Here is a 115,343-nt window from a genome sequence, read left to right as displayed (position 1 = left end):
CCGCCGCACCCCAGTACGCTGTTGCGCATGAGCAACGACGCCCCCGTGGCCGGTCCCCAGCCGACCGGTCCCCACCTGGCCGGATCCCCGCTGTCCGGGTCCGCCCTGACGATCACCGCCGGCGGGTACACCGCCGAGATCGCCTCGGTCGGGGCGTCGCTCCGGACACTCCGCGCCGACGGACGCGACCTGGTCGTCCCGTTCGCCGCCGACGAGGTCCGTCCGGCCTTCCGCGGCGCCGTCCTGGCCCCGTGGCCGAACCGGGTCGTCGACGGCCGGTACACCTTCGGTGGACACGACCACGAGCTCGCCCTGACCGAACCCAAGCGGCACCACGCGCTGCACGGCCTCGTCGCCTGGACCGACTTCCGCATCGTGGCCCACGAGCCCGACCGTGCCGTGCTCGCCACGACCGTCCCCGCGCAGGAGGGGTACCCGTACCGCGTCGAGGTGCTCGTCGAGTACCGCGTCGACGCCGACGGACTGCACACGACCGTCACCGGGACGAACACCGGTGGGGACGCGGCACCGTGGGGGACCGGGCCGCACCCGTACCTCGTCGCCGGCGCCGGTCGCGTCGACGACTGGACCCTCACCCTGCCCGCCGCCGAGGTGCTCGAGGTCACCGAGGACCGTCTCGTGCCGACCGGCACCGCCCCCGTGCACGACGAGTTCGACCTGCGCACCGCGACCGTGATCGGCGACCGTTTCATCGACCACGCGTTCACCGGGTTCGACCGGAACGGCGACGGGCTGGCGACGATCGTGCTCACCGCGGCGGACGGCCACGGGGTCCGGGTGTCCTTCGGGCCGGAGTGCGGCTGGGCGCAGGTGCACACCGCCGACCACGTCGTGCCGGAGTACCACCGCGTCGGCCTCGCGGTCGAACCGATGACCTGCGCGCCGGACGCCTTCAACGCTGGCGAGGAGTCCGGGCTCGTCGTGCTCGCACCCGGTGCCGCGCACGCCGCTTCGTGGACGATCGCCGCGGTCTGACCCGAGCGCGGGTCCTCGCGCGTCGCCTCGACGTCGCGCCGGACCTCGGTGCGCTGGCGGCTGCCACCGGCTCCGACGTCGTCTGGCTCGACTCCGGGCTGCCCGAGGGTGCGCCGGAGGCCGCTCGTGGACGCGCCCGGTGGTCGGTCCTCGCCCACACGGACGGGCCGTTCGCGACGCGGTTCCGGCACGAGGACCGACACGCGGTGCTCGAGGTCCCGTCCGCTGCGCAGCGGTGGTTCGGGCCGTCCCGCACCGAGGCGCGTGCCGCCTTCACCGTGCTCGACGACCTGCTGACCCGGACCCCGGCGCTCGAGGCCCCCGTGCCGGGCTGCGGGTTCGCGCTCGGCTGGGTCGGGTTCCTCGGGTACGAGCTCGGTCGCGAGTCCGGCGGCCCCGACCGCGCCGCGGCGCACGCGGACGCCGACCTGCGCTTCGTGGACCGCGCGCTCGTCGTGCACGCCGACGGTCGTGCCTGGGCGCTCGCCCTGGTGACCGACGACGAACCGACGGCCAGTGCGGCGAACCGGGCGTGGCTCGCGGGGCCGCACACGGGGCGGCCGTCCGTCGACGCGACGGACGGCACCACGGGCCTCCAGGCCGGTGCGGACGGGCGCGTGTCCCGCGACGCGTACGAGGCAGCGGTCGAGGCGTGCCGCGCCGAGATCCGTGAGGGGAACGCGTTCCAGGTGTGCCTCACGACCGCCTTCGCGGTCGGTGCATCCGGACGGGAGGCCCTGCCCGCGCCCGCCACGGACCCGCACCTGGTCGAGTACCTGCGACTGCGGCGGGCGGACCCCGTCCCGTTCGGTGCCTACCTGCGACTCGGCACGCTGCGGGTCGCGAGCCGCTCGCCGGAGCGGTTCCTGCGGGTCGGTGCCGACGGCACGGTCGTCGCCGAGCCGATCAAGGGCACGCGGCCGCGTGACCCGGACCCGCGACGTGACGCCACGGCGCGCGCGGCGCTCGCGGCGAGCCCGAAGGACCGCGCCGAGAACGTCATGATCGTCGACCTGCTGCGGAACGACCTGCTCCGCTCGGCGGTGCCCGGGTCGGTGCACGTCGAGCGGCTCTGCGACGTCGAGACCTACGCGACCGTGCACCAGCTCGTGTCGACGGTGTCCGCCGTGCTGCCGGCCGGGGCGTCCCGTGCAGCGCTCGTGCGCGCTGCGTTCCCGCCGGGATCGATGACCGGGGCGCCGAAGATCAGCGCGATGGCGATCGCGGACCGGCTCGAGGGGGCACCGCGGGGCGTGTACTCGGGGGTCGTGGGCTACTTCTCCGCGGACGGTGCGGTCGACCTGTCGGTGGCCATCCGCACACTGGTGACGGTGCTGGACGACCGGGGAGCGGAACGCGTCCGGACGTTCGGGGCCGGAGGCGCGGTGACGTGGTCGTCGGTCGCGTCGGACGAGGCGGACGAGGTCGAGACGAAGACCCGGTCGGTGTTCGGAGCACTGGGGGTCTCGGCCCGCTGGTGAGCGGGGTGCCCGGGCGTGGGTCGGGACCGCGTCCCGGCACCGGTCGGGCGTGTCGAACGGGTGTTCGAAGTGGTTGTCCACCGGATGTCGGACCCGGTTGACATCATCGAACACATGTTCGAATATGAGGGCATGCAGACGGCGGCGGCACTCCTGTCGCCCGGGCCCGAGGGGGCGACCGGGCCCGACGGTCCCGCTCGCCCCGGGGGCCGCTCCGGGGCGTCCCGACCGACCCGGCGCGTCGACCACCTGGGGGACGCCCGGGCAGCGCTCGAACGCATCACGTCGCTGCGCTCCCGAGTGTCCGAGATGGAAGCACCCCGCGTCGACGTCCAGGGGCTCCCCACCGCCGACGCCCTGCGGTCGCTGCTGCCCGGTGGCGCGATCCGGGTCGGTGGCTCCTACGCCGTGCAGGAGTCCGTGCTGCTCGCGATGACCATGCTGCAGGCGGCCTCGGCCGAGGGGGCCTGGTGCGCCGTGGTCGGTGTGCCGTCCTTCGGGGTCGAGGCGGCGGCGGCGATGGGCATCGACCTCGAACGACTCGTGCTCGTGCCCGATCCGGGCGACCAGTGGCTCACGGTGACCGCAGCCCTCGCCGACGTGGCGCAGATCGTCCTGACGCGACCGCTCGGCCGGGTCGTGCCCGGCGACGTCTCGCGGCTGTCCGCGCGGCTGCGGCAGCGCGGTGGAGCGCTCGTCGCCCTCGGTACCTGGCCGGGCGCCGACGTCACGCTGCGGGTGAGCGGCTCGGTGTGGACCGGCATCGGCGACGGCCACGGGTACCTGGCGGAGCGGCGTGCCACGGTGACGGCGTCCGGCCGCGCGGGAGCAGGTCGACCCGTCAGCGCCGACCTGCTGCTCCCGGCGGCGGACGGTGCGGTGCGACCCGCCGCGCCCCTGGTCGCCCGGGCCGGTGGGACGGACACGGGCGCTCCGGGCGGCGTCGGCAGCGCGGCCGTCGACGGCGCAGGGGAGTCGCGGGTGCTCCGCCCGGTCGCGGTGGCGTCGTGAGCCCGCGGGGACGGGCCCGTGCCGCCTCGCCGCGCGGTACGACCAGGGGGACCGCCGGCGCCGGGGTGCCGGGGCCGGGGGCCGTGCGTGCCGATGCCCTGGCCCGTGGCGGCGCCCTGCCGGAACCACCGCCTGCGCGCACGATCGTGCTCTGGTGCCCGGACTGGCCGGTGATCGCCGCCGCCCGGGCCGCGGGGTCGCCGCCCGAGCACCCGTTCGCCCTGGTGGCGAAGGGGGTGGTGTTCGCCAGCTCGGCCAGTGCCCGGCAGCAGGGGGTGGTGCGGGGCCTCCGCGTGCGCGAGGCCCAGGCGCGCTGCCCGGAACTCGTGGTCGAGCCCTACGACGACGCACTCGACCACCGCGCGTTCGAACCCGTCATCCGTGCGATCGAGGAAGCGGTCCCCGGGGTCGAGGTCCTGCGACCGGGGACGATCGCCCTGCGCTCCCGGGGGCCTGCGCGCTACTACGGCGGCGAGCGGGCGGCCGCGGCGACGCTGGCCGGGATCGCCGCCGACCACGGTGCGCCCGGTGTGCGTGCCGGGGTGGCGGACACCCCGTTCGCGGCGGAACAGGCAGCGCGGTCGCGTCCCGTGCGCCCGGGGGAGCGGGTGCGCATCGTGCCGGTCGGCGGTTCGGCCCCGTTCCTGGCGGACCTGCCGCTCGGCGTGCTCGGCGACCCGGACCTGGCGCTGGTGCTCGGGCGGCTCGGCATCGCCACGCTCGGCGACTTCGCCGCGCTCGGCGACGAGCAGGTGCGCGACCGGTTCGGTGTCGCCGGGGCGTTCCTGCACCGGCTGGCGGGCGGTCGCGACCCGCGCGAGGTCGCAGCGCGGGCGGTCCCGCCGGAGCTCCGGGTCGAGGCGTCCTTCGAGCCACCGCTCGACCGTGCCGACCAGGTGGCGTTCGCCTTCCGCCGTTCGGCCGACGACTTCGCCGCACGGCTGCGCGCGGCCGGACTCGTCGCGACCACGATCCGGGTGGGCATCGTCGACGAGCGCGACCTCCTGCTCGAACGGACCTGGGTGCACCCGCGCTGGTTCGACGCCGCCGACGTCGTCGACCGCGTGCGCTGGCAGCTCGCCGGCGGCGTGGACCCCTCCGGGCTCGAGGCGCCCGTGGTCCAGGTGGTGCTCGAGCCGGTCGCGGTCGACGACGCGTCGAACCACGAGCGTGGGCTCTGGGGGACCGGACCCGACGAACGGGTGCACCACGCCCTCGCCCGGGTGCAGGGGCTCGTCGGGCACGAGGGCGTGGTCACCCCGCGGATCGGCGGGGGCCGCACGCTGGCCGAGCGCGTCGTGCTCGTGCCGTGGGGCGACGCCCCGGTCGGCGGCGAGCGGGCGTTGGCGACCATCCGCGACCGGCCGTGGCCCGGCAGGCTCCCGGGGCCGCCACCCGCGACCGTGCTCGAGCGACCCCGTCCGGTGGACGTCGTCGCTGCGGGGGGTGACACCGTCGACGTCGACGACCGCGGCGCACTGACCGCGGTGCCGGAGCGGTTCCGGGCCGAGGGCGAGCGGGGCGGCCGGTTCGCGTCCGTGACCGCGTGGGCGGGGCCGTGGCCGCTCGTCGTGCGCTGGTGGGAGGCCGGCGGGCGGCGACTGCACCGGCTGCAGGTCGTCGACGACGACGGCCGGGCCTGGTACCTGGTGCTCGCCGACCACCGGTGGTGGGCCGAGGCGGTCGCGACGTGAAGGAGACCTGATGGGCTACAGCAACCCACCGATCCCGTGGTCGCAGTTCGAACGCGCCCTGTCGGACAAGCGGCCGGACAGTGCGCACGCCGGCGACGGCGGGGACAGCCCGGCCTGGTCGCGGAAGCGGTCCCGGTACGTCCCGCCGACCCCCGCCGCCGACGACGACGCCCCGGTCGTGCCGTACGCCGAGCTGCACGCGCACTCGACCTTCAGCTTCCTCGACGGCGCCAGCGGTCCGGAGCACCTGGTGGAGGAGGCCGCACGCCTGCACCTGCACGGCCTGGCGCTGACGGACCACGACGGGTTCTACGGCGCTGCCCGGATGGCCGAGGTGGCCGAGGCGTACCCGACCGTGACGACCGTGTACGGCACCGAGCTGTCCCTCGGGCTGACCGAACCGCAGAACGGCGTCCCCGACCCGGAGGGCACACACCTGCTGCTGCTCGCCGACGGGCAGGACGGCTACCACCGGCTCGCCGCGGCCGTCACGCGGGCGAACCTGGCAGCCGGGGCCGAGAAGGGGCGGCCGCAGTACGACCTCGACGAGCTCGCGGCGCAGGCCGACGGGCACTGGCGGGTCCTCACGGGCTGCCGGAAGGGCACCGTCCGCCAGGCCCTCGAGCGCGGGGGCGAGTCGGCGGCGGACGAGGCCCTGCGTGCGCTGCTCGACCGGTTCGGCACGGCCGGGGTGGTCGTCGAGCTGACCGACCACGGGGAACCGCTCGACACCGCCAGGAACGACGTCCTCGCGACGCTCGCGGCACGGCACGGACTCCCCGTCGTGGCGACCGGGAACGTGCACTACGCGACCCCCGACCGCTTCCCCGTGGCGACCGCGCTGGCGGCCGTGCGGGCACGGCGGAGCCTCGACGAGATCGACGGCTGGTTGCCGGCGGCCCCGACCGCCCACCTGCGGTCCGGTGCCGAGATGGCCGCGCGCTTCGCGCGCTGGCCGGGCGCCGTCGAGACGAGCGTCGCCCTGGCCGACGAACTCGGGTTCCGGCTCCGGACCGCCAAGCCCGGGCTGCCCGACGTCGAGGTCCCCGAGGGGCACACGACGATGTCGTGGCTGCGCGAGCTCACCTGGCAGGGCGCCCGTCGGTTCTACCCGGGCAGCGCCGACGGTGTCGACCCGCAGAAGCGTGAACGCATCGAGCGGGAGCTGTCCGTCATCGCGGACAAGGACTTCCCGGGGTACTTCCTGATCGTGCGGGACATGGTGCAGTACGCCCGGCAGCGGGGCATCCTGTGCCAGGGGCGCGGCTCGGCGGCGAACTCGGCCGTCTGCTACCTGCTCGAGATCACCGCGGTCGACTCCATCCGGTACGGACTGCCGTTCGAGCGGTTCCTGTCGGCGATGCGCGACGAGGAGCCCGACATCGACGTCGACTTCGACTCGGACCGGCGCGAGGAGGTGATCCAGTACGTCTACGAGAAGTACGGACGGTTCAACGCGGCGCAGGTCGCGAACGTCATCACCTACCGGCCGAAGGGCGCCGTGCGGGACATGGCGAAGGCGCTCGGGCACAGCCCCGGGCAGCAGGACGCCTGGTCGAAGCAGGTCGAACGGTGGGGGTCGGTCACCGAGAGCCAGGACCACGACATCCCGGACACCGTGGTCGACATGGCCCAGCAGGTGCTCGGGTTCCCACGGCACCTCGGCATCCACTCCGGGGGCATGGTGCTCACCGACCGGCCCGTCGGCGAGGTCGTGCCCATCGAGCACGCCCGCATGGACGGCCGGACCGTGCTGCAGTGGGACAAGGACGACTGCGCCTTCATGGGGCTCGTGAAGTTCGACATGCTCGGGCTCGGGATGCTCGCGGCGCTGCAGTACTCGTTCGACCTGGCCGACGAACACTGCGGGGAGCGCTGGGACATGCACTCGATCCCGAAGGAGGAGCAGGGCGTCTACGACCAGCTCTGCCGTGCGGACACGATCGGGGTGTTCCAGGTGGAGTCCCGCGCACAGATGGGCACCCTCCCGCGGCTGCTGCCCCGGCGGTTCTACGACCTGGTGATCGAGGTCGCGCTCGTGCGTCCCGGTCCGATCCAGGGCGGTGCCGTGCACCCGTACATCCGGCGCCGGACGGGCGAGGAACCGATCACGTACATCCACCCGTCGCTCGAACCCGTGCTCGAGCGGACGCTCGGGGTCCCGCTCTTCCAGGAGCAGCTCATGCAGATGGCCATCGCCGTCGGCGGGTGCTCCGGGGACGACGCGGACCTGCTCCGCCGGGCGATGGGCTCGAAGCGTGGCCTCGAGAAGATCGAGCGGCTGCGCGAGAAGCTCTACGCGGGGATGGCGGCGAACGACATCCACGGCGAGGACGCCGACACGATCTACGCCAAGATCCAGGCGTTCGCGAACTTCGGGTTCGCGGAGAGCCACTCGATCAGCTTCGCGCTCATCGTCTACGCCAGCGCCTGGATGCGGCTGCACTACCCGGGGGCGTTCCTGGCGGCGTTGCTCCGGGCACAGCCGATGGGGTTCTACTCACCGCAGACCCTGGTCGCCGACGCCCGGCGGCACGGGGTGCGGGTGCTGCGGCCGGACATCCTGCGCTCGGCGGTCGACGCGACGCTGGAGCCCCTGCCCGACGCCGAGAGCGGTGCGACCGGGGCCGACGCCTGCCTGGCCGGGGAGCAGCCGCCCGTGCTGCCGTTCGACGGCTCGCTGCCCGACGACACCGCGGAGCACCGACGCGACGGGGCCTTCGCCGTCCGCCTGGGCCTGGCCGAGGTCGCCTCGCTCGGCCGGCGGAGCGCCGAGGCGATCGTCGCGGAGCGGGCGGCGCACGGGCCCTTCACGGACATGTCCGACCTGGCCCGTCGTGTCCGGCTGACGACCGCGCAGCTCGAGGCCCTGGCCGCAGCGGACGCCTTCGCCGGGCTCGGGATCGACCGGCGCAGCGGCATGTGGTCGGCGGCGCAGGCGGCTGCGGAACGACCCGACCAGCTGCCCGACACCCAGGTCACCGTGCAGCCGCCGCTGTTCGGGCAGATGACGAGCGGGGACGTCCTGATCGCGGACATGTGGTCGACGGGCATGTCGACCGACGACCACCCGGTCCACCACGTCCGCCCGCGACTGCGCGCCCGCGGGGTGCTCAGCGTGCAGGACACCGCGACGGCGGAGACCGGACGACGGGTCGAGGTGGGCGGCATCGTGACGCACCGGCAACGCCCGGCGACGGCGTCGGGCATCACGTTCCTGAACGTCGAGGACGAGACCGGGCTGGTGAACGTCATCTGCAGCGTCGGCGTGTGGGGACGGTACCGGCGGGTGGCACGGGAGTCGCCGGCCGTGGTGGTGCGGGGGATCCTCGAGCGGTCGCCGGACGGCGTGGTGAACCTGGTGGCGGACCGGATCGAGCACCTGCCGCTGGCGGTGCGGACCCGGTCGCGGGACTTCCAGTGACCGGTCAGGACCCGGTCTGCTCGCGCACCACGGGGATGCGCACGGTGACCTCGAGGCCACCGGACCGGACGTTGCGGAGGGCAGCCGTTCCTCCCGACCGTTCCGCGATCGCGCGCACGATCGCGAGCCCGAGGCCCGAGCCGCCCGGCACCGGCACCCCGCCCGTCGCCGGGTCCGGGTCGCGGCGCGACGTCCGGGCCTCGTCCGGCCGGGTGAACCGGTCGAACGCGACGGGGATGAACGACTCCGGGACACCGGGTCCGTCGTCGGTCACCTGCAGGACACCCTCGTCGCCCTCGACCCGCCACGACACGAAGACGCCACCACCACGGGGGAGTGCGGCGACCGCGTTGCTCGCCGTGTTGGTGACGAGCTGCGCCATGCCACCGGTGTCGAGGCGGAAGCGTGGTTCCGCCGCTCCGACCGGGTCCGGGGTCCGCTCGAGGTCGAAGTCCACCGTGATGTCCTTCGCCGAGGCGATGAGGCGCACCCGGTCGACGGCGGCCATGACCTCGTCGCCCAGGTCGCTCCAGGCGGTGGTCGGCTGCGCGCCGTCCTGCTCGCGTTCCTCCGCGTCCTCGATGCGCGACAGCGTGAGCAGGTCGTTCGCGAGCCGCGAGAGCCGGGCGACGCTCCGCTTGGCGCGGTCGATGTGCGCCGCGAGCGCCGCAGCGTCGTCGCCGTCGAGCGACGCCAGGTCGAGCTGGGTGGTGAGGATCGCGAGGGGCGTGCGCAGCTCGTGGCTGGCGTCGGAGACCATCTGACGCTCGCGTTCGGTCACCTGGCGGGTGCGTGCGAGGAAGGCGTTCAGCGTGGTGGCGAGCGAGGCCAGTTCGTCCTGCGCCGGACCGACCGGCAGCTCGGCGCGCTCGGGGGCGACGGAGAGCCGTTCGGCCTCGCGGCGCATCCGGTTCACCGGGCGGAGCGCCGCGGTGGCGAGCGCCCACGACGCGATGCCGAAGGCGATGAGGATCGCGAGGCCGGTGAGCGACAGCGTGGTGGTGAGGTCGTCGACCACGATCGCCTCGGCCTGCGAGTTGCGTGCGGCGACGACGGTCCAGCGTCCGGCGGCGTTGACCGGGTGCTCGATGACGACGCGGTACTCGGACCCGGAGACGGTGATGAGCGACGTGCCCGACTCGGTCGACGTCAGGCTGCCGAGCGCCCGCTCGACCCGGGGCGGCATGGTCGACAGCCGGATCTGGCCCGACGGGGCCACGACGGCGACGAGCTGGGCGTTGCCCGGTGCGGACAGGTCCGGGTCGCTGTCGACCTCCAGCGTCGCCACGTACGGGTCGACGTCGGCGTCGAGCAGGGTGCGGGTGGCGCTCGCGACGACGCTGACGACCTGGAAGCGCATGACGAGCACGAGCAGCAGGATCACGACCGCCGCGATCGCCGTCGAGCCGATCGTGATGCGGGCGCGGAGCGAGAGCACCCGGAGCGGCCGGGGCAGGCCGCGTCCGCCGCGGACCGTCCCGGTCGTGGGTGCCGACCCGGTCACGCCCCGAGCAGGTCGAGCCGGTAGCCGCGGCCCCGGACCGTCGCGATGGCGACCGTCGCCTCGTGCGAGGTCAGCTTCTTGCGGAGGTACGAGATGTACTGCTCGACGACGTTCGGGTCCACGTGCTGCGAGCCGTCCCAGACCTCCTCGAGGATCTTCGGGCGGTCGACGACGGTCCCGACCGACCGGGCGAGCAGCCGGAGCAGGGCGAACTCGGTCGGGCTGACGGCGACGCGCTGCCCCTTGATCGACACCCGTCGGGCCTCGGAGTCGATGGCGACGTCGCCGACCTCGATGACCCGCTGCCCGGCAGCCGACTCGCGGCGACCGAGCGCGCGGAGGCGGGCGGTCAGCTCGGCGAACGCGAAGGGCTTCGTGAGGTAGTCGTCCGCACCCGCGTCGAGTCCGAAGACCCGGTCGTCGACGGCGTCACGTGCGGTGACGAGCAGGATGCGCACGGGGTCCTCCCGCTCGCGGATCCGGCGGGCGAGCTCGAAGCCGGACATGCCCGGCATCATGACGTCGACGACCGCGAGGTCGAAGGCCTGCTCGCCGAGGGCGATGAGCGCCTCGACACCGTTCTCGACCGCCGTGACGCGGTACCCCTCTGCCGCGAGCCCACGCTCCATGAGCGCGCGCATCTCGTCGTCGTCCTCGACCACCAACAGGCGCATGATCGACCTCCTCGGCCCCCATCGTGGCAGGGAACGGCGGTCCGTGGGCGGTTCCGGGTGGGAAGAGGCTGAATCTCGTCACAGTGACCCCGCCACGCCACCCGGACGAGGGCAGAACGGTCCGTCCCGCAGAGGGGGGTATCGGCCTCGCGAGCAGCGCGTTGCTAGGCTCCGCAGCGGACACGGCGTACCCGACGCAGTGTCCCGAGGGGGCACCATGCAGGATCAGGAGAACCGTCCGTACCGTCCGGACGACAGCGTCCACCCGGCCATCGTCCGGTTGCACGCGGAGCTCGAGGCGGCACGGCACGGCATCGACGTGCTCGGCGAGCTGGAGGACGCCCGCCGCGAGCGGGTCGTCGCGGAGCTGCTGAGCGCGGTGCCGGACGTCGCGAGCCGTGCGGCGTACGAGGCCGGCGCCGATCGCGCGGTCGCGACCATCCAGGGCTTCGAGGGGGTCCGCTCCGACGAGCACGAGTCGGGGACGGCGCTGTGGGACCGACTCGTCCTCACGGCCGTCGAGGCAGCGGCCGCGGTGGAGCCGACCGAGGTCGAACGGACTGCCGTCGAGTCGACTGCCGTCGAACCGGCCGCCGCGTCCGAGCCGGCAGCAGTGGGCGGGGGATCGCCCACGCTCGCTCCCGCCGCGGACGCCGCACACCCGGCGGCGTCCGGTCACGCCGCACACCGCGCCACGGCCTGACGCCGCGCGGGCCTCAGTCGTCCTCGCCGAGCAGCTCCTCCCGCACCCGTCGGATGTCCTCGAGCAGGGCGCCGATGAGCACCCAGTGCCGCGAGTTCGGCCGGACGACCTCCAGTGGCGCCGTCAGCGCGGGCTCCGCGGCCGTCGTGTCGTCGGCGGCGGTGCCCGTGAAGCCGTCGCGCTCCGCGTGGTGCAGCCGCGTCGCCTCGACCCGTGCGCTCAGTGCTCGGACGTCCGCCCCGATGCGCGCGACCTCGGTCGCGATGCTCCCCACCACCGGGTCCGACCGGAGGTCCGGCGCCGTGTTGTCGCGGATCGCCCGGGTCATCCCGGTGACCCGGGTGACCAGGACGCGGAGGTGCTCCGCGACCGTCGTGTCCCGCTGCAGGATCGTGCGGTGCCGGCCACCACGGGGGTTCATCGTCAGTGACTCGCCCGCCGCGGTGAGCGAGGCCTCGGCGCGGGCGTGCTGCTGCCGGAGGGCCCGCGCCTGGCGCAGGGCCTCGTCCCACCGCTCGGCGTCCCAGCCCTCGGTGAGGCCGATCGCGATCCGTTCGAACGCGGCGGCGGTGTCCCGGGCCAGTCGGGCGACCGCGAGGTGCGCCGGTTCGAGGAGCACGGGCGGCACGATCACGGCGTTCACCGCGAGTGCGACGACGGCGCCGACGACGGTCTCGAGGACCCGGTCGGCCGAGTAGTTCGGCGTGACGACCCCCGCGGTGAGCACGAGCATGCCGCTGATGCCCACCTGGGTCGCCGACGTCGGGGTCAGACGGAGTGCCCAGCTCAGCAGGATCGCCAGCACGATGACGACGAGCACGACCCAGACGCCGTCACCGAAGACCAGGTGGAAGGCGGTCGCCAGCACGACGCCGAGCACCACGCCGGCGCTGCGCTCGAGGCCCTTCACGAACGACTGGTTGATGCTCGGCTGCACGACGAGCAGCGCGGCGATCGCGGCGAAGGTCGGGAACGGCCCGTCGATGAGCGCACGGCAGAGCAGGACCGCCGCGACCACCGCGACCGCGGTCTTCACGACCTGCAGGAACGGTGTGCGGCTGGAACTGCGGAGGCGCGCGACCGGGTTCACGACGACCACGGTAGCCACCAGCCGCACGCCGAGCCGTGCACGATGGCGACGAAACCGCCGCGGCACGGTTGACTGGTCACGTGTGGCCCAACCACGAGCGCATCATCCCGCAGGCCTTCGCCGGCTCCGGGACCTCCGTGGTCGCCGCGCGCGCCCACTCGGTCGAGCCGTCGGGCAACGGCTACCTGTACGGCTACGAGGTCGACACCGTCGACCGGGCCGGTCAGCGCGCCACCGTCCTGACCTACGTCGACACGGGTGGCGCCCACGACCAGAACAGCGCCGTCGTCACCGACCCCGCCACGGGCGAGCCGGTCTCGGTCTGGGCCTACCCGAACGACCCGGGCCTCCCGGTGCTGCCGCAGGTGACGTACCGCGACGCCGTCGCCGAGCTCCTCGCCGGCCTCGGCCTGCCGGTCACCGACCCGACGCTGTCGGTCGCCGCCTACCGTCCGGGCAAGCGCGCGGTCGTGCGCGTGGACGCCCCGGAGCGCGTGCTGTTCCTGAAGATCGTCCGCCCGCACCGCGTCGCGCCGATCGTCGAGACCCACGAGCAGTTCGTCGCCGCCGGGCTGCCGGTCCCGCGGGTGCTGTCGAGCCGGGGCGACGGCCTGCTCGTGCTCGAGCGCATCCGCGGGGTGCCCGCGGGCAGCCGCATCACCGAGATCGCCGACGACCCGCGGTTCGTCGCCTCCCTCGCCGCCCTGACCGGCCGGATCGCGACGGTGCCGATGACGCAGCAGGCCCGCGCGGACGCGATGGACCACGCCGACTGGCACCGGCGCACGCTCGTCGCCGCCCTGCCGCAGGACGCGGCCGAGATCGACGAGCTCTACGACGGCATCGGGCGGCGGTCCATCGGTTGGGGGGCCGCCCCCAAGCAGGTGGTGCACGGCGACCTGCACCTCGAGCAGGTCTTCGTCGACGAGGACGAGCCGTGGCGCATCTCCGGCCTGCTCGACATCGACACGGCGGGCTGGGGGTTCCCGGTCCGCGACGTGGGTGCGGTCGTCGCGCACCTGGTCGTCACCGGCCTGTGGCACCGGTCCCGTGGGGACGCCGAGCGCGGGGCAGCGGCGGAGCGGCTCGCCGACGCGGTCGCCCGCGACTGGGTCGCCCGGAACCCGGCCGAGGCCGACCGCATCGGCCCGGCGATCGGCGCGCAGCTCCTCGCGCACGCCGGTGGGCAGGCGACGACCGGGTCCGAGAACGGCATCCGGACGGCGCAGCAGCTGCTGGCGGCGACGCGTGCGGCGCTCGCCGAGGCGGCGCCGACGGTGCCGTCGGCCGGCACCCTCCGTCCGCGGTCGGCACCGCAGGTCTGACCCGGCCGTCGGACGGTCGCCGGCCGCGCGGTGGTGGTGGGCAGTGCCTCCCGGCCGTCGTGGCGTCCCCTCCACCGCGCGGTCGGACGGGAGGCGCGACGCGCGCGGGTCCCGTGGAGTCGCCTCCGTCGGGGGTGCGGGAGTAAACTGAGCCCAGCACGCACCGTGTCGTCGCGTGCCGCGTCGTTTCCGGACGTGGCAGTCGGTCACTTGACCGACGTGGGGACCGGATCCGTGGGCGTCCGACGGGCACCACGTGCGTGCGACGGCGCCGGGTCCCGGCGCGGATCGTCGTGTCGAGCACCCGAGGGGTGCCGGCCGCACGGACCGCGGGAGTCCACCGGACGTCCCACGGCGGGACCGGCGCACGAGCGGGCCAGGGTGGCCCGCGGACCGGGGTCGTGCCAGACGCCGGTCGAGGACTTCCCGCCACGACGGCGGCTCGCCCGTGGAGAACGGGCGGAACAGGAGGAGCGTTGGCTCGATCAGGCACCCGGCGAGCAGCCGGCGGGACGCGGACCGCGTCGCGCCGTACCCGCCCGCTGGACAACGACGGCGTCATCCCGGTGCTCGCCCGCGCGGTGCGCGAGGTGGAGGCGGCGGCGCAGCGCGGACCGCTGAAGGCGTCCAACCGGTCGAAGTTCCAGGCGGTCGCGCTGCTGATGCGCGAGGAGCGCGCACGGGTCAAGGCCGACCCGGAGCTCACCGACGCGCAGCGCGCCGAGCAGCTCAAGCGTCTCGACGGTGTCGCCACGATCCTGGCGAAGACCGCCGCGCGGGACACCAGCGTGATCCAGCTGCTGACCGAGGAGGCCTCGGTGAGCGAGGCGACCCGCACGGTCAAGCGCGACATGATGATCGCCGGCGGCATGGAGCTGCAGCCCGAGGACCTCGTCATCGCGGCCGAGCCGTCCCCGGTGGTCGACGCCCCGGTGCGCTCGGTCGTGCCGCAGGCGGTCGTGCAGCGCCAGCTGGCCAACCCCTTCCTCGCGCCCGACTTCGCCCTCGCCGACCAGCCCGTCGCCCACCCGCGTCGCCTGGCGAACTGGGAGCTGTTCGGTCCGCTGTTCAAGTCGTTCGAGTACGGCGCCGGCGGTGGCGCGGCGTCGATGCCGTTGCCGGAGCCGACCTCGCTGCACTCGCGGTCCGGCACCACGCTGATGAAGCACCAGGCGGAGCTCGTCGCCGCCGCGGCGCAGGGACACCGCACGTTCCTGCTCGCGGACGAGCCCGGCCTCGGCAAGACCGCGCAGTCGCTGCTCGCCGCCGACGCCGCGAACGCCTTCCCGCTGCTGGTGGTCGTGCCCAACGTCGTGAAGACCAACTGGGCACGCGAGGCCGAGCGCTGGGTGCCGAACCGCACCGCCACCGTCATCCACGGCGACGGGGACGACCTGGACGGCTTCGCCGACATCGTCATCGTGAACTACGAGATCCTCGACCGGCACGCCGGCTGGCTCGGGGCCTTCGGCTTCAAGGGCATGGTCGTCGACGAGGCCCACTTCATCAAGAACAAGGAGTCGCAGCGTTCCCGGTTCGTGCTGCAGCTCGCCGAGCAGATCCGTGCTCGGGTGTCGTCGCCGCTGTTCCTGGCGCTGACCGGTACCCCGCTGATCAACTCGGTCGAGGACTTCCGCACCATCTGGGAGTTCCTCGGCTGGATCGACGACAAGAAGCCCCGCGCGACGCTCATGAACGAGCTCGAGGACATCGGGCTCACCCCGGCCGACCCCGGCTTCTTCGTCGAGGCCCGCAAGGCCGTCATCGACCAGGGCATCGTCCGCCGCCGCAAGGTCGACGTCGCCGCCGACATCCCCGCGCGACGGATCGCCGACATCCCGGTCGAGCTCGACGGCGACGAGGGCCGCTCCATCCGCGACGCCGAGCGCGAGCTCACCGCGAAGCTGGTCCGTCGGTACCACCAGGCGCTCGACGCCCGCACGGGGCAGGACCCGGTCGTCGGCATCGACCACAAGCTCGTCCGCCAGGTCGCGCGGTGGGAGCTCGAGGACCAGGACGCCTCGTCGACCGGCGAGAACGTGTTCTCGATGGTGCGGCGGATCGGTCGTGCCAAGGCGCAGCTCGCGGCGGACTACGCGGCGCAGCTCGCCTCGAACGTCGGCAAGGTCGTCTTCTTCGCCAAGCACCTCGACGTGATGGACCAGGCCGAGGAGGTCTTCGCCCGTCGGCACCTGAAGACCGCCACCGTCCGCGGTGACCAGACGCCCGCACAGCGCACGGCCGAGATCGACGCGTTCGTGAACGACCCCGACGTCGCCGTCATCGTGTGCTCGCTCACCGCCGCCGGCGTCGGCCTGAACCTGCAGGTGTCGTCGAACGTCGTGCTCGCCGAGCTGTCGTGGACCTCGGCGGAGCAGACGCAGGCGATCGACCGCGTGCACCGCATCGGGCAGGAAGAGCCCGTCACCGCGTGGCGGATCATCGCGGCGCAGACGATCGACACCAAGATCGCCGAGCTCATCGACTCGAAGGCGTCCCTGGCCGCCCGCGCGCTCGACGGGTCGGACGAGGAGATCGCCGACTCGGGCGACATCCAGCTCGACGCGATGGTGGCGCTGCTGACGGAGGCGCTCGGGGGCTGAGCGCCGAGTGCGCTCGGTCGCTCGCGGAGTCGGCGCGGCACCCGCCGCCGGCTCCGCCGCCCGCCGCCGCCGGCTCCGGCGCCCGGCGCCGGATCCGGTCGCGTTGCGGCACGACGTGCTTCCGCACAACGAGAAGCGGCTCGAACCACGCAAACGCGTGGTTCGAGCCGCTTCTCGTTGTGCAGCGCGCCGTCGGCGCCTCGCGTCAGACGCGCGACTGCACCTCGGCCAGGGACGGGTTCGTCGCGGTGCTGCCGTCCGGGAAGACCAGCGTCGGCACGGTCTGGTTGCCGCCGTTGACCTCGGCGACGAGCTCCGCGGTGCCGGGGGTCTGCTCGATGTCGACCTCGCGGAACGGCACGCCCGCCTTCGACATCTGGTTCTTCAGCCGGGCGCAGTAGCCGCACCAGCTCGTCGTGAACATCGTGACGCCGCCGGCCTCGGGCACGAACGCGTCGCGGGTGACTGTCTCGCTCATGTGCCCAGGCTAACCCCGCCGGTTCGGGGAACCCCGGTGACCCCTGGTAGACAGGACCGCGTGACGGACACCCACCTCGAGATCGAGCGTACGTACGACATGCCCGAGGGCGACGACCTGCCGGACCTCATCGGCGTCGGCAGCATCGCCCGGACGGAGCGCCAGGAGCCGTTCGGCCTCGACGCCACCTACTGGGACACCGAGCGGTACGACCTCGTCGCCTCGCGGGTGACCGTCCGCCGACGGACGGGTGGCCCGGACGCGGGGTGGCACATCAAGCGCGCCGCGTCGGACACCGTCCGGCACGAGCAGCACTTCGCCCTGACGGACGATCCCGACACCGTGCCCGACGAGGTCCTGGCCGCGCTGTTCGCCGAGCGCCGGGGCCGCGGCCTGCGCCCCGTCGTCCGCATCACCACCACGCGGGCGGTCGTGCGGTTGCTCGACGAGGACGACGACCAGGTCGCCGAACTCGCCGACGACCGCGTGGTCGCCCAGCGCCTCGACGACCACGCGCCCGCGACCCCGCGCACCTGGCGCGAGGTCGAGGTCGAGGTGGCCGAGGGCGTCGACGAACAGGTGGCGCACGAGCTCTTCGCCGCACTCGACGGTCGCTTCGCCGACATCGACGCGCACCCCGCGGCGGTCACCTCGAAGCTCGCCCGCGGCCTGGAGGGCGCGCCCGCCGCCCGGCTCCGCACGGCGGAGAAGCCGGAGAAGCACACCGCGGCGCGGGCACTGACGAAGCGCCTGCGCAAGCTGCGATCGACCCTGCTCGCCCTCGAAGGACAGCTGCGCGCCGGGGCGGAGACGGACCTCCGCGAGACGGCGAGGACCTCCCTCGACATCGCCGCCGTGCTCGGCTCGTACCGTCCTGCGTTCCCGGCGACCCCGGCGACCGACCGAGCAGCCGAGGCCGCGGACGCACTCGCCGCCGTGACGGCGCGCGCTGCGCTGGCCGACTACCTCGTGGAGCGTCTGCCCCACGCATCGACGCCGGCACAGGACCTGCTCGTCGACGCGATGACCCGGGAGCGGGTGCTCGCCGCCACCCGCGAGCGCCGTGCCGTCGCGGTCGGCGAGGTCACGGCCTTCCTGCACTCCGAGCGCTACCTCGAACTCCTCGACGCCCTCGACGACGCCGTCGAGCGTCCGGCGCCGACGGCGTGGGCGCTCCGGTCGCCGAAGCACGTCGCTCAGGACGTCTCGGCGGTCGAGAAGCCACGCGTCCGTGACCTGGTCCGGAACGCGGTCGGGGACGACGACGAGAGCGTCGGCCCTGTCGACCGTGAAGCCGCCGACCGTGCGGCGACCGAGACCGCCTGGCGCGCTGCGACCCGCGCCCGGGCGGCGATGGACGTGCTCGGGGACGACGCCTTCCCGCACGCGCTGTGGAAGCGCATCGGGGACGCCGCGGACGTGCTGACCGAGCGGGTGCGCTCCCTGCACGCCCTGGACGTGCTCCGGGTGCACTCCGGCATCGCCGAGCGTGGTGGTGAGGGGACGTTCGGGTACGGCGTGCTCGCGGGGGACCGCGTGCGGCTCGCCGAGGACTCGTACGACCAGGCCGTGCAGGCACTCAACCGCGTCTGACGCGGCTCGGCGCGCTGCGTCGCGCAGCATTCCGTGGGAGCGACAGGACTCCACCGAACTCCGGTGGAGTCCTGTCGCTTCCGCGGGACGATCGGCAGCGGGGCCGCTCAGCCGGCGGTGATCGGCTCCGCTGAGGCCGCCGCGGGGTTCACGCCGGCCAGGCCGAGCACCTCGAGCAACCAGGCGAGCTCGAACGCGCGCTCGCGCCACGAGTCGTACCGGCCGCTCACGCCGCCGTGCCCCGCGGCCATCTCGGTCTTCAGCAGCACCGGCGCCCCGACCTCGCGCAGCTTCGCGGTCCACTTCGCCGGCTCGACGTAGAGCACACGGGTGTCGTTGATCGACGTCACGGCGAGGATCCGCGGGTACTGCACGTCGTCGCGCACGTTCTCGTACGGCGAGTACTCGCTCATGTACCGGTAGACCTCGGCATCGTGCAGCGGGTCGCCCCACTCGTCCCACTCGATCACCGTGAGCGGCAGGTCCGGGTCGAGGATGCTCGTGAGCGCGTCGACGAACGGGACGGCGGCCAGGATGCCGGCGAAGCGCTCCGGCGCCAGGTTCGCGACGGCGCCCATGAGCAGGCCACCGGCGCTGCCGCCCTCGGCCACGAGACGGTCGGCGCTCGTCCGACCGCTCTCGATCAGGTGCTCGGCGACGGCGACGAAGTCGGTGAAGGTGTTCTTCTTCGTCAGCGTCTTGCCGTCCTCGTACCAGTGCCGCCCCATCTCGCCGCCGCCCCGCACGTGGGCGACCGCGAAGACGACGCCGCGGTCGAGCAGGGACAGGCGCATGACGCTGAAGCCCGGGTCGATGGAGTGCTCGTAGGAGCCGTACCCGTAGAGGTGCAGCGGTGCCGGGCCGTCGGCGTCCACCGCGTCGCGGCGCCAGACGAGCGAGATCGGCACCTGCGTGCCGTCCGGGGCCGTCGCCCAGTCGCGTTCCTGCACGTAGTCGGCCGGGTCGTAGCCGCCGAGGACCGGCTGTCGCTTGAGCACCGTGACCTCGCCGGTCGCCAGGTCGAGGTCGCTGACCTCGGACGGGGTGACGAACGACGTGTACCCGATGCGCAGGGTCGGCTGCTCCCACTCGGGGTTGCCGCCGAGCCCTGCCGAGAAGAGCGCCTCGTCGAAGGGGACCTCGTGCGCGTCGCCGTAGCCGTCGCCCTCGATCGGGATGACGGCGACGCGGGGGAGCGCCTCGGCCCGGTACTCGAGCGCCAGGTGCCCGGCGAAGGCGTCGACGGACTCGATGCGGCGCTCGGTGTGGTGCGCGACGACGACGCGGCGGTCGTGCTCCGAGGTGGGGTCGTCGGCGGGGACGTCGACGAGCTCGAAGTTCTCGGCGCCGTCGTTGTGCAGCACCAGGAAGCGGTCGCTCCCGCCGACGATGGCGTGCTCGATCTCGTACTCGACCCCCTCGCGCCGCGGCCACACGACCCGGAACTCGCCGGTCGGGTCGGCGGCGTCGAGCACCAGTGCCTCGGACGTGATCTTGGAGCCGAGTTCGATGACGATGTACTGCGACGAGCGGGTCACGCCGACGCCGACCCAGTAGCGGTCGTCGGACTCCTCGAACACGACGACGTCGTCGCCGGTGGCGCTGCCGACGGTGTGCCGCCAGATGCGGTCCGGACGCCAGGACTCGTCGACGGTCGGGTAGAACACGTAGCGCCCGGACGGGTCGAAGGTCGCGCCGGAGCCGGTGTCCGGGATCTCGTCGCCGAGGTCGGTGCCCGTCGTGAGGTCGCGCACGTGCAGCGTGTAGCGCTCGTCGCCCTCGACGTCGACGCCGTAGAGGAGACGGGTCCCGTCGTCGCTGATGTCGTAGCTGCCGAGCGAGAAGAAGTCGTGCCCCTCGGCCAGGGCGTTGCCGTCGAGGACGACCTGCTCCCCGGGCAGGGCCGTCGCACCCTCGTCGACCGCGGGCGGCGTCCAGTCGTCCGGGCCGGTGATCGGTGCGCGGCAGTGCACGCCGTACTGGCTGCCCTCGGCCGTCCGCGTGAAGTACCACCAGTCGCCCATGCGCACCGGGACGGAGAGGTCCGTCTCCTGCACGCGGTTCTTGACCTCGGCGAAGATGCGGTCGCGGAGGCCGGTCAGGTGCTCGGTCTGTGCCTCGGTCCAGGCGTTCTCGGCCTCGAGGTGGGCGAGGGTCTCCGGTGACTCCTTGTCCCGCATCCACTCGTAGTCGTCGACGAACTCGATGCCGTGGTGGGTCCGCGTGACGGGCCGCTTCGCGGCGGTCGGCGGGGTGGCCTGGGCGTGCTCACTGCTCACCACGCCACCCTATGCGCCCGGGCCTCGACACCTGCTCGCACGCGCTCGGCGAAGGCGTCGAGTTCGGCCGCCACCGCCGGCGCGATCCACGCACGGCGCCGGCGACGGGCCGTCACCGGACGGAGGACCCCGGCGCGGCACAGGTCGGTGACCGTCGTCTCGAGCAGCGTCTCGGCCGTCCCCGAGACGTCGCCCCGCGCGATCGCGCGGCGGAGGAGCTCCTCCGCGTGGTCCTCCGTCAGGACGGCGTCCTGGTCCAGCGCCCGCCCGAGCACCGCGTGCGGGCCGGCGGCGCAGGTCGTCGCCGCACGGTCCGCGGCGACCTCGTCGAGCAGCAGCCCCGTCACGAGCGCCTCGTCCGACCCCGCGCCCACGGCGATCGCGACGTCGCGCACCCACGCGTCGACGTGTCCCTCGCGGTACTGCGTCAGGTGCTGGAAGTACCGGGTGCGCTCGGCGACCAGGACGGACGAGACGGGTGGACTCGCGGTCCGCGTCGCACCCCGGTGCCGCAGCACCGCCGCGACGAGCGCGCGACCGGTCCGTCCGTTGCCGTCGGTGAACGGGTGGATCGACTCGAACTGCGCGTGTGCGATCGCCGCCTGGGCCACGGGGTGCAGGTCGTCGCGCGCGAGGAACGCGAACAGGTCGGCCATGAGCGACGGGACGAACTCGGGCGGCGGTGGGACGTGGTCGGCGTCCCGTGGTGTGCGCCCGCCCCCGATCCAGTTCTGCACGGTGCGGTAGCGACCCGCGTGCGGGCCGTCCACGGGGTCGCCGCGCAGCAGACCACGGTGGGCGTCGAGGAGCGCGGTCTCGTCGAGGTGTCCGGCTCCGGCTGCCCGCACCAGGCGCTCGAGGGCGTCCCCGGCCTGCACCATCACCGAGGCGCTCGTGTTCGCGCGCACGCCCACCAGCGCCCGGGCGACGTCCTCGGCCGTGGCGTCCTCGTGCTCGATGCGCGAGGTCGCGACCGCCTCGGTCCGGGTGAGCAGCCGGTGCAGGGGACCGGCTCCGCCGTCCTCGTCGAGCGCCCGGAGCGCCGTCAGGCTCCGGTCGAGCAGTGCCGCGGTCGCTCCGTCGGGCTCCCAGTGCGCGTCGGCGATGCACGGTGGGACCGAAGCGGTGACGGTCGCCGTCTGCCGGACGGTCCGGTCGCCGCGGGTGGCGCTGCGCCACGGCCGGACGACGGTGTCGTGGGCGGGCCAGGGTGGTCGGGGTCGGGACACGGAGCCTCCTGCGTCGATCGTCGGTGTCGAGACGGTAGGACGGACGCGACCGCGGACGCCAGGGATCGGTATGTCGCGGGGACGACGGTGCTCCGCCGTACCGTGGTGGCATGCGCAACTCGTTCGTCGTCACCGGGGCCCACGTCGTCCCCGTCACCGCTCCGCCCTTCGACGGGGGTGCCGTCGTCGTGGAGGACGGCCGCATCACCGCCGTCGGCCCCGACGTGGCTCCGCCGCCCGGCCTCCCCGTCGTCGACGCCGCCGGCGCCTGGCTCGTCCCCGGGTTCGTCGAGTCGCACGGCCACGTCGGCATCCACGAGGAGGCGAACGGCTGGGCCGGCAACGACACCAACGAGATGACCGACCCGAACCAGGCTGCGGTGCGGGCGATCGACGCCGTGGACATCGACGACGAGGGGTTCCGCGACGCACTGTCCGGCGGCATCACGAGCATCGTCGTGAAGCCCGGTTCGGGCAACCCGATCGGCGGGCAGACCGTCGCGATCAAGACCTGGGGTGGTCGCACGATCGACGAGCAGCTCATCTCCGACGCCGTCAGCGTCAAGAGCGCCCTCGGCGAGAACCCGAAGCGCGTGTACGGCGACAAGGGGAGGACGCCGTCGACGCGCCTCGGCGTGGCGAAGGTCGTCCGCGAGGCGTTCGTCGCCGCGCAGGACTACCGCGCCGCCCGTGCGGCCGCCGCCGCGAAGGGGGAGCCGTTCACCCGCGACCTGACGAACGAGACGCTCGTCCGGGTGCTCGACGGCGAGCTCGCGTGGGACCAGCACGTCCACCGGCACGACGACCTCGCGACCGCGCTCCGCCTGGCCGACGAGTTCGGGTACCGGCTCGTCGTCAACCACGGCACCGAGGCGCACAAGATCGCCGACCTGCTCGCCGAGCGCGACGTCCCGGTGATCTACGGCCCGCTGTTCACGAGCCGCTCGAAGGTCGAACTCCGCGACCGCGGCATCCCGAACGTCGTGGCGCTCGCCGCCGCCGGTGTCCGCGTGGCCATCACCACCGACGCCCCGGTCGTGCCGATCGCGATGCTGGTCGACCAGGCCACGGCGGCCGTCAAGGAGGGCCTGCCCTGGCAGACCGCGCTCGAGGCCCTCACCACCAACCCCGCGGCCTTCCTCGGCTTCGGGGACCGTGTCGGCCGCATCGCACCGGGCTTCGACGCCGACCTCGTCCTGTGGGACGGCGACCCGCTGGCCGCGACCAGCCGCGCGACGCGCGTCTGGATCGAGGGCGCGTCCGTGTACGAGTGGGCCGACGGGACGGGCGTCACCACGCCGCGCTGGTGACCGGATGACGGTCTGGAGGCTCGTGGCGGCCCCGCCACGGTCCTCCCGTCCGCAAGACGCAACCTCGGCGGTTGCTCGCAACGCCGTACCGCTGCGCGCAACCGCCGACGTTGCGTTCGGCGAAGGGGGCGCCGAGCGTCAGGCGTCGCGGGACAGCAGGAAGTCGTTGATGCGCTCGGTCATCGGCAGGTCCATCTCCCGCGCGACGCCGTTCACGGACCGGATCGGTGCCGCCTGGCGGACGCTCGACAGCAGCCACAGGGCGTCGGCGGCCTCCAGGTCGGCCAGCGTGACGAGCTCGTACGAGGTCGCGATGCCCTCGCCCTCGGCGAACCGGAAGACGTCGGCCTGCGTCGTCCCCGCCAGGATGCCGATGTCGGTCCGCGGCGTCACGAACCTGCCGTCGACGGACATCACCAGGTTCGCGCGGGTGCCCTCGAGCACGTACCCGTCCGTCGAGACGAAGAGCGCGTCGTCCGCTCCGCGGCGCTCGGCCTCGCGGAGCGCCGCCATGTTCACCGCGTACGACAGTGTCTTCGCGCCCTGCAGCAACCACGGCGAGGTCCGCTCGACGTCGTGCCGGTAGCCGCGGTCGAGCGTCACGACGGCGATGCCCGCCGTCCGCGCGGGCGTCTGGTCGCCGGACGGTGCCGCGTAGACCCAGCCGGTCGGTCGACCCGAGCCCTCGACGCCGCGGGTCATGACGGTCTTCGCGAAGGCCTCGTGCACCGGGTCGAGCCGGGCGCACACCGCCTCGATCGCCTGGCGCCACGCGTCGACGTCCGGCGTGGGCAGGTCGAGCATCGCCGCGGACCGCACGAAGCGGGCGAGGTGCGGTTCGAGCGCCTGCGGCCGCCCGTCGACCACCGTGATGGTCTCGAACACCCCGTCGCCGCGGATCGCCCCGAGGTCCTGCACCTGCAGGTGCTCCTCGAGCGGCTTCGCCCACGTGTACGCGTCGGCCTCGGGGTCGTGCGGGGCGGCGTCGCGCGAGGGCTGGTTGAGGACGGCGAGGACGGTGTCGGTCATGCCACCATCCAACCGCAGCACCGGGTCGGTGGTCGTCAGTCGCGCCCGGGGAGCGCGCCCATGAGCTTCCACACCGCCGGCGTCAGCTCGGGGTGCTGCAGGGCGATCCGGCGGAGCCGGTGGTACTCCTCGCCGAGCTCGGTGCCCTGCCCGGAGGCCGGGTGGCCCGCCCAGTGCACGCTGCGCTGCCCGATCGCGGCGTCGAGCTCGACGGCATCGGCGCGGAGGATGAGCACGACCTGCTCGTCGACGGTGGGGAGCGTCGGCATGAACTCCCACGGGTCCTCGCCCGCACGGCTGCGGTGCTCGACGATCATCGAGATCTCCTCGGCGGCCTCGGCGCGCAGCACTTCGAGGCTGCGCCCGGTCCTGCGGGGCTCAGCCATGGTGCCCCCGCAGCACGCCTGCCATGCCAGCGATCGTACGCCAGCGCGGAGCGTCCACCGGACACGTCCGCCAGACTGGGGACCGTGACCGAACGCGACGAGACGAAGTCCCAGCACGCCCCGGTCGTGGTCGTCTACCTGCTCCGTGACGGTCCCGACGGCCCCGAGGTGCTGCTCGGCGAGAAACGTCGGGGGCTCGGGGCCGGGCGCCTCGTCGGTCCGGGCGGCAAACGCGAGCCGGGGGAGCCGCCGGTGGCGGCAGCGGTGCGCGAGGTGGCGGAGGAGGTCGGTCTGCGGCTCGAGTCGGACGACCTGGAGGCGCGTGGCACGTTGGACTACCGGTTCCCGTTCCGACCGTCCTGGTCGCAGCGCTCGGACGTCTTCGTCTGCCGCCGCTGGCAGGGGACCCCGTCGGGCAGCGACGAGCTGGAGCCGCGGTGGGTCCCCGTCGACGCGGTGCCCTACGACGCGATGTGGGACGACGCGCGCTACTGGTTGCCGGGCGTGCTGGCCGGCGGGAGCGTCACGGCGCGCTTCACCTTCGCGGAGGACAACGCGACCGTCTCGGGCTTCAGCGGCGAAGGCGTCTAGCGGGCGCCCGCACGACCCTGCTGGACGCGGGTGCTGCCGGTGCGCGCCTCCTCCGCGGCGGCGAGGACGTCGGCGTCCCCGCTGCGACCACCGAGCGGGCGGACGAAGAAGTCGACGATGCCCGCCGCGATCGCCCCGAGGACCGCGAACATCGCCCAGCCGACGAAGAGCCCGGCGGTGTTCCGGCCGTCGGCGGGGGCGAGGAACACGCTCGCGGCGTAGAGCGCTGCCGCGAGCACGAGGAACGCCACGACGGCGGTGACGAGGACGCGGTGCCAGGCGGTGCGCGGGTGCATGCGGAACAGGATACGCGCGCTCCGGGGAGCGGCCGAGCGTGCGCGCGTCAGCGCTCGGCGTGCCGCCCGTGCTGGCGCTCGTCGGGCGCGCCGGTCCGCGTCGTGCGCGATCCCGCCGGGGCCGGGCGGCGACCGGACGCGTCCACGCGGGGGACGGGACGGGTGCGGGGGCCGCTGGACGAGCCTCCCGGTCGGGCCGGGCCGGACCGGTCCGCCTGCCGCACCACCGGGATGCGTCCGGTCGGGGTGGTCTCCTGCTCGAGCCCGTCGCGACCGCCGGTGAAGACGTCGCCGGCGACACGCTCGTCCTCCCAGTCGTCGTCGCGCAGGACGCTCAGCGTGCCGGTCTCGGTCGAGGTCAGTCCGTGGCGCTCGAGCTCGGCGTCCCGCTGCTTCCCGAGGAACTCGCGGTTCGCGGTCTGCGCGTCCTGGAACATCGTCGTGCGGTTGTTCACGATCGCCGCGATGCGACGGCGCTCCCACCACTGCTTGCCGAAGAACATCAGCACGAGCCCGGCGGCGGCGTAACAGCCCATCGTGACCAGCCCGCGGCCGAAGCCGGGGCCGACGCCGTAGATCTCGTGCTTGATCATGTCGACCATGCTCGAGCCGACCACGACGTGGTTGAGCCACGCGAAGGGCTCCGGCATGAACCACTTCGGGTACGCGCCGCCGGAGGAGGGCATCGACAGGAAGACGAAGCAGATCATCGCGGGTGCGGCGATGAACCGGCCGACGAAGTAGCTCAGGCCGTTGACGGCGAGACCGATCGCGACGATCCAGCCCCAGGCGATGAGGACGAGTCCGATCCAGTGCCCGTGGATCGCGCCGACGACCGGGCCTGCGAGCGTGTTCGTGATCAGGGAGATCACGAGGCCGCCGACGACGATCACCGTCATGCGGGTGCGGTGCCGCAGCGGACCGCCCATGATGCCGATGAACATCGCGACCATGTAGCCGCCGATGCACCAGGCGAGCATGACGTACATCGCGACGGTGCCGTACTCGTCGTACGCGGGCAGCGGTGCGAGCTCGGTGACGGTCGGGGCGGCGACTCCGATCCCGGTGAGCACGCTGGTCAGCGTCGCGGGGACGAGCGAGGCGACCTGGAACTGGTGGGCGCTCGCCTTGAAGACCTCGTTCGCCGAAGGGTCGTACGCGACGGCCATCGTGCCGGCCAGGACGTCCTGCTTCGCGCGGGCCAGCGACTCGTAGGTGTGGAACACGTACTCACCGGGCAGGGCCTTGCCGACGGCGGCGACGAGGGTCGGATCACTGCCGACCAGGGCGACGGGGACGTCGTGCGGGTGGGGAGCGTGGAAGGCGAAGACGTAGCAGAGGCAGAAGCCGACGATGAAGAACAGCGGCATCCAGAGCTGCAGCCCGATGAGCTGCAGCGAGGGGTGGAGCGTGCCGTACCAGCGGCGGTACCGGCTGATCCGCTGCGGCTCGGGCACCGGTGCCTGGCGCACACGCCCCGCACGGCTGCCGGCGCTCCGGCTGCCGGCGACGGGAGCACCGCGACGTGGCCGCGAACCGCCCCGCGTCGAGGGCCGGGTCTGCCGGGGCTTCGGCGCGGACGACCGCGGCGCTCCGTCACGATCGGGGAGGTCGCTCTTCCTGGGGACGTCGTTCCGCGGCTCGCTCACTCGGCGCTCTGCTCCTTCTGCTGGTCGGAGCATCACGGTACGCCGGGCGTGCTCACCGCGCCCCGTGAGCTGTCGGGGCAGGACCGGCTGCGGAGGTCGGACCGGCAGCGCCGGGTCAGGACCGGCTGCGGGAGGCCTGGGCCGAGTCCATCGCGAGTTCCTCGGCGTCGAGCGTCACGAGCACGCGGCGCATGACCTCCTCGTCGAGGTTGCCCTTCTCGCGTTCCTCGAGCACGATCTCGCGGCGACGGTCGAGCAGTTCGCGGCGGATGTCCTGGATCTGGGCGCCGCGGAGTCGCAGCGGAGCGTTCCGGTCCTCGACCTCCTCTTCCTCGGCGTCGCGGCGGAACGTCTCGGCCTGTCGTTCGAGGCGGGCCTTCAGTCGGTTCACGACGCTGTCCGATGCCTCGGCGCCGTACTGCTCGGCCCACGCCGGTCGCCTCCGTTCGAGCAGGGCGATCGCGGCCTCGGTGGTGCGCTGGTTGAGGCGCATCTCGCTCCGGACGTCCGCCTCGCCCTCGGCCGGGTCCTGCACCTTCAGCGCCCGGATCACGAACGGCAGGGTCAGCCCCTGGAGCAGGAGCGTGCCGACGGTGACCACGAAGGCGATCACGAAGATGGTGTCCTGCGCCTTGACGTCGACCGAGTTGCCGACGACGGAGACCGCCGCGGCGAGGGTCACCACACCGCGCATGCCGGTCCACGAGATGACGGTGAGCTCCCGCCAGTTCAGCTTCGGTTCGGCGGAGCCGCGCAGCCAGCGCAGGGACGGGTGACCGCGGGACAGTCGGACGCGCAACGGCCGCAGCCACCGGCCGTTGAAGCGGTTGCGCGCGTACGACTCGAACACGAAGAGCGGTCGCACGAGGATCACGACGACCAGGACGACGGCCGCCGCGGTGAGGGTCTGCGTCAGGCTGCGGTCGCTCTCGACGAGGTCCTGGACGACGGTCTTCAGCTGCAGGCCGATGAGGGCGAAGACGAACCCCTCGAGGATCACGTCCGCACTCGTCCACAGCGGGCGCTCCTGCAGCCGGGTCGCGTAGCCCTCCTTCGGCGAGTTGTAGCCGATGTACAGCCCCGCGGTGACCACGGCGATGACCCCGGAGCCGGAGAGGTGCTCGGCGAGGACGTACGCGACGAAGGGCAGCAGGATGCTCATGATCGTCTCGACGACCGGGTCGTTGATGCGCATCCGGATCCAGTGGACGGCGACGCCGAGGACGATGCCCACCGCCAGGCCGACACCGATCGCGAGCCCGAAGATGCCGAGGTCCTGCCAGATCGTCAGCGACGTCCCCGCCGCGATGAGCGTGAAGACCCGCACGAGGGTGAGGGACGCGGCGTCGTTGATGAGGCTCTCGCCGGACAGGACCGTCATCACCCGGCGGGGGAGTCCGAGCTTCCGGCCGATCGCCGCGGCGGACACCGCGTCCGGCGGGGCGACGACGGCGCCGAGCAGGATCGCCGCGGGCCAGTCCATGTCCGGGATGATGATGTACGCGGCGAGGGCGACCGCGAGCGCGGTGACGATCACGAGGAAGATACCGAGACGGCGGATCTGCTTGATGGACTGCCGGAAGCTCTGCCACGACACGTCGAGGGCGGCGGAGTAGAGCAGCGGCGGCAGGACGACGGTGAGGATCACCTCGGAGTCGATCTCGATCTCCGGCAGGCCCGGCAGGAACGACACCGCGAGCGCCACGGCCGTGACGAGCAGCGGCGCGGGCAGCCCCTTGGCCCGCGCGAAGCCGGTCACCGCGAGTGAACCGATCAACAGGATGAGGAGTTCCGCGGTGTCCATGGTGTCCATTCTCCCATCGACATGATTCGCAGGCTGAACGATCCCGCAGGTCGGGTGGCGCGGCGGCGGACGACAGGGTTTGCCCCGGAGCCGATCGGCTGCGACACTTGCCCGCGGTGGACATCACACTCATAGTCGTCCTGGTCATCGCGTTGGCCCTCTTCTTCGACTTCACAAACGGTTTTCACGACACCGCCAACGCGATGGCGACACCGATCGCCACCGGTGCCATGAAGCCCAAGGTGGCCGTCACGGTCGCCGCGGTGCTCAACCTCGTCGGTGCGTTCCTCAGCACCGCCGTCGCGACGTCGATCTCGCACGGCCTGATCAACGAGGGCCCCGGTGGCGTCGCGATCACCCCGGAGATGATCTTCGCGGGCCTGATCGGCGCGGTCGTCTGGAACATGATCACGTGGCTGCGCGGTCTGCCGTCGTCGTCCTCGCACGCGCTGTTCGGCGGGCTCATCGGTGCCGCGATCGTCGGAGCCGGCTTCGACTCCGTGAACTACGCCGCGCTGCTGACCGTCGTGATCATCCCCGCGTTCCTGTCGCCGGTGATCGCCGCGCTGGTCTCGCTCCTCGCCACGCGCATCGCCTACCGCGTGACCCGTCGTCCGGTCTTCCCGAACGAGCGCGGCGGCTTCCGCATCGGCCAGGTGTTCACGAGCTCGATGGTCTCCCTCGCGCACGGCACCAACGACGCGCAGAAGACGATGGGCGTGATCACGCTGACGCTGATCGCCTCGGGCGCGCAGTCGGCGAACCAGGGCGTGCAGTTCTGGGTCGTCGTCGCGTGTGCGCTCGCGATCGCACTCGGCACGTACACCGGTGGTTGGCGCATCATCCGCACCCTCGGGTCCGGTCTGACCGAGATCCGCGCCACCCAGGGCTTCGCCGCCGAGGCGTCCACCGCAGCCACCATCCTCGCGTCCAGCCACCTCGGCTTCGCGCTCTCGACCACGCAGGTGTCGTCGGGCTCGATCATCGGCGCCGGGCTCGGCCGTCGTGGCTCGAAGATCCAGTGGTCGACGGCGGGCAAGATCGTCGTCGCCTGGTTCATCACGCTGCCGGCCGCCGCAGCCGTCGGCGCGATCGCGTCCGGCATCGCCCGGCTCGGTGTCGGGGGACTCGTCATCGACGCGGTCGTCGGCGCCGCCGTCATCCTCGGGCTCTACCTCTGGTCGCTGCGGAAGCCGCACGACCAGGCCGCCGCGATCGAGGTGGACGTGGCCGCCAACGCGGTCTTCACCCGCAAGGAGCTCCGCGACATGCAGCGCAAGAAGCGTGCCGCCCAGGTCGCCGAGCGGCGCGCCGAGCTCAGCCGTGAGCGCACCCTGCGCCGCATGGCCGGACGGAACGGAGGGCGCCGCTGATGGGCATCGCCACTGACTCGCGCAGCTTCGCATCCCTGGGCGGAGGGCGCCGCTGATGGGCATCGACTGGTTCGCATTCCTCACCGTGGCGATCGTCGCGGTCGTCTCCGCGTGCTTCGTGGTCCTCGTCTACTCGATCGGCCTGCGCCTCTGGAGCGCCGCCGACACGCGCGCCGGCAAGTACACCGTGAAGGACGACGGCACCGTCGGCCCCGCCACGGCCGGCTTCCCCCAGCCCGGCACCGTCCAGCCCGGCGTCCGCGCGTTCCGCGCGCTCGCCGTCGCGTGCTTCGCCGTCTCCGGCCTGGCCGTGCTCTACGGCATCTACCTGATCGTCCCGCAGTTCCACTGACGGTCACGTCCACCTGACGGACGGGAGGCCCGTGGCGACGCCGCCACGGGCCTCCCGTCCGTCGTCGGTCACCACGCGCGCCCGCCTGCCGGACCCGACCGGCCGGACGGGCTAGCCTCGACAGGGTGACCGGCAACGAAGCAGCGCGCACCAGGACCGAGACCGACTCGCTGGGATCCCTCGAGGTCCCCGCCGACGCGTACTGGGGCATCAACACCCTCCGGGCGCTCGAGAACTTCCCGATCACGTCGGTGCCGATCGCGGTGTACCCGGACCTCGTCGAGGCGCTCGCGACCGTGAAGCAGGCCGCCGCGCGGGCGAACAAGGCCATCGGGGTGCTCGACGCCGAGCGTGCCGACGCCATCGACCAGGCGGCGCAGGAGGTCCGCAACGGGAGCCTCCGCGACCAGTTCGTCGTCGACGTCGTGCAGGGCGGCGCGGGGACGTCGACGAACATGAACACGAACGAGGTGCTCGCCAACCGCGCCCTCGAGATCCTCGGGCGCGAGAAGGGCGACTACGCGTACCTGCACCCGATCGACCACGTGAACCGCAGCCAGTCGACGAACGACACCTACCCGACGAGCATCAAGCTGGCGATGATCCTGGGGGTGCGGCGGCTCACCGAGCAACTCGAACTGCTCTCCGACGCGTTCGCCGAGCGCGGCCGGGCGTTCCAGGACGTCCTGAAGGTCGGGCGCACGCAGCTGCAGGACGCCGTGCCGATGACCCTCGGGCAGGAGTTCACCGGGTTCGCGCACACCATCCAGGAGGACGTCCTGCTCCTCCGCACGGTCTCGCCGCTGCTCGCGGAGACGAACCTCGGGGCGACGGCCATCGGCACGGGCATCACCGCGGACCCGCAGTACCGCGACGAGGTCCGTCGGCAGCTGCAGGTCGCGAGCGGGCTCGACATCGTCACCGCGCCCGACCTGATCGAGGCGACGAGTGACGCCGGTGCCTTCATGACGCTGTCCGGCACGGTGAAGCGCAGCGCAGCCAAGCTGTCGAAGATCTGCAACGACCTGCGGTTGCTCGCGTCGGGGCCGCAGGCGGGGCTCGGCGAGATCACGCTGCCCGCGCGCCAGGCCGGGTCGTCGATCATGCCGGGCAAGGTCAACCCGGTGATCCCGGAGGTCGTCAACCAGATCGCGTTCGCCGTCGCCGGTGCCGACACCACGGTGACGATGGCCGCCGAGGGCGGGCAGCTGCAGCTCAACGCCTTCGAGCCGATCATCACCCACTCGATCCTGCAGTCGCTGCAGTGGATGGCGAGCGGGTGCGCCACGCTCCGGGTGAACTGCGTCACGGGCATCGAGGCGAACGAGGCCAAGCTCGCCGCGCAGGTGGACACCAACGTCGGCGTCGTCACCGCGCTGACGCCCTACATCGGCTACGCGGCCGCGGCGTCGATCGCGCACACCGCGTTGACGACCTCGACGCCGATCGCGACGCTCGTCACGGCGGCGGGGCTGATGGACGAGGACCAGGTGCAGCGGGTCCTGTCGCCGGCGCGGCTGTCGGGCATCGAGCTCGCGACGGGGGCGATCCCGATCGTCACCGAGGAGATGTTGGACGCCGAGGCGGAGCGGGTCGCGCGCGAGCGCTGACCCCGTCCCGCGGGACGCAACCTCGGCGGCACTGCGCAGCGGTACAGCGCTGCGAGGCGTCGCCGACGTTGCGTCGTGCGGAGCGCCGCGCGAGCGCTGGAGCCTAGGGCAGCGGGGGCTCGCCGACCCGCACCTGGTGCGACATCGCGCGCAGGTGCTCCTCGGTCGGCGAGGGCTCCTCGTGCTCGTCCTCGGCACGCTGCTGCGCGGCGAGCCGGACCCGGTGCGCCGCAGCGATGTCCTGGTCGCGCCAGCGTGCGAGCGTGAAGTTCCGCGTGACGTCGCGGAGTGGCAGTCGGATCGACTCGTCAGCCTCGATGCCCGCGAGGAGCTGGCGCATCCGGATGACCTCGGAGTCGAGCTCCCCGCCGACGACGAGCACGAAGTTCGAGATGTACAGGTACACGAGCAGCAGGATCGCGCCACCGAGCCACCCGTAGGCCCGGTTCCCGCTGCCGCCGACCGTCTCGACGTAGATCGAGAAGCCGAGGGTCGCCACCGCCCAGGTCACGATCGCGAACGCCGCTCCGGCCGACACCCACCGCAGCTGCGGGGTCTTCACGTTCGGCGTCGCGTAGTAGAGGACCGCCACCATCACCACGAGGACGACGGCGAGCACGGGCCACTTCGCCACGTTCCACAGGTCGTCGATCCACGGTGCCAACCCCAGCTGCCGGACGATCGCCGCCGAGATCGTCGGGGTGCCGAGCAGGATCACGATCGCGATCGCCCCGCCCACCATCACGAGCAACGTGACGAGGAGCATCATGCTGCGGAACTTCCAGATCCGCCGGCCCTCCTCGACCTCGTAGGCGGTGTTCATCGCGCGTCCGAACGCCGTGGCGTACCCGGAGAGCGACCACAGCGTCAGGACGAGCCCGATCGAGAAGCCCACCCACGGGTTGTCGAGCGTCAGCAGCTGGCGCAGCGGGCCCTCGAGGTGCTGCGCGGTCTCGGGGCGGACGATGAAGCCCAGCACCTGGATGATGTCGGTCAGGCTGTCGCCCTGCCGGTCCACGACGGACAGGGCCGACACGACGGCGAGCGCCGCGGGGAACACGGTCAGCAGGGCGAAGAACGTCAGGGAGGCCGCGGCGTCCACGACGCGGTGGCGGATCACCGAGTGGTAGGTGCGCCGGACGACCGCGCGGACGCCGGTCCGCTGCAGGTCGCGCGAGGCGCTGTCGGGCATGCGATGTACCGTACCCGACCCCACGACGGCCGGGAGGCGCGGTGCGGCACCGCCACGCGCCTCCCGTCCTCGGGCAGGTGCACGAGACTCGGCCCCGCGGACAAATTCGCCGTTCCCGCGCGCGAGTCTCGTCCGCCAGGCCGAGTCTCGGACCTGACGGGGCCGGCACCCGCCGGTCAGTTCGCGTGCGGGTCGAGTGCGTCGTACCGGCGGAAGGAGGGCACCAGCCGGAGCAGCAGTGCCACGAGTCCGATGATCAGCACGCCGCCGATGATCGGCGGGTACGCGATGCCGGCCGCGACGACGAGCCCGGCGTACAGGTCGCCGAGGCGCGGGCCGCCGGTCACGACCACGATGAAGATGCCCTGCAGCCGTCCGCGCATCCCGTCGGGCGAGGCCGCCTGCAGGATCGTGTTCCGGAACACCGAGCTGACGTTGTCCGCGCCGCCCGCCGCCGCGAGGAACAGCGCCGCGAGTCCGAGTGCGGGCAGGATCTCGACGCCGAAGGCCTCGCCGGACCGACCGCCGAGCAGGTGCGCCACCGCGATGACGACGCCGAACGCCGCGATCGCCGCGCCGTACGCCGTGATCGCCCAGCCGACGGCCTCGCCCTGGCGTCGCACGTGCCCGAGCGGGCCGGAGAACACGCTCGACAGCAGCGCGCCGACGGCGTAGGCGGCGGTCAGGGTGCCGACCGTGATCGACCCGCCGCCGATGACCAGTGCCCCGATCGCCGGGAAGAGCACGCGCGGCTGGCCGAACGTCATCGCGACGATGTCGAGCACGAACGTCATCGTGATGTTGCGGGACCGCCTGAGGAACCGCGCACCCTCGACCAGGGAGCGCAGCCCGGGCCGGAGGGCGTCGTGCTCCGCCGCCATCCGGGGGAGGGTGAAGACGCCGAGGAAGGCGAACGTGAAGAGCACGACGTCGATCGTGTAGGTCGGTGCGAAGCCGACGCTCGCGATGAGGACACCGGCGATCGCCGGGCCCACCGTCACCTGGAACCCGGACGCGATGCCACCGAGGGCGCTCGCCGCCGGGAGCAGGTCCGTCCCGACGAGCCGGGGGACGATCGCCGAACGCGAGGCGTTGCTCACCGTCGCGGCGACGGCGTTGACGGTCGCGAGCACGTAGAGGAGCGCCACGCTGTGCAGCCCGAGCCAGGCGTGCGTGGCGATGAGCGCGACCGCGGCCCAGGCGATGATCGCGGACACGAGGGCCACGAGCCGCCGGTCGAAGGCGTCCGCGAGCATCCCGCCGTACAGCCCGGCCACGATCATCGGGACGAGGGCGATCACGCCGACGAGCGCGACCGCGAAGGTCGAGCGGGTGATCTCGTACACCTCGAGGCCGACCGCGACGGTGGTCATCTGCGTGCCGATGCCGGCGATCGCCGTGCCGGCCCAGAGCCGCGCGAACGCGGGGGAGCGGCGGAGCGGGGTGAGGTCGGCGAGCAGGCGGCGGCGGGGTGTGGTGTCAGGTCGTGTCACGGTGGAACCATTCTGCGGCCTGCGCCGCCTCGAGCGGGCGGAATCTGCGGGCTCCGGCGACGCGAGCGGGCGGAATCTGCGCACTCCGGCGACGCGAGCGGGCGGAGTGTGTCGCGTTCGTCCGTTGAGCGTGACGGATCGTGCCCGTTCGCGGGGAGCGAGACGTCCGCGCCGCCGGGGAAGCCACCACACCCCAGCTGGTTGACTGACGCCATGACTGACCTCAACAGCAAGCCCGAGTTCGACGCCCCCGAGGGCCCGGCCCCCACCGAGCTCGTGATCACCGACATCGTCGAGGGTGACGGCGACGTCGCGCAGCCCGGCTCGACCGTCAAGGTGCACTACGCCGGCGTCGAGTACGAGTCCGGCGAGGAGTTCGACAGCTCGTGGAACCGCGGCGAGCCGATCGACTTCCCGCTCGCAGCACTCGTCCGTGGCTGGCAGGAGGGCATCCCCGGCATGAAGGTCGGCGGGCGCCGCAAGCTCACCGTCCCGCCGGAGCTCGCCTACGGCCCGGCCGGCGGCGGGCACTTCCTCTCCGGCAAGACCCTCATCTTCATCATCGACCTGCTCGGGGTCCGCTGATGCAGGTCGGCGCGCCCACCATCGAGCTGAACGACGGCCACCGCTTCCCGGAGCTCGGCCTCGGCACCTACGGGCTGAACGGCGACGAGGGCGCCGCAGCGGTCGGCGCGGCGATCACGAGCGGCTACCGGCTGCTCGACACCGCGCTGAACTACGGCAACGAGGACGCCGTCGGCCGCGCCGTGCGCGAGTCGGAGGTCGACCGCGAGGACCTCGTCGTCACGTCGAAGCTGCCCGGGCGGCACCACGGCTACGACGAGGCACACCGCTCGATCGACGAGACGCTCGGCAACCTCGGGCTGGACCGCGTCGACCTGTACCTCATCCACTGGCCGAACCCGTCGGTCGGGAAGTTCGTCGACACGTGGAAGGCCTTCGTCGACCTCCGGGACAGCGGCAAGGTCCGCTCGATCGGCGTCTCGAACTTCACGCCCGAGCACCTGAAGGCGATCATCGACGCCACCGGTGTCGCCCCGGCGGTGAACCAGGTGGAACTGCACCCGTACTTCCCGCAGGCCGAGCTCCGCAAGGTGCACGCCGAGTACGGCATCGTCACCGAGAGCTGGAGCCCGCTCGCGAAGCAGTCCGAGCTGCTCACCGAGCAGCCGGTCCTCGACGCGGCGGCCGCGCACGGCGTGACGCCCGGCCAGGTCGTGCTGCGCTGGCACGTCCAGCTCGGCGCGGTCCCGGTGCCGAAGTCCGGCGACGCGGACCGGCAGCGGGAGAACCTCGACGTCTTCGGCTTCGCGCTGACCGACGACGAGGTCCGCGCGATCTCCGGGCTCGAGCGCGGGCGTCTCTGGGACGGCGACCCGGACACGCACGAGGAGATGTAGGGGCTGCCGCCCCCCGGACGGACGGGCGCGCCCCGCTGAGCGGCGACGCGAAGCGTCGCGCGGGGCGCGCCGACCGAGCCTGCGAGGGAGGGGTGTCGGCCGACACCGCGACTTCCGTCCGTCCCCCGGTCGCCCGTGCGTCTCGTCGCCCCCGGAGGTCGCCCGGCGGGACTACACTGGACACCCCTGTTTCCCGAAGGGTGGCGTGTGTCCGAACCGACCGAGACCGACCGCGAACGTAGCTACGTCGACGGTCTCTTCACCCGTCTCGACGAGCTGACGTCCGAGGCCGAGCAGCGTCTCGCCGAGACCCGCCGCCAGGCGGTCGGCGGCAACCACCAGAGCCGCAGCGAGCGTGACGCCTACGCACGCCTGTACGAGGACACGATCGCCACGCTCGACCGCGTCGGCGACCGCCTGGTCTTCGGTCGGCTCGAGGTGTCCGAGCCGGAGTCGCCCGACGACACGTTCCGGTACATCGGCCGCGTCGGCCTCCGCGACGTCGAGCACCGACCGCTCCTGCTCGACTGGCGCGTCCCCGGTGCGAGCGCCTTCTACCAGGCGACCGCAGCGCACCCGATGGGCATGCGCGCCCGCCGCCACCTGACGCTCGAGGGTCGCACGGTCGTGAACGTCGAGGACGAGGTCTTCGACGCGACCCTGTACGACGACGAGCGCACGCACCTGCAGGGCGAGGGAGCGCTGCTCGCGGCGGTCACCGCCGAGCGCACCGGTCGGATGACCGACATCGTCGCGACGATCCAGGGCGAGCAGGACCGCATCATCCGCTCCGCGCTCGAGGGCGTCCTCATCGTGCAGGGCGGCCCCGGTACGGGCAAGACCGCCGTGGCGCTGCACCGCGCCGCGTACCTGCTGTACACGCACCGCGACCGGCTCCGGGGCTCCGGCGTGCTCATGGTCGGGCCGTCCCCGGCGTTCCTGACGTACATCGAGCAGGTGCTGCCGTCGCTCGGCGAGACCGGCGTGGTGATGGCCTCGCTCGGGTCGCTGTACCCGGGCGTGCACGCGACGATGCACGACCACGGGGACGTCGCCGCGGTGAAGGGCTCGGCGCAGATGGCGTCGCTGCTCCGCCGTGCGGTCCGCTCCCGCCAGGTCGTCCCCACCGAGGCGGTCGTGCTCGACGTCGAGGGGGAGCGGCTCACGGTGCCACCGCAGCTCGTCGCCGACGCCCTCAAGCGGGCGCAGGACCGCGGGAAGCCGCACAACGTCGCCCGGGTGACCTTCAACAAGATCGCCCTCGACGCGATGACCCGCCTGCTCGCCGACCAGCTCCGCGCCCGCGGCACGACGGTGGACGAGGCCGACGAGAAGGTCCTGCGCGAGGACATCCGCAGCTCGTACGACGCCCGTGTCCTGCTCAACACCGCGTGGCTGCCGCTGCCGCCGGAGAAGTTCCTCGAGGACCTCTACGCGCGCCCGAACTGGCTCGCCTCGCTCACGCCGGACTGGACACCCGCACGCCGCGCACTGCTCCAGCGGCCGCGTGGCGCGGGCTTCACGATCGAGGACGTCCCGCTCCTCGACGAGGCCGCCGAGCTCCTCGGGCCGTTCGACCCGACCGGCGGTGCCGCGAAGCGCGCGGCCAAGGCCAGCCGCAATCGCGACATCGAGAACGCCCGCCAGGCGATCGAGAACATGGGCGTCGAGGGCATCGTCTCCGCCGAGCAGGTCGCGGGGTCCTTCGCCGAGGGCGGCGATCCCCGCACGACGGCCGAGCGCGCCGCCGAGGACCGGGAGTGGACCTACGGGCACATCGTCGTCGACGAGGCCCAGGAGCTCTCACCGATGCAGTGGCGGGTCCTCGCCCGCCGGAACCCGCTGCGGTCGTTCACGATCGTCGGTGACATGGCGCAGGGTTCCTCGCCGGCAGCCGCACGCACGTGGGACGACGTCGTCGGTGCCCTCGCACGCCGCCGTCGCGGACGTGCGCCGGTGGTACCGCTCGACCACCGGATCGCCGAGCTCACGGTCAACTACCGCACGCCGCGCTCCATCGTGCAGGCGGCGGGTGCGTTCGCCGACGCCGCCGGACTGGCGGTCACGCGCACCGAGGCCGTGCGCGACGGCGACCCGGTCGACCGCGTGTCCGTGCCCCGGGCGGCGCTGCTCGACACGGTCGCCGAGCACGTGGACGCCGAGCGGGAGCGCATCGGCTCCGGCACGATCGGCGTCATCGTGCCCGAGGCCGAGCTCACCGCCGTCCGCGAGCGGCTCGCCCGCACCGACGCCGACGTCCGGGGGCTCGGCTCGCCGCGACCGGGGTCGGTGACGGTCTTGACGGGGGCGGACGCGAAGGGCCTCGAGTTCGACGGCGTGCTGTTGGTCGACCCCGACCGGGTCGGCGCCGACGCGGCACGCGCCGCGGCCGCGGTCTACGTGGCGATGACGCGACCGACGCGACGGCTGGTCGTCGTCGACGTCACCGACTGATCGGCTCGCCCTCGTCGCGCACCCGCGCGACGAGGGCCGCCCACGCGCCGTCGAGCTGGCTGCCGGGGATCGTGACGGTGGTGCGGGCGACGCTCACCGTCCACGTGAAGTCGTCGGGCACCGCCTGCCGCCGCCGCGCCGGGGCCTCGCGCGGGAGGGCGCCGACCAGGTCGTCCCAGGCGTCCGGGTCGTCGCACGAGTCGGTGTCGATCCGCCATCCCCGCGAGAGGCCGGCGAACCCACCACTGCGGCGGACGACGATCTGCATGCTCCGGTTCTACGCCGTCACGGACCGGTGAGCACGCCGACGCTCCGCCAGGCGTCCTCGACCGCGGCGTGCTCCGTCGAGCCCTGCCCGAAGCGTGCCGCGGCGGCGTCGACCGTGACCCGTGCGAAGCCGGCGAAGTCGATGTCCTCGGTCGTCTCGGGCGATGTCAGGGCGTCCCACCAGACGGCTCCCGCGCCCTCCCACGCGTACCCGCCGATGGTGGTCGCGGCGAGGAAGAACGCGTGGTTCGGGATGCCCGAGTTCAGGTGCACGCCGCCGGAGTCCTCGGTGGTCTCGACGTAGTCGGCCATGGTCGCCGGCTGCGGGTCCTTCCCGAGCACCGGGTCGTCGTACGCGGTCCCCGGGGCCCGCATCGACCGGAGTGCCACGCCGTGCACGGCGTCGGTGAAGAGCCCCTCGCCGATGAGCCACGTGGCCTGGTCGGCGGTCTGCCCGGCGGCGTACTGCGCGACCAGCGAACCGAACACGTCGCTCACCGACTCGTTCAGCGCGCCCGACTGCCCCTGGTACGTCAGGTCGGCGGTGTACTGGGTCACGCCGTGGGCCAGCTCGTGGCCGATGACGTCGAGCGCGACCGTGAAGCGCCGGAACACCTCGTCGTCCCCGTCGCCGAACACCATGCGCCGCCCGTCCCAGTAGGCGTTGTCGTAGTCCTGCCCGTAGTGCACCGTGGCGTCGAGGGGGAGCCCGGCGCCGTCGATCGACACCCGGCCGAACACGTCGAGCCAGAACGCGTGCGTCGCGCCGAGTCCGGCGTACGCCTCGTCGACCGCGGCGTCACCGGAGTCGGGGTCGCCCTCGCGCCGGACGACCGTGCCGGGCAGGGTGGTCGTGCCGCGCGCGTCGGCGACGGTGCGCTGCGGCGATCGGTCGACCGTGCCGCTGATGCCCTGCGGTCGGACGCGGTGCTCGTGCTTCGGAGCGGTGACGACGTCCATCTCGGCGAGCGCGGTCCGTGCCGCCGAGGCCGCGCGGGGGTGCTCCGACGCGGCGGCGACGGCGCGCAGCAGGTACGGCGGGACGACGGAGTGGCGGCGGGTGGCGGTCATGGCGCCATGGAACCACCGACGACCGACGACGGTGCTGCCCGGTCCGGAGCGGCTGGCCGGCTGCGGCTGCGGGGGCCCGGCGGGTCAGTCGCGCTGGCGGTGCTCCACCAGCGCCAGGGCGTACGACTCCCACCACTGCCCGGCCGCCGGTCCGCCGTTGCAGGTGCCGTCGCTGAGCCCGGGCGTCTTCACCCAGAGCAGGGCGTCGAGCCGGGTGGACCCCGCGGTGACGTGCGGTGCCTGTCCGAGTCCCGCACCCTCGGGGTTGCACCAGGTGCCGCGCCAGCCCTGCCCGTTCCGCGAGACGTCGATCACGAAGTGCGGGTCGCCACCGATCGCGTCCGCCAACCGGTCGGCGTACGCGCGTTCCGTGTCCACCCGGTAGAAGTTCGAGACGTTCGTCGCGAAGCCCTGCGTCCGGTCGACCCCGGCCGCCCGCAGCCACCGTGCCATCTCGGTGACGGGGACCCGGTCCTCGTTGCCGCCGTCGAGGTACACCGTCAACCCGTGTCCGGCGAGCTCGTCCACGGCGCGGTCCAGCAGTCGCAGGCGCTCCCGACCGAGGCGCTCGCAGACGTGGATCTGCGCGATCGAGTCCGGTTCGACGAGCACGACCGCGTGCGAGCCGGCCATCGCCCGGACGGCCGACCGCACCCACGGCAGGTAGGCGTCCTCGGCGGTGCCGCCGGCGGAGTAGCTGCCGCAGTCGCGGTCCGGGATCGCGTAGAGGACGAAGACGGGCGTGCGGTGCTGCTGCTCGGCGCCCCGGACCACCCGCCGGACGACCTGTCGGGTGACGGACTCGGAGGGGTTCGTCAGCCAGGTCGCGACGGGCTGGTCCGCGATGACGTCGATCTGCTCGGCGGTCGCGCGCTCGCCGTCCGCCCGGGCCGCGGCGGCTCGGCGCGCAGCCTGTCCGTCCTGGTCCGGCTGGTGGGCCAGGCCGCCCGGGAACGCGGCCGCGGCCGACTCGCGCTCCGCGATCGCCCGGCCCGGCTCGACACCGTTGCTCCTCGTCGTCGTCGCGCCGGGGGTGCCGGTGCCGTCCGGACCGTCATCGGACCCCGACACCGTGGAGAGGACGAGCCCGCCCACGGCCACGGCGACGACCGCTCCGACGGCGAGCACCGCCCACTGTCGTCGTCCGCTGCCCCTGGTGCGGCCGCGCGTCCCCTGCTCCGGCATAGGTCCATGCTGGCAGCAGGCCACAGCGTCGTGCCAGGGTGGCCCGGCGTCCGCCCAGGTGGGGCGCGGCCGGCTGCCAGGAGCCGGCAGCGATACTGACCGGATGTTCCGGAAGCTCCTGCTGCTCGCCCTCACCGCCGGCTACGCCTGGGTGATCTGGCGGATGACCCTCACGCCGCGGGTCTTCACGCATGCGCAGGACGAGCTCGTGCTGCACGTGATCGGTTGGCTGCAGCAGCTGCCGCACGGTGCCTGGTTCACCTACGACCGGGTCGAGTTCCTCGCGAACATCGGGATGTTCGTCCCCGTCGGGATGATCGCGGCGCTGTGGCTGCCGCGTCGCTGGTGGCTGCTGGGCGCCGTGGTCGCGGTCGTCCTGTCGGTCGGGATCGAGCTCGCGCAGGCCCGCTTCCTGCCGTACCGGGTCGCGGATCCGCGGGACGTGCTGTCGAACGGTCTCGGCGGGCTGCTCGGTGCCACCCTCGTCGGGCTCGTCCGGAGCCTGCTGCCGGTGCCGCGACGGCAGCGGCTGCGCGCCCGCCCAGCCTGAACTCTGGTAGTCTCGTCCGGTTGCCGTCGAACGGCCGCGGACAAAGAGCGCCCATGCATCAGGCATGAGCACCGCGCAACGGACAGGAAGGGGATCATCCATGGCACTTGACGCGAAGGTCAAGCAGGAGATCATCGAAGAGTACGCGACCCACCCGGGCGACACCGGATCCCCCGAGGTCCAGGTCGCCGTTCTGACGCGTCGCATCAACGACCTGAACGAGCACCTCAAGGAGCACAAGCACGACCACCACTCGCGTCGTGGTCTGCTGCTCATGGTCGGTCAGCGTCGCCGTCTCCTCGGGTACCTCTCCGACGTCGACATCAGCCGCTACCGTGCGCTCATCGAGCGCCTCGGCCTGCGTCGCTAGTCGACTCGCAGACACTGCGTGACCGAACGCCCCGGTCCTCCTCGTGAGGACCGGGGCGTTCCTCGTCCCTGGCCGGCCACGACCGGGAATGGTTGCGCCCCGGTCACGGTTCGGTACGATGTTCATGCAAACGCATCGAAAGTCGGGAACTGTCATGACCACCATCGCCGTCGTCTCCGCCGGGCTCTCCGAGCCCAGCTCCACCCGCCTGCTCGCGGATCGGCTCGCCGCGTCCGCGGTCACCGCCGTCTCGGCCGACCAGCCGGGAGGCACGGTGGACGTCCGTCACGTCGAGCTGCGTCCGATCGCCCACGAGATCGTCGACGCGATGCTCACCGGGTTCGCCGCACCGGGCCTGGCCGCCGCTCAGCGCACCGTGCTCGAGGCCGACGCGCTCGTCTTCGTCACCCCGGTCTTCACCGCGGGGATGAGCGGTCTGGCGAAGTCGTTCCTCGACGTGCTCGACAAGGACGGCGTGACCGACCTGCCGGTGCTGCTCGCGGCGACCGGGGGCACCGCACGGCACTCGCTCGCGATCGACCACGCCCTCCGCCCGGTGTTCGCGTACCTGCGCGCCGCCGTCGTACCGACCGGTGTCTTCACCGCGACCGACGACTGGGGGAGCGAGGCGGACTCCGCCGCGCTGGACGCACGCATCCGCCGGGCCGGGGTCGACCTGGCCTGGGCGATCCGCGCCTCCCGGCGGACGCCGCAGCAGGAGACGCTCGCCGCGCCGACCGACTTCGCGTCCCTGCTCGGTGGCCTCGGCCACTGACCCGCGGTACCGGACGGTGTCGGCCGGTCAGTACCAGTGCGGGTTGACGCTCATCTCGTGGTTCCACGCCGCGCAGGGCGAGCCGTAGGCGTCGTGGATGTACGCCAGCCCCCAGTTGACCTGGGTGGCGGCGTTCGTCCGCCAGTCCGCCCCGGCGACCGCCATCTTGCTCGCGGGCAGTGATTGGGGGATGCCGTACGCACCGCTCGAGGCGTTGAGGGCGTTGGCCCGCCAGCCCGACTCCTGGTTCCAGAGGGAGACCAGGCACGAGAACTGGTCGCCGCCCCAGCCGTAGGCGCCGATCGCACTGCGGGCGTACGCCTGCGCACCGGCCGGGTCGACCGTGACGCCGCCCGTGCTCGGGTAGGACGTGTCGGTCCCGCCGCTGGTCGCGACCGGCGCCGGGGCCGAGGGGGCGGCTGCCGCCGCCGCGCGCTGGGCTGCGGCGGCTCGCTCGCGCGCCCGCTGCTGCGCGGCCTTCTGTGCGGCGACCTGCACGCCGAGCTCGTACCGCTGCTCGGTCGTGGCGGTGGTGTCCTTCAGGGTGGCCAGCTGCGCGTAGAGCTCGTCGCTGTGCTGCTGGGTGTCGGCGACGGCCCGCTCGGCGGCGTCGGAGGCCGTCCGGGCCGTGGCGGACCGTTCCTCGGCGGCGGCGGCGAGGGTGCTCCGCTCGGACTCGGCACGCTCGGCCTGGTCGTGCAGCGACTCCGCCGTGCGGCCGGCGACCGAGGCGTCCTCGAGGACGCCCTCCCACGTGCTCGAGAGCTGGTCGACGGCGCCGAGCTGGTAGAGCAGCTGGTCCGGGTCGTCCGTGGTGGCGATGCGCGTGGTCATCGCGTTCTGGCTGCCGTCCCGGTACAGGGTCGCGGCGAGCTGCCCCGCACGGTCCTGCGCCTGGGTGGCGGTGCGCTCGGCGGTGTCGGCCTGGGACCGGAGCGCCGTGGCGGTCTGCGTCGCCGACGCGAGGTCCGCCTCGGCACGGTCGGCGGCCTCGGAGGCGTCGAGGGCGGTCTGCGACTTCGCCGCGGCGTCGGCCTGCACGGACCGCAGTGCCGCCTGCACCTTCGTCGCCTCTGCGGCCGCGGCCTGCTCGTCCCCCTTCGCGCGCTGCACGTCCTGCCACGTGGGGTACTCCGTCGTCGACGCGCTCGCGGGCAGGGCGGTGACGACCGGTGCGACGAGCGCGCCCACGACCACGGCGGCCGCGACGAGCACGCGCCGGGGAGGGCTGGTGCGCATGTCGGCAGGCTACCGGGGACACGCCCGTTCGCCAGGAGCAACACCCGCCGGGTGCCTGAGGACTGGTAAAGTCCTCATCGTCCGGGGACCGTTCTCCGGACGTCACGCTCCGGACGTCACACTCGCGGAGCTGGCACACAACACTGCGCAGACCGGGCACGGAGCTGGTCATCGGTGGTGGCTCGCGGGCCGTTCGGAGTCCCGAGTGCTTCTACTGCTGGCCAGACATGCGCCCCGACCCCTCGGCGCGCACGCACCACGAGTGCCGTCGCCCAGGTCTGCCGAACACGTCAAGGAGGCACCCTTTTGGAGGGTCCCGAGATCAAGTTCGCCGAAGCCGTCATCGACAACGGCAAGTTCGGCAAGCGTGTCGTCCGGTTCGAGACCGGCCGCCTCGCACAGCAGGCCCAGGGCGCGGTCGCCGCGTACCTCGACGAGGAGACCATGCTCCTCTCGGCCACCAGCGCCGGCAAGCACCCGCGTGAGGGCTTCGACTTCTTCCCGCTGACGGTCGACGTCGAGGAGCGCTCGTACGCCGCCGGCAAGATCCCCGGTTCGTTCTTCCGTCGCGAAGGCCGTCCGAGCACCGAGGCGATCCTCGTCTGCCGTCTCATCGACCGGCCGCTGCGCCCGTCGTTCGTCGACGGCCTGCGCAACGAGGTCCAGATCGTCATCACCGTCCTGAGCATCGCGCCGGACGAGTTCTACGACGCGCTCGCGATCAACGCGGCGTCCGCGTCGACGCAGATCTCCGGTCTGCCGTTCTCGGGCCCGATCGCCGGTGTGCGCCTCGCGCTCATCGGTGACCAGTGGGTCGCGTTCCCGAAGGCCTCGCAGCTCGAGGAAGCGGTCTTCGACCTCACCGTCGCCGGCCGTGTCGTCACCGACGACCAGGGCAACGAGGACGTCGCGATCATGATGGTCGAGGCGGAGGCGACCGAGCACGCCTGGGGCCTCATCCAGGGCGGCGCCACCAAGCCCGACGAGGCGATCGTCGCGCAGGGCCTCGAGGCGGCCAAGCCGTTCCTCAAGGTCCTCGTCGAGGCGCAGGCGAAGATGGCCGCACAGTCGGCCAAGGAGATCCAGGACTACCCGGTCTTCCCGCCGTACGCCCCCGAGGTCTACTCCGCCGTCGAGGCCCTCGCCCTCGACGAGCTCAAGGACGTCTACCAGATCGCCGGCAAGCTCGAGCGTCAGGACAAGGACGACGCCCTGAAGGCCCGCGTCAAGGAGGCCGTCGCCGCCAAGGTCGAGGCCGGGGAGCTCCCCGAGTCCGCCAACGGCCAGGTCAGCGGTGCGTACAAGTCGGTCACGAAGAAGGTCGTCCGCGGCCGCATCCTGACCGAGCAGGTCCGCATGGACGGTCGCGGCCTCGCCGACATCCGTCCGCTCGACGCCGAGGTCGCCGTGATCCCGCGCGTCCACGGCTCGGCGATCTTCCAGCGCGGCGAGACGCAGATCCTCGGCGTCACCACGCTGAACATGCTCAAGATGGAGCAGCAGATCGACTCGCTGTCGCCCGTCACGAAGAAGCGCTACCTGCACCACTACAACTTCCCGCCGTACTCGACGGGTGAGACCGGTCGCGTCGGTTCGCCGAAGCGTCGCGAGATCGGGCACGGCTTCCTCGCCGAGCGCGCCCTCGTGCCGGTGCTGCCGTCGCGCGAGGAGTTCCCCTACGCCATCCGTCAGGTGTCCGAGGCCCTCGGCTCCAACGGTTCGACGTCGATGGGCTCCGTCTGCGCCTCGACCCTGTCGCTCCTCAACGCCGGTGTGCCGCTGCGCGCGCCGGTCGCGGGCATCGCGATGGGCCTCGTCTCCGACACCGTCGACGGCCAGACCCGCTACGCGGCGCTGACCGACATCCTCGGTGCCGAGGACGCCCTCGGCGACATGGACTTCAAGGTCGCCGGTACCTCCGAGTTCGTCACCGCCATCCAGCTCGACACGAAGCTCGACGGCATCCCGTCGTCGGTCCTCGACGCCGCGCTGAAGCAGGCCAAGGAGGCCCGCTCGGCCATCCTCGGTGTGCTCACCGAGGCGATCGACGCCCCCGACGAGATGGCGGACACCGCTCCGCGCGTCATCTCGGTGCAGATCCCCGTCGACAAGATCGGCGAGCTGATCGGCCCGAAGGGCAAGACGATCAACGGGATCCAGGACGAGACCGGCGCCGACATCTCGATCGAGGACGACGGCACCGTCTACATCGGCGCCGTCGACGGCCCGTCGGCCGAGGCCGCCCGTGCGCAGGTCAACGCCATCGCGAACCCGACGAACCCGGAGATCGGGGACCAGTTCCTCGGCACGGTCGTCAAGATCGCGACGTTCGGTGCCTTCGTGTCGCTGCTCCCGGGCCGCGACGGTCTGCTCCACGTCTCCGAGGTCCGCAAGCTCGCCGGTGGCAAGCGCGTGGAGAACGTCGAGGACGTGCTCGGCGTCGGCCAGAAGGTCCTGGTCGAGGTCACCAAGGTGGACGACCGCGGCAAGCTCTCGCTCGCGCCGGTCGTCGCCGACGAGGTGGACACCGAGGGCCGCGAGGGCCACGAGAAGCACACCGAGGACAACGCCGAGGGTTGATCCCTCGCGCCTCGCGCTGCTGACACGACGACGGCCGCCGCTCCTGCTGGAGCGGCGGCCGTCGCCGTGTCCCGGGCGGCGTCAGGAGGCGGGCGTCTCCTGCGTGCCGGTGAGCTGCGCGCGGCCGAGCAGGTGCTCGCGGAGCAGGAAGCCGACGACCGCCGGCGTGGCGTCGGCGGGGGCCTCGAGCACCGGCACGTCGAGGGCGCTGACGGTGAAGACGTAGCGGTGCGGACCGTGGCCGGCGGGCGGGGCGGCACCGAGGAAGGTGTCCGTGCCGTACTCGTTGCGACGCCGCAGCGCCTCGGCGGGCAGCAGCGCGTCGTCGGTGCCGGCGCCCTGCGGGAGCGACGTGGTCGAGGCCGGGACGTCCGTCAGGCTCCAGTGCCAGAAGCCCGAGCCGGTCGGCGCGTCGGGGTCGTACACGGTGAGGACGTAGCTCTGCGTGCCGTCGGGGGCGCCGGACCACTCGAGTGCGGGGGAGCGGTCCTCACCATCGGCGTCGGAGCCGCGTGCCCAGTCGGGCAGTGCGCCTCCGTCGCTGAAGTCGGGGCTGCTCAGGGTGAACGAGGGGACCTCGGGGAGGTTCCAGTTGGGGTCGTTGGCCATGCGTCCAGCCAACACCCGCGTCCTGTCCCGTGGATGGGACGGACGGGAGGCGCGGGACGGCGCCGCCACGTGCCTCCCGGCCGTCCGCTGCCCACTCGGGAGGCGTCGGACGCGCCCGTCCCGGTCAGCGCGTGATGACGCGCTCGACGACCCGCCCGAGCGCGGCGGTGGCCGCGATGGCGTCGCCGGCGTACGCACCGGCCATGACGCCGTCGCGCGCGAGCATGAGCTCGTCGGCGCCGTCGCCCGGCATCGGGTGTCCGGCGCGCTGCAGCAACTCGAAGAGCTGTTCCGTGTACCAGTCGCGGTGCGCGGCGACGACCTGGCGGACCGGGTCGCGGGGATCGTGGTACTCGGCAGCGGCGTTGAGGAAGGCGCAGCCGCGGAAGTCCGGTCGGCCGACGTCGTCCGAGACGGCGGAGACCCAGGCGCGGACGGCCTCGACCGGGGAGGCGGCCTCCTCGACCAGGCGCGCGAAGGCCTGCTGCACCCGCTCGTCCTGCGCCCGGATGTAGGCCAGGATCAGGTTGTCCTTCGACCCGTAGTGCTTGTAGAACGTCGCCTTCGTGACGCTGGCCTCGGAGATCAGGCGGTCGACGCCGACGCCGCGGATGCCCTCTTCGTAGAAGAGTCTCGACGCGGTCTCGAGGATGCGGACCTTCGCGCCGCCGGAGCGGGGAGCCGGGGGGACGCTCGACCCGTCCGGCGACGCGAGGTTCGTGCTCGGGCCGGGGAGACGCTGGACGGCCGGTTGGGGGGAATCGACCGTCACAGCGCTGCTCCTCGGACTCATCGGCTCCGCGGGGGAGTGGGGGGACTCCGCCGCGCAGGACTGATGTCCCGAGCCATCGGGTCGGAATCTAGGGGGGCTTCCGACCCGATGTGACGACTGTACCACAGTGAGGACAGACAGACGAGTCTTTCTATCCTCCTCGAATGTACCCCAGTTCGAGGCACGCGCTGCGAGCCTGTGGAATCTGGATGATCGGCCCCGCCGGGTCAGTAGGCTCTCCTGCGATGAACCAGCCAGTGCCGTTGCCGCTCGAGGCCCAGGACACGTCCTTCCTGACGTCCGGTGGTGCCTTCGTCCGTCGATCCGTGCTGCCGTCCGGTGTCCGGGTCCTCACCGAGTCGGTGCCGGGGGCGAGCTCCACGAGCCTCGGCTTCTGGGTCGGTGTCGGGTCCCGTGACGAGCGCGAAGGGCAGTTCGGGTCCACGCACTTCCTCGAGCACCTGCTCTTCAAGGGCACCGGTCGACGCAGCGCACTCGACATCGCCATCGCGTTCGACTCCGTGGGCGGTGAGCACAACGCCGCGACCGCCAAGGAGTACACCTGCTACTACGCGCGGGTCCGGGACACCGACGTCCCGATGGCGGTCGAGGTGATCGGCGACATGGTCACCGGCTCGGTGCTCGACGCGGACGCCTTCGCCGTCGAGCGCGGCGTCATCCTCGAGGAGCTGGCGATGGCCGCCGACGACCCGGCGGACGTCGCGGGCGAGGCCTTCTTCGCCGCTGCCTTCGACGGGCACCCCCTCGGCCGTCCGATCGGCGGGACACCCGAGAGCATCCGTGCCGTCGGGCGCGACGAGGTCCTCGACCACTACCGGGAGCACTACGCACCGAACGGCATCGTCGTCACCGCCGCTGGTGCCGTCGACCACGACCGCTTCCGCGAGCTCGTCGAGCGCGTCTTCCGCGACGCCCCGCGGGCCTCGCCGCTCGCCCGGCGCTCTCCGCAGCCCGTCGCCGACCCGGCGGTGCCGCGCCTCGCCGTCGCGCACCGGCCGACCGAGCAGGTCAGCATGCTCCGTGGTTCGCAGGGGCTGGACCTCCGCGACGAACGCCGCCCGGTGCTCAGCGTGCTGAACGCCGTGCTCGGCGGGGGCATGAGCTCGCGCCTCTTCCAGGAGGTCCGCGAGCGCCGCGGACTCGCCTACGCCGTGTCCTCCTTCGCCCCGGCCTACCTCGACAACGGCGCCTTCGGCGTCTACGCCGGCTGTGCCCCGGACAACGTCGCCGGCGTGGTCGAGATCATCGACGCCGAGTTCGCACGGATGGTCGACGACGGCATCACCGAGGACGAGCTCCGCCGCGCCAAGGGCCAGATCGAGGGAGCCCTGACGCTCTCGCTCGAGGACTCCGACGCCCGGATGACCCGCCTCGGCCGGTCCGAACTGGGCACGGGGGAGTTCACCGACCTCGGCACCGCGCTGCAGCGGGTCGACCGGGTCACCGCCGGCGACGTGCTCGACCTGGCGCGCGACCTGCTCACCCGACCCACGATCACCTCGGTGGTGGGAGCCGTGCAGCGGGACGAACTCGCCGCGGCCATCGGCGTCGAGGGGTGACGGACGTGTCGCACTACCTGTACCTCGTCCGGCACGGCGAACACCAGGACGCCGAGCACGGACTCCGCGACGGCAAGCTCTCCGAACGCGGCAAGCGCCAGGCAGTGCTCGTCGCCGACCGCCTCGGCGGGGTGCCCTTCGACGGCGTGTACCACTCGCCGCTCGACGCCCCGAGCGAGACGGCTGCGTACCTCGCACAGCGGCTGCCCTCGATCCAGCCGGAGCCCTCGACGCTGCTCTTCGACTGCATCCCGTCGGGACCGACGCCGGACATGCCGCACGCGTACCAGGGCTGGTACGGCGGCGTGACGGAAGAGGAGATCGTCGCCGGGCAGGCCCAGATGGGCGACGCCGTCGCCGAGTGGTTCACCCCGGCGCGCGAGGACCGCCACGACCTGCTCATCACGCACAACGCCGTGATCGGCTGGTTCGTCCGCGAGGCCTTCCAGGCACCGGAGTGGCGCTGGATGGGCACCAACGTGGCGCACACGGCGCTCACCATCATCCGGATCCGCTCCGCGAAGCCGGCCGAGGTGGTCACCCTCAACGACCTGGCCCACCTGCCGGTGGAGCTCCGCACGGGTCTGCCGGTCGAACAACCCGTCTAGCGGCGCACCACCCAGCGCGCCACGGGGCCGGCCGGGAGGCACGACACCGGTCAGCGCACCGGCTTGCAGTACCAGGCGGTCGCGTTGGGGTTCTCGTTGAACGCCGCGGTGCGCTCGTACCCGCGGCTCCGGTACATCGCACCCGCGGCGACGAGTGAGTCGTTCGTGTCGAGGACGACGCTCGTCGCGCCGAGGTCCCGCGCGGCGCCCTCCAGTGCGTCCATCACCGCGGTCGCGACGCCCCGACCCCGTCCGGCGGGGGAGACGTAGACGTGCTTCACCTCGAACCGTGCGTCGTCGTCCGGGGTGGCATCGCCGTCCGCACGGGCGGCGATCCGTCGCAGGCCGCCGCACCCGATCGGGAGCGCCCCGTCCTCGTCGACCTCGTACGCGACCACGAACACGCCGTTCGGCGCCGTGAACTCGACGGCCGGGGTGCGCTTCCGCGAGTACGAGCCCTGCGCACTCGGGAAGGTCGCCTCGCGCTCGTCGAGGTAGGCGTCGAGCAGCGCGTCGACCTCGGGTGCGTCGGCGGGCACGGACCTGACCTGGAGCGGCATGCGTCGATCCTAGGATGGAGCCATGGTCACTCCCGTCGCCGTCGTCGGCGCCACCGGTCGTCTCGGGGGCCTGGTGGCCTCCGTCGTGGAGTCGCTCGACGGCTTCGAGCTCGTCGCGTCGCTGTCCTCGAAGGACGCCGTGCACGAGGCACCGCCGTCGGTGTTCGGTGGAGCAGCCGTCGTGGTGGACGTCACCGTCCCGGCGCTGAGCCCCGCGATCGTCGACCACGCCCTGGCGAGCGGCGCGAACGTCCTCGTCGGGACCTCCGGCTGGTCGCTCGACCGCCTCGCGACGCTCCGCTCCGGGCTCGAGGCGCGGCCCGACCAGGGTGTGCTCGTCGTCCCGAACTTCTCGATCGGGTCGGTGCTCGCCACGCACCTCGCCACGATCGCCGCGCCGTGGTTCCCGTCCGTCGAGATCGTCGAGACGCACCACGCGGGCAAGATCGACAGCCCGTCGGGCACCGCCGTCCGGACCGCCGAGCTCATCGCGGACGCCCGTCGCGAGGTCGGTCCCGTCGACGCCCCGCACGTCGACCAGCGTGCCCGCGGGCAGCAGGTGGCGAGCGTCCCGATCCACTCTCTGCGTCTGCCGGGGGTGAAGGCGGTGCAGGACGTGCTGCTGAGCGGCCCCGGTGAGACCGTCACGATCCGCCACGACACGAACGACGACGTGGCGTACGTCGCAGGCGTCCGGGCGGCGCTGTCCGCCGTGGTCGGTGCCCGCGGCCTGACCGTCGGGCTCGGCAGCGTCCTCGGCATCGGCCAGCCGTGACGTCGACCTGGCGGTCCCTCCGCTCCCCGTTCTGGGGTGCGGCGCTGATGACCCTGCTGCTCGCGCTCTACATCGGGCTCGTCGGTCAGCGTGCGGTCGCGTTCGTGGTGACCGGGCAGCCGATCGGCATCGGCATCGGCGTCGCGCTGTTCGTCGTCGCGGCGATCGGCGCGCTGCTGCTCGTGCTCGAGGTCCGCTTCGGGCTGCGCATCACACGGCTCGGCGCGCGGCTCGAGCGCGAGGGCGCGACCCCGGACGACGTCGTCCCCGTCCGCCCGTCGGGGCGCCCCACGCGCGAGGCCGCCGACGAGCTGTTCCCGCGGTACCGGGACGCCGTCGAGGCCGACCCCGAGGACTGGCGCGGCTGGTACCGACTGGGCATCGTCTACGACGCCGCCGGTGACCGCAAGCGCGCGCGAGCGGCGATGCGGACCGCACTGGTGAAGGCGGCGGCGACCCGCTGACGGACGGGAGGCCCGTGGTGGTGTCCGCCACGGGCCTCCCGTCCGTCAGTCGTCAGGTCGTTCCGGTCGTCGGGTCGTTCCGGTTCGTCGGGTCGTTCCGGTCGTCGGGTCAGAAGGCCGCGTCGACCGCGTCCTCGGCGCGCTCGTACCGGAACCGGTAGCCGGACCCGGTGAGCTTGCGCGGCTCCATGCGCTGGGTCGAGAGCAGCATCTCGTCGGCGGCCTCGCGGAGCAGCGTTCGCAGGGCGAAGGCCGGCACGCTGAACAGGTAGGGGCGGTGCAGGTCCTCGGCGACGCGGCGGGTGATGCGGTTCGACACCGCGGCCTCCGGTCCGGCGAGGTTGACGGGGCCGCGCACGTCGGCGGCCTCCGGGCTGGTGGCGAGGTGCACGATCGCGCCGACCTCGTCCTCGAGCGCGATCCACGGCCAGAACTGGCCACCGGTGCCGAGCTTGCCGCCCAGTCCCGCCTTGGTGAGCGGCACGAGGGGTGCGAGTGCGCCGCCGCCCTGCCCGACCACGATGCCGGTGCGGAGCAGGACGACGCGGACGCCCTCGGGGGCTGCGGTCGCGGCGGCCTCCCACTGCGTGCAGACGTCGGCGAGGAAGCCCCGGCCGGCCTCGGCGTCGTCGTCGAGGACGTCCACGGGACGGTCGCCGTACACGCCCGAGGCCGACCCGGACAGGAAGAGCGCCGGAGGGTTCGTCGCGTGGCGCATCGCCTCGACGAGGGTCTCGGTGGCCTGCACGCGCGAGTCGAGGATCTCCCGCTTGTACGACTCGGTCCAGGGCAGCCTGCCGATGTTCGCGCCGGCGAGGTTGATCACCACGTCCGCGCCGTCGAGCACCGCCGGGTCGAGCGGTCGCGTGCCGGGGGACCAGCGGAACGCGCTCGCGGTGCGGGGTTCGCTGCGGGTCAGGGTCGTGACGTGGTGTCCGGCCTCGCGCAGGGCGCGGACGAGGGGGGTCCCGATGAAGCCGGACGCACCGGCGACGAGGATCGAGAGCGGCTGGGTCGACATGCGGCCCACGGTACTCAGCGAGCCCCGGGTTCTCCTCGTGGACGGAGGCTCGCCGTGTCGTGGACGTAGGCTCTCCGTGTGAGCGAGACCGTGCAGCCCGATCCCACCGTCCCCACTCCCTACGAAGACCTGCTGCGCCGGGTGCTCGAGGAGGGTGCGCCGAAGGGCGACCGCACCGGCACCGGCACGCGCAGCATCTTCGGCGCGCAGCTCCGGTACGACCTGTCGCAGGGCTTCCCGCTGGTCACGACCAAGCGCGTGCACTTCAAGTCCGTCGCCTACGAGCTGCTCTGGTTCCTGCGCGGCGACGGCAACGCCCGGTGGCTGCAGGAGCACGGCGTGCGCATCTGGAACGAGTGGGCGGACGAGGACGGCGACCTCGGCCCGGTCTACGGCGTGCAGTGGCGCTCGTGGCCGACACCGTCGGGGGAGCACGTCGACCAGATCGCCCAGGTGATCGAGCAGATCCGGACGAACCCGGACTCCCGTCGTCTCATCGTCTCGGCCTGGAACGTCGCCGACGTGCCGGAGATGGCGCTCGCCCCCTGCCACGCGTTCTTCCAGTTCTACGTGGTCGACGGCAAGCTCTCGTGCCAGCTGTACCAGCGGAGCGCGGACATGTTCCTCGGCGTGCCGTTCAACATCGCGTCCTACGCGCTGCTCACGCACATGATCGCCGCGCAGACCGGGCTCGAGGTCGGCGACTTCGTGTGGACCGGCGGCGACTGCCACGTGTACGACAACCACGTCGAGCAGGTCCGCGAGCAGCTCTCCCGCACGGCGTACCCGTACCCGACGCTCGAGATCGCTCCGCGCGACTCGATCGACGACTACGTGTACGAGGACTTCACGGTCGTCGACTACGAGCACCACCCGGCGATCAAGGCCGCGGTCGCCGTCTGATGGCCTGGACCGAGCCCGTCCGCGGTGTCGGCATGGTCTGGGCGCGCACCGCGTCCGGCGTGATCGGCGCCGACGGCGGCATCCCGTGGCACGTCCCGGAGGACCTCGCGCACTTCCGGCAGGTCACCGGCGACGCCGTGGTCGTGATGGGGCGGCGCACCTGGGACTCACTGCCGCCGCGGTTCCGACCACTGCCGGGGCGTCGGAATGTCGTGCTGACGCGGGACCCCTCGTGGTCGGCCGAGGGCGCCGAGGTCGTGCACGACCTGGCGACCGCACTCGACACCGACGAGACCGTGTGGGTGATCGGCGGGGGAGCCGTCTACGCCGACGCCCTGCCCTTCGCCGACCGGGTGTCCGAGACGATCGTCGACCGTGACGTACCGGGAGACACCCGCGCGCCGGCGCTCGACGACGCGTGGGAGCTCGTCGACGAGGGCCCGTGGCAGGAGTCGCGCGTCGACGCCACCCGCTACCGCTTCCGGGAGTGGCGCCGCCGCGCGTAGCGCCCTCGGGAGCGCGGCCGGCGCGGCCGGCGCGGGCCGGCGCGGCCGGCGCGACGTGCTCGCGCACAACACGAAGCACGTCGCGCCACGCAATCCCGTGGCGCGACGTGCTTCCGGTTGTGCACCGCGCCAGCGCGCGGCGTCCACCTGCCGGACCGCGAGTCGCCGTACGGAGCCGAGCCGCGCCTCCCGGCCGCAGCCGCGCGCCGTGCGCGAGCCGCGCCTCCCGCACGGAGCCGGGCCGCGCCTCCCGGCCGCAGCCGAGCCGCGCCGGAACGGGCCGCGGCGTCGCACCGTCCGCGAGCCGCGCACCGTCCGACCGGACGGCGGTGCCGTCGCGCATCCCCGGTACGCTGGAGGGCGTGTCCCCGCGTGAGAATCCCTTCGGTCAGGTCCTCGTCGCCCTCGTGACGCCGTTCACGGCCGACGGAGAGGTCGACTGGCCCGGCGTCGAGCAGCACATCGACGACTGCATCACGGCCGGCGCCGACGGCATCGTCGTCACCGGCACCACCGGTGAGACGAGCACGCTGACCGACCCGGAGAAGCTCCGCCTGGTCGAGGTCGGCAAGTCCGTCGCCGCGGGCCGCGCGAAGATCATCACGGGCGGCGGCTCCAACGAGACCGCGCACGCGATCCACCTCTACAAGCAGAGCGAGAAGGCCGGCGCCGACGGCGTGATGATCGTCACGCCGTACTACAACAAGCCGACCCAGGCGGGCGTCCTCACCCACTTCCGGATGATCGCCGACGCCACCGACCTGCCGGTGATCCTGTACGACATCCCTGGCCGCACGGGCATCCCGATCACGTACGAGACCATCGTGCGGGCGTCGCACCACCCCAACATCCTCGCCGTGAAGGACGCCAAGGGCGACTTCGCCGAGGTCTCCCGGGTGCTCAACAACACCGACCTCATGTACTTCTCGGGCGACGACACGAACGTGCTCCCGCACCTGTCGATCGGCGCCACCGGGCTGATCGGCGTCACGGCGAACATCACGAGCACGCCGTACCGCACGATCGTCGACGCCGTGAACCGCGGCGACCTGGCGACCGCCACCGCGGAGCACAAGCGCGTCGAGCCGCTCGTCCGTGCGATCATGACCCACGTCCCCGGGACCGTCGCGGCGAAGTACGTGCTCCACGGCCTCGGCCGGATCGGCAGCCCGCGCGTCCGGCTGCCGCTCGTCGGCCCCGAGGACACCGAGGCCTACGCCATCGAGACCTCGCTCGAAGCGGTCCGGGACATCCCCGGTGCCGACTTCTCGAACTTCCGCCCGGACCGCAACGCTGCGGCCGGCGGCGCACTGCCGAAGGTGCCAGGCACCACACGTTAGGAAAGCACGCGGCGCAGCCGTAGCGCGTCGCACGACAGTCAGGACCGAATGCCCACCCAGATCTCCACACCGCAGCCGCTCGAACCCGGCACCCTCCGCGTGATCCCCGTCGGGGGTCTCGGCGAGATCGGTCGCAACATGACCGTGTACGAGTTCGACGGCAAGCTGCTCGTCGTCGACGCCGGCGTGCTCTTCCCCGAGGAGCACCAGCCGGGCGTCGACCTCATCCTCCCCGACTTCGGGCCGATCCGGGACCGTCTCGACGACGTCCTCGGTGTCGTGCTCACCCACGGGCACGAGGACCACATCGGCGCCGTCCCCTACCTGCTCAAGCTCAAGGGCGACATCCCCCTGATCGGTTCGACGCTGACCCTCGCGCTCGTCGAGGCGAAGCTCAAGGAACACCGGATCAAGCCCTACACGCTCGTCGTGCAGGAGGACCAGACCGAGCAGCTCGGTCCGTTCCACCTCGAGTTCGTCGCCGTGAACCACTCCATCCCGGACGCCCTCGCCGTCGCGATCACGACCCCCGCCGGGCGCGTGCTGCACACCGGTGACTTCAAGATGGACCAGCTCCCGCTGGACGACCGGATCACCGACCTCCGTGCCTTCGCCCGCTTGGGCGAGCAGGGCGTCGACCTGTTCCTGCCGGACTCGACCAACGCCGACGTCCCCGGGTTCACCGCGCCCGAGCGTGACATCGGCCCGGTGCTCGAGAACGTCATCTCCCGCGCCCGCAAGAAGGTCGTCGTCGCCAGCTTCTCGTCGCACGTCCACCGAGTGCAGCAGGTCCTCGACGCCGCCGCCGCGACCAACCGCAAGGTCGCGTTCATGGGGCGGTCGATGATCCGCAACATGACCATCGCCGCCGAGCTCGGCTACCTCCGGGTGCCGGACGACGTGCTCATCGACACGAAGAAGGCGAAGAACGTCCCGGACGACCAGATCGTCTACATGTCGACGGGGTCGCAGGGCGAGCCGATGGCCGTCCTCGCGCGCATGGCGAACCTCGAGCACCAGATCGAGATCGGCGAGGGCGACACCGTCATCCTCGCGTCGAGCCTCATCCCGGGCAACGAGAACGCCGTCTACCGGGTCATCGACGGGCTGACGAAGCTCGGCGCGAAGGTGGTCCACAAGGGCAACGCGAAGGTGCACGTCTCCGGCCACGCGTCGGCCGGCGAGCTCCTCTACTGCTACAACATCCTGCGCCCGCGCAACGTGCTGCCCGTGCACGGCGAGCACCGCCACCTGTACGCGAACGCCGACCTGGCGATCCAGACGGGTGTGCCGCCGCGCAACGTCATCCTCGGCCAGGACGGCATCGTCGTCGACCTGAAGGACGGCGTCGCGAGCGTCGCCGGACAACTCGACATCGCCTACGTCTACGTCGACGGATCGACCGTGGGCGAGATCACCGACGCCGACCTCAAGGACCGTCGGGTCCTGGCGGAGGAGGGCTTCATCTCGATCTTCTGCGCCGTGGACTTCACGACGGGGCAGTGCGTGGTCGGCCCGGAGATCCAGTCGCGCGGCTTCGCCGAGGACGACTCCGTCTTCGACGACGTCCGTCCGCAGATCGCGAAGGCGCTCGCTGACGCGGCGGGCAACGGCACGCGGGACGCGCACGCCTTCCAGCAGGTCGTCCGCCGCACCGTCGGCCGCTGGGTGAACACGAAGCACCGCCGCCGCCCGATGATCGTCCCGGTGGTCATCGAGGCGTAGACAGACGCGCCGCAGCCGGCCGGGAGGCACGGCGAGCGTTCCCCGGGAACGCTCGCCGTGCCTCCCGGCCGCGTTGCACCCCGTGGTGCCGGCGGCCGTCCACCGCGCGACCGGCCGGGTGGCCGACCTGCGTCATCCCACAGGCTGATGCTCCCTCGGTATGTCAGCCAATACCGTCCCAGGGTGACCGTCCTGCGTCGCTGGGTGTGGCCCGGCCTGAAGTTCCTCGTGTTCGCCGCCATCGCGGTGTCCCTCGTCCGTCTCGCCTTCTTCGCGGCGCAGCCCGACGGCGAGGAGACGACCCCGACCGCGCAGCTCGAGGACCCGACCGTCACCGTCGAGACGGGTGACGTCGTCAACGACGTCGAGGCGACCGGTCACGTCGAGTCCGTCGCTGCGACGCCGGTGCGCTCCACCGCCGAGGGCACGGTCAACCGGGTCTTCGTGACGAACGGCACGCACGTCGAGCAGGGCGCGCCGATCATCGACCTCCGGGTCGAGACCCCGGCGGAGGGCACCACCGAGGACGGCGAGCCGTCGCCGGCGTCCGTGACCTTCGCGACCGTCGTCGCCTCGTCGTCCGGCACGGTGTCCGGACTCGACCTGGTGGCGAAGCAGCCCGTCGCGATCGGTGACACCGTCGCCCGGGTCGCCCCGGAGTCGTACCGTGTGACCGCGACGCTCGAGGCCGCCCAGCTCTACCGACTCACCTCGCGTCCCTCCGAGGCGACCGTGACGATCACGGACGGGCCGGCGCCCTTCACCTGCACGAACCTCGCGCTCAGCTCCGCGTCCGCCTCGGCGGCGGGCGAGCCGTCGGACGCGGGCGCCGACGGTGCGGACGGTGGCGGGGGCTCCTCGGGTGCCGAGGGTGCGACGCAGCTGCGGTGCGACGTCCCCGGGGACGTCACCGTGTTCCCGGGGCTCGAGGTCACGGTCGCCGTGTCCGCGGGCTCGGCCGAGGGCGTGCTGACGCTCCCGACGACCGCCGTGCAGGGGACCGCGCAGCGCGGCGTCGTCACCGTCGTCGACGACGACGGGAAGCGTTCCGAGCGCGAGGTCGCCCTCGGCCTCAACGACGGCGAGACCGTCGAGGTGCGTGACGGGCTGACCGAGGGCGAGACCGTCCTGCAGTTCGTCCCCGGCAAGGAGGCGCAGCCCGAGGACGAGTTCGCCGAGGACGGCACGGTGGTGACCGGATGAGCCTCGTGCACGTCCGCGACCTCCGGAAGTCCGTCCCGCTCCCCGACGGCTCCACGCTGGAGATCCTGCGCGGTGTCGACCTCGACGTCGAGGCGGACAGCCGCGTCGCCATCGTCGGCCGCTCGGGCTCGGGCAAGTCGACGCTGCTCAACGTCCTCGGCCTGCTCGACACTCCGACCGAGGGGCTGCACGAGTTCGACGGGCGGGACGTCGGCCGTGCCGGCTCGGTCCGACGCGACCGGGTGCGCGGCGCGGACGTCGGCTTCGTCTTCCAGCAGTTCAACCTGCTGCAGGGTCGCACCGCGGTCGAGAACGTCGAGGTCCCGTTGCTCTACGCGACCGGCCGGGCGTTCTGGTCGCGTCGTCGCCTGGCAGTGGAGATGCTCGACCGGGTGGGCCTCGCCGACCGTGCCGACACGCAGCCGCACCGGCTCTCCGGCGGGGAGCAGCAGCGCGTCGCCATCGCCCGGGCACTCGTCCGGTCGCCGCAGCTCATCCTGGCCGACGAGCCGACCGGTGCACTCGACGTCGACACCGGCCGCGTGGTCATGGAGCTGCTCGAGACCGTCGCGGCCGAGACCGGCGCGGCGCTCGTCACCATCACCCACGACACCGCGGTCGCAGCACGGGCGGACGTCGTCCACCGGATCGACCACGGGCTCGTCGTCGACACGGCAGCGTCCGCTACCGAGTCCGCCTCCGCGTCAGGGTCCGCCTCCGCGTCCGAGTCCGCCTCCGTCGAGCGGCCGGGGGTGGCGGCGTGAACCGGCTCCTCACCACCGTCGTCGGGACGTTCGTCGAGTCCTGGCAGGAGCTCCGCGTGCACCGCGGCCGGGTCGTGCTCAGCCTGATCGGGGTCACGATCGCGGTGGCGTCGCTCGCGGTCGTCGTCGGGTTCGGGTCGCTCGCCGAGCGGGTGACCGCCGCCTTCAACGAGCAGTACGGCGGACGGCCGGCGACCTACCAGGTCACCGGCGCGTCCTCGGCCACGGGGGACGGCACGGGTGCCGCTGCCGCGGCCGACGCCGAGGCGCTCGACCGGGAACTCCGCGCCGGTGCCGAGCGCTACCACGTCCGGTTCTCGACCGAGGCGTCGTGGACGCAGCGCCCCGTGCAGTTCCCCGACGGGGTCACCCTGGCCCAGGGCGTCACCGTCGACCCCGCGTACGCCGAGATGCACCGCGTCCGCGTCGACGACGGCGCGTGGTTCACCGAGGACGACCGGGATCGACTCGCGCCGGCGCTCGTCGTCAACCAGGCGTTCCTCGACCGTCTCGGCAGCCCGGACGTCGTCACGCACCCGGTCGTGCGCCTGCCGGGGACGCCCGACGTCACCGCGGTCGTGATCGGCCGGTACGTGTCCTCGGAGTACGACACCGAGCCGATGTTCTACCAGCTGGCGCGGTCGGTCGCGACGTCGAGCGCGGAGGCCGCACCCGACGACGGTTCGCAGCGGCTGTTCGAGGTGTGGGTACCGGAGAGCGACGGGAAGGCGGTCGCCGGACGGATCGCATCGGACGCCGAGCGGGCGCTCGGCCCCGGGTGGACCGTCGACGCGAATCGTTCCGACGCGGCCGGCTCGGTCGACGGCGACCCGCTCGGTGCGCTGCGCTGGGTGATCGCCGGGGTCGCCGTCCTCGTCCTGGTGCTCGGCGGGCTCGGGCTGCTCAACGTGTCGCTGGTGAGCGTCCGGCAGCGGATCCGCGAGATCGGCATCCGACGCGGGGTCGGTGCGACCGCCGGACGCATCTTCGTCGCCGTGCTGCTCGAGAACGTGCTGGGGACGCTGGTCGCCGGCGGGATCGGCGTCATGGTCGGCGCGGCGGTGCTCGGGAACGAGACCGTCCGGGGGCTGATCACGAGCGGGGTCGACGTCGGGGGAGCGCCGTTCCCGGTCGAGGCGGCGCTGATCGGTGTCGGCTCGGCGCTGCTCGTCGGGGCGCTCGCCGGGTTCCTGCCCGCGATCGTGGCGGTCCGGGTCAAGGTCATCGACGCGATCCGGTACTGAGCGCGGAGGGCGTCCGGTCGCGGCGGGGCATCCACGGAATGTCCCGAGCGGGGATTAGGCTCCGTCGCATGGCCGGAGGCACCAAGTCGACCACGCGCTCGCGCGCGTCCACGTCGTCCCGCGGGAGCGGGTCGCGCGGTACGTCGCGCACGCAGGCCACGACGAAGAAGCTGCCGCAGGCGGCACCCACCCCGGTGTTCCGCGAGCAGAACCCCGTCGTGACCGCATGGCTCGCGATGGCGCACGGCGTCGGAGCACTGTTCCGGCTGCTCGGCAAGGAGACCCTCGCCAAGGACGAACGACGCGACGGTTTCCCGTTCCTCCTGTTCGTGCTCGCGCTCGCGGGCGGTGTCGTCGAGTGGCTCAACCCCACGAACCCGGTGTCCGTCACGCTCGACGCCTACACGTTCGGCGGGCTCTTCGGGCGACTGGCGGTCGCACTGCCCGTCATCATGATCGTCTTCGCCGGATGGCTCTTCCGCCACCCGGCGTCGGTGCACGACAACACCCGGATCGGCATCGGTCTCGGGCTGATGCTCGTCTCCATCGCGTCGCTCTGCCACGTGTTCGGCGGGCAGCCGAGCGCGTCCGACGGCATGGTCGCCCTGGCCGCCGCCGGTGGTGTCCTCGGCTGGGTGGTGATCAGCTGGCTCGTCGCGGTCGCCACCGTGTGGGTCGCGGTGCCGGTCGCGGTGGTGCTGCTCGTGCTGTCGCTCTTCATCATCACGAAGACCCCGCCGAACAAGACCGGACGCCGGCTCCACGAGCTGTACGCGTACCTGTTCGGTGCGCCGGCCCCCGTGGCCGAGGACGAACCCGCCACCGAGGCGGACGCCGCTCCGGCCGCGCCCCGAGCACGGACGTCGAAGCGCCGCACGAAGGACCAGACCGACTTCCCGCTGTTCGAGGACCTCGGGTTCGAGGACGAGCAGGCTGCCGGCGGTGAGGACGCCGAGAGCACCGTCCCGTGGTGGCGTCGCAACAAGTCCGGGCGCGAGGAGGACCCGGCGTACGACAGCCCCGTGCTGCCCGCGTCGGCGACGCAGGCCGTGCCCGACCGCGGAACCGGTGCCGGTGGTGCCGGGACGGCTGCCGCTGCCGGTGCCGCTGCTCCGGCCGTCGGCGCGAACGCGGGCGCGGCCGCCGGACTCGTGGACCACACGCCCGCGGTGCCCGCCTCGGTGAACCTCAACGACTCGGTCGAGCACGACGACGTGCACGGCGCACAGGAGGTCGAGCAGGACCTCGCCGTCGCCGAACAGGCCCTCCGCGACTTCGGCACCCCGGTGCCCGAGCAGCCCGCGGCGGTTGCCCGGCCCGACGCCGGAGTCTCCCCGGTGGTCTCGCCGACGGCGCCCGAGCCCGAGGCCGCTGACGACGGCCTGCCCGCCGCGACCGCCGCCGACGAGGACCCGGCAGCCCCGTACCGCCTGCCCGCAGCCACCACCCTCAGCGCCGGCACCCCCTCGGTCGCCCGCAGCCAGGCGAACGACGACATCGTGGCGGCGATCACCGGCGTGCTCACCGAGTTCAAGGTGGACGCGAAGGTCACGGGGTTCTCGCGCGGACCGACGGTCACGCGCTACGAGATCGAGCTCGGTCCCGGTGTGAAGGTCGAGCGCGTCACGGCGCTGTCGAAGAACCTGTCGTACGCCGTCGCGTCGAACGAGGTCCGCATCCTGTCGCCGATCCCGGGCAAGAGCGCGATCGGCGTGGAGATCCCGAACACAGACCGCGAGATCGTCTCCCTCGGCGACGTCCTGCGCTCCGGCGCGGCCACGAAGTCGAAGCACCCGATGACCATCGGCGTCGGCAAGGACGTCGAGGGCGGCTTCGTCGTCGCGAACCTGGCGAAGATGCCGCACCTGCTCGTCGCCGGCTCCACGGGCTCCGGCAAGTCGGTGTTCATCAACTCGATGATCACCTCGCTGCTGATGCGCGCGAAGCCGTCCGAGGTCCGCATGGTCCTCGTCGACCCGAAGCGCGTCGAGCTGTCGATCTACGCCGGGGTCCCGCACCTCATCACGCCCATCATCACGAACCCCAAGAAGGCCGCCGAGGCGCTGCAGTGGGTCGTGAAGGAGATGGACATGCGGTACGACGACCTGGCGTCGTTCGGGTTCCGGCACGTCGACGACTTCAACAAGGCCGTGCAGAACGACGAGATCGTCCTGCCCGCCGGCAGCGAGCGGAAGCTCAAGCCGTACCCGTACCTGCTCGTCGTGGTCGACGAGCTCGCGGACCTCATGCTCGTCGCCCCTCGGGACGTCGAGGAGTCGATCGTCCGGATCACCCAGCTCGCCCGTGCCGCCGGCATCCACCTGGTGCTCGCGACGCAGCGGCCCTCGGTCGACGTCATCACCGGTCTCATCAAGGCGAACGTCCCGTCGCGCGTGGCCTTCGCGGTCACGAGCGTCACCGACTCGCGGGTCATCCTCGACCAGCCGGGCGCCGACAAGCTCATCGGGCAGGGTGACGGGCTCTTCCTGCCGATGGGCTCGTCGAAGGCCGTCCGTGTGCAGGGTGCCTGGGTGCAGGAGAGCGAGGTCGCCGAGGTCGTCGCGCACGTCACGCGCCAGGCGCGCCCCGAGTACCGGCAGGACGTCCAGGCCGTGGTGGAGCGCAAGGAGATCGACGCCGACATCGGCGACGACCTCGAGCTCCTGCTCGCCGCGGTCGAACAGGTCGTCTCGACCCAGTTCGGCTCGACCTCGATGCTGCAGCGCAAGCTCCGCGTCGGCTTCGCGAAGGCCGGCCGACTGATGGACCTCATGGAGTCGCGTGACATCGTGGGGCCGTCCGAGGGGTCGAAGGCCCGCGACGTGCTCGTCACGCCCGACCAGCTCCCGGGCGTGCTCGCGAAGCTCCGGGGCGAGGAGCCGCCGGCTGCTCCGGCTGCCGACGGACCGCCGTCGGTCCGGCCGGGAGGCACGGCCTCCGTCGCCGGGGCCGACCCGGCTCCGGCTGCGGCCGGCTCCGGGGCTCCTGCCGGACCCGCCGGGGCGGGTGCCGGTGGTCAGGACGACGACAGGTACGGCTCGGACCCGGTGGCGGACATGACCCGCGGGTACCCTGAGGTCGAGGACGACGGACCGGACGAGGACGCATGGGGACTGACGGGCAGGGAGTGAGCACGTGACCAGCTCGGAGACCACACACGGGGCTCGGTTCCCCTGGCGCGGACGGTTGCTCCGCAAGGGGGACGGCCCGGCATCGACCGCGAACGTCGCCAACATCATCACCGTGGTGCGCATCCTCATGGCGCCGCTCTTCTTCGTGATGCTGCTCTCCGACGGCGGCCAGGACACGTCGTTGCGCGTCTGGGCGGCCGTCGTGTTCGTCGTCGCGATCGTCACGGACAGTGCGGACGGCATCATCGCCCGACGCCAGAACCTGGTCACGGACTTCGGCAAGCTCGTCGACCCGATCGCCGACAAGGTCCTGATCGGCGGTGCCCTCGTCGCGCTGTCGATCCTGGGTGAGCTGCCGTGGATCGTCACGGTGCTGATCATGCTCCGGGAGATCGGCATCACCGTGTTCCGCTTCGCCGTGCTGTCCGACCGGGTCATCCCGGCGAGCCGCGGCGGCAAGATCAAGACCGTGCTGCAGGCCGTCGCGATCGCGCTCGCACTGTTCCCGTGGTGGAACGTCGTCGGTGACCTGGCGCACTGGGTGAACGGCATCCTCATGACGGCGGCGCTCCTCGCGACGGTGCTCAGCGGGGCGGACTACCTGTGGCAGGCCTGGAAGCACAACCGCCGAGCAGCATGACGTCGGCCGGTACCGGGGCCGCCGGTCCGACGGGTCGGTCGTCGATGCCGGGGTCGCAGTCGGGGTCGCAGTCGGGGTCGGTGTCGGACGAGGAACTCGCGCGCGCGCTCGTCGGTGTCCTGACCGCCCGGGGCGAGACCGTCGCGGTCGCCGAGTCCCTCACGGGCGGACTCGTCGTCGCGACGCTCGTGGGCGTCCCCGGGGCCAGCGCCGTCGTCCGCGGCGGGGTGGTCGCCTACGCCACGCCGGTGAAGGCGACGGTGCTCGGGGTCGACGCCGACCTGCTCGCGTCGAACGGCGCGGTCGACCCGGAGGTTGCACGGCAGATGGCCTCGGGCGTCCGGACGGCCCTGGCGGTGGACGCCGTCCCCGCCACGTGGGGGATCAGCACGACCGGCGTCGCCGGACCGGACCCGCAGGACGGCAAGCCGGTGGGCACCGTCTTCGTCGGCATCGCATCCGCGGAACGCAGTGTCGCGACGGAGTTGCACCTCGAGGGGGACCGGGCAGCAATCCGCTCGGCCACCGTCTCCGAACTCCTGGCACGGATGACGACCGAGGTCGACAGCGGGGAATAGGCCCTGTTGCCACTGGGTTACATCCCACGCAATCTCCAGCAGGACGGCAGCCGGCGTGGTTAGCATGCTGCGAACGGCAACGCTACTGTTGCTGAACCCGACCCCAGGTCACCCGGACCGGGCGGGCGCGGAGACGACAGGAAGGAGGAGTCCACATGGTTCTCGTTCGTCAGGAGATCGGCGACGTGCTTCGGGACTTCCGCTTGCAGAAGGGCCGGACCCTCCGTCAGGTCGCATCCAAGGCCAGTGTCGCGCTCGGGTACCTCAGTGAGGTCGAGCGTGGTCAGAAGGAGGCCAGCTCCGAGATCCTCGCCTCGGTCGCGGATGCCCTCGACACCCCGATCTCGACCATCATGCGCGAGGTGGGCGACCGTCTCGCAGTCGTCGAGGGGCTCACCCCGGTCCCCGACACGCTGCCCGACGACCTCGTCGCCGAGTTCGACAACGACCTCGCGGTGCGCTGACGCACCACCCCCTCGAACGCCCTCGCCGGTCCGCCGGCGTGGGCGTTCGTCGTTACGCTGGACCGATGCGCGTGAGTGAGTTCTGGCGAGCCGTCGACCAGGTGTTCGGGGAGGCCTACGGCGCCGTGGTGTCCCGCGACGTCGTGCTCGAGGAGCTCGGTGGACGTTCGGCGGCGGACGCGCTCGACGCGGGCATCGACGCCAGGCGGGTGTGGGAAGCACTCTGCGACTCCCAGGACGTCCCGCTGGACAAGCGGCACGGCAAGGGCCTGGCGGAGCCGCGCGACTGACGCCGTCGTCCGAAACTGTGTTCGGCGTGTTGCTCGAACGCGTGTTCGATCGGTGCTAGGTTCCTGCACATCGGCGCTGTCCCGGACCATCGTCCACAGGTCGCGCGGTCGCAGGCAGTGATGTCGGTGGCCCGCCCTAGGTTCGAGGTCATCGGGAACAGCCCGAAGCCTTGTCGCCGAACACCAGCCCTGCACCACCGGCTGGGGTGGACGCGACAGCCTACAGGCGGCCGACACCGAGCACGAAGGAGCACCCCATGCCATCACCCGCAGACCGCGAGAAGGCCCTCGAGACCGCACTCGCCCAGATCGACCGGCAGTTCGGCAAGGGGACGGTCATGCGTCTCGGCTCGGACGAGCGCGCGCCGGTCGCCACCATCCCGACCGGCTCCGTCGCGCTCGACGTCGCACTCGGCATCGGCGGCCTCCCGCGCGGCCGCATCATCGAGATCTACGGCCCGGAGTCGTCGGGTAAGACGACCCTGACGCTGCACGCCATCGCGAACGCGCAGCGCGCGGGTGGCATCGCAGCCTTCATCGACGCGGAGCACGCGCTCGACCCCGAGTACGCGAAGAAGCTCGGTGTCGACATCGACGCCCTCCTCGTGTCGCAGCCCGACACCGGTGAGCAGGCGCTCGAGATCGCCGACATGCTCGTCCGCTCGGGGTCGATCGACCTGATCGTCGTCGACTCGGTCGCCGCCCTGGTGCCGCGTGCCGAGATCGAGGGCGAGATGGGCGACTCGCACGTGGGTCTCCAGGCGCGCCTCATGTCCCAGGCCCTGCGCAAGCTCGCCGGTGGCCTGAACCAGACGCAGACCACGATGATCTTCATCAACCAGCTGCGCGAGAAGATCGGCGTGTTCTTCGGCAGCCCGGAGACCACCGCCGGCGGCAAGGCGCTCAAGTTCTACGCGTCGGTCCGCCTCGACATCCGTCGCATCGAGACGCTGAAGAGCGGGACCGACGCCGTCGGTAACCGCACCCGCGTCAAGGTCGTGAAGAACAAGATGGCTCCGCCCTTCAAGCAGGCCGAGTTCGACATCCTGTACGGCACGGGCATCTCGCGCGAGGGCTCGCTGCTCGACTTCGGTGTCGACCACGGCATCGTGAAGAAGTCGGGTGCCTGGTACACCTACGACGGCGACCAGCTCGGGCAGGGCAAGGAGAACTCGCGCTCGTTCCTGATCCAGAACGCGGACATCGCGGCGGAGATCGAGGGCAAGATCCTCGCGAAGCTCGGCGTCGGTGGTGCCAAGGCCGATGCTCCGGTCGAGTCGATCGCGCCGAAGCTGGCGGAGCGCAAGGGCGCGTGACCGGCGCAGACGACCACGACGAGGGCCTCGCACCGGTCAGCGACCTGTTCGGTGCGCGGTCCCGTCGTGGTCGACGCACCCCGCCGGCGGAGCCGGAACCTGTTCGATCGAGCCCGGTCGAACCGGGCACGGCCGAGCCGGGCACGGTCAGGCCGGGCACGGTCGGGCCGGGCACGGTCGAGCCGAACCCGGTCGAGCCGAGCCTGAGCCCGGTCGATCTGGCTCCGCGCGCGGAGCGTGGCGTTCCCGGCGGCACCGGGTCGTCCGACGACGGCTGGGCGCCCGAGTCGACGGTGCTGGGTGACGACGAACGGCGGTTCGGCCGAGCGTCGACCACCGCGGCGCACGACGAGTCCGCCAGCTCGGGGTCGGCGACGGGGACGCCCGTCGAGGACGACCCGCCGGTGCCGGCCGCGATCCCCTTCCGCGGACAGCAGTCCGAGGCGGAGTGGGTGTCGCCGGTCGTCGGCGACGGCTCCGGTCGGAGTGCACGCGCCGAGCAGCACGGGTACGACGACGACGACACCGCGGACGCCGCGAGCGCATCGGTGTTCGCCATCGCCAGCGGTGACGAGATCGACCCGGCCGACGCCCCACGACCGCTCGACGAGCAGCGTGCCGATGCCGAGCGTGTCAGCATGCGCGCGCTCGGGCGCAAGGGGGTCAGCGAGTCGGAGATGCGGCAGCTGCTGACGAAGCAGGACCTCGACGACGACGTCGTCGAGCACGAGGTCGCCCGACTGGTGCGCGTGGGCCTGCTCGACGACGTGGCCCTCGCCACCGACCTGGTGGACCGGCTGCACGAGCGCAAGGGCCTCGGTCGCCAGGGCGTGGTCGCCGAGCTGCGGCGCCGTGGCATCGACCAGGCGGCGATCGACGCGGCGCTCGAGGCCGCGGAGGACGACGCCGACGACGAGTTCGTCCGCGCGATCGAGCTCGCTGAGAAGCGTGCACGCCAACTCCGTGGGCTCGACCGTGCGACTGCCGAGCGGCGCCTGAGCGGCTTCCTGATGCGCAAGGGGTACGGCTCGGGAGTCGTCCGCATCGCGGTGGAGCGGGCGCTCGACGGTCCGCCGCGACGCTCGCCCTCGGGTGGGGGCACCGTCCGCTTCGAGTAGCGCGGCGGCGGGCTCGACGGCCGTCCTGCGGACGCCGCGGTCGACCTACACTGGGACGATCATGGCCACCGTCGAAGCCCGCCCCAGAACCTACGAGGTCCGCACCCACGGGTGCCAGATGAACGTCCACGACTCGGAGCGCCTGAGCGGGTCGCTGCAGGCGGCCGGGTACGTGGCGTCGGACGGCGAGCAGGCGGACGTGGTCGTCATCAACACCTGCGCCGTGCGCGAGAACGCGGACAACCGTCTCTACGGCAACCTCGGGCAGCTCGCGGGCATCAAGCGCACGCACCCCGGCATGCAGATCGCCGTCGGCGGGTGCCTGGCGCAGAAGGACAAGAACGTCATCCTCGAGAAGGCGCCCTGGGTCGACGTCGTCTTCGGCACGCACAACATGGGGTCGCTGCCGACCCTGCTCGAGCGGGCCCGGCACAACGACGAGGCGCAGATCGAGATCCTCGAAGCGCTCGACGTGTTCCCGTCGACGCTGCCGACCAAGCGCGACTCCACGCACAGCGGCTGGGTGTCGATCTCCGTCGGCTGCAACAACACCTGCACCTTCTGCATCGTCCCGTCGCTCCGCGGCAAGGAGAAGGACCGTCGTCCGGGCGACGTGCTCGCCGAGATCCAGGCGCTCGTCGACGACGGAGCCATCGAGGTGACGCTGCTCGGGCAGAACGTCAACTCCTACGGCGTGGAGTTCGGCGACCGTAAGGCGTTCGGCAAGCTGCTCCGGGCCGCCGGTCAGATCGACGGCCTCGAGCGCGTGCGGTTCACGAGCCCGCACCCGGCCGCGTTCACCGACGACGTGATCGACGCCATGGCCGAGACCCCGAACGTCATGCCCCAGCTGCACATGCCGCTGCAGTCCGGGTCGGACCGGGTGCTCAAGGCCATGCGCCGGAGCTACCGGAGCGAGCGGTTCCTCGGCATCCTCGACCGCGTGCGGGCGAAAATCCCGGACGCCGCGATCTCCACCGACATCATCGTGGGGTTCCCCGGTGAGACCGAGGAGGACTTCGAGGACACCCTGCGCGTCGTGGAGCAGTCGCGGTTCGCCTCGGCCTTCACGTTCCAGTACTCGATCCGTCCGGGCACGCCGGCGGCGACGATGCCGGACCAGCTGCCGAAGGAGGTCGTGCAGGAACGCTACGACCGGCTCATCGCGCTGCAGGACCGCATCACCGCCGAGGAGCACGCGAAGCAGGTCGGTCGGAGCGTCGAGGTGCTCGTCGCCACCGGCGAGGGCAAGAAGGACGAGACCACGCACCGCCTGTCCGGCCGTGCCGAGGACTCCCGCCTCGTGCACTTCGCCGTGCCGCAGGGCTCCGCCGTCCCGCGTCCCGGCGACGTCGTCACCGTCGAGATCACGCGCGCAGCCCCGCACTTCCTGATCGCCGACAACGAGGGCCCCCTGCGGATCCGTCGGACCCGTGCAGGTGACGCCTGGGACCGTGCGCAGGCCGAGAGCTGCGGTGTGCCGACCCCGTCCGCCCCGGGCGCCGGGCCCCGTCCGGTCTCGCTCGGGCTGCCGAGCCTCCGTGTCGGACGCTGACCGGCCGCTCGCGGCGGTCGGACCGCGCCAGGACGGTACCCCCGACCTGATCGCGGTCGTCGGTGCGACCGGCACCGGCAAGTCCGAGGTCGCCCTCGCCGTCGCGGAACGGCTGCGGGCGAGCGGCCGTCCCGCGGAGGTCGTGAACGCCGACGCCATGCAGCTCTACCGCGGCATGGACGTCGGCACCGCCAAGCTGTCGGTCGCGGAGCGGCGGGGCATCCCGCACCACCAGCTCGACGTGCTCGCGGTGACCGACGAGGCGAGCGTCGCGGCCTACCAACGCGGCGCCCGTGCGGACGTCGAACGGATCACGGCGGACGGCGGCACCGCGGTGCTCGTCGGCGGCAGCGGGCTCTACGTGTCGGCGGTGCTGTTCGACCTCGCCTTCCCCGGCACCGACCCGGAGCTCCGCGCCGAGCTCGAGCGCGAGCACGCCGAGCACGGGCCGAACGCCCTCCTCGCGCGCCTGCGCGCCCTGGACCCGGCCGCGGCAGCCGACGTCGACTCCCGCAACCCTCGGCGGCTCATCCGGGCCGTGGAGATCGCGAGCCGGTCCGAGGTCGTGCCCCCGCGCCTCCCGGCCGCGCCCCGCGCATGGCGACCGGCTCGGGTGCTGCACCTGCACCGCGAGCGCAGCGGGCTCGTCGCGTCCCTGCACGCGAGGGCCGAGCGGATGTTCGCCGACGGCCTCGTCGACGAGGTGGAGGCGCTCCGCGCGGAGGGGTTGGAGCAGGGACGCACGGCGCGCGCGGCGATCGGGTACTCCCAGGCGCTCGACGTCCTGCACGGCCGAGCGACGACGGCCGAGGCGGTGGAGGCGACGGCGGTCGCGACCCGCAAGTACGCCAGGCGACAGGTGTCCTGGTTCAAGCGGTACGACGCCGAGGTGATCGACGTCAGCGGCGCCGACGTCGCGGGGCTGCATGCGGCGGCCCGTAGGATCGTGCCGTGACCGAGCTGCACTTCACGAAGGGCCAGGGGACGGGCAACGACTTCGTCCTGTTCGCCGACCCCGACGCAACGGTCGACCTGACCCCCGAGCGCATCCGGGCCATCGCCGACCGCCGCTTCGGCGTGGGCGCCGACGGTGTCATCCGGGCGGTCCGGTCGGAGGCGATCCCCGAGGGGCGCACGCTCGTCGCCGTCGAACCCGCCGCCACCTGGTTCATGGACTACCACAACGCCGACGGCTCGGTCGCCGAGATGTGCGGGAACGGCATCCGCGTCTTCGCGCGGTACCTGACCGAGTCCGGGCTCGTCGACCTCGCGCCGGGGGAGACGCTCACGGTCGGCAGCCGCAAGGGGCTCGTCGACGTCCAGCGCACCACGAACGGCTTCTCGGCCGACCTCGGGCGCTGGGGCCTCGGCATCGAGGGCGGCGGGGCGAACGACGTCACCGTGCGGGCGAAGGAGCTCGACGGTGCACGACCCGGACTCGGCATCGACGTCGGCAACCCGCACGTCGTCGTGGCCGTGGCGACCGAGGACGAGCTCGCCGAGGTCGACCTGACGTACGTCCCCGTCCTCGACCCGGCGCCCGCAGCGGGCGCGAACGTCGAGTTCGTGCTGCCCGGTGACCCCCTCGTCAAGGACGGCGTGGGGGAGATCACCATGCGCGTGCACGAACGGGGGAGCGGCGAGACGCTGTCCTGCGGCACCGGTGCGGTCGCGGCCGCCCTCGCGACGCGGTACTGGGCGGGGCCCTCGGCGCCGGACACCTGGCGGGTGCGGGTGCCGGGCGGGGTCGTCACCGTGCGGATGTTCGCGGCGGAGGACGGCGAGCACGTCGCGCTGGCCGGTCCGGCAGAGCTCGTGTTCTCCGGGGACCTGACCGTCTGACGGTGCCGCGGTGCCGCGGTGCTGCGGTGCTGCGGTGCTGCGGTGCCGCGGTGCCGCGGTACCGCGCTGCCGCCGTGCCGGCGCGAGCGGGACGCCGTCGTGCCAGTGGGACGGCGAGGCGGAGACGACGCGCAGGTGTGCTCGTGAGACGCCGGCGTGTCCTCGAGACGCCGTCATGCGTGCGAAACGCCGTCGATCATGGCGGCGTCTCGGCTGTCCGGATGCGTCTCGCGTCGACGCCGGCGTCTCGTGCGGGTACGGGCGCAGCCCAGCGCAGCCCGACCCGCCGCCTGCGCCCTGCCCCGGGCTACTCGGCGGTCCGGCGGACCCGGATCACGCGGAAGCCCTTGCCGGTCGTGGCCCGCGACACCGCGAACCCGTCCCCGAGCGCGTCCCCGAGCCACCGCTGCAGGGAGTCCCCGCCGAGGTCCTTCGACACCACCAGCCAAGCGTCCCCGCCGACCTCGAGCCGGGGCAGCCACGTCAGCAGGATGGCGTGCAGTTCGTCCTTGCCCACCCGGATCGGCGGGTTGGACCAGATCGTGCGGAAGCGCAGGTCCGCCGGGAGCTCGTCCGGCAGCCCGACGGTGACGTTCGACACCCCGGCTGCGACGGCGTTGCGCTGCGCGAGACCGAGGACCCGCTCGTTGACGTCCACGCCCCAGACCCGGGCGTCCGGCGACTCGAGCGCCATCGTGATGGCGATCGGCCCCCACCCGCAGCCGATGTCGAGCAGGTCGCCCTCGGGCGCGGGCGGCGGCACGGAGCCGAGCAGCACCCTGGTGCCGCGGTCGACACCGTCCGGGCTGAACACGCCCGCGGCGGTGGACAGCGTGAGCGACCGTCCGGCGAGCGTGACGTGCACCTGTCGCTCACGGGCCTCCGACGAGGGGTTCGCGGAGAAGTAGTGCTCGTTCGCCATGGAAGAACCGTACCGGCGAGCCCGTGTGTCCCGGGCGTGGCGGCGGTACCCTGTGGAGAAGATGACGGAAACCACCATGAACGACGGACGATCCGACGACAGCGCCGAGGGTGTCGTGGAACGCGTCCTCCGCAATGCCGAGACCCGGGCCACGTCGGCGATCTTCGCTCCGGCCCAGGCCATCCAGACACGATCGGTCGACGAGCACGGCTGGTCCGGCGACGGCGACCAGTACGAGCGCGAGGACCGCGCCGCCCTGCGGCGCGTCACCGGGCTCTCCACCGAGCTCGAGGACGTCACCGAGGTCGAGTACCGGCAGCTCCGGCTCGAGCGGGTCGTGCTGATCGGCGTGTACCCCCAGGGCGACGCCCAGGACGCCGAGAACTCCCTCCGCGAGCTCGCCGCCCTGGCCGAGACCGCCGGTGCCGTGGTCCTCGACGGGCTCCTGCAGCGCCGGCCCAACCCCGACCCGGCGACCTACCTCGGCAAGGGCAAGGCCGAGGAGCTCGCCATGGTCGTCAAGGCGACCGGCGCCGACACGGTCGTCGCGGACACGGAGCTCGCCCCCTCCCAGCGCCGAGCGCTCGAGGACGTCGTGAAGGTGAAGGTGATCGACCGGACCGCCGTGATCCTCGACATCTTCAGCCAGCACGCCACCACGCGCGAGGGCAAGGCCCAGGTCGAGCTGGCCCAGCTGCAGTACCTGCTGCCGCGTCTGCGCGGCTGGGGTGAGTCGATGTCCCGCCAGGCCGGTGGTCAGGTCTCCGGCGGTGCCGGCATGGGGTCCCGTGGTCCGGGTGAGACGAAGATCGAGCTCGACCGCCGGCGCATCAACACGCGCATGTCGAAGCTCCGCCGTCAGATCGCGGGCTTCCGACCGGCTCGGGAGGCCAAGCGCGCCGACCGGCACCGCAACGAGGTGCCGAGCGTCGCGATCGCCGGGTACACCAACGCCGGCAAGTCCTCGCTCCTGAACCGCCTGACGAGCGCGGGCGTCCTGGTGCAGAACCAGCTGTTCGCGACCCTCGACGCCACGGTGCGCCGGACCGAGAGCAGCGCCGGCCGCGAGTTCACGTTCGTCGACACGGTGGGCTTCGTGCGGAACCTGCCGCACCAGCTGGTCGAGGCCTTCCGCTCCACGCTCGAGGAGGTCGGCGAGGCCGACGTCATCGTGCACGTGGTCGACGGGTCGCACCCCGACCCCGCCGCGCAGCTCGCGACGGTCCGCGACGTCATGGGTGACGTCGGAGCGCGGGACATCCCCGAGGTGGTCGCGTTCAACAAGGCGGACCTCATCGACGAGGCGCAGCGACTCGTGCTGGTCGGACTCGTGCCGGACGCGGTGTTCGTCTCCGCCCGCACTGGCGAGGGCGTGCCCGAGCTCCTCGCCGCGATCGAGGCACGGCTGCCAGAACCGGACGTCGAGTTGACGGTGGTGATCCCGTACGACCGTGGAGACCTGGTGTCGTCGCTGCACGACGCGGGATCGGTCGAGACGACCGACTACGTCGAGGACGGCACCCGCCTGCGGGTGCGCGTCTTCCAGCGCCAGGTCGCGGAGCTCGACCCGTACGTGGTCACGCCGGTCGCGACGGCGTAGTCCCGCAGGCGGTCGCGCCACACCCCCGGCCGGGAGGCACGGGCCGGCTCCGGCGCGCCGGTCCGGCCCCTGGGCGGTACGGTGCGGTCGCCTGCTCACGTCGCGCCGTCGGACGGTGCGGCGTGACTTCGCACAACGCGGAGCAGCCCGCGCCACGGGATTCCGTGGCGCGGGCTGCTCCGCGTTGTTCCGGCGTCAGATCGAGCGCAAGACCGCCACGACCTTGCCGAGGACGGTGGCCGCGTCGCCGAGGATCGGTTCGAACGCGGAGTTGCGCGGGAGCAGCCACGTGTGGCCGTCGCGCTGGCGGAAGACCTTGACGGTTGCTTCCTCGTCGAGCATCGCGGCGACGATGTCCCCGTTGTCCGCGGTCTGCTGCGACCGGACGACCACCCAGTCGCCGTCGCAGATCGCTGCGTCGATCATCGACTCGCCGACGACCTTGAGCATGAAGAGGTCACCCGTGCCCACCAGCTGCCGGGGGAGCGGGACGATCTCGTCGACGTGCTGCTCGGCCGTGATCGGCACACCGGCGGCGATCCGACCGACGAGCGGGACCAGCGTCGTGGCGTCGACATCGGGCGTCTCGACGTCGGGGGTCGGCTCGTCGACCAGGACCTCGAGCGCGCGCGGACGGTTCGGGTCACGACGGATCCAGCCGCCGAGCTCGAGCTGGCCGAGCTGGTGGGAGACGCTCGAGAGCGAGGAGAGGCCGGCGGCATCGCCGATCTCCCGCATGCTCGGCGGGTAGCCCCGGCTGGCGATCGACGCGCGGATCGCGTCGAGGATCGCCTGCTGCTTCGCCGTCAACGGCTTCTGGACCCGCAGTTCGTCCGCCACGTCGTCTCGCCCTTCGTCGGTGCCGGGCGGTCGGGCAGGAATGTCAGTGGTCCCCGCTTGACTCGTCCCAGTCGATCGAAACAGTATCCGACCGCTCCGGGCCGGACAAACACCTGTTCGAGCGTGTCGGCAGAAAATCGCGCACAGATCTCTTCCTGGGACTTGTGCGAGGTCGCATTCGAAACTATGTTCGGTACACGACTTCGGTTCCTCCGAACGGGAAGGCAAGAACGACATGAGCACCATCGCCATCGCTGACCAGCGCACCGCGACGCCCGCCGTCCGCACCCGCCTGCGCATCACGCGCCGCGGCCGCATCGTCCTGACGACCGTCGCGGCCCTCCCGGTCTTCCTCGTCGTCGCCCTCTCCGTGCTGAACGGTGGACAGGCCTCTGCCGGCGACTCCTCGCGTGCCGGTGCTCCCGTGCACTTCGAGACGGTCACCGTGCAGCCGGGTGAGACCCTGTGGCAGCTGGCAGAGGAGACCGCCCCGCAGGCCGACCCCCGCGACTTCGTGCAGGACGTCGTGAGCCTCAACGCCCTCGACGGTTCGACGCTGCAGGCCGGCGAGCAGATCGCGATCCCGGTCAAGTACACCGCGGGCAACTGATCCGGTCGGCGCTCGCCTGACCACCGTCCGGTCGGCGCTCGCCTGACCACCGTCCGGACGGCCGGTCGCCGTCGGGGGTCCCGGCCTACGATGGGTCGGTGGACACCACGCTCGAAGACCTCCCGATCCGTGACGACCTCCGTGGGCAGAGCCCGTACGGAGCTCCGCAGAAGCACGTGCGCGTCCAGCTCAACGTCAACGAGAACACGCATCCCGTACCGGAGGCCGTCGCCGAGGACATCGTCGCCTCGATCCGGCAGGCCCTGGCGACCGTGAACCGCTACCCCGACCGCGAGTTCACCGAGCTCCGCGAGTCCCTCGCGGGCTACCTGAACGGTGGACTCTCCGCCGGGCAGCAGCTCACCCCTGCGCACCTGTGGGCGGCGAACGGGTCGAACGAGGTCCTGCAGCAGCTCCTGCAGGCGTTCGGTGGCCCGGGCCGGTCGGTGCTCGGGTTCCCGCCCACGTACTCGATGCACTCGATCCTCGCGTCCGGCACCGGCACGCGCTGGATCCCCGCGCAGCGCGACGACGAGTTCCGCATCGCGCCGGAGACGGTCGTCGCGGCCATCCGGGAGCACCGACCCGACATCGTGTTCCTGTGCGGCCCGAACAACCCGACGGGCACCCCGCTCGACATCGAGACGATCCGCGCGGCCTACGACGCAACGGACGGCATCGTGATGGTGGACGAGGCCTACGCCGAGTTCATGCCCTCGGACGCCCCGAGCGCCGTCACGCTGCTGCCCGGCCGTCCGCGGCTCGTGGTCTCCCGCACGATGAGCAAGGCCTTCGCCTTCGCCGGAGCCCGTGTGGGGTACCTGGCGGCCGACCCCGCCGTGGTCGACGCGCTCCGCCTGGTGCGGCTGCCCTACCACCTGTCCGCGCTGACGCAGGCGGCGGCGGTGGCCGCGCTCCGGCACGCCCCGGCGATGCTGGCGATGGTCGACGACATCAAGCAGCAGCGTGACCGGATGGTCACGGAGCTCCGGGCGATGGGGTACCGCACGTACGAGACCTGGTCGAACTTCGTCCTGTTCGGCGGGGTCGCCGACCCGAACGCGGCGTTCGAGGCCCTGCTCGACCAGGACGTCATCGTGCGCGACCTCGGCATCCCGAACCACTTGCGCGTGAGTGCGGGGACGGAGGAGGAGACCACCGCGTTCCTCGAGGCCATGCGCCGCGTGGCCGCCGCCCAGCCGCCGGTTAGGGTTGACGCATGACCGCCCGCACCGCCTCGATCAGCCGGAGCACGAGCGAGTCGAGCATCGAGCTCTCGCTCGACCTGGACGGCACCGGTTCGTCCGACGTCTCGACGAGCGTGCCCTTCTTCGACCACATGCTGACGGCGTTCAGCAAGCACTCGCTCATCGACCTCCGCGTGCGCTCGACGGGCGACACCGACATCGACGTGCACCACACGGTCGAGGACACGGGCATCGTGCTCGGGCAGGCCCTGAAGCAGGCCCTCGGCGACCGTGCCGGCATCGGCCGTTACGGCGACGCGCTCGTCCCGCTCGACGAAGCCCTGGCCCAGGCCGTGGTGGACGTCTCCGGTCGTCCCTTCCTCGTGCACTCCGGTGAGCCCGAGGGGTTCGAGTTCCACCGGATCGGTGGGCACTTCACCGGTTCGATGGTGCGCCACGTGTTCGAGGCGATCACGTTCAACGCCGGCATCACGGTGCACGTCCGTGTGCTCGGTGGCCGCGACCCGCACCACATCGCCGAGGCCGAGTTCAAGGCCTTCGCGCGCGCGCTGCGCCGCGCCGTCGAGCTCGATCCGCGGGTCGACGGCATCCCGTCCACGAAGGGGAAGCTGTGACCGCGAAGCCGAACGTCGTCGTCCTCGACTACGGATCGGGCAACGTCCACTCGGCTGCCAAGGCGCTCGAGCGCGCCGGCGCCGACGTCACCCTGACCGCCGACAAGCAGGCCGCGCTCCGCGCCGACGGTCTGCTCGTGCCGGGTGTCGGCGCGTTCGCCGCCGTCGTCGACCAGCTCGAGGGCGTCCGCGGCGGCGAGATCGTCGACCACCGTCTGGCCGGCGGGCGACCGGTGCTCGGCATCTGCGTCGGCATGCAGGTCATGTTCGCCCGCGGGGTCGAGCGCGGTGCGGACGTCGAGGGGCTCGGCCAGTGGCCGGGCACGGTCGAGGAGATCCGTGCCGAGGTCCTGCCGCACATGGGCTGGAACACGGTCGAGGCCCCCGAGGACTCCGTGCTCTTCGACGGCCTGCACGACGAACGGTTCTACTTCGTCCACTCGTACGGCGTGACGGACTTCCCGCTCGACGCTTACGGCCCGTTCCGTGCGCCGCGTCTGACCTGGGCCGAGCACGGGCAGCGGTTCGTCGCCGCGGTGGAGAACGGCCCACTGACGGCCACGCAGTTCCACCCGGAGAAGTCGGGGGAGCCGGGCATCCGGCTGCTCCGCAACTGGGTCGACTCGCTCTGACCCGGCCGTCCACCGGGCGCACGACCGCCCGACGGACGCGAGCCGCGCCTCCCGGCCGTGGCATCCACCGGGGCGGCCGCACCACACCCCACCGAGAACCGACAGGACCATGACCGACCTCACCTCGACCCCGCCCCTCGTCCTGCTGCCCGCCGTCGACGTCGTCGACGGCCAGGCCGTCCGCCTCACGCAGGGCGAGGCCGGCAGCGAGACCTCGTACGGCGACCCCGTCGCCGCGGCCCGCACCTGGCGCGACCAGGGTGCGGAGTGGATCCACCTCGTCGACCTCGACGCGGCGTTCGGGCGCGGTGACAACCGGGCGGTCATCGCGAAGGCGATCCGCGAGGTCGAGGGCGTCTCGGTCGAGCTCTCCGGCGGGATCCGCGACGACGCCTCGCTCGAGGCGGCGCTCGCGACCGGTGCTGCGCGCGTCAACCTCGGCACCGCGGCGCTCGAGAAGCCCGAGTGGGCTGCGCGCGTCATCGGCGAGTACGGCGAGCAGATCGCCGTCGGACTCGACGTCCGCGGAACCACGCTGGCGAGCCGCGGCTGGACCGAGGACGCCGGGGACCTGTGGGAGGTGCTCGACCGGCTCGAGGCCGCCGGGTGCGCCCGCTACGTGGTGACCGACGTCACGAAGGACGGCACGCTGCAGGGGCCGAACGTCGAGCTCCTGCGCGAGGTCTGCGACCGCACCGACCAGCCCGTGGTGGCCTCGGGCGGCATCTCGACGCTCGAGGACCTCCGAGCGCTGCGCGAGCTGGTGCCGCACGGTCTCGAGGGCGCCATCATCGGCAAGGCGCTGTACTCCGGCGCCTTCACGCTGCCGGCCGCCCTCGACATCGCCTCGGAGTAGTCACCGTGGCGGGCATCTCGAACGGTCGCGGCACCGGGCCCGAGGCACCGGCATCGGGGGCGCACGACGACGCCCACACCCCGGGCGGTGCCGCGGACTCGGCGGGGAACCCGTGGGCGGGACGGACCTTCGACGCCCACGACGACGTCTACGCCGACGACGACGGCCTGGCGGACCCGGCGGTCGTCGCCGCGATCACCGCCCTGCAGCAGGGCGGGTCGCAGCGAGAGGTCGTCGAGGCCCTGCGTGGCGCACGACTGCTCATCCCGCTCGTGGCCGAGGCCGGTGACGTCGGCCACACCCCCGACGGGAAGCTCGTCGACAAGACCCAGGAGCTGTCGATCGTCACCGTCGCCGGCCCCGACGGGCGCAGCGTCATGCCGGCGTTCACGTCCGCCGAGGCGATGCGGTCCTGGGACGCCACCGCCCGACCGGTCCCCGCGGACGCACGCCGGGTGGCGATGGCTGCGGCGAGCGAGGAGACGCAGCTCGTCGTGCTGGACCCGACCGCGCCGACCGAGTTCGTGCTCCGTCGACCCGCCGTGTGGGCGATCGGGCAGGACCTGCCGTGGACGCCGTGCTTCGAGGACGCCGAGGTCGGGCAGGCCTTCGCCGCCTCCGTCGTCGACGAGTCCGCCGTCGCACGCGTCGAGCTGTCGCCGGGCGACCCCCTCGGACGCTTCGCCGGTGCCGAGCTGACGGTCGGGCTGGCGCTGCACCCGGGGCTCGACCAGGCTGCCGTCCAGGCGCTCGTCGGCCGGCTGCAGCAGCGGTGGACGGCGGACGCCGTGATCGCGGACCGGGTGGACAGCATGCGCGTGGCGCTGCGACCCGCCTGACGCAGGACCGATCGTGCGGCCGGGAGGCACGGCCCGGCGCCGTCCCGCCCGCTGCGGCCCGTGCGGCGGTGCGACGGGGGCCGCTCGCGCCACGCCGGTACGATGACGGGGTGAGCACGAACCCGACGACCACCCCCGGCTCCGAGCAGACCCCGGTCGGCCCCACCGGTCGGCCCGTCCGGCAGTTCCCGGTGCCCGCGCCGCTCGACGGCCACGGCCCGGCTCGCATCATCGCGCTCTGCAACCAGAAGGGCGGCGTCGGCAAGACCACGACGTCGATCAACCTCGGCGCCGCGCTCGCCGAGTACGGCCGCAGGGTCCTCGCCGTCGACTTCGACCCGCAGGGCGCCCTGTCCGCCGGCCTCGGGGTCCGCACCCACGACGTGCCCACGGTCTACGACCTGCTGATGGGTTCCGTGAAGGACCCGCGCGAGGTCATCCGCCAGACGAACGTGCCGATGCTCGATGTCATCCCCGCGAACATCGACCTGTCCGCCGCCGAGGTCCACCTCGTCAACGAGGTCGCCCGCGAGCAGATCCTGGCGAGCGTCCTCCGCAAGGTGTCGAACGACTACGACCTGATCCTGGTCGACTGCCAGCCGTCCCTCGGCCTGCTGACGGTCAACGCCCTGACGGCAGCACACGGTGTGCTCATCCCGCTCGAGTGCGAGTTCTTCGCGCTGCGTGGTGTGGCGCTGCTCATCGAGACGATCGACAAGGTGCGTGACCGGCTCAACCCGGCGCTGCGGCTCGACGGCATCCTCGCGACCATGTACGACTCGCGGACGCTGCACTCGCGCGAGGTCATGGAGCGCGTGGTGGAGACCTTCGACGACCACGTGCTCGACACGGTCATCAGCCGGACGGTGAAGTTCCCGGACGCGACGGTCTCGGCGCGGCCGATCACGCAGACGGCGCCGGAGCACGCCGCGGCGCACGCGTACCGGGCGCTCGCCAGGGAGCTCGTCGAGCGTGGCGCCGTCGCCTGACCCACCGAGGTCGTCGGCCGACCCGACGACGACGCCGGCCGACCGCGCACCCGCGGGCACCACGACCGCCCCGGGGTTCCGGGTCCGACTGCGCAACTTCGACGGCCCCTTCGACCTGCTGCTCTCGCTGATCACGAAGCACGAGCTCGACATCACCGAGGTCTCCCTCGGCGCCGTCACCGGCGAGTTCATCCAGTACGTCCGCCAGGCCGAGTCCGCCGACGAGCTCGACGAGGCCAGTGAGTTCCTCGTGGTCGCGGCCACCCTGCTCGACCTGAAGATCGCCGGGCTGCTCCCGCAGGGTGAGCTCGTCGACGCCGAGGACGTGGCGTTGCTGGAGGCCCGCGACCTGCTCTTCGCACGTCTCCTGCAGTACCGGGCGTTCAAGCAGGCCGCGGAGTGGTTCGGGGCACGGTGGCAGCAGGAGTCCCGCCGGCACGTCCGCAAGGTCCGCCTCGAGGAACGGTTCCGCGCCCGCACGCCGGAGCTCGTCTGGACGCTGTCGGTGCAGGACTTCGCCGCGATCGCGACGCTGGCCTTCGCACCGCGGGAGATCCCGACCGTGGGGTTGGACCACCTGCACGCCCCGCTCGTGAGCATCCGGGAGCAGGCCGCGATCGTCGTGTCGATCCTCCGGACCCGCGGCGACGAGGACGTGTCGTTCCGTGAGCTGGTGGCCGGCGTCTCGGAGACGGGTATCGTTGTGGCTCGCTTCCTGGCGATCCTGGAGCTGTACCGGAACGCGTCGATCTCGTTCGAGCAGTTCGAACCGCTGGGGGAGCTGACACTCCGCTGGACCGCCGAGGACTGGTCCGACGAGAGCCTCGCGAACCTGGGAGCCGACTATGACGGATGACACACGTGCCGCCGCGTCGAGTGCCGAGCCCGGGGGAGCGGACGAGGTCGCCGAGGCCCGCGCGGTCGAGCAGGAACTGCACGCCCAGCACACCCCGCACCCGGACCTGCCGGTCGACCGGCAGCTCGAGGCCATCCTGATGATCGCCGACGAGCCCCAGTCGCTCGTGTCGCTCGGTGCCGCGGTGGGCGCGCCGGTGCCCGCCGTCCGACAGGCGATCGAGCGGCTCGTCGCCGACTTCGACGGTGTCGACGGCACCGTCCGTCGCGGCTTCGAGCTCCGCGAGGTCGGCGGCGGCTGGCGCTTCTACGTGCGGCGCGAGCTCGACGACGTCGTCGAGCAGTTCGTCGAGGCCGAGCGGCCGGCACGACTGTCGCAGGCCGCGCTCGAGACCCTCGCGGTCGTCGCCTACAAGCAGCCGATCACCCGGTCGCAGATCGCCTCGATCCGAGCGGTGAACGTCGACGGTGTCGTCCGCACGCTCGTCGCCCGGGGGCTCATCGAGGAGTCGTTCACCGACGCCGAGACCGGGGCCGTCAACTACGTCACGTCCGACCTGCTGCTCCAGCAGCTCGGCATCAACTCGCTCGACGAACTGCCGCTGATCTCGCCTCTGCTGGAGGACGGCGCGGACGGTTTCGGGCACAACGAAGGGATCCCCGATGGCCGCGTTTGAGGACGAACGACGAGGTGGGTCCCGAGGGGGATCCGACGGACGCTCCGGCGGGTACGGTCGCGGTTCCGACCGCTCCGGCTCGGGTCGGTCTGGAGGCGCGGGGCGCGACCGCGCCGCTGGTCCCGGCCGTGCGGACGGCCGGTCCGGTGAGGACCGTGGCGGGTACCGCGGACGCGAGGAGCGTCCGACGGGTGGCGACCGCGGCGGCCACCGCGGGCGCGACGACCGGGCCGGTGGTGACCGTGGCGGGTACCGCGGTCGTGACGACCGTTCGGGTGGCGAGCGTGGTGGGTACCGCGGCGGCTCGGACCAGAGTGGGTACCGCGGTCGTGACGACCGTTCGGGTGGCGAGCGTGGTGGGTACCGCGGCGGCTCGGACCAGGGCGGCTACCGCGGGCGCGATGACCGTTCGGGTGGTGAGCGTGGTGGGTACCGCGGCGGCTCGGACCAGGGCGGGTACCGGGGGCGCGATGACCGTTCGGGTGGCGAGCGTGGCGGGTACCGCGGGCGGGACGACCGTTCGGGTGCTGACCGTGGCGGGTACCGCGGCAGGGACGAGCGATCCGGTGGTGACCGCGGACGGTTCGTGAGCCGCGACACCGACCAGCGCAGCAACGACCGCGGCGGGTTCGTCCGTCGCGAAGACGACCACTCCGGCGGGTACCGCGGCCGTGACGACCGGTCCGGTGGCGAGCGCGGCGGGTACCGCGGCCGTGACGACCGGTCCGGTGGCGAGCGTGGTGGGTACCGCGGCCGTGACGACCGGTCCGGTGGCGAGCGCGGTGGGTACCGCGGCCGCGATGAACGTCCCGGTGGCGAGCGTGGTGGGTACCGCGGCCGTGACGACCGGTCCGGTGGCGAGCGCGGTGGGTACCGCGGCCGCGAGGACGACCGCCGCGGCGCAGACCGTCGCGACGCCGGTCACCGACCGGACCGCAGCGCCGACCGCCGGGACGACCGCCGTGACGACCGCCGTGACCCAGCGCGCGAGGACCGCCGAACCCCCGACGGCCGACCGAGCACCGTCTGGCACAACGGCCGTCGCTACGTCGGCGGCACGACCACCGCACGCAACGGTGACCGGCCGGGCGCGGGCGCGCGGGGACGCGTGCCGAGCAGCGCGGAGCGCGGGACGACGCCGCGCCCGGAGGGCGCTCGTGACGAGCACGGCGTCCCGGTGGAGGGCACGCCCGAACGTCCGATCATCCCCGACTGGGACGCGACCGAGGCAGGGGCGTCCGCCGGGGGTGTCCCGAGCCTCCAGGCCGACGGCGAGCGTCTGCAGAAGGTGATCGCCGCTGCGGGCATCGCGTCCCGGCGGGTCGCGGAGAACCTGATCGTCGAGGGTCGCGTCACCGTCAACGGTGAGGTCGTCGACGCCCTCGGACGCCGCGTCGACCCCGAGACGGACGCGATCGCGGTGGACGGCGTGCCGGTGCAGGTCGACAGCTCCCGGCGGTACGTGCTGCTCAACAAGCCGGTCGGGATCGTGTCGAGCCTGCAGGACGAGCGCGGTCGACGCGACCTGTCGGAGTTCGTCGACCGGTACGAGGAGCGCCTGTTCAACGTCGGTCGGCTCGACACCGAGACGTCCGGGCTGCTCCTGCTGACGAACGACGGCGACCTGGCACACGTGCTGGCCCACCCGTCGTTCGGCGTGACGAAGACCTACATCGCCAAGGTCGCGGGCAACGTGAACCCGGCGACGGTGCAGCGGCTGCTCGACGGGGTGGAACTCGAGGACGGACCGATCGCCGCGGACAAGGTCCGGCTGCTGGAGTCCGCTCGCGGTGAGTCCCTGGTCGAGATCAGCCTGCACTCGGGGCGCAACCGGATCGTGCGACGCATGCTCGACGCGGTCGACCACCCGGTGCTCGAGCTCGTGCGCCGGTCGTTCGGCCCGCTGCAGCTCGGATCGCTGCCGATCGGCAGGGTGCGCGAGCTGTCCACGGTCGAGCTCGGGGCGCTCCTCCGCATCGCCCGCGACGCGAAGGGTGCTGCACCGGGCGACGCCGACGAGGAGGCTGCCGACTGACGCTCGGTAGGCTGAGGCCCGTGACCGACGCCCCCGCCCCGCTCGCCGAACCGGACATCGACCGGCGGCTGCGCGGACCCGTGCGGGTCGTCGGCGCCGGGCTGCTCGGCGCCTCGATCGGGCTCGCCCTGCGCGAGAAGGGCGTCGACGTCGTGCTCGACGACGTCTCACCGGCCGCGCTGGCGCTCGCCGTCGACTACGGCGCGGGTCGTCGACCGGCCGACGGCGACGAGCCGGAGCTCATCGTGGTCGCGGTCCCGCCGGACGTGGTGGCAGCGGTGGTCGAGCGTGAGCTCGTCGCGTTCCCGCGCGCGGTCGTGACCGACGTCGCGAGCGTGAAGACCGGGCCGCTCGCACGCCTGCGGGCATCGGGCGCCGACGTCAGCCGGTACATCGGGTCGCACCCGATGGCGGGCCGGGAGCGCAGCGGACCGACGGCGGCGCGGGCCGACCTGTTCGTCGGACGCCCGTGGGTGATCGCCGGCCACGACGCCATCTCCTACCAGCGTGCCGCGGTGGTCGAGGACCTCGCCCTCGACGTGGGAGCGACGGTCGTCCCGATGGAGCCGGACTCCCACGACCTCGCCGTCGCGTACGTCTCGCACGCGCCGCAGCTCGTCTCGACCCTGATGGCCGCACGGCTGCAGGAAGCCCCCGACGGGTCGCTCGACCTGGCGGGCGGCGGTGTCCGCGACGTCACGCGGATCGCCGCCAGCGACCCCGGCCTGTGGGTGCAGATCATCGGGGCGAACGCCGCGAACATCCGGCCGGTGCTGACGGACCTGCGTGACGACCTCGACCGGGTCCTCCGCGCGCTCGACGACCCGGACGGCCAGGGGTCCCCCCGGACGATCGCCGAGACCATCGCCGCCGGCAACCGCGGGGTCGAGCGGCTCCCCGGCAAGCACGGTACGACCAAGCGCTTCGCCCAGGTGGTCGTCCTCGTCGACGACACCCCGGGGCAGATCGCCGCACTCCTGCAGTTCATCGGGGAGATCGGCATCAACCTCGAGGACATGCGCCTCGAGCACTCACCGGGCGCACCGATCGGCATCGTCGAGGTGTCGGTCGTGCCCGAGCAGGAACAGCGACTCGTCGAGGAACTCGAGGGGCGCGGATGGAGGATCGCAGCAGCATGGGCATGAACGACGACACGCACGTCACCCTGGACGAGTCCGGCGTCACCGGGGGACCCGAGGGCCCCGACTCCGGCCTGCCCACCCCGACGCCGCCGGGCGACGGAGCGGCCGGCGGAGCCGACGGCGGCGCGCTCGGCGGGCCGGCCGGCGGCCTGGGCACCCCCGGTGGCGAGCCGGGTTCGACCAGCGCTCCGGTCCCGTCCGGTCTGCCGCAGGGCGCCTTCGTGGCGAAGACCGTCATCGCGGTCGACGGACCCGCGGGCAGCGGCAAGTCGAGCGTCTCGCGCGCCGCGGCCCGTGCGCTGGGCTTCGGGTACCAGGACACCGGTGCCGCCTACCGCGCCCTGGCGTGGCACGCACTGCAGCAGGGCATCGACCTCGACGACCCCGCGGCCGTCGTGGCGAGCTGGGACACCTTCGACTACGCGATCGGCACCGACCCCGACGAGTACTTCGTGCGCGTCGGCGACACCGACGTGACCGACGCGATCCGCACGCCGGAGGTCACCGCAGCGGTCGCGCACATCGCGAAGCTGCCCGAGGTCCGCGAGAAGCTCGTGCAGCTCTTCCGACAGGTCATGCGGAAGGCCGACGCGCAGGGCATCATCACCGAGGGGCGCGACATCACCACGGTCGTCGCACCCGATGCCGAGGTCCGCATCCTGCTGACCGCCGACGAGTCGGTTAGGATGGCTCGGCGCTCGGCAGAGGTCACCACGCAGTCAGCCGCCGAGACCTCCGCCGCACTCGCCCGTCGAGACGCGGCGGACGCGAAGGTCGTCGACTTCATGAACGCCGCCGACGGCGTCACGACGCTCGACTCCACCGACCTCGACTTCGACCAGACCGTCCAGGCGGTCGTCGACCTGGCCCGAGCGGCCACGCACTGACGCACGACCGGGCGCCGCCCGGTCACCACGACCGGGCTGCCCGGTCACCACGGCCGGGGAACCGGCCCGGCCGGCACCGGCCACCGACACCGCGGCTCCGGTCGCACACGAGGAAACCCACCATGGCCCAGCAGGACAGCCACGACAACGACGACTTCCCGGAGTACGACGACGCGCTCGGCGAACGGCTCGCCGGACTCGACGACGCCGAGGCGGACCAGCGTGCGAACGCGCTCCGCGTCGGGCTCGACGAGTACGAGCTCGACGACGAGGACGTCGCGCTCCTCGACGCCGGCGAACTCGGCGAGGACGGCGTCCACTACCTGCCCGCGTACCCGGTGCTCGCGATCGTCGGGCGGCCGAACGTCGGCAAGTCGGCGCTCGTCAACCGCATCATCGGTCGACGCGAGGCCGTCGTGCAGGACGTCCCCGGCGTCACCCGCGACCGCGTGAGCTACAAGGCCGAGTGGAACGACAAGCGCTTCACGCTCGTCGACACCGGCGGGTGGGAGCCCGACGCCCGCGGCATCAACGCCTCGGTCGCCGCCCAGGCCGAGGTCGCCGTCGACCTGGCCGACGCCGTGCTCTTCGTCGTCGACGTCACGGTCGGCATCACCGCCACCGACGAGCACGTCGTGAAGATGCTCCGTGGGACCGACCGTCCGGTCATCGTCGTGGCGAACAAGGCCGACGACGACCGCCGTGACCTCGACGCCTTCGAGCTCTGGAACCTCGGGCTCGGCGAGCCGCACCCCGTCTCGGCGCTGCACGGCCGCGGTGTCGCGGACCTGATGGACCTCATCATCACGACGCTCCCCGACACGTCGGCCGTCGCCAAGCAGGAGGTCGGCGGCCCCCGTCGCGTCGCGATCCTCGGGCGCCCGAACGTCGGCAAGAGCTCGCTGCTGAACAAGGCGGCGGGCGAGGAGCGCGTCGTCGTCAACGACCTCGCGGGCACCACGCGCGACCCGGTGGACGAGCAGATCGAGCTCGGCGGGCGCGTCTGGCGTTTCGTCGACACCGCCGGCATCCGGAAGCGCGTGCACCTGCAGCAGGGCGCGGACTTCTACGCGTCGCTCCGCACGACCGCGGCGCTCGAGAAGGCCGAGGTCGCCGTCGTCGTGCTCGACGTGACCGAGCCGATCTCGACGCAGGACCTGCGCATCATCGACCTGGTCCTCGAGTCCGGTCGGGCACTCGTCCTGGCCTACAACAAGTGGGACCTGCTCGACGACGACCGGCGTCGCTACCTCGAGCGCGAGATCGAGCAGGACCTGGCGCACGTGGCCTGGGCGCCGCGCGTGAACATCTCCGCCCGGACGGGTCGCCACCTCGAGAAGCTCGTCCCGGCGCTCGAGACCGCACTCGAGTCGTGGGACACCCGCATCCCGACCGGCAAGGTCAACGCCTTCATCGCCGAGCTCGTGCAGGAGCACCCGCACCCGGTCCGCGGCGGCAAGCAGCCCCGCATCCTGTTCGGGACGCAGGCGTCGAGCCAGCCGCCGACGTTCGTGCTCTTCACCTCGGCGTTCCTCGACCCGCAGTACCGCCGCTTCATCACGCGTCGTCTGCGCGAGGTGTGGGGCTTCGAGGGGACGCCGATCAACGTCAACATGCGGGTGCGCGAGCGCCGCAAGCGCACGTAGCGGTCGGACGACGACGTGGCACGGCGAGCACGGCGAGGCCCCCTGGCGGGCCTGCTGGCGCTCGCCGTCGTCGTGTCCGGGGTCGGTGCCGCCTGGCTCGTCACCGGTGACGACGACGTCGTGCGGACCGCACGTGCCACCGACCGAGCGTCGACGGCACCGGAGGGAGCCGGACCGCTCGGGGTGTCGAACGCCCTCGGCGCTCCGATCCCCGGTGCCGACCGACGACCGGACGTCCCGCGCAGCGTCGAGGACTGGGTCGGCCGGGTCCTGCCCGTCTCCGGCCCCGTGGTGCCCCTGGTCGACGGGATCGCCGCGACCGTCCGGATCGAGCGCATCGACGAGTCGTCCGTGGCGGTCCGGATCGACGACCTGTCCTCGCCGCCGGGCACGCGCGCGGTCCGACTCGTCCTGTCGCCGGACGCGATGCCCGACCGCAGCACCCTCGCGCACGCCCCCGGCGTCGTGACGGCCTCCGTCGACGAACACACGTCCGGGGGCTTCTCGCTCATCACCGACGGCTCGTCGCTCCAGGCGGACACCCGTTCCGCGGCCCTGGTGGACGACGAGACCGACGAGGTGCTCGGCGTCGCACTGCTCGTCCCCGCCGACTGAGGGGACCCGCGTCGACCGACGAGGACCGGCCCGCACCTCGGACACGTCCCGGATGCGGCACCATTGACGTGTGCGTCTCCCCGTCCTCGCCGACCGTCTCTGGTGCCGGCTGCACCTGGACCGTCTCGCCGGTGGGCGACAGGCCGACTACGTGATCCGCGAGGACATGCTCGCCCACCCGGACACGGTCCGTTCGTTCCGGTGGATCCGCTGGTTGCTCGTCGCCGAGACCGCGGTCGGACTCGCGGCGATCGTCGTCGCCGTGCTGCTCACCCGTGCGGGGGAGACCGTGGCCTGGGCCGTCTGGTTCCGGGCGACCGTGGTGCTCCTCATCACCCTGACGCTCTACGTGTTCGCGTGGCGGGCGCAGCTCGGCTACTACTGGGCGTACCAGCGCCTCCGGCTCTTCAGCAGGATCTTCCCGGTCGTGACCCTGGTCGTCGCTGCCGTCCCCGGGCTCTACCCGTTCTGGATGGTCATCGAGCAGATCCTCTTCTCGCTCCTGATGATCGGCATCGGCGACGTGCTGACGAGCGACCACATGCGCGCGACGTTCCCGAAGCCGGTCCGCACGCCGCGGGAGGACCACTCCACGGACTGACCGACGGCGGTCCCCAGGTCGGCGTGCACCCGTACGATGGTCGGCACGGGGGTGGTGTGTGAAACTCAAGGTGACCATCGCGGGGCCACGAGCAGACCGCGACGTCGTGGTGACGGCGGACGTGACGGCGACCATCGGTTCGCTCGCCGACCGGCTGTCCCGTGGGCGGACGGCGGCCGACGGCGTCCCGCTGACGCTGCGCGTGTGGTTCCCCGACCGACCGCAGCCCCGCCTGCTCAACCCGTCCGCGACGGTGCACGAGTCGTCGCTCCGTTCCGGCTGCCGGGTCGAGGTCGTCGCCGCGACCGACCGCCGCCGGGGCGACGACGTCGAGGACGCCCCCGCGGCCGTGGCGCACGTCGTCTCGGGGCCGGATGCCGGCAACGAGTACACCCTGTCCGAAGGGGTGAACCTGATCGGCCGCGACGCGATGGCCCAGGTCTGGCTCGCCGGGGACGACCTGGTCTCCCGTCGTCACGCCACGGTCACGATCGGCGACACGGTCGAGGTCGTCGACCTGAACTCCGCGAACGGGGTCGAGGTCGACGGACGGCTCGTCGCGCGGGCGTTCGTCGACCCGGAGACGACGGTCTCGGTCGGTGACACCACGCTGCGCATCCGACCGCTGCCCGCCGCACCGTCCGTGCCGGGCACGGGTACCCCGGCGTCCGCGGTCCCCGAGGTGGACTTCAGCCGCTCGCCCCGCGTCGAGCCAGCGCACCGCGGCCGGCAGTTCACGCTGCCCGAGATCCCGGTCCCGGGGGAGAAGCCCCGGCTGCCGATGATCGCGATCATCGCGCCGATCATCCTCGGCGCGGTCCTGTTCCTCGTCACGAAGCAGCCGTACACGCTGATCTTCATCGCGCTCTCGCCGGTCATCATGATCGGGACGTGGATCGACCAGCGTGTCCAGGCCCGGCGGCGCCGCCGCGACGAACGCCAGCGGTTCGAGGAGTCGCTCGCCGACTCGCGCGAGCGGCTGGCGGCGGCCCGCACGACGGAGATCGCGGCGCGGACGGCCGAGTCGCCGGCCCCGGCCGTCGTGACGGCGGCGATGCGCGACCGCTCGGCGCTGCTGTGGACCCGGAAGCCCGAGCACACCACCTTCCTCGAGGTCCGCTTCGGTGCCGGCACGCAGCCGTCGCGGTCGACCGTCACGCTGCCCTCCAGGAACTCCGGCAGCGTCGACGACTGGAACCGCGCCGAAGCACTCGCCGACGAGTACGCCACGGTCGGGCCGGTGCCCGTGGTGGAGACGTTCGAACGTGCCGGCGCGATCGGTGTCGCCGGCACCGGGCTGGCGGCGGACGACGTCGCACGGTCGCTCGTGGTGCAGCTCGCGGGGCTGCACAGCCCGGCGGACCTCGTGCTCACCGCCTTCGCCGGCGGCACCACCACCGACCAGTGGTCCTGGCTGAAGTGGCTCCCACACGTCGACTCGCCCTACAGCCCACTGCGGTCCACGGGGCTCGTGCACGACTTCGCCGGCGCCTCGACGCTGCTGGCCGAGCTCGAGGGACTCGTGGCGACCCGCCGTGCAGCCGGCTCGGGCCGTGGTGAGCAGGTCCGGTCGCGCATCGACGAGTCCCGCGCCCTCGACGAGGACCACGGCGAGTCCGTCGACCGCCTGCCCGCGACGCCGGCCGTCGTCGTGCTCGTCACCGCCGAGGCTCCCGCCGACCGTGCCCGTCTCGTCGCCCTGGCCGAGGAGGGCCCGGACCTCGGCGTCCACGTCCTCTGGCTCGCGCCCACGCTGCAGGCACTGCCCGTCGTCTGCCGGACGCAGATCGTGCTCGACCGGACGAGCGGGTCTGCCACCGTCGGCTTCGTCCGGTCCGGGCAGTCCGTGGTGCTCGACGAGCTCGACCGGGTGGACAGCATCGAAGCAGCGACCGTCGCCCGTGCGATCGCCCCGATCCAGGACTCCGGCGCGCGGGTCCTCGACGAGACCGACCTGCCGCACAGCGTGGCGTTCGTCGACCTGTACGAGGGCGACGTCGCCGGTGACCCGTCCGCGATCGTCCAACGGTGGTCGAAGAACGACAGCCTGACTGCCGCGTGGTCACCGGGATCCGGGCGCGAGAGCGGCGGCGTCCGTGCCGTCGTCGGTCAGGGACCGAGCGAGCCGCTCGCCCTCGACCTCCGCGCCCACGGCCCGCACGCGCTCGTCGGCGGGACCACGGGCGCCGGCAAGAGCGAGTTCCTGCAGACGTGGATCATGGGCATGGCGACCGAGTACGCGCCGGATCGACTCACGTTCCTGCTCGTCGACTACAAGGGTGGCGCGGCGTTCGCCGAGTGCGTCGGCCTGCCGCACACCGTCGGGCTCGTCACCGACCTCAATCCGCACCTCGTCCGCCGCGCCCTCACCTCGCTGCGGGCCGAGCTCCGGTACCGCGAGCACCTGCTCAACGACCGTGGCGCGAAGGACCTCGTCACGCTCGAGCAGCGCGGTGACCCGGCGGCACCGCCCGTGCTCGTCATCGTCATCGACGAGTTCGCCGCACTCGCCACCGAGATCCCGGAGTTCATCGACGGCGTCATCGACGTCGCGCAGCGCGGTCGGTCCCTCGGACTGCACCTCGTGATGGCGACCCAGCGCCCGAGCGGGGTCATCAAGGACTCCCTCCGGGCGAACACGAACCTCCGCATCGCCCTCCGCGTCGCCGACCCGGTCGACAGCGAGGACGTCCTCGGCGTGGCCGACGCCGCCTTCTTCGACCCGGGCACCCCCGGTCGCGCGGCCGCCAAGATCGGCCCGGGACGCGTGCTGGACTTCCAGACCGCCTACCTCGGTGGTCGCTCCGACGACGTCGTGCACGAGCCGGACGTCGACGTGCAGGACTTCCCCTTCGGCCCCGGCAGCACCTGGCCGAGTCCACCGCGGGCACCGCGCGACTCGACGCGGGCGCGCGACATCGAGCGGCTCGCCGCCACGATCGTCCGCGCGGCGGACCGGCAGGGCCTCGAGGTCCCCCGGAAGCCGTGGCTGGACCAGCTGCCCGATGCAGTCGGCCTGGAGGCACTGCCCGCCTCCGACGGGTCGGCACTCGTGATCGGGACGGTCGACCTGCCCGAGTCCCAGCGGCAGACCCCGTTCCGTCTCGACCTCGACGCGGCCGGCAACGTGGCCGTGCTCGGCGCGGGCGGGGCCGGGAAGTCCGCGGCGCTCCGCGCCGTGGCGGTGGCGGCCTCCGCCGCAGCGGACCGGTTCCCGGTCCGGATCACCGGACTGGACTTCGGCGGTGGTGGCCTGCGCATGCTCGAGGCGCTGCCGACGGTGGGCACCGTGATCAGCGGGCCGGACGACGAACGGATCACGCGCCTCCTGGCCGACCTCGAGTCGACCGTCGCCGACCGCTCCGGGCGGTTCGCGGCCGCCCGGGCCGCGAACCTCAGCGAGTACCGCGACGTGACCGGCATCGCCGAACCGCGCATCCTCGTCCTGGTCGACGGCATGGGGGCGTTCCGCAACGAGTACGAGTTCCGCCTCGGCACCCAGCCGGTCTTCGACCAGCTCGTCGCGATCGCGGCGACCGGGCGCGGGCTGGGCGTGCACCTGGTGATGAGTGCGGACCGCATCGCGGCCTTCCCGTCGAACCTGCAGGCCGCGATCGGCGAGCGCATCGTGCTCCGCCTGGCGACCGAGATGGAGTACCACGCGGCCGACGTGCCGGCGGACGTGCTCGAGGACGCCGTGCCCGGCAGGGGACTCGTCGACGAGCACGAGGTCCAGGTGGCGGTGCCCGGTGGCAGCGCCGACCTCGTCGCGCAGGCGGTGGCGGTCGACGAGCTCGCCGCCGACCTGCTGCGCCGTGGTGTCGCGGAGGCCCCGCCGATCCGCCGACTGCCCGAGGACGTCGATCGAGCCGCGCTGCCGGTCGCCGTGGCCGGGCGACCGACGATCGGCCTCGCGGACGACACCCTCGGCCCGGTGGGCATCCCGACCGACGGCCTCTTCGTGGTCACGGGACCCTTCGGCTCCGGACGCTCGACCACCATGCGGACCGTCCTGCGGTCCGTGCGCGCGACGTGGCCGGACCGACCCGCGCACCTGGTCGTCGGCAGGCGGTCCACGCTGCGCGACGCCACCGACTGGGCGTCGGCGGCGCAGGACGCGACGGACGCCGAGGCCATCGCCTCGCAGCTCGCGACCGCGCTCGAGAGCGGTGCGTCGAGCGGGCCGGACCCGGTGATCGTGATCGAGAACGTCGGTGACTTCGAGGGGCTGCCCGCGGAGAGCCAGGTCGCGCGGCTCGTCAAGGCCGCCCGCCGTGCTGGCGTGTTCGTGCTCGCCGAGGCCGACACGGTCACGGCCCCGAACGCGTGGCAACTCTTCGCCGAGCTGAAGACCGCGCGTGCCGGGATCGCCCTGCAACCGGAGGAGACCGACGGGCTCACGCTCTTCCGGACGGCGTTCCCGCGGGTGACCCGGACCGACTTCCCCGTCGGGCGCGGCATCATGGTCGACTCCGGGCGGATCACCCGCGTGCAGGTCGCTCGGGACCCCGAGTCCTCCTGATCGGGGACCCGTTCGTCCCCCTCGAACGGGGGTGTGGACATCGCATGGGTGATTTGTTCCGGACCGGTGTTACCGTTGTCGCGGTCGCCGGAGGGGCTGGCGATCCAGACCACCGTGAAGGGGTGCAACGTGGCCAACATCAACGTCTCCTACCAGGAGCTCAACAGCAACGCCGACCGTCTGCTCGCAGGGCGTGACGAGATCAACGCGACCCTGTCGAAGCTGCAGGCACAGATCGCGTCGCTGACCCAGGCCGGGTTCCAGACGGACCGTTCCTCCGGTGCCTACAACGAGGCGTACAACCGCTTCACGAGCGGCGCGCAGAACACCATCGGCGGGCTCAACGACCTCGCGCAGTTCCTCCGCACGACCGCGCAGACGCTGGGCGACGTCGACCAGCAGCTCGCGTCGCGACTCGGGCGCTGATCGGGACGACCGGACCAGGGACGGCCGGCGCTGCAGGTGCCGGCCGTCTCCTCCGTTGGGGGTAGAGCATGTACGGGGAGATGGCACAGCTCCGGGCGAAGGCCCGTGCGCTGCGCGACGACGCCGACGGGCTGCGGTCACGAGCGAGCGCGCTCGTGGCGCAGGCCGACGGGCTGTCGTCGGCGGGGAAGGCCGCCGACGCCGTGCGTCGTCGCGTCCAGGAGTCGGGCACGGAGCTCGGCAAGAAGGCGCAGCTGCTCGACGAGGCAGCAGACGCACTCGATGCGCACGCCAAGGCAGTCGACGCCGTGAAGGCACAGATCGCGGAAGCCGAACGCATCGCACGTGACCTCTGGAACCAGGCCGCGCACCTGGCGGCGAACGTCGTGAACGCCGTCAAGGACGTCGCGTCGAACGCAGTCAACGGCTTCATGCAGGTGATCGGTGCCGCGGGCTCGGGGGAGCCCGACCACGTCCGTGTCTCCGTCCACGAGCTCGGTGGCCAGCAGGTCTCCGACGGCCAGGTCGCGAGCGCAAAGTCGTTCATCGCGCAGGTGCCGTCACCGCCGCCGTCCGGGTCGAAGGACTGGATCGACGTGCGCGGCGCCGCCATCCGGAACGGCGTCGGATGAGCGGGGCACCGGCGACCGACGTCATCGACTGGGACCTGACCGTCGACGAGCTACGCACCGTCCGTGAGCACCTGCCCGGTCTCGTCCTGCCGTCCTTCGTACCCTCGGGGGCGCAGGACCAGCAGTCCACGGGAGCGCTGGTCGAGCGCGGGGTGCTCACGCGACAGCCCGACGCTGACGCTGAGTCGTGGTCGGATGACCTCGACGCGCCGTTCCTGCTCACGCTCGCACTGCAGAACGCCGGCTCGATCGTCATCCAGGTGAGCGCCTGGGCCCCCGACACGACGTGGGCGCACTCGACCGTCATCGGGGGCGACGCTGCTTCGCACCTCACCGTGCAGGGCGCGCGGTCCGGCGACGGCAGCCGTGCGCACCTGCGCGGGACGGTGCTCGACCAGGCGTGGTCGTCACTCGTCGAACTCATCCCGTCGCTCGAGGTCACCGACCCGGCCCGTGGGACGACGACGGTCAGCACGGTTGCCTCGCAAGCGTTGGTCGACGCCATCCAGCGCGGCGACGCCCGGGTGCTCGATGCCGTCGTCGACGAACTGCACGTCCCGACCGATGCGGTCGGCCTGTTCCGTGGCCTGGCCGAGCCCGTGCAGCACGGCTTCCGCGTGAAGGCCTTCACCGCTGACCGTGGCCCGGTCTTCGTCGCGGACTGGTTCGGCACCCGCCGCGGATGGCTGCGGATGAGCGTCGGGATCGACGCGGGAGCGCGTGGCTCGGAGGTCACGCCCGAACTCCTCACTGATGCCGGCACGGTCACCGTGACGGCGCAGACGGACCAGGAGATCCGCACGGATCTGCTCGGGCTCGTCGCTGGACTCATCAGGGATCGAGATGTCTGACGGGATCAAGGTCGACTACGCGGAGATCGATCGCCTGACCACGGGGATCACCGCGCTCAACGCCTTCGCTGGGCCGCTCGTACCGAAGGTCGGGGCGCTGTCGGTGGACGGGGACCTGCTCGCTTCGGCGATCCTGTCGCCGGGTACGGCGCTCGCGGCCGAGGGCGCGGTGATGAACGCTTCGGCGCAGCTCAGCGTAATGATCGTCTCCAGCGAGGCGCTCGTGATCATCACGGCGTCGATCTCGAAGGTGTACGAGGCTGCTGAGGTCGCCCTGGCCGCGGCGGCGGCGCTCGCGGATGAAGCGGTCGATCAGGCCTTGCTCATCGGGGGGTTGCCGGTCACTCTGGTGACTGTCGTCGATCTACTCGGAGTGTCGCTCGCAACCGGGGCATTCCTGGAGGGGGGTCGGGCGCTCGTTGTGTCGCTGGGCGACGCGCTAGGTAATCCTTCGAGCTGGCGAACATCTGGGGGATTTGCGGGGGAAGTAGCGCGAAGATTCATCGACAACTTCTCCACGTCGAACTTCAGCGCTTGGTCCCTGAAAGCATTCGAGACGGCATTGGGATCGCACGGAGACATTGGTTATGACGCCCTCCTGTCGTTGCTGCTACATCAGGGCGGTGCTTTGCGCTTGTTCGAAGATGGAGCAGGGACGACAAGTCCTTCCGACCTCGGAAACACGCTCAAGAAGCAGAATGATCTCGATCAGATCGCCACGGACGTGTACGGTCGTGCCCAGCAATCGGAGGAGGATGATTACGTACCTCCGCTGCTGACGGACGAGAACGGCAACATCGTGCCACGGAGTGTCGACGAACTATGGGCTGGTGCTGCACAGATTGACGGGATCGGAGCGAAGGAGTACGGGGATCTACGCGTGATGCGTGTTGATGGCCCGGGTGGACCGCGATTCGTCGTCCAGATTCCGAGCACGCAGGTATGGGACCCAAGAGCGGGTACTGTTCCAAATGATGTGACTTCGGATGTCCTGGCAATGCGCTACGGAGATTCGACGACGCTGGCTCAGACGGTGCGGTCGACGCTCGACCGCATACCGGAGATCCGTGACGGTCACGCTCCTGTGATGCTCACCGGATTCAGTCTCGGCGGTATCACAGCAGGCGCCATTGCCGAGGATCCGCAGGGTCTCAACGTGCAGCAAGTCGTTACCGCTGGTGCGCCGATCGGCCGGATGGACATTCCCGACTCCACTGCGGTGACGTCGTTCGAAGCGCGCGAAGACCCGGTTGCGCGTCTCGATGGGGCTACAAATCCTTCAAGGGATGGTTGGAACACGATCAGTGCACCAGCTCCCGCATTATCTGGCCACGGGGGCGAGCAAGACTTCGCAACCGCGCACAACGCTTCGCGTTATGCCATCATGGCAAGGCAACATCCTGACAGCCCCGGCTTGGCAGAAGTTGATCGATTCCTGCAGGGTCAACAGACGGTCCAGGACTACCGATTGGAGCGAAGTGCGGGTAAGTAAGTGGGCGAAAGCGGGCAGCGTCGTGTCGTTGCTGACAACCACGGCGCTCCTCCTTTCTGGCTGCTCGGGAGCCTCGGCCGCCCGGGGGCAGACAACCCAGGAGGCTGAGCAATTTCTGCGATCGCTCGCGGGCGTGGAAGCTGCTGAGGTCTCTGTGGAGCGGAACACGTCGGGACTAGACACCAGCAACTCCAACCGAGCCTTGATCATCCTTACTCTTGACCCGAAGACCACAACCGACTCGATCGACGACGCGGAAGTGGATGCGATAATCCAGACTGGATGGTCCCTACAAGCAAATCGGGAACTGGCCAACGGAGTTGGAATTGGGTTGCAGGGGGCGCCCAAGGTCAGTCTCGGCAAGGTGCTTGAGCGATCAGGTTGGGTGAAGACGGGTGCCGCGCTCCCTGGGAAGACCTCCGCAATAATCCCGGCGGATCTCCTCAGGGACCGTCTGGGCGATTGGCCGGCGGCAGCGCCAACGGTCAATCCAGAGGGTCTCTGAGCCGAGCCAGTCAAACGAGGCCGGTGGGGCTGCTGTCCGCAGCGGTGCTCAAGGACGCAGACCACAGTAACGGCCGATCAGTAGCCGGACCCGGTGCGATCTGCACGATGACCGGGTGGTCAACAGATGAGTTTCAAGAGAAGGCACTTTGCGGTCGCGGCCTTCGCGAGTTTCGCGATCTTGCTCAGCTCGTGCACGTCAGGTGCTCAGTCTGGTCGGACTCTCGACCAGGCGTCCGCTGATGCGGCGGCGATTCGAGGAGTCACCGAAGCCTCCGTGGAGATGCGGAACTACCGTTCCGGCTTCACATCTGAATGGGGGACGACGGTGAACTTCACCCCGTCCCCGGGCTTCGAGGAGGGCAGCAAGAGTGCGGCGCTCCGAGAACTGCTGCGGATCGGGTGGTCCGTGAACGAGCACGAGCTGACCAACGGAGTCGCGCTCTCGGTCGGTCGTACCTCCGGGGTTGACCTCGTCGCGCTGGCCCGGGAATCGCATCTCCCGCAGTTCGCGAGCAACCCAAGGCTGCGGTATCAGATCACGTTCTCTGAGTCGGACATGGAGCAGCTCTTCGGGGCATGGCCGGGCAGTTGAGTACGACTGAAGGGGCCGTCAGTGTGGGTTCTGCACACGCGGCCACGCGCTACGGGATGATGGCCGAAGACGCCCATCGACATTCCGGATCCGATCCGGCTCACCGGCAATCCGAGGTGGATGTCAGCCGATCCCTTTCCGGGAGCAAGACCGTGACCGACTACCAGGCCGAGAGATGACGATGCGGAAAGCCGCCGTCCTGGGGATTCTGATTGCCGTTTCTCTCGCATCAGGAGGATGTTCCATGTCGAACGACAACTCCACCGAGACGCAATCGCAGGACAAGGTTGCGCAGCGTCTCAACGGGCTTGCCTGATGTATCCGAAGCTACGGTCGAGTACGAGCAGACCACGGACGGCTTGTCGAAGCACTACGCGATCGCAGTCCAGATCACAGCTCCCGAAGCTGGCACATCCGAGGAGAAGGTGGCGCAGCTCGTCGATGAAGTTCTGCCGCTTGCATGGTCTGTGCAGGGCAAGGAGCCTGATCGCGGCGTCATCCTGAGGATCAGAACGAATCCACAGGTCGCAATCGGGCCTATCGCGGTTGCAGCGGGCTGGAAGGACGTGGCATACCCGAAGAATCCTGATCTCCTGGCGAAACTTCCCTATCAAGCGAGCTTCGGCAAGCAAGCACTTGACGATCAGATCGGTCCTTGGCCCGTCGATGCTGACAGATAGATCCACATCGCGCGAGGCAGGTACGGGCTGATCCCGCGAAGTCTCGCAGACATTCGGTCCGACCACGATCGTCGTTCTTGCAGCTGATCAACCGTCAAGCACTGTGAAGGACTTTCCCGAGTTCGAGGAACTCCTCGAGGCAGCGTGCACGGTACGAGATGGTGAGCCGGCCGCGGGCGTTCGAGTCGTCCTGCGCGGTCACGTCGGTGCGCCGCTCGCGGTCGCGCTCGAGCAATCTGGATGGAAAGTCATCGGATGTGATGAGAGTGATCCGGGTACCGTCATCGTGTCGTTCTCTGAACTACAGGAACACTTCGGCGAGTGGCCGGGCAAGGCGGATCTGGTGCGATGAACGTCGCGTCGTCGTGACCCGGCGGTTGGTCTCTTTGCTCACTGGGTATGCGGACCAGGGGACAACCAGGGCCAGGCACACCGCAGTGATCGGGAGCATGGTCGGACCATGACGACGAACAGCCTCCCCGGTGGCACCTACGACCTCGGCGACCTCGAGGTCACCCGCTTCGGCTACGGCGCGATGCAGCTCGCCGGCCCGCACGTGTTCGGCCCGCCGGCCGACCGCGACGAGGCCGTCCGGGTGCTGCGCACCGCGGTCGAGCTCGGCATCACCCACATCGACACCGCGGACTTCTACGGACCGCACGTCACGAACGAGATCATCCGCGAAGCCCTGCACCCGTACCCGGAGCAGGTCCACATCGTCACGAAGGTCGGTTCGCGCCGGAACGACAAGGGGCAGTGGCCGCCGGCGCGGAAGCCCGAGCAGCTCGTCGAGGACGTGCACGCGAACCTCGAGCGGCTCGGTCTCGAGCAGCTCGACGTCGTGAACCTCCGTGTCGGCGGGTTCGACGCCCCGGAGCCGGGCAGCATTGCACCGCAGTTCGAGGCACTCGCCGAACTGCAGCAGCAGGGCAAGATCCGCCACCTCGGACTGTCGACCGTGACGGGCGCGCAGCTCGTCGAGGCCCTCCGGATCGCGCCCGTGGTCTGCGTGCAGAACATGTACAACGTGGCGCAGCGGGGCGACGACGACCTCGTCGACCTCACGGCGGCCGAGGGCATCGCCTACGTGCCGTACTTCCCGCTCGGCGGATTCTCGCCCATCCAGTCCGAGGCGCTCGACACCGTCGCGCAGCGGTTGGGGGAGTCGCGCCTGTCGGTCGCCCTCGCATGGCTGCTCCAGCGCTCGGACAACATCCTGCTCATCCCGGGTACCTCATCCGTGGAGCACCTGCGGCAGAACGTCGAGGGCGCGGGCATCACGCTGCCGGCGGACGCGATCCGCGAGCTGGACGCGATCGGCGCGGCCTGACCCGAGCGGCGCATGCGGGCGGAGCCGAAGCTGGAGTCGGCACGCACCGACGCCTGCACAACCGGGAGCACGTCGCACCACGGGAATCCCTGGCACGACGTGCTTCCGGTTGTGCGGGAGCACCCCACACCCCGCAGCACACACCCCGCAGCCCGCACCCCGCAGCCCGCACCCCGCACCGCGCAGCCCGCACCCCGCACCGCGCAGCCCGCACCCCGCACCCCGCACCCCGCACCCCGCACCCCGCACCCCGCGCCACCGGACGGACCACGGGCACGGTCTGCCGGACCCGGCCGGCGTCAGGCCACGGTCGCGAGCGCGAACGGCAGCACGGCCGACGCCCCCGCACGCCGGAGCTCCCGCCCGGCGACGGTGACCGTCCACCGGCTGTCCACCAGGTCGTCGACGAGCAGCACCGGCCCCTGGTGCGACGCCAACGCCGCAGCCAGCTCCGGGTCCACCACGAAGGTGTCCCACACCCCGGCCAGCCGGTAGGCGCTGTTCGTCGCGCCGTCTCCGCGGGGCTCCCCGCCGCTCCGTCCGAGGGTCCCGAGGAACTGCAGTCGCCCGATCGAGGCCAGCGCCTGCGCCAACGACCCGACGAGCTCCGGCCGCGACCGCGACGACATCGCGACGACACCGGTCGGCCGCTCGGCCCAGGGCCAGTCCTTCAGGGCGCGGATGCACCCGTCGACCAGCTCGCGGGACACGGGTCCGTCCGGAGTGGTGGCCGAGAACAGCGCGCGGAGCGGCCCGCCCCAGCCGAGATCGGTGAGCCGGGCGACGGCGCGGCCCGGTTCGACGAGCTCGCCGGCCGGGATCCTGCCCTTCACGGGCACGCCGAGCGAGGCCATGCCGGACGGCCACTGCGCGCGCGGCGCGATCTCGACGCCGACCCGGTCGAGCGCGGCAGCCGCACCGGAGGTGTCCGACTCCGAGATCGACGTCGGGTACCAGACACCGGCACAGTTGTCGCAGCGCCCGCAGGGCTCAGCGGACGGGTCGTCCAGGTCCTGCTGCAACAGCTGCATGCGGCACGCCGAGGTGGACTCGTACGCGAGCATCGACGCGGCCTCGGCCTCGCGGGCGGCGGCGACCCGCTCGTAGCGGGCGGCGTCGTACTGCCACGGCTGCCCGGTCGAGACCCAGCCGCCGGCGACACGGTGCACGGCGCCGTCGACGTCGAGCACCTTGAGCAGGAGCTCGAGTGTCGATCGCTTGATGTCGACGAGGCCCTCGAGCGCGACGGTCGACATCGCCGTGTCGGTGGAGAGCGCGCCGAGGACGGCGGAGGCGCGGGCCTCGGTCGGCATCGACGCACTCGCGAAGTACTGCCAGATCTCGCGATCCTCGCGTCCGGGCAGGAGAAGCACGTCGGCGTTGTCGGTCGCACGCCCGGCGCGGCCGATCTGCTGGTAGTAGGCGACGGGCGACGAGGGAGCGCCGACGTGCACGACGAACCCGAGGTCCGGCTTGTCGAAGCCCATCCCGAGCGCACTCGTCGCGACGAGCGCCTTGAGCTCGTTGCCCTTGAGCTGCTGCTCGAGCTGCTCGCGTTCCTCGGTGTCGGTCCGCCCGGTGTAGGCGCGGACGGCGTACCCGTTCTCGCGCAGGAGTCGGGCGATGTCCTCGGCCCCGGACACGGTCAGCGTGTAGATGATGCCGCTGCCGGGCAGGTCGCCGAGGTGCGCGAGCAGCCACCCGAGGCGCTGTCGGGCGTCCGGCAGCGTCAGGACGCCGAGCCGGAGCGACGCCCGCGCCAGGGAACCGCGGATCGTGAAGACGGGTGCGTTCGGGCCCGCGGTGAGCTGCTCCGCGACGTCCTCGACCACGCGCTCGTTCGCGGTCGCCGTCGTCGCGAGCACGGGGACACCCTGGGGGAGGGAGCGGATGAGCTCGGCGAGCCGGCGGTAGTCGGGGCGGAAGTCGTGTCCCCAGTCGGAGATGCAGTGCGCTTCGTCGACGACGAGCATGCCCATCCGGGCGATCAGCGTCGGCAGCTGCTCGTCGCGGAATCGCGGGTTGTTGAGGCGCTCGGGGGAGACGAGGAGCACGTCGACCTCGTCACGCGCGAGGGCCGCCTGCGTGTCCGCCCACTCGTGCGCGTTCGCCGAGTTGATCGACACCGCGCGGACGCCGGCCCGCGCGGCCGCTGCGACCTGGTCGCGCATGAGGGCGAGCAGCGGCGAGACGAGCACGGTCGGGCCGCCGCCACGTCGCCGCAGCAGCAGGGTCGCGAGGAAGTACACGGCCGACTTGCCCCACCCGGTGCGCTGCACCACGAGGGCACGCTGCCGGTGTTCGACGAGCGCCGAGATGGCCTCGAGCTGCCCGGGGTGGAAGACCGCGTCCGGTCGCCCGGTCAGGGCGGCCAGGGCCTCCTGTGCCTCCGCAGCGATCTCGGCGGACGGCGGAGCCGCCGCAGGAGCAGGTGAGCCGACGGACGAACCGACACCGAGACCAGACATGACCCCATGCTGTCAGCACCCGCCGACGCACCGTGCCCCGGCCCTCCAGGCTGTGGACACCACGACGGGACGCGACGAGACGCGACCCGCTACTGGTACGTGATGAGCGACGGCGTCGGCTGCACGTCGGCCATCGTCTGCTGCGGCGACAGCATCGGCGTGTCCTCGTCGTAGAAGTTCTTCCAGCCCCAGTGCACGCCCTCCGGGGCGCCCTGGTGCAGCGCCTTCCAGGTCGCCTGCTTGTCGGGCTGCGAGCCCTGCCCGTCCACGTGGATGAGGACGTCGAGCTCCGGGTGCGACGCGAGCGACGACCGGTCCTGGATCATCGACAGCCGGAACTGGTGCAGCACGAACGCCTTCGGCGGCAGGCCCTTCGACCGCACCAGGTCGGCGAGCCACGACGAGACCTCGTTCACCTCGGACGCCGAGACGCTGCCGATCTGCTGCAGGGGCACCTGGTCGGCGGTCAGTCGCCACTCCGGGTCGAGTGCGAGCCAGACGTTCGGCTTCGCGAGCAGCGACTCGTACCGCTTCGCCTGCGACAGGAAGTCGGACCGCCCCGGCTGCAGGTCGAGGATGACCGGCATCCCGGCGTCGCTCGCCGCGTCGACGTAGGGCTCCAGCGTCGACGCCGGCAGCTCGGTCGAGTAGTCGCCGTCGGCCCCGGCGTCCCCGGCGGCGACGGTCGCGATGACCTCCATCGCGGGCGTCACCGGCTCGTCGCCGAGCCCGTCGTACTCCTTCGCCGTCCCCTCGGCGCGGCGCACGGTCGCCGCCGGGTCCTGCTCGCCCAGCACCCCGAGCACCGGCGCGCCGGGAGCGCCGTACAGCGCCACGTAGCGGTGTCCGTCGAAGGGCCGCTGCCCGCCGTGCGGCAGCTGCCAGCCGCTCTCCGCCGCCCGGACCGTCCACTGCGGGTCCGGCAGGTCGCCGAACGCCGAGCCGACCAGCACGGTCGGGTGCTCCGCGCGGTCGTGGAGGGCCGACACGACGTCCGGGGCGGCAGCCGGATCGGTCACGCCGTCCGGCATCGCGACCACCAGGGCGCCGGCTGCCTCCGCCGTGGCCACGGCTGCGGCCTCCGACCGACGGTCGGACACGACCAAGGTCGCAGGACGGGAGGCATCGCTCGCCTCGGGCACGTCGCCCCGCTCCGGCACGTCCTGCTCCGGGACGTCGGTGTCGACCGCCACGCTGCCCTCGGCCTGGTACCAGTCGGCCCCGAGCCGGCGGAGCTCGGCTGCCACCCGGTCACCGTCGTCGCCTGCGTCGGCGGACGGTGTCGACGAGGGCGTGCCGCCGTCGGACGTCAGCAGCAGTGGGACGTGCGCCGCACGCGCGGCGCTCGCCGCGTCGCGCACCGCACCCGCGTCGGAGGCCGACGCCACGACCGCACCGGGAGCCGACGCGAACAGCGCTCGGCTCGCGGCGACGGAGCGCGCCGACGGGTCCTGCTGGGCCACGACGTCCACCGAGTCGGCGGAGGACCGTGCCAGCTGCGCGACCGTCGGCGCGTCGTCGTGGGAGGTGCAGCCGGCAGCGCCGAGCAGGAGCCCGGCGACCGACAGTGCGAGCAGGGTACGGGTGGGACGAGCGCAACGCATCCGAGCCACCCTACGAGGGACCGTCACGACACCCTGTGAGCGCAACAGGTGTCGTCTCGTAGACAGGGTGCATGCCATCCGCGCCGGACGACCACCCGACGATCGGGGCGGTGGTGGCCCCCGAGGTGCACTGCGCCACCCTCAACGTCAGACGTCGGGTGCCGCACGCGCCCGGTCACGCCGACGCGTGGGAACGTCGCCGCGACGCCGTCGTCGCGCTCGTCGCCAGCGAGCAGCCGACGGTGCTGGCCGTCCAGGAGGCACTGCCCGCCCAGACCGCGGACCTCACGGCCCGTCTCGGCTCGCGATGGGAGCCCGTGGTCGTCGGTCGCGGTGCGCGTGGCGGTGGCGAGGCGGTCGGCCTGTTCCTCGACCGGGAGCGCCTCGACGTCGTCGAGCGGCGCACGTGGGCGCTGTCCCGGACGCCGTCGCGCCCGGGCTCACGGTCCTGGGCGACGGCCTTCCCGCGGCACGCCGTCGGCGCCGTCGTCGCGGACCGCACCACCGGGCGGGAGTTCACCGCGATCGCGACGCACCTCGACGTCGCCTCGTCCTGGGCACGGCTGCGCGGCGCGCAGCTGCTCGGGCGCATCGTCCGCGAGCGCGGACTGCCGGCCGTCGTGATGGCCGACTGGAACTGCCCGGCCGGGTCGGCACCCTGGCGAGCACTGGCGGACGCGGGGGTCGTCGACAGCTGGGGACGAGCCTCCCGGCAGGTGGGGGAGGCCTACGGGACGTACCCGCACTACCGGGAGCCGCGTGTCGGCGGCCGGCGGATCGACGGGGTGCTCGTGACCGAGGACGCCGTCGTCGACCGGGTCGCGGTGAACGTGCGCCGACCGGGCGGTGTCTGGCCCTCCGACCACGCGGCCGTGCACGCGGTCGTGCGGTGGGCCTCGTGATGCGCTCGCTCGGGCTGACCTTCCTGCGCCGGCGGTTCCTGCCGGCCGACGTGGTGCGGGTCCTGACGCTCCTCAGCATCCCCGTGGCCACGATCGGCTGGGGGAGCACGTCGTTCGCGGTGATGTCGCTCGCGTTGTTCGGGGTGGTCCTGCCGCGGATGCTCGGACTCCGGCCCGCGTTCGACCTGGCGGTCTGCGTGCTGGTGCTCGTCGCCGGGTGGTCGAGCGCGCTCGAGTGGTACACGTCGGTGTTCCTCTGGGACAAGCTGATCCACGTCGTCCTGACCGGACTGCTCGCGGCGCTGCTCGCGGTGATCGCCGCGGACCTCCGGCTCGTGCCGCACGCCCCGGACGCCGGACGCGTGACCGTGTCGCTCCTGGTGTTCACCCTCGGGCTCGCGATCGGGTCCGTGTGGGAGATGTGCGAGTGGCTCGGGCACAACTTCGTCGACTCGGCGATCTACGTCGGGTACGACGACACGATCGGCGACCTGGCCGCGGACGGGCTCGGCGGGCTGCTGGTCGGGCTCGCGCTGCCGTGGCTGGCGGCCGAGCGGGACGTGGTGCGGCAGCCAGCGCGCTCGCCGCGGGGCTGACGGCCCGGCCCGGCCTATCGCTCCCGTGGAGGTGGCGACGCGCCGTGGCACGAGCAGGGTCCCGCGTCCGCTATGCTTGACGGGCTGCTCGCGCTCCGGTCGGACGCGGGCGGTGGAACGCCGGAGACGGGGTTCCGAGCCTCTGGGGCTCAGAGCTCGTGAGAGCTCACGGGCTGTGGCGCAGCTTGGTAGCGCACTTGACTGGGGGTCAAGGGGTCGCAGGTTCAAATCCTGTCAGCCCGACCGAAACCGATGAAGCCCCCGGCGAGACACGTTCTCGCCGGGGGCTTCTCCGCGTTCCGCACGGGGGAGCGGTGCCAGCCGCTCTTGCGCCGCCGCTGCTCGGCCTCCTAGCGTCGACCGGGATGGACGACGACGATCTGCTCACCGCCCTCGTGCCGTGGGCGCCGGAGCACCTGGCCCGCTGGAACGAGCACTGGCGATCCGACCTGCTGCAGACGGTCGGACCCGACCTCGCACTGGTGGGTGACACCTCGTGGGGAGCGGCGGTCCGCGACGCCGTCGGACTCGCCGTCCCGGACCCGCTCGACTGGGCGAACCGGGTCGTCGAGCTGCCCTCCAGCGGATGGGCCCTCACCGGGATCCGCTTCCGTGGCCGCGACGTGTCGAAGCCGTTCGTCGACGTGATCGCGACCAGCGTGCGCCCCGACGCAGCCGGTCTGGCGGAGCTCGGCTCCGTGCTCGAGGACGCCCGTGCCTTCTCACCGCTCTGCTTCCGCGTCCGACTCCCCGGAGACCTCCTGCGCGTCCGCGCTCTGACCGGACACGGGTCCTCGGTGGCACCCGACCAACTCGTGGTCGCGGGGCCGGTGTCGGTGATCGCCGGTCGTGAGCAGACGCCGGGAGCCTCCGCGGTCGAACTCGTCCCGACCACGCCCGAGGCTGCGGCGCCGAGGGTCGCCGCGATCTACGAGACCGTCCGTCGCGTCACGCCCGACCTGGACGAGTGGGCGGCGCCCGCCGACGAGGACGGGCTCGGCGACGCCGACGAACAGGGACTGCTGTTCGAGGTCGTGGTCGACGGACGGGCCGCCGGTGTCGTCGCCGCCGCTCGGGACGACGCGTACGGGTTCACCGGGTTCGTCGTCGAGGAGATCGCGCTCGACGACGACCACCGCGGACAGGGACTCGGGCCGGCGGTCCTCCGGGCCTTGGCACGGCGGCTCCCGGCGACGGAGGCCGACGTGCTCTGGGGACACGTCCACGCCGACAACACCCCCTCGTTGCGTGGCGCCCTCGCCAGCGGTCGGGCGGTCTGCGCCACGTTGGCCTGGGTGACGCCGGACGGCTGGCCCGGGATGCCGGGGTCGCGGCCCGTCAGGTGACCGAGGACCGACCCGGTTCGCTGGAGCCGCTGCTGACGCCGGACGGAGGGCGACAGGGCCGGCGCAGACCGCTGCGGTACGCTCCCGCCATGCTCTGGGGGAGACGACGCACGGGGTCCGCCGCGCTGACCGGGGTCCTGCTGCTCACCGGGTGCTCCGGCAACGTCAACGCGGGGAGTGCGGGTGCCGAGAAGGCCGAGCGCGAGCTGTCGGCAGTCGACGGTGTGCGGTCCGTGCGCGGTTCGGGCACGAACAACCTGCCGTTCGCCGGCGAAGCGTCCGTCACCGTGACCACCGAGGACGACCTGTCCGACGCCGACCTTCGACGCGTGACCCACGAGGTCGGACGCTGGATCCGCGATGCCTCCGGCCCGGGTACGACGTACCGCGGCTCGATGGAGGCCGACGGGTTCGGGTTCTTCCTGGAGGAACGCGCCTCCGAGAACGACCGACTGCTCGCCGTCGTCGATCGGCTCCGCGGCGACGACCGCTGGCTCGGTGGCGACGTCGACGCTCCGTCCGCCTCCGGCACCGGCGGAGGTCGCATCGCACTCACCGTCCGCGATGCCGATGACCTGGTGGCCGGCTGGGAGTCGGTGCGGCGGATCGCCACGTCGTCCGACTGGGACACGGCGTCGACGTCGGCGTCCTGGTCGTCGGCGCAGCAGGACGTCATCCGCTCCGACGACGTGCCGGACCTGCGGATCGCGAACGACATCGCCGGGACGGACGACACCGTCGGTGACCCGACGCCCGAGATCACCGCGTACGAGCGTGTGCGTGCCGCGCACGAGGTGACCCGCGCCTCCGTCACGCCGGGTCGTCTCCAGATGCACCTCGCGGACCTCGACGACGTCGGGGACGCGACGGCGCTCGCACAGCAGGCCGCACCGGACGCGCAGGTCATCGTGGACGGCGGCATCGTCACGAAGGACCAGCCCCGAGGCGACGACGACCTGCCCGACGCCGCCGACTACGCCGAGGCGGACCGGCTCGCTGCGATCGCGGCGCGGCCGGGGGTCGCTGCCGTCGAGCTCACGCCGTCCTGGGTGCGGGTCACGGTCGACGACCCGGACGAGGTCCTCGCGACGGCGACGGCGCTCGCCGCCGCTGCTCCGGCCGATCCGGTGGGGTCGATCCGCGTCGGTCCGCAGGCCGATCCCGCTGACGGCAACGACGACGCTGCTGACCGGGACGCTGCGGACGACACGGACCGTCTGTCCGTGAGCGGCTCCCCGGCGATGTTGGGCCGGTCGATCGACGTCGGCACGGAGCTGCGGGGCTTCCTCCCGGCGTCGTCAGAGCAGTTCGACACGAACCAGTCGGTCGCGGCCACGCTGTCCGACGCAGGTCAGGTGCCGGCGTTCGTCGCTGCCCTGCGACCGGTGCTGCCGGACGGCACCGGGCTGCACGTGAGCCTCGTCGACCGCGGCACCGACAGCACGACGGAGTTGACGCTCCGCGACGGGGAGCTGACGGCCGAACCGCTCCGTGACGGGGAAGAGCGGGGATCGGACCGCACCGACCTGGAACGCGCGCTGCGGGACGCCTGGAACGGCTGATACACGACCGACGGCACCGCCGCGACGACCCGTCCCCGGCGTGACGCCGGTCTCCGCCGCGCAGGCGCTACTGTCAGCACGTGGGGACCAGGGGCATCTACGTCGAGACCGTCATCGATGCGGACCTCGACCGCGTGTGGGCCGCGACGCAGGACCCCGAGCAGCACGTGCGCTGGGACGTCCGGTTCTCGGAGATCGTGCCCGCGGGCGCGGAGGACGGGGCACCGACGCACTTCCGCTACGTCCGACGCTCGCCGCTGCACGACGTGCACGGCACCGGCGTGAGCATCGGGGAACGCCGCCGCCCGGACGGATCGCGCACGTCGGCGCTGCGCTTCGGGACCGCCGACCGCCTCTCGCCGATCCGCACGGGCCGGGGCTATTGGCGCTACGTCCCGACCGACGACGGGCGCACGCGGTTCGTCACCGGCTACGACTACGACGGCGGATGGGGGCCGCTGGACCTGGTCGTCCGGCCGCTCCTCGGCTGGGCGACCGCGTGGAGCTTCGACCGCCTCCGGATCTGGCTCGAGGGCGGACCCGCACCGGAGGCGTGGCCGCTCACATCGGTCCTGCAGCCCTGGCGCCGGGACCGGCCACGAGCCTCCAGGACGCTGCGGGCACCCGCAGGCAGCGCCCGACGCACCGACCACCTGCACGACGCGCCGGCGACGCTGGCGACGCTGCCCGACCCGAGGGACGACCGATGACGTCCGTGTTCGAGGAGGCGCTCGGCGCCGACTTCCAGCGACTCCACCCGATGATGCGACGACGCTTCGGAGTCGGCCTCGACGCCGGCGAGGCCTGCACCGGACGTGGCGTCATGTCGTCGATCCGACGCGGCCCGTGGTGGACCGTCCCCTTCCTGCAGATCGGACGGCTCCGGAACATCCTGGTCCCCGACGTGGGGGAGGACGTGCCGTTCACGATCGAGAACCACCCGTACCGCGACGAGCTCGGCCGCGAGACGGTGACGTTCGTGCGGACGTACGAGGCCAGGCCCGGTCGCACGGCGCGCTTCGACGCGACGATGGTGCTCGTCGACGGCAGGGTGCTCGACTACCTCGGCACGCACCAGCACCTGGCGGTCGACCTCGACCTGGCGGTGGACGAGCGGGGCGGGCTCGTACTGACGTCCGACGCACAGCGGTTCCACGAGGGGCCGGTCTCGTTCCGGTTCCCGATGCTCCTGAGCGGTCGCGCCACCCTGCACGAGTGGTGGTCGGAGGACGACCAGGCGTTCCACGTCGACCTCGAGGTGCACAACCGCGTGTTCGGCTTCCTGTTCGGGTACCGCGGGACGTTCACGTGCGAGTGGACCCCCGCCACCGACGCGCCGGACCGGTTGAAGCCGGTCCGCACCGAAGCGCGGACCTGAGACGGCCGGGCGTCAGTCCGTCGCCGCTCGGCCGGAACGGACCGCCAGCACGACCTGGACGATCGCGATCGCGACGACCACGACGGCGACCGCACCGGCGGCCCACGACCCGGCGACCCCGAGCACGGGTCCGCTCGTGCACCGGCTCGCGCCTGCACCCGGCGCCGCATCGGCACACGAGCTCACCCGCGTGACGGCGAGGAACAGTGCCGGCACGGCCGTGACGAGTGCCAGCACGACCCACGCGATCGCTCGGTCCACAGCGTGCTCCGTCCGCTCCTGTGGTCAGGTGCGACCAGGCTCGCACGCACCGGGGTGACGGGCCGTCTCGATCCCGCAACGATGGTCGCCGCGCGTGGGCGCGCGGCGGACCGCCACCGGCCGCCGGACGGGAGGCGCGTCGCGGTGTCGCCCAGCGCCTCCCGTCCGCCACGGGTTGCGTTTCCCGGACGTGCGCGCGCCGTCCAGGCGTTCTCCCGGTTCCGTGACCTACTGTCGCCGGAAGCGCGGATGCGTGAACTCTCCGGATCGGTCGAAGGATCGCTCACCACAGAAGGTCGGTCCTCGATGACGACCACCCCGCTCGCCCCCGGTTACACCCGGACCCGACCCGGTCCGGGCAGCCGCAACGGTACGTCCACCTACTCCGCGCTCCTGGCGCAGGTGAAGGAGAACGGCCTGCTCCGTCGGCGCACCGGTTTCTACTGGTCCCTGTTCGGCAGCCTGGTCGCAGGTCTCGCGCTGGCCTGGGTGGCGTTCGCGTTCCTCGGTGACTCGTGGTTCCAGCTGATCGTCGCGGGAGCGCTCGGGGTCATCTTCACGCAGTTCGCGTTCCTGTCGCACGAGGCCGCGCACCGTCAGGTGTTCGCGTCGCAGAAGTGGAACGACCACGCGGGCCGGTGGCTCGGCACGTTCATGGTCGGCCTGAGCTACTCGTGGTGGATGAACAAGCACACCCGCCACCACGGCAACCCGAACACCGTCGGGAAGGACCCCGACATCGCGCCCGACGGCATCCGCTTCCTGCCCGAGGACGCCGCCGCGGCGAAGGGCCCGCTGATGCGGACCTTCCTGCGCTTCCAGGGCTGGCTGTTCTTCCCGCTGCTCACGCTCGAGGGTCTCAACCTGCACCGCTACGCCGTGACATCGATCGTGACGGGCTCCGGGACGAAGGCCGACGCACGGCACCGGTGGCTCGAGGGCAGCATGCTCGTCGCCCGGTTCGGCATCTACCTGACGGTCGTGTTCTGGTTCCTGCCGTTCGGCATGGCGTGCGCGTTCCTCGGTGTGCAGCTCGCCGTGTTCGGCGTGATGATGGGCGCCTCGTTCGCCCCGAACCACAAGGGCATGCCGACCATCGCGCACGGCGCCAAGGTCGACTTCTTCTCCCGACAGGTCCGGACCTCGCGGAACATCCGCGGTGGCTGGTGGGTCTCCTTCCTGATGGGCGGCCTGAACTACCAGGTCGAGCACCACCTGTTCCCGTCGATGCCGCGACCGGCGCTGAAGCAGGCCCGCCTGCTGGTCCGCGACCACTGCGAGACGCTCGACGTGCCGTACACCGAGACGACGCTGCTGCGGTCGTACGGCATCGTCGTCCGCTACCTGAACCGGGTCGGTCTCGCCGCACGCGACCCCTTCGCCTGCCCGATGGTCGCCGAGCTCCGCATCCACTGACGCGGTCCTCCGCGCCGGCGGGCTGCGGGACCTCGCAGGTCTGCGCGGGTTGCCGCACGGCCCCCACTGCGGAGCGCACCCCCGAGGTGCCGTCGGGCGACCACAGTCCGCGCGCACGGTGAAGGGGGCCTCGTGACCACGGCGACCGACACGACGGCGACGACCGACAGGACGACGACGCGGCAGCCGACGGTGGACCCCGGAGCGGCGGCGCCGCCGCACGCGGGGACGGAGCCGTCCGTCCTCGACGGTCTGGCCGTCGTCGCCGACCGCGACCCGCACGCCCTCGCCCTGGTCGACGAGCACGGCGAGACCACCCACGGTGCCCTCGACCGCACCGCCCGCGCCCTCGGCCTGCTCCTGGACGCACAGCTCACCCCCGACGACCACACCGGCCGCGGGGTCGACGTCGAGCAGGGCCGTGCACCCGTCCCCGTCGGCGCGATGGTCGCGCACGGTGCCAGGTCGGTCGTCGCCCTCCTCGGACTCCTGCACGCGGGCCGTGTCGTCGTCGCGCTCGACCCGTCCCTCCCCGGGGCCCGGCTGCAGCACGTGGTGGCGCTCGCCGGTATCGTCGACGTCCTCGCGGACGCGGAGCACGCCGACCGCGCCGCGGCCCTCGTCCCCGAGCAGGGCCGGGTGCTGTCCCTCGAGGACCTGCTCGGAGACGCCCGGACCGCCGCCGCGACCGAGGGCGACCTCGCCGTCGTCCCGGGAGCCCGGGAACGCGGTGGTCGCGACCCGGCGGTCGTCGTCTTCACGTCGGGGTCGACCGGGGTGCCGAAGGGCGTCACGATGACCCACCGGCAGCTCGTCGTCGACAGCGTCGCCCAACGGGAGGCCTTCCGGCTCGTCCCGAGGGACCGCGTGGCCTCGGTGCTCCCGCACGGGTTCGCCGCCGGGCTGACGCTCGTGCTGTCGGCCCTGCACGCCGGTGCCTCCGTGCACGTCGCCGATCCGCGTCGCACCGGCGTCGACCGCCTCGTCACCTGGGTCCGCGACGCACGCCTGACGACACTGCACACCACCCCGCACCTGCTGCGGTCGATCACCGGCGCCCTCGACCCCTCCGACGACCGGTTGCGTGCGCTCCGCGTCGTCGCCACCCTCGGCGAGGCGGTGACGGGCACGGACGTCACGGCGCTGCGGCCGCTGCTCGGCCCCGGCGCGTCGTTCTGCAACCAGACCGGGTCGAGCGAGACCGCCGTGTACGCCGTGCACGAGATCCGCGCGGGGGACCCGGTGCCCGAGCGCAGCGTGCCCGCCGGCAGGATCGTCACGGGCAAGCGCATCGAGGTCCGCCGACCCGACGGCTCCGTGGCCGACGTCGGCGAGAGCGGTGCGGTCGTCTGCGTCTCCGACGCCATGACGAGCGGGTACTGGGGCGCGCCGGACGCGACCGCAGACCGGGCGGGCACCGCCGCGGACGGCACGCCGACGTGGACGGTCGGTGACCTCGGACGCTTCGACGACCAGGGCCGGCTCACCCTGCTCGGCCGCGCCGACGACGCGGCGAAGGTGCGCGGGCACCTGGTCGAGCCGAGCGAGGTCGAGGCGGCGCTCCGCACCGTCGACGCGGTGCAGGAAGCGGCGGTCGTCGCGGTGCAGGCCCCACCCGCGCCGACCCGGCTCGTCGCCTACGTCGTGAGCCGCCCGGGTCGCCGCTCGCCGTCACCGGCCGCGATCCGCAGGGCCCTCCGCGACCTGCTGCCCGACCACATGGTGCCGACCACGATCGTCCCGGTGACGACGCTGCCCCGGAACGAGCGCGGCAAGGTCGACCGGACCCGCCTGCCCGAGGCACCCGCGCTCAGCACCACGGTGGGCGGAGACGGCGCGGCGTTCGGCGAGGACACCTACGACCAGTGGCAGCTCGCGGTCGGGCAGATCTGGGCCGAGGTGCTCGGGCTGCCCGCCGTCGGGCCGCTCGAGCTGCCGGCGGTCGGGCTCGACAACGACTTCTCCGCACTCGGTGGCGACTCGCTCTCGGCGGAGGAGATGCTCGCCGCCGTCTCCGACCGGCTCGGCGTGGACGTCCCCTCGTCGGAACTCCTCCGGCACCCGACGCTGCGCAGCTTCACCGCGCGGATCCGCCTCGGCGCCGCCGCGGTCCCCGGTCACCCGGACGTCGTGACGCTGACGGCGCGTGCACCGGGCGACGCCGACCCCCTGTTCTGCGTCGCGGGTGCCGGAGCCCTGGCACTGACGTTCGTCCCGCTCGCCCGTCACCTGGGTGACCGTCCGGTGTTCGCCTTCCAGCAGCACGGTCTGGAGCGGCGCTCGGTGCCGGACTGGAGCATCCCGGCCATGGCCCGCCGCTACATCGAGCTCCTGCGGGTCGTACAGCCCTCCGGCCCGTACACCCTCGTCGGGCACTCGTTCGGTGGCCTCGTCGCCCTGGAGATGGCCTCGGTGCTCGCCGGTGCCGGTCACGAGGTCGCCCGGGTCGTCCTGCTCGACACCCACCTGCCCGAGCAAGCCTCCGAGCGGGCCGACACCGTCGAGTTCGGGCAGCTCGACCTCGGCCGGCCGGCATCCCGTCCGGTGCCCGGCGTGCTCCGGCGGCTCGCCGTGCGCACGAGTGCGCTCCGCAGTCGCTCCGCCACCCCGTTCGCGCGCATCGGCCGCCGGGCTCGGGGCGTCGGCGCCGGGGTGGTCCGCTGGCAGGGCCAGCGCCACTTCCGGGCCTTCTTCGACCAGGCGCTCCTCGTGTCCCGCCGGTGGGAGCCGCGCCCGTACGCGGGCCCCGTCACGCTCGTCGTCGCCGACGGCAACGACTCGGGTCCGGCCCGGTGGGCCCGGTACCTCCGGGGACCGGTGGACGCGGTGCGCGTGCACGCCGAGCACAGCTCGGTGCTGCGGGAACCACACGTCGCCGAGGTGGCGGCGCTCGTCGCCCGGCAGAGCGGGACGCCCTGAGCGAGCGCGGACGGACGGACGGGAGGCGCGGCACCGGACCGGTGTCGCGCCTCCCGTCCGTCGTCGACGTGCGTCTTCCGACCGGAGCGCACCGCCACTGTCCGGTTGCGCACCACAACGCCCGTTCCGGTGGCACATCGGGGTACAGGAACGGCCCTCGAAGTCCGTTTCCTGGGGAAATGCCCGACACGGAACGGGGGAC

101 protein-coding genes and 1 tRNA gene are annotated in these 115,343 nt (G+C 72.4%); 76 read left to right on the top strand and 26 right to left on the bottom strand.

Annotated elements, in window-relative coordinates; genetic code table 11:
• Positions 1-27: 27 nt before the first annotated feature.
• The 5 genes from Q9R28_RS08475 (at position 28) to Q9R28_RS08455 (ending at position 8,606) form a co-directional block, all read left to right on the top strand.
• Positions 28-996 (top strand): aldose 1-epimerase family protein, encoded by a 969-nt coding sequence (locus tag Q9R28_RS08475; protein ID WP_311205886.1) that lies wholly within the window; start codon positions 28-30, stop codon positions 994-996.
• The gene (locus Q9R28_RS08470; protein ID WP_066653186.1) at positions 975-2,477 is read left to right on the top strand and encodes an anthranilate synthase component I family protein; all 1,503 of its coding nucleotides are present in this window, start codon (positions 975-977) and stop codon (positions 2,475-2,477) included. Before Q9R28_RS08475 ends, Q9R28_RS08470 begins: the two co-directional genes overlap by 22 nt.
• 114 nt (positions 2,478-2,591) lie before the next feature.
• On the top strand, positions 2,592-3,488 hold the full coding sequence (locus Q9R28_RS08465) for a hypothetical protein (RefSeq protein ID WP_251154799.1): 897 nt from the start codon (positions 2,592-2,594) through the stop codon (positions 3,486-3,488).
• 83 nt (positions 3,489-3,571) lie between these two features.
• Positions 3,572-5,182 carry a DNA polymerase Y family protein gene (locus Q9R28_RS08460; protein WP_311205885.1) on the top strand — a complete coding sequence of 537 codons (1,611 nt, stop codon included), beginning with the start codon at positions 3,572-3,574 and terminating at the stop codon, positions 5,180-5,182.
• 10 nt (positions 5,183-5,192) lie between these two features.
• The gene (locus tag Q9R28_RS08455) at positions 5,193-8,606 is read left to right on the top strand and encodes an error-prone DNA polymerase (protein WP_311205884.1); all 3,414 of its coding nucleotides are present in this window, start codon (positions 5,193-5,195) and stop codon (positions 8,604-8,606) included.
• 4 nt (positions 8,607-8,610) lie between these two features.
• Here Q9R28_RS08455 and Q9R28_RS08450 read toward each other — a convergent pair whose 3' ends face one another.
• On the bottom strand, positions 8,611-10,110 hold the full coding sequence (locus tag Q9R28_RS08450) for a cell wall metabolism sensor histidine kinase WalK (protein ID WP_271827028.1): 1,500 nt from the start codon (positions 10,108-10,110) through the stop codon (positions 8,611-8,613).
• Positions 10,107-10,784: a response regulator transcription factor gene (locus Q9R28_RS08445; protein ID WP_066653196.1), complete on the bottom strand. Its 678-nt coding sequence runs from the start codon at positions 10,782-10,784 to the stop codon at positions 10,107-10,109. The genes Q9R28_RS08450 and Q9R28_RS08445 overlap by 4 nt, the downstream gene beginning before the upstream one ends.
• A 217-nt stretch (positions 10,785-11,001) precedes the next feature.
• On the opposite strand from Q9R28_RS08445, the gene Q9R28_RS08440 reads away from it, so the two are divergent.
• Entirely contained in the window at positions 11,002-11,487 is a 486-nt protein-coding gene (locus tag Q9R28_RS08440) for a hypothetical protein (protein WP_066653198.1), read from the top strand.
• A gap of 13 nt (positions 11,488-11,500) precedes the next feature.
• Here the strand turns inward: Q9R28_RS08440 and Q9R28_RS08435 are convergent, their stop codons facing one another.
• Entirely contained in the window at positions 11,501-12,577 is a 1,077-nt protein-coding gene (locus tag Q9R28_RS08435) for an aromatic acid exporter family protein (protein WP_081985243.1), read from the bottom strand.
• An 80-nt stretch (positions 12,578-12,657) separates the two neighbouring features.
• Here Q9R28_RS08435 and Q9R28_RS08430 point away from each other — a divergent pair, with 80 nt between their 5' ends.
• Entirely contained in the window at positions 12,658-13,902 is a 1,245-nt protein-coding gene (locus Q9R28_RS08430; RefSeq protein WP_311205883.1) for an aminoglycoside phosphotransferase family protein, read from the top strand.
• A gap of 476 nt (positions 13,903-14,378) precedes the next feature.
• A complete protein-coding gene (locus Q9R28_RS08425; protein WP_066653205.1) occupies positions 14,379-16,505 on the top strand; it encodes a DEAD/DEAH box helicase in 2,127 nt (708 codons plus the stop codon).
• A 205-nt stretch (positions 16,506-16,710) separates the two neighbouring features.
• Here Q9R28_RS08425 and Q9R28_RS08420 read toward each other — a convergent pair whose 3' ends face one another.
• On the bottom strand, positions 16,711-16,983 hold the full coding sequence (locus tag Q9R28_RS08420) for a mycoredoxin (protein ID WP_066653207.1): 273 nt from the start codon (positions 16,981-16,983) through the stop codon (positions 16,711-16,713).
• A gap of 60 nt (positions 16,984-17,043) precedes the next feature.
• Between Q9R28_RS08420 and Q9R28_RS08415 the strand changes: the two genes are divergently transcribed.
• On the top strand, positions 17,044-18,576 hold the full coding sequence (locus Q9R28_RS08415) for a CYTH domain-containing protein (RefSeq protein WP_066653209.1): 1,533 nt from the start codon (positions 17,044-17,046) through the stop codon (positions 18,574-18,576).
• Between the two features lie 107 nt (positions 18,577-18,683).
• On the opposite strand, the gene Q9R28_RS08410 is transcribed toward Q9R28_RS08415, so the two are convergent.
• Complete coding sequence (locus Q9R28_RS08410; protein ID WP_311205882.1) at positions 18,684-20,855, bottom strand: S9 family peptidase; 2,172 nt, start codon at positions 20,853-20,855, stop codon at positions 18,684-18,686.
• Positions 20,852-22,084 carry a Fic family protein gene (locus Q9R28_RS08405; protein WP_066653211.1) on the bottom strand — a complete coding sequence of 411 codons (1,233 nt, stop codon included), beginning with the start codon at positions 22,082-22,084 and terminating at the stop codon, positions 20,852-20,854. Before Q9R28_RS08405 ends, Q9R28_RS08410 begins: the two co-directional genes overlap by 4 nt.
• 110 nt (positions 22,085-22,194) lie before the next feature.
• Between Q9R28_RS08405 and Q9R28_RS08400 the strand changes: the two genes are divergently transcribed.
• Positions 22,195-23,394: an amidohydrolase gene (locus tag Q9R28_RS08400; protein ID WP_251160876.1), complete on the top strand. Its 1,200-nt coding sequence runs from the start codon at positions 22,195-22,197 to the stop codon at positions 23,392-23,394.
• 138 nt (positions 23,395-23,532) lie between these two features.
• Here Q9R28_RS08400 and Q9R28_RS08395 read toward each other — a convergent pair whose 3' ends face one another.
• Positions 23,533-24,423 (bottom strand): aminodeoxychorismate lyase, encoded by an 891-nt coding sequence (locus Q9R28_RS08395; protein WP_251154806.1) that lies wholly within the window; start codon positions 24,421-24,423, stop codon positions 23,533-23,535.
• Positions 24,424-24,458: 35 nt separating this feature from the next.
• The gene (locus Q9R28_RS08390; RefSeq protein ID WP_066653218.1) at positions 24,459-24,809 is read right to left on the bottom strand and encodes a tryptophan synthase subunit alpha; all 351 of its coding nucleotides are present in this window, start codon (positions 24,807-24,809) and stop codon (positions 24,459-24,461) included.
• A gap of 84 nt (positions 24,810-24,893) precedes the next feature.
• Here Q9R28_RS08390 and Q9R28_RS08385 point away from each other — a divergent pair, with 84 nt between their 5' ends.
• The gene (locus Q9R28_RS08385; RefSeq protein WP_311205881.1) at positions 24,894-25,400 is read left to right on the top strand and encodes an 8-oxo-dGTP diphosphatase; all 507 of its coding nucleotides are present in this window, start codon (positions 24,894-24,896) and stop codon (positions 25,398-25,400) included.
• Here the strand turns inward: Q9R28_RS08385 and Q9R28_RS08380 are convergent.
• The 3 genes from Q9R28_RS08380 to Q9R28_RS08370 form a co-directional block, all read right to left on the bottom strand.
• A complete protein-coding gene (locus Q9R28_RS08380; protein WP_066653223.1) occupies positions 25,397-25,696 on the bottom strand; it encodes a hypothetical protein in 300 nt (99 codons plus the stop codon). The genes Q9R28_RS08385 and Q9R28_RS08380 overlap by 4 nt on opposite strands.
• A 47-nt stretch (positions 25,697-25,743) precedes the next feature.
• Positions 25,744-27,153, bottom strand: a complete 1,410-nt coding sequence (locus tag Q9R28_RS08375; protein WP_311205880.1) for an ABC transporter permease — start codon at positions 27,151-27,153, stop codon at positions 25,744-25,746.
• 307 nt (positions 27,154-27,460) lie between these two features.
• Positions 27,461-29,149 carry a sodium:proton antiporter gene (locus tag Q9R28_RS08370; protein WP_209686086.1) on the bottom strand — a complete coding sequence of 563 codons (1,689 nt, stop codon included), beginning with the start codon at positions 29,147-29,149 and terminating at the stop codon, positions 27,461-27,463.
• 116 nt (positions 29,150-29,265) lie between these two features.
• Here Q9R28_RS08370 and Q9R28_RS08365 point away from each other — a divergent pair, with 116 nt between their 5' ends.
• The 3 genes from Q9R28_RS08365 to Q9R28_RS08355 all read left to right on the top strand — a co-directional run bounded on the left by Q9R28_RS08365 (position 29,266) and on the right by Q9R28_RS08355 (position 32,484).
• Entirely contained in the window at positions 29,266-30,522 is a 1,257-nt protein-coding gene (locus Q9R28_RS08365) for an inorganic phosphate transporter (RefSeq protein WP_081984745.1), read from the top strand.
• A gap of 55 nt (positions 30,523-30,577) precedes the next feature.
• Positions 30,578-30,874, top strand: a complete 297-nt coding sequence (locus Q9R28_RS08360; protein ID WP_066653232.1) for a hypothetical protein — start codon at positions 30,578-30,580, stop codon at positions 30,872-30,874.
• 125 nt (positions 30,875-30,999) lie between these two features.
• A complete protein-coding gene (locus Q9R28_RS08355) occupies positions 31,000-32,484 on the top strand; it encodes an aspartate ammonia-lyase (protein ID WP_311205879.1) in 1,485 nt (494 codons plus the stop codon).
• 103 nt (positions 32,485-32,587) lie between these two features.
• Here Q9R28_RS08355 and Q9R28_RS08350 read toward each other — a convergent pair whose 3' ends face one another.
• Entirely contained in the window at positions 32,588-33,676 is a 1,089-nt protein-coding gene (locus Q9R28_RS08350) for a YihY/virulence factor BrkB family protein (RefSeq protein WP_251160870.1), read from the bottom strand.
• Between the two features lie 176 nt (positions 33,677-33,852).
• Complete coding sequence (locus tag Q9R28_RS08345) at positions 33,853-35,169, bottom strand: MFS transporter (RefSeq protein ID WP_311205878.1); 1,317 nt, start codon at positions 35,167-35,169, stop codon at positions 33,853-33,855.
• Positions 35,170-35,382: 213 nt separating this feature from the next.
• On the opposite strand from Q9R28_RS08345, the gene Q9R28_RS08340 reads away from it, so the two are divergent.
• The 3 genes from Q9R28_RS08340 to Q9R28_RS08330 all read left to right on the top strand — a co-directional run bounded on the left by Q9R28_RS08340 (position 35,383) and on the right by Q9R28_RS08330 (position 39,044).
• Positions 35,383-35,754, top strand: a complete 372-nt coding sequence (locus Q9R28_RS08340; protein WP_058728797.1) for an FKBP-type peptidyl-prolyl cis-trans isomerase — start codon at positions 35,383-35,385, stop codon at positions 35,752-35,754.
• Positions 35,754-36,590 (top strand): aldo/keto reductase, encoded by an 837-nt coding sequence (locus Q9R28_RS08335; RefSeq protein WP_311205877.1) that lies wholly within the window; start codon positions 35,754-35,756, stop codon positions 36,588-36,590. Before Q9R28_RS08340 ends, Q9R28_RS08335 begins: the two co-directional genes overlap by 1 nt.
• Positions 36,591-36,797: 207 nt before the next feature.
• Positions 36,798-39,044 carry an ATP-binding domain-containing protein gene (locus Q9R28_RS08330; protein ID WP_311205876.1) on the top strand — a complete coding sequence of 749 codons (2,247 nt, stop codon included), beginning with the start codon at positions 36,798-36,800 and terminating at the stop codon, positions 39,042-39,044.
• On the opposite strand, the gene Q9R28_RS08325 is transcribed toward Q9R28_RS08330, so the two are convergent.
• From Q9R28_RS08325 to Q9R28_RS08315, 3 genes are all read right to left on the bottom strand, one after another.
• On the bottom strand, positions 39,034-39,312 hold the full coding sequence (locus tag Q9R28_RS08325) for a protealysin inhibitor emfourin (protein WP_066653244.1): 279 nt from the start codon (positions 39,310-39,312) through the stop codon (positions 39,034-39,036). The two genes, Q9R28_RS08330 and Q9R28_RS08325, sit on opposite strands and share 11 nt — an antisense overlap.
• 17 nt (positions 39,313-39,329) lie before the next feature.
• The gene (locus Q9R28_RS08320) at positions 39,330-40,382 is read right to left on the bottom strand and encodes a M4 family metallopeptidase (RefSeq protein WP_311205875.1); all 1,053 of its coding nucleotides are present in this window, start codon (positions 40,380-40,382) and stop codon (positions 39,330-39,332) included.
• An 84-nt stretch (positions 40,383-40,466) separates the two neighbouring features.
• The gene (locus Q9R28_RS08315; RefSeq protein ID WP_311205874.1) at positions 40,467-41,567 is read right to left on the bottom strand and encodes a glycoside hydrolase family 6 protein; all 1,101 of its coding nucleotides are present in this window, start codon (positions 41,565-41,567) and stop codon (positions 40,467-40,469) included.
• A gap of 103 nt (positions 41,568-41,670) precedes the next feature.
• On the opposite strand from Q9R28_RS08315, the gene Q9R28_RS08310 reads away from it, so the two are divergent.
• From Q9R28_RS08310 to Q9R28_RS08300, 3 genes are all read left to right on the top strand, one after another.
• Positions 41,671-42,117: a VanZ family protein gene (locus Q9R28_RS08310; RefSeq protein WP_066653249.1), complete on the top strand. Its 447-nt coding sequence runs from the start codon at positions 41,671-41,673 to the stop codon at positions 42,115-42,117.
• A 100-nt stretch (positions 42,118-42,217) separates the two neighbouring features.
• Positions 42,218-42,487 carry a 30S ribosomal protein S15 gene (gene rpsO / locus Q9R28_RS08305; RefSeq protein WP_058742593.1) on the top strand — a complete coding sequence of 90 codons (270 nt, stop codon included), beginning with the start codon at positions 42,218-42,220 and terminating at the stop codon, positions 42,485-42,487.
• 154 nt (positions 42,488-42,641) lie between these two features.
• Positions 42,642-43,262, top strand: a complete 621-nt coding sequence (locus Q9R28_RS08300; protein ID WP_311205873.1) for a CE1759 family FMN reductase — start codon at positions 42,642-42,644, stop codon at positions 43,260-43,262.
• Positions 43,263-43,289: 27 nt separating this feature from the next.
• Here Q9R28_RS08300 and Q9R28_RS08295 read toward each other — a convergent pair whose 3' ends face one another.
• A complete protein-coding gene (locus Q9R28_RS08295; protein ID WP_251154816.1) occupies positions 43,290-44,501 on the bottom strand; it encodes a hypothetical protein in 1,212 nt (403 codons plus the stop codon).
• 306 nt (positions 44,502-44,807) lie between these two features.
• Here Q9R28_RS08295 and Q9R28_RS08290 point away from each other — a divergent pair, with 306 nt between their 5' ends.
• Positions 44,808-47,081 carry a polyribonucleotide nucleotidyltransferase gene (locus Q9R28_RS08290; protein WP_066653253.1) on the top strand — a complete coding sequence of 758 codons (2,274 nt, stop codon included), beginning with the start codon at positions 44,808-44,810 and terminating at the stop codon, positions 47,079-47,081.
• A gap of 81 nt (positions 47,082-47,162) precedes the next feature.
• Here Q9R28_RS08290 and Q9R28_RS08285 read toward each other — a convergent pair whose 3' ends face one another.
• A complete protein-coding gene (locus Q9R28_RS08285; protein WP_311205872.1) occupies positions 47,163-47,690 on the bottom strand; it encodes a YbhB/YbcL family Raf kinase inhibitor-like protein in 528 nt (175 codons plus the stop codon).
• Positions 47,691-47,814: 124 nt separating this feature from the next.
• Positions 47,815-48,462 (bottom strand): TetR/AcrR family transcriptional regulator, encoded by a 648-nt coding sequence (locus Q9R28_RS08280; RefSeq protein ID WP_311205871.1) that lies wholly within the window; start codon positions 48,460-48,462, stop codon positions 47,815-47,817.
• Between the two features lie 245 nt (positions 48,463-48,707).
• Between Q9R28_RS08280 and Q9R28_RS08275 the strand changes: the two genes are divergently transcribed.
• Both Q9R28_RS08275 and Q9R28_RS08270 read left to right on the top strand, forming a co-directional pair.
• On the top strand, positions 48,708-50,042 hold the full coding sequence (locus tag Q9R28_RS08275; protein WP_251160862.1) for a pitrilysin family protein: 1,335 nt from the start codon (positions 48,708-48,710) through the stop codon (positions 50,040-50,042).
• Positions 50,043-50,047: 5 nt separating this feature from the next.
• Complete coding sequence (locus Q9R28_RS08270) at positions 50,048-50,650, top strand: histidine phosphatase family protein (RefSeq protein ID WP_066657952.1); 603 nt, start codon at positions 50,048-50,050, stop codon at positions 50,648-50,650.
• A gap of 50 nt (positions 50,651-50,700) precedes the next feature.
• Here Q9R28_RS08270 and Q9R28_RS08265 read toward each other — a convergent pair whose 3' ends face one another.
• Positions 50,701-51,210, bottom strand: a complete 510-nt coding sequence (locus Q9R28_RS08265) for a GNAT family N-acetyltransferase (RefSeq protein ID WP_209686070.1) — start codon at positions 51,208-51,210, stop codon at positions 50,701-50,703.
• A 22-nt stretch (positions 51,211-51,232) separates the two neighbouring features.
• Between Q9R28_RS08265 and Q9R28_RS08260 the strand changes: the two genes are divergently transcribed.
• Both Q9R28_RS08260 and Q9R28_RS08255 read left to right on the top strand, forming a co-directional pair.
• On the top strand, positions 51,233-51,985 hold the full coding sequence (locus tag Q9R28_RS08260) for a 4-hydroxy-tetrahydrodipicolinate reductase (RefSeq protein ID WP_209686068.1): 753 nt from the start codon (positions 51,233-51,235) through the stop codon (positions 51,983-51,985).
• The gene (locus Q9R28_RS08255; RefSeq protein WP_396137156.1) at positions 51,982-52,449 is read left to right on the top strand and encodes a hypothetical protein; all 468 of its coding nucleotides are present in this window, start codon (positions 51,982-51,984) and stop codon (positions 52,447-52,449) included. The genes Q9R28_RS08260 and Q9R28_RS08255 overlap by 4 nt, the downstream gene beginning before the upstream one ends.
• A 109-nt stretch (positions 52,450-52,558) precedes the next feature.
• Here Q9R28_RS08255 and Q9R28_RS08250 read toward each other — a convergent pair whose 3' ends face one another.
• Positions 52,559-53,470, bottom strand: coding sequence for a TIGR01777 family oxidoreductase (locus tag Q9R28_RS08250; RefSeq protein WP_311205870.1), 912 nt, complete (start codon positions 53,468-53,470; stop codon positions 52,559-52,561).
• Between the two features lie 78 nt (positions 53,471-53,548).
• Between Q9R28_RS08250 and Q9R28_RS08245 the strand changes: the two genes are divergently transcribed.
• From Q9R28_RS08245 to dapF, 17 genes are all read left to right on the top strand, one after another.
• Positions 53,549-54,373 carry a thymidylate synthase gene (locus Q9R28_RS08245; protein ID WP_235426526.1) on the top strand — a complete coding sequence of 275 codons (825 nt, stop codon included), beginning with the start codon at positions 53,549-53,551 and terminating at the stop codon, positions 54,371-54,373.
• Positions 54,373-54,879 (top strand): dihydrofolate reductase, encoded by a 507-nt coding sequence (locus Q9R28_RS08240; RefSeq protein WP_209686065.1) that lies wholly within the window; start codon positions 54,373-54,375, stop codon positions 54,877-54,879. The genes Q9R28_RS08245 and Q9R28_RS08240 overlap by 1 nt, the downstream gene beginning before the upstream one ends.
• Before the next feature lie 362 nt (positions 54,880-55,241).
• A complete protein-coding gene (gene dapA, locus Q9R28_RS08235; RefSeq protein ID WP_058730183.1) occupies positions 55,242-56,219 on the top strand; it encodes a 4-hydroxy-tetrahydrodipicolinate synthase in 978 nt (325 codons plus the stop codon).
• A gap of 48 nt (positions 56,220-56,267) precedes the next feature.
• Complete coding sequence (locus tag Q9R28_RS08230) at positions 56,268-57,944, top strand: ribonuclease J (RefSeq protein WP_209686063.1); 1,677 nt, start codon at positions 56,268-56,270, stop codon at positions 57,942-57,944.
• A 183-nt stretch (positions 57,945-58,127) separates the two neighbouring features.
• Positions 58,128-59,147, top strand: a complete 1,020-nt coding sequence (locus tag Q9R28_RS08225) for an efflux RND transporter periplasmic adaptor subunit (RefSeq protein WP_311205869.1) — start codon at positions 58,128-58,130, stop codon at positions 59,145-59,147.
• Entirely contained in the window at positions 59,144-59,911 is a 768-nt protein-coding gene (locus tag Q9R28_RS08220; protein WP_311205868.1) for an ABC transporter ATP-binding protein, read from the top strand. Before Q9R28_RS08225 ends, Q9R28_RS08220 begins: the two co-directional genes overlap by 4 nt.
• Positions 59,908-61,155, top strand: a complete 1,248-nt coding sequence (locus Q9R28_RS08215) for an ABC transporter permease (protein WP_311205867.1) — start codon at positions 59,908-59,910, stop codon at positions 61,153-61,155. Before Q9R28_RS08220 ends, Q9R28_RS08215 begins: the two co-directional genes overlap by 4 nt.
• Positions 61,156-61,223: 68 nt before the next feature.
• Positions 61,224-64,286 (top strand): DNA translocase FtsK, encoded by a 3,063-nt coding sequence (locus Q9R28_RS08210; RefSeq protein WP_311205866.1) that lies wholly within the window; start codon positions 61,224-61,226, stop codon positions 64,284-64,286.
• 4 nt (positions 64,287-64,290) lie between these two features.
• Positions 64,291-64,926 (top strand): CDP-diacylglycerol--glycerol-3-phosphate 3-phosphatidyltransferase, encoded by a 636-nt coding sequence (gene pgsA / locus Q9R28_RS08205; protein ID WP_396137155.1) that lies wholly within the window; start codon positions 64,291-64,293, stop codon positions 64,924-64,926.
• A gap of 44 nt (positions 64,927-64,970) precedes the next feature.
• Positions 64,971-65,504, top strand: a complete 534-nt coding sequence (locus tag Q9R28_RS08200) for a nicotinamide-nucleotide amidohydrolase family protein (RefSeq protein ID WP_311205865.1) — start codon at positions 64,971-64,973, stop codon at positions 65,502-65,504.
• Positions 65,505-65,659: 155 nt separating this feature from the next.
• Complete coding sequence (locus tag Q9R28_RS08195) at positions 65,660-65,968, top strand: helix-turn-helix domain-containing protein (RefSeq protein WP_058742950.1); 309 nt, start codon at positions 65,660-65,662, stop codon at positions 65,966-65,968.
• 65 nt (positions 65,969-66,033) lie between these two features.
• Positions 66,034-66,258, top strand: coding sequence for a DUF3046 domain-containing protein (locus Q9R28_RS08190; protein ID WP_209686053.1), 225 nt, complete (start codon positions 66,034-66,036; stop codon positions 66,256-66,258).
• Positions 66,259-66,515: 257 nt separating this feature from the next.
• Positions 66,516-67,574: a recombinase RecA gene (gene recA / locus Q9R28_RS08185; protein ID WP_066653287.1), complete on the top strand. Its 1,059-nt coding sequence runs from the start codon at positions 66,516-66,518 to the stop codon at positions 67,572-67,574.
• Positions 67,571-68,692, top strand: coding sequence for a RecX family transcriptional regulator (locus Q9R28_RS08180; RefSeq protein WP_311205864.1), 1,122 nt, complete (start codon positions 67,571-67,573; stop codon positions 68,690-68,692). Before recA ends, Q9R28_RS08180 begins: the two co-directional genes overlap by 4 nt.
• 61 nt (positions 68,693-68,753) lie before the next feature.
• Positions 68,754-70,247, top strand: a complete 1,494-nt coding sequence (gene miaB, locus Q9R28_RS08175; RefSeq protein WP_311205863.1) for a tRNA (N6-isopentenyl adenosine(37)-C2)-methylthiotransferase MiaB — start codon at positions 68,754-68,756, stop codon at positions 70,245-70,247.
• A complete protein-coding gene (gene miaA / locus Q9R28_RS08170; protein ID WP_311205862.1) occupies positions 70,234-71,202 on the top strand; it encodes a tRNA (adenosine(37)-N6)-dimethylallyltransferase MiaA in 969 nt (322 codons plus the stop codon). Before miaB ends, miaA begins: the two co-directional genes overlap by 14 nt.
• A complete protein-coding gene (gene dapF, locus Q9R28_RS08165; RefSeq protein WP_066653297.1) occupies positions 71,199-72,089 on the top strand; it encodes a diaminopimelate epimerase in 891 nt (296 codons plus the stop codon). Before miaA ends, dapF begins: the two co-directional genes overlap by 4 nt.
• Before the next feature lie 307 nt (positions 72,090-72,396).
• On the opposite strand, the gene Q9R28_RS08160 is transcribed toward dapF, so the two are convergent.
• Positions 72,397-73,011 (bottom strand): methyltransferase, encoded by a 615-nt coding sequence (locus tag Q9R28_RS08160; protein WP_311205861.1) that lies wholly within the window; start codon positions 73,009-73,011, stop codon positions 72,397-72,399.
• A 61-nt stretch (positions 73,012-73,072) separates the two neighbouring features.
• On the opposite strand from Q9R28_RS08160, the gene hflX reads away from it, so the two are divergent.
• Complete coding sequence (gene hflX, locus Q9R28_RS08155; protein ID WP_209686043.1) at positions 73,073-74,611, top strand: GTPase HflX; 1,539 nt, start codon at positions 73,073-73,075, stop codon at positions 74,609-74,611.
• A 195-nt stretch (positions 74,612-74,806) separates the two neighbouring features.
• Here the strand turns inward: hflX and lexA are convergent, their stop codons facing one another.
• Entirely contained in the window at positions 74,807-75,451 is a 645-nt protein-coding gene (lexA, locus tag Q9R28_RS08150) for a transcriptional repressor LexA (protein WP_066653301.1), read from the bottom strand.
• A 235-nt stretch (positions 75,452-75,686) separates the two neighbouring features.
• Between lexA and Q9R28_RS08145 the strand changes: the two genes are divergently transcribed.
• The 24 genes from Q9R28_RS08145 (at position 75,687) to Q9R28_RS08030 (ending at position 100,689) form a co-directional block, all read left to right on the top strand.
• Positions 75,687-76,061 carry a LysM peptidoglycan-binding domain-containing protein gene (locus tag Q9R28_RS08145; RefSeq protein ID WP_066653310.1) on the top strand — a complete coding sequence of 125 codons (375 nt, stop codon included), beginning with the start codon at positions 75,687-75,689 and terminating at the stop codon, positions 76,059-76,061.
• Positions 76,062-76,159: 98 nt separating this feature from the next.
• Positions 76,160-77,284, top strand: coding sequence for a histidinol-phosphate transaminase (locus tag Q9R28_RS08140; protein WP_311205860.1), 1,125 nt, complete (start codon positions 76,160-76,162; stop codon positions 77,282-77,284).
• Positions 77,281-77,883, top strand: a complete 603-nt coding sequence (gene hisB, locus Q9R28_RS08135; RefSeq protein ID WP_066653318.1) for an imidazoleglycerol-phosphate dehydratase HisB — start codon at positions 77,281-77,283, stop codon at positions 77,881-77,883. The genes Q9R28_RS08140 and hisB overlap by 4 nt, the downstream gene beginning before the upstream one ends.
• A complete protein-coding gene (gene hisH / locus Q9R28_RS08130; RefSeq protein ID WP_066653320.1) occupies positions 77,880-78,515 on the top strand; it encodes an imidazole glycerol phosphate synthase subunit HisH in 636 nt (211 codons plus the stop codon). Before hisB ends, hisH begins: the two co-directional genes overlap by 4 nt.
• Positions 78,516-78,624: 109 nt before the next feature.
• The gene (gene priA, locus Q9R28_RS08125; protein WP_066653322.1) at positions 78,625-79,371 is read left to right on the top strand and encodes a bifunctional 1-(5-phosphoribosyl)-5-((5-phosphoribosylamino)methylideneamino)imidazole-4-carboxamide isomerase/phosphoribosylanthranilate isomerase PriA; all 747 of its coding nucleotides are present in this window, start codon (positions 78,625-78,627) and stop codon (positions 79,369-79,371) included.
• Positions 79,372-79,376: 5 nt separating this feature from the next.
• Positions 79,377-80,210, top strand: a complete 834-nt coding sequence (locus Q9R28_RS08120; RefSeq protein WP_311205859.1) for an SseB family protein — start codon at positions 79,377-79,379, stop codon at positions 80,208-80,210.
• Positions 80,211-80,320: 110 nt separating this feature from the next.
• The gene (locus tag Q9R28_RS08115; protein ID WP_066653324.1) at positions 80,321-81,199 is read left to right on the top strand and encodes a ParA family protein; all 879 of its coding nucleotides are present in this window, start codon (positions 80,321-80,323) and stop codon (positions 81,197-81,199) included.
• Positions 81,183-82,055: a segregation and condensation protein A gene (locus Q9R28_RS08110; protein ID WP_396137154.1), complete on the top strand. Its 873-nt coding sequence runs from the start codon at positions 81,183-81,185 to the stop codon at positions 82,053-82,055. The genes Q9R28_RS08115 and Q9R28_RS08110 overlap by 17 nt, the downstream gene beginning before the upstream one ends.
• Complete coding sequence (scpB, locus tag Q9R28_RS08105) at positions 82,045-82,731, top strand: SMC-Scp complex subunit ScpB (RefSeq protein WP_285841128.1); 687 nt, start codon at positions 82,045-82,047, stop codon at positions 82,729-82,731. The genes Q9R28_RS08110 and scpB overlap by 11 nt, the downstream gene beginning before the upstream one ends.
• 1,279 nt (positions 82,732-84,010) lie before the next feature.
• On the top strand, positions 84,011-84,766 hold the full coding sequence (locus Q9R28_RS08100; RefSeq protein ID WP_066657976.1) for a pseudouridine synthase: 756 nt from the start codon (positions 84,011-84,013) through the stop codon (positions 84,764-84,766).
• A 20-nt stretch (positions 84,767-84,786) separates the two neighbouring features.
• Positions 84,787-85,911, top strand: a complete 1,125-nt coding sequence (locus tag Q9R28_RS08095) for a prephenate dehydrogenase (protein ID WP_144411261.1) — start codon at positions 84,787-84,789, stop codon at positions 85,909-85,911.
• Between the two features lie 200 nt (positions 85,912-86,111).
• Positions 86,112-86,795, top strand: coding sequence for a (d)CMP kinase (gene cmk / locus Q9R28_RS08090; RefSeq protein ID WP_285841182.1), 684 nt, complete (start codon positions 86,112-86,114; stop codon positions 86,793-86,795).
• Positions 86,796-86,917: 122 nt separating this feature from the next.
• Positions 86,918-88,441 (top strand): ribosome biogenesis GTPase Der, encoded by a 1,524-nt coding sequence (der, locus tag Q9R28_RS08085; RefSeq protein ID WP_066653326.1) that lies wholly within the window; start codon positions 86,918-86,920, stop codon positions 88,439-88,441.
• Between the two features lie 15 nt (positions 88,442-88,456).
• Positions 88,457-89,056, top strand: coding sequence for a hypothetical protein (locus tag Q9R28_RS08080; protein WP_311205858.1), 600 nt, complete (start codon positions 88,457-88,459; stop codon positions 89,054-89,056).
• 70 nt (positions 89,057-89,126) lie between these two features.
• Positions 89,127-89,657 (top strand): hypothetical protein, encoded by a 531-nt coding sequence (locus tag Q9R28_RS08075; protein WP_209686029.1) that lies wholly within the window; start codon positions 89,127-89,129, stop codon positions 89,655-89,657.
• A 58-nt stretch (positions 89,658-89,715) separates the two neighbouring features.
• On the top strand, positions 89,716-94,179 hold the full coding sequence (locus tag Q9R28_RS08070; protein WP_311205857.1) for an FtsK/SpoIIIE domain-containing protein: 4,464 nt from the start codon (positions 89,716-89,718) through the stop codon (positions 94,177-94,179).
• A 129-nt stretch (positions 94,180-94,308) separates the two neighbouring features.
• Positions 94,309-94,605 (top strand): WXG100 family type VII secretion target, encoded by a 297-nt coding sequence (locus Q9R28_RS08065; RefSeq protein ID WP_058728075.1) that lies wholly within the window; start codon positions 94,309-94,311, stop codon positions 94,603-94,605.
• Between the two features lie 68 nt (positions 94,606-94,673).
• Positions 94,674-95,237, top strand: coding sequence for a hypothetical protein (locus tag Q9R28_RS08060; protein WP_311205856.1), 564 nt, complete (start codon positions 94,674-94,676; stop codon positions 95,235-95,237).
• Positions 95,234-96,088: a hypothetical protein gene (locus tag Q9R28_RS08055; protein ID WP_209686024.1), complete on the top strand. Its 855-nt coding sequence runs from the start codon at positions 95,234-95,236 to the stop codon at positions 96,086-96,088. Before Q9R28_RS08060 ends, Q9R28_RS08055 begins: the two co-directional genes overlap by 4 nt.
• Positions 96,081-97,580 carry a hypothetical protein gene (locus tag Q9R28_RS08050; protein WP_311205855.1) on the top strand — a complete coding sequence of 500 codons (1,500 nt, stop codon included), beginning with the start codon at positions 96,081-96,083 and terminating at the stop codon, positions 97,578-97,580. The genes Q9R28_RS08055 and Q9R28_RS08050 overlap by 8 nt, the downstream gene beginning before the upstream one ends.
• A 631-nt stretch (positions 97,581-98,211) precedes the next feature.
• Positions 98,212-98,679, top strand: coding sequence for a hypothetical protein (locus tag Q9R28_RS08045; RefSeq protein WP_209686020.1), 468 nt, complete (start codon positions 98,212-98,214; stop codon positions 98,677-98,679).
• A gap of 308 nt (positions 98,680-98,987) precedes the next feature.
• Complete coding sequence (locus Q9R28_RS08040) at positions 98,988-99,359, top strand: hypothetical protein (protein ID WP_311205854.1); 372 nt, start codon at positions 98,988-98,990, stop codon at positions 99,357-99,359.
• Between the two features lie 103 nt (positions 99,360-99,462).
• Positions 99,463-99,711, top strand: coding sequence for a hypothetical protein (locus Q9R28_RS08035; protein ID WP_209686016.1), 249 nt, complete (start codon positions 99,463-99,465; stop codon positions 99,709-99,711).
• Between the two features lie 108 nt (positions 99,712-99,819).
• Positions 99,820-100,689 (top strand): oxidoreductase, encoded by an 870-nt coding sequence (locus Q9R28_RS08030; RefSeq protein ID WP_271826470.1) that lies wholly within the window; start codon positions 99,820-99,822, stop codon positions 100,687-100,689.
• A gap of 299 nt (positions 100,690-100,988) precedes the next feature.
• Here Q9R28_RS08030 and Q9R28_RS08025 read toward each other — a convergent pair whose 3' ends face one another.
• Complete coding sequence (locus Q9R28_RS08025) at positions 100,989-103,157, bottom strand: RecQ family ATP-dependent DNA helicase (RefSeq protein ID WP_311205853.1); 2,169 nt, start codon at positions 103,155-103,157, stop codon at positions 100,989-100,991.
• An 89-nt stretch (positions 103,158-103,246) separates the two neighbouring features.
• Complete coding sequence (locus Q9R28_RS08020; protein ID WP_311205852.1) at positions 103,247-104,761, bottom strand: hypothetical protein; 1,515 nt, start codon at positions 104,759-104,761, stop codon at positions 103,247-103,249.
• Between the two features lie 71 nt (positions 104,762-104,832).
• On the opposite strand from Q9R28_RS08020, the gene Q9R28_RS08015 reads away from it, so the two are divergent.
• The 7 genes from Q9R28_RS08015 to Q9R28_RS07985 all read left to right on the top strand — a co-directional run bounded on the left by Q9R28_RS08015 (position 104,833) and on the right by Q9R28_RS07985 (position 110,545).
• Complete coding sequence (locus Q9R28_RS08015; RefSeq protein ID WP_251160837.1) at positions 104,833-105,663, top strand: endonuclease/exonuclease/phosphatase family protein; 831 nt, start codon at positions 104,833-104,835, stop codon at positions 105,661-105,663.
• Entirely contained in the window at positions 105,660-106,259 is a 600-nt protein-coding gene (locus Q9R28_RS08010; protein WP_251154845.1) for a hypothetical protein, read from the top strand. Before Q9R28_RS08015 ends, Q9R28_RS08010 begins: the two co-directional genes overlap by 4 nt.
• A gap of 169 nt (positions 106,260-106,428) precedes the next feature.
• Positions 106,429-106,502 (top strand) — tRNA-Pro (locus Q9R28_RS08005).
• A 122-nt stretch (positions 106,503-106,624) separates the two neighbouring features.
• Positions 106,625-107,605: a GNAT family N-acetyltransferase gene (locus Q9R28_RS08000; protein ID WP_311205851.1), complete on the top strand. Its 981-nt coding sequence runs from the start codon at positions 106,625-106,627 to the stop codon at positions 107,603-107,605.
• An 89-nt stretch (positions 107,606-107,694) separates the two neighbouring features.
• A complete protein-coding gene (locus Q9R28_RS07995; protein WP_311205850.1) occupies positions 107,695-109,167 on the top strand; it encodes a hypothetical protein in 1,473 nt (490 codons plus the stop codon).
• A gap of 80 nt (positions 109,168-109,247) precedes the next feature.
• On the top strand, positions 109,248-109,877 hold the full coding sequence (locus Q9R28_RS07990) for an SRPBCC family protein (RefSeq protein ID WP_251160834.1): 630 nt from the start codon (positions 109,248-109,250) through the stop codon (positions 109,875-109,877).
• Positions 109,874-110,545 (top strand): DUF4166 domain-containing protein, encoded by a 672-nt coding sequence (locus Q9R28_RS07985; protein WP_311205849.1) that lies wholly within the window; start codon positions 109,874-109,876, stop codon positions 110,543-110,545. The genes Q9R28_RS07990 and Q9R28_RS07985 overlap by 4 nt, the downstream gene beginning before the upstream one ends.
• Positions 110,546-110,557: 12 nt before the next feature.
• On the opposite strand, the gene Q9R28_RS07980 is transcribed toward Q9R28_RS07985, so the two are convergent.
• Positions 110,558-110,806 carry a hypothetical protein gene (locus Q9R28_RS07980; RefSeq protein ID WP_311205848.1) on the bottom strand — a complete coding sequence of 83 codons (249 nt, stop codon included), beginning with the start codon at positions 110,804-110,806 and terminating at the stop codon, positions 110,558-110,560.
• Between the two features lie 306 nt (positions 110,807-111,112).
• Between Q9R28_RS07980 and Q9R28_RS07975 the strand changes: the two genes are divergently transcribed.
• Both Q9R28_RS07975 and Q9R28_RS07970 read left to right on the top strand, forming a co-directional pair.
• On the top strand, positions 111,113-112,222 hold the full coding sequence (locus tag Q9R28_RS07975) for an acyl-CoA desaturase (protein WP_209685998.1): 1,110 nt from the start codon (positions 111,113-111,115) through the stop codon (positions 112,220-112,222).
• Between the two features lie 132 nt (positions 112,223-112,354).
• Positions 112,355-115,141 carry a non-ribosomal peptide synthetase gene (locus tag Q9R28_RS07970; protein WP_311205847.1) on the top strand — a complete coding sequence of 929 codons (2,787 nt, stop codon included), beginning with the start codon at positions 112,355-112,357 and terminating at the stop codon, positions 115,139-115,141.
• Positions 115,142-115,343 lie beyond the last annotated feature (202 nt).

This window comes from Curtobacterium sp. BRD11 (genome assembly GCF_031844345.1).
In the GTDB taxonomy this organism is placed as follows: domain Bacteria; phylum Actinomycetota; class Actinomycetes; order Actinomycetales; family Microbacteriaceae; genus Curtobacterium.
This window is presented reverse-complemented; position numbering and strand designations above follow the sequence as displayed.

Coding starts and splice junctions, on each gene's coding strand:
- hflX (WP_209686043.1), top strand. CDS start 73,073: ATGACGGAAACCACCATGAACGACGGACGATCCGACGACAGCGCCGAG.
- Q9R28_RS08350 (WP_251160870.1), bottom strand. CDS start 33,676: ATGCCCGACAGCGCCTCGCGCGACCTGCAGCGGACCGGCGTCCGCGCG.
- Q9R28_RS08325 (WP_066653244.1), bottom strand. CDS start 39,312: ATGCAGATCGTCGTCCGCCGCAGTGGTGGGTTCGCCGGCCTCTCGCGG.
- Q9R28_RS08195 (WP_058742950.1), top strand. CDS start 65,660: ATGGTTCTCGTTCGTCAGGAGATCGGCGACGTGCTTCGGGACTTCCGC.
- Q9R28_RS08210 (WP_311205866.1), top strand. CDS start 61,224: ATGGCCGGAGGCACCAAGTCGACCACGCGCTCGCGCGCGTCCACGTCG.
- miaB (WP_311205863.1), top strand. CDS start 68,754: ATGGCCACCGTCGAAGCCCGCCCCAGAACCTACGAGGTCCGCACCCAC.
- Q9R28_RS08475 (WP_311205886.1), top strand. CDS start 28: ATGAGCAACGACGCCCCCGTGGCCGGTCCCCAGCCGACCGGTCCCCAC.
- der (WP_066653326.1), top strand. CDS start 86,918: ATGGCCCAGCAGGACAGCCACGACAACGACGACTTCCCGGAGTACGAC.
- Q9R28_RS08455 (WP_311205884.1), top strand. CDS start 5,193: ATGGGCTACAGCAACCCACCGATCCCGTGGTCGCAGTTCGAACGCGCC.
- Q9R28_RS08300 (WP_311205873.1), top strand. CDS start 42,642: ATGACCACCATCGCCGTCGTCTCCGCCGGGCTCTCCGAGCCCAGCTCC.
- Q9R28_RS08395 (WP_251154806.1), bottom strand. CDS start 24,423: ATGACCGACACCGTCCTCGCCGTCCTCAACCAGCCCTCGCGCGACGCC.
- Q9R28_RS07995 (WP_311205850.1), top strand. CDS start 107,695: ATGCTCTGGGGGAGACGACGCACGGGGTCCGCCGCGCTGACCGGGGTC.
- Q9R28_RS08260 (WP_209686068.1), top strand. CDS start 51,233: ATGGTCACTCCCGTCGCCGTCGTCGGCGCCACCGGTCGTCTCGGGGGC.
- Q9R28_RS08310 (WP_066653249.1), top strand. CDS start 41,671: ATGTTCCGGAAGCTCCTGCTGCTCGCCCTCACCGCCGGCTACGCCTGG.
- Q9R28_RS08370 (WP_209686086.1), bottom strand. CDS start 29,149: ATGGACACCGCGGAACTCCTCATCCTGTTGATCGGTTCACTCGCGGTG.
- Q9R28_RS08445 (WP_066653196.1), bottom strand. CDS start 10,784: ATGCGCCTGTTGGTGGTCGAGGACGACGACGAGATGCGCGCGCTCATG.
- recA (WP_066653287.1), top strand. CDS start 66,516: ATGCCATCACCCGCAGACCGCGAGAAGGCCCTCGAGACCGCACTCGCC.
- Q9R28_RS08030 (WP_271826470.1), top strand. CDS start 99,820: ATGACGACGAACAGCCTCCCCGGTGGCACCTACGACCTCGGCGACCTC.
- Q9R28_RS08250 (WP_311205870.1), bottom strand. CDS start 53,470: ATGTCGACCCAGCCGCTCTCGATCCTCGTCGCCGGTGCGTCCGGCTTC.
- Q9R28_RS08060 (WP_311205856.1), top strand. CDS start 94,674: ATGTACGGGGAGATGGCACAGCTCCGGGCGAAGGCCCGTGCGCTGCGC.
- Q9R28_RS08340 (WP_058728797.1), top strand. CDS start 35,383: ATGACTGACCTCAACAGCAAGCCCGAGTTCGACGCCCCCGAGGGCCCG.
- Q9R28_RS07975 (WP_209685998.1), top strand. CDS start 111,113: ATGACGACCACCCCGCTCGCCCCCGGTTACACCCGGACCCGACCCGGT.
- Q9R28_RS08000 (WP_311205851.1), top strand. CDS start 106,625: ATGGACGACGACGATCTGCTCACCGCCCTCGTGCCGTGGGCGCCGGAG.
- hisB (WP_066653318.1), top strand. CDS start 77,281: ATGACCGCCCGCACCGCCTCGATCAGCCGGAGCACGAGCGAGTCGAGC.
- Q9R28_RS08240 (WP_209686065.1), top strand. CDS start 54,373: ATGGCCTGGACCGAGCCCGTCCGCGGTGTCGGCATGGTCTGGGCGCGC.
- Q9R28_RS08160 (WP_311205861.1), bottom strand. CDS start 73,011: ATGGCGAACGAGCACTACTTCTCCGCGAACCCCTCGTCGGAGGCCCGT.
- Q9R28_RS08360 (WP_066653232.1), top strand. CDS start 30,578: ATGGGCATCGACTGGTTCGCATTCCTCACCGTGGCGATCGTCGCGGTC.
- Q9R28_RS07985 (WP_311205849.1), top strand. CDS start 109,874: ATGACGTCCGTGTTCGAGGAGGCGCTCGGCGCCGACTTCCAGCGACTC.
- Q9R28_RS08315 (WP_311205874.1), bottom strand. CDS start 41,567: ATGCCGGAGCAGGGGACGCGCGGCCGCACCAGGGGCAGCGGACGACGA.
- Q9R28_RS08145 (WP_066653310.1), top strand. CDS start 75,687: ATGAGCACCATCGCCATCGCTGACCAGCGCACCGCGACGCCCGCCGTC.
- Q9R28_RS08045 (WP_209686020.1), top strand. CDS start 98,212: ATGAGTTTCAAGAGAAGGCACTTTGCGGTCGCGGCCTTCGCGAGTTTC.
- Q9R28_RS08465 (WP_251154799.1), top strand. CDS start 2,592: ATGTTCGAATATGAGGGCATGCAGACGGCGGCGGCACTCCTGTCGCCC.
- Q9R28_RS08390 (WP_066653218.1), bottom strand. CDS start 24,809: ATGGCTGAGCCCCGCAGGACCGGGCGCAGCCTCGAAGTGCTGCGCGCC.
- Q9R28_RS08055 (WP_209686024.1), top strand. CDS start 95,234: ATGAGCGGGGCACCGGCGACCGACGTCATCGACTGGGACCTGACCGTC.
- priA (WP_066653322.1), top strand. CDS start 78,625: ATGACCGACCTCACCTCGACCCCGCCCCTCGTCCTGCTGCCCGCCGTC.
- Q9R28_RS08400 (WP_251160876.1), top strand. CDS start 22,195: ATGCGCAACTCGTTCGTCGTCACCGGGGCCCACGTCGTCCCCGTCACC.
- rpsO (WP_058742593.1), top strand. CDS start 42,218: ATGGCACTTGACGCGAAGGTCAAGCAGGAGATCATCGAAGAGTACGCG.
- Q9R28_RS08025 (WP_311205853.1), bottom strand. CDS start 103,157: ATGTCTGGTCTCGGTGTCGGTTCGTCCGTCGGCTCACCTGCTCCTGCG.
- Q9R28_RS08220 (WP_311205868.1), top strand. CDS start 59,144: ATGAGCCTCGTGCACGTCCGCGACCTCCGGAAGTCCGTCCCGCTCCCC.
- Q9R28_RS08015 (WP_251160837.1), top strand. CDS start 104,833: ATGCCATCCGCGCCGGACGACCACCCGACGATCGGGGCGGTGGTGGCC.
- Q9R28_RS08200 (WP_311205865.1), top strand. CDS start 64,971: ATGCCGGGGTCGCAGTCGGGGTCGCAGTCGGGGTCGGTGTCGGACGAG.
- Q9R28_RS08020 (WP_311205852.1), bottom strand. CDS start 104,761: ATGCGTTGCGCTCGTCCCACCCGTACCCTGCTCGCACTGTCGGTCGCC.
- Q9R28_RS08295 (WP_251154816.1), bottom strand. CDS start 44,501: ATGCGCACCAGCCCTCCCCGGCGCGTGCTCGTCGCGGCCGCCGTGGTC.
- Q9R28_RS08265 (WP_209686070.1), bottom strand. CDS start 51,210: ATGCCGCTCCAGGTCAGGTCCGTGCCCGCCGACGCACCCGAGGTCGAC.
- Q9R28_RS08335 (WP_311205877.1), top strand. CDS start 35,754: ATGCAGGTCGGCGCGCCCACCATCGAGCTGAACGACGGCCACCGCTTC.
- Q9R28_RS08380 (WP_066653223.1), bottom strand. CDS start 25,696: ATGCACCCGCGCACCGCCTGGCACCGCGTCCTCGTCACCGCCGTCGTG.
- Q9R28_RS08285 (WP_311205872.1), bottom strand. CDS start 47,690: ATGGCCAACGACCCCAACTGGAACCTCCCCGAGGTCCCCTCGTTCACC.
- Q9R28_RS08420 (WP_066653207.1), bottom strand. CDS start 16,983: ATGAGCGAGACAGTCACCCGCGACGCGTTCGTGCCCGAGGCCGGCGGC.
- scpB (WP_285841128.1), top strand. CDS start 82,045: ATGACGGATGACACACGTGCCGCCGCGTCGAGTGCCGAGCCCGGGGGA.
- Q9R28_RS08275 (WP_251160862.1), top strand. CDS start 48,708: ATGAACCAGCCAGTGCCGTTGCCGCTCGAGGCCCAGGACACGTCCTTC.
- Q9R28_RS08190 (WP_209686053.1), top strand. CDS start 66,034: ATGCGCGTGAGTGAGTTCTGGCGAGCCGTCGACCAGGTGTTCGGGGAG.
- Q9R28_RS08230 (WP_209686063.1), top strand. CDS start 56,268: ATGCCCACCCAGATCTCCACACCGCAGCCGCTCGAACCCGGCACCCTC.
- Q9R28_RS08440 (WP_066653198.1), top strand. CDS start 11,002: ATGCAGGATCAGGAGAACCGTCCGTACCGTCCGGACGACAGCGTCCAC.
- Q9R28_RS08320 (WP_311205875.1), bottom strand. CDS start 40,382: ATGACCGCCACCCGCCGCCACTCCGTCGTCCCGCCGTACCTGCTGCGC.
- Q9R28_RS08050 (WP_311205855.1), top strand. CDS start 96,081: ATGTCTGACGGGATCAAGGTCGACTACGCGGAGATCGATCGCCTGACC.